Source organism: Pseudomonas citronellolis, assembly GCF_900112375.1.
Classification (GTDB): Bacteria; Pseudomonadota; Gammaproteobacteria; order Pseudomonadales; family Pseudomonadaceae; genus Pseudomonas; species Pseudomonas citronellolis.
Genome location: NZ_FOLS01000003.1, coordinates 202,417 through 314,038 on the forward strand (window position 1 = coordinate 202,417; position 111,622 = coordinate 314,038).

Annotated in this window: 104 protein-coding genes and 1 other RNA gene (2 of these 105 running past the window's edge); 72 read left to right on the forward strand and 33 right to left on the reverse strand. The window is 67.5% G+C overall.

What is annotated here, in order from left to right; genetic code table 11:
- The 5 genes from BM060_RS04380 to BM060_RS04400 all read right to left on the reverse strand — a co-directional run.
- Window positions 1-1,055, reverse strand: partial view of an OprD family outer membrane porin gene (locus BM060_RS04380; protein ID WP_074977615.1) — the 5' portion only. The gene continues 334 nt to the left of window position 1, outside the view; the window shows 1,055 of its 1,389 coding nt (coding positions 1-1,055); its start codon is at window positions 1,053-1,055; its stop codon lies off the left edge, out of view.
- Between the two features lie 289 nt (window positions 1,056-1,344).
- On the reverse strand, window positions 1,345-2,727 hold the full coding sequence (locus BM060_RS04385; RefSeq protein ID WP_074977617.1) for an OprD family outer membrane porin: 1,383 nt from the start codon (window positions 2,725-2,727) through the stop codon (window positions 1,345-1,347).
- 622 nt (window positions 2,728-3,349) lie between these two features.
- Window positions 3,350-4,975 carry an ABC transporter substrate-binding protein gene (locus BM060_RS04390; protein ID WP_074977620.1) on the reverse strand — a complete coding sequence of 542 codons (1,626 nt, stop codon included), beginning with the start codon at window positions 4,973-4,975 and terminating at the stop codon, window positions 3,350-3,352.
- 33 nt (window positions 4,976-5,008) lie between these two features.
- Window positions 5,009-6,610, reverse strand: coding sequence for an ABC transporter substrate-binding protein (locus tag BM060_RS04395; RefSeq protein ID WP_074977622.1), 1,602 nt, complete (start codon window positions 6,608-6,610; stop codon window positions 5,009-5,011).
- A gap of 199 nt (window positions 6,611-6,809) precedes the next feature.
- Complete coding sequence (locus tag BM060_RS04400; protein WP_064582061.1) at window positions 6,810-7,523, reverse strand: SIMPL domain-containing protein; 714 nt, start codon at window positions 7,521-7,523, stop codon at window positions 6,810-6,812.
- 195 nt (window positions 7,524-7,718) lie between these two features.
- Here BM060_RS04400 and BM060_RS04405 point away from each other — a divergent pair, with 195 nt between their 5' ends.
- The 13 genes from BM060_RS04405 (at window position 7,719) to BM060_RS04465 (ending at window position 25,200) form a co-directional block, all read left to right on the forward strand.
- Entirely contained in the window at window positions 7,719-8,975 is a 1,257-nt protein-coding gene (locus BM060_RS04405; RefSeq protein WP_009617745.1) for an ATP-binding protein, read from the forward strand.
- 22 nt (window positions 8,976-8,997) lie between these two features.
- Window positions 8,998-9,558 carry a response regulator transcription factor gene (locus tag BM060_RS04410; RefSeq protein WP_009617747.1) on the forward strand — a complete coding sequence of 187 codons (561 nt, stop codon included), beginning with the start codon at window positions 8,998-9,000 and terminating at the stop codon, window positions 9,556-9,558.
- A 229-nt stretch (window positions 9,559-9,787) separates the two neighbouring features.
- Window positions 9,788-11,521, forward strand: a complete 1,734-nt coding sequence (locus BM060_RS04415; RefSeq protein WP_074977624.1) for an ABC transporter ATP-binding protein/permease — start codon at window positions 9,788-9,790, stop codon at window positions 11,519-11,521.
- A 199-nt stretch (window positions 11,522-11,720) separates the two neighbouring features.
- A complete protein-coding gene (locus BM060_RS04420; protein ID WP_074977626.1) occupies window positions 11,721-12,668 on the forward strand; it encodes a M23 family metallopeptidase in 948 nt (315 codons plus the stop codon).
- A complete protein-coding gene (locus BM060_RS04425; RefSeq protein WP_074977629.1) occupies window positions 12,649-13,011 on the forward strand; it encodes a hypothetical protein in 363 nt (120 codons plus the stop codon). Before BM060_RS04420 ends, BM060_RS04425 begins: the two co-directional genes overlap by 20 nt.
- Window positions 13,012-13,028: 17 nt before the next feature.
- Window positions 13,029-13,475, forward strand: coding sequence for a bactofilin family protein (locus BM060_RS04430; RefSeq protein ID WP_009617754.1), 447 nt, complete (start codon window positions 13,029-13,031; stop codon window positions 13,473-13,475).
- A 73-nt stretch (window positions 13,476-13,548) separates the two neighbouring features.
- On the forward strand, window positions 13,549-14,490 hold the full coding sequence (locus tag BM060_RS04435; protein WP_074977632.1) for an AEC family transporter: 942 nt from the start codon (window positions 13,549-13,551) through the stop codon (window positions 14,488-14,490).
- A gap of 533 nt (window positions 14,491-15,023) precedes the next feature.
- Window positions 15,024-15,830, forward strand: coding sequence for a YfaP family protein (locus tag BM060_RS04440; RefSeq protein WP_074977635.1), 807 nt, complete (start codon window positions 15,024-15,026; stop codon window positions 15,828-15,830).
- A gap of 40 nt (window positions 15,831-15,870) precedes the next feature.
- Entirely contained in the window at window positions 15,871-17,598 is a 1,728-nt protein-coding gene (locus BM060_RS04445; protein ID WP_074977645.1) for a DUF2138 domain-containing protein, read from the forward strand.
- The gene (locus BM060_RS04450) at window positions 17,568-18,218 is read left to right on the forward strand and encodes a DUF1175 domain-containing protein (RefSeq protein WP_043272337.1); all 651 of its coding nucleotides are present in this window, start codon (window positions 17,568-17,570) and stop codon (window positions 18,216-18,218) included. Before BM060_RS04445 ends, BM060_RS04450 begins: the two co-directional genes overlap by 31 nt.
- Window positions 18,215-22,759, forward strand: coding sequence for an alpha-2-macroglobulin family protein (locus BM060_RS04455; protein ID WP_074977647.1), 4,545 nt, complete (start codon window positions 18,215-18,217; stop codon window positions 22,757-22,759). Before BM060_RS04450 ends, BM060_RS04455 begins: the two co-directional genes overlap by 4 nt.
- Window positions 22,760-24,397 carry a DUF2300 domain-containing protein gene (locus tag BM060_RS04460; protein WP_074977650.1) on the forward strand — a complete coding sequence of 546 codons (1,638 nt, stop codon included), beginning with the start codon at window positions 22,760-22,762 and terminating at the stop codon, window positions 24,395-24,397.
- A 5-nt stretch (window positions 24,398-24,402) separates the two neighbouring features.
- Window positions 24,403-25,200 carry a YfaP family protein gene (locus BM060_RS04465; RefSeq protein WP_074977652.1) on the forward strand — a complete coding sequence of 266 codons (798 nt, stop codon included), beginning with the start codon at window positions 24,403-24,405 and terminating at the stop codon, window positions 25,198-25,200.
- 442 nt (window positions 25,201-25,642) lie between these two features.
- On the opposite strand, the gene BM060_RS04470 is transcribed toward BM060_RS04465, so the two are convergent.
- From BM060_RS04470 to gatC, 5 genes are read right to left on the reverse strand one after another with little or no spacing between them, the layout of a single operon-like run.
- Window positions 25,643-26,029, reverse strand: a complete 387-nt coding sequence (locus BM060_RS04470) for a carboxymuconolactone decarboxylase family protein (protein WP_074977654.1) — start codon at window positions 26,027-26,029, stop codon at window positions 25,643-25,645.
- An 11-nt stretch (window positions 26,030-26,040) separates the two neighbouring features.
- Window positions 26,041-26,427: a septal ring lytic transglycosylase RlpA family protein gene (locus BM060_RS04475; protein ID WP_074977658.1), complete on the reverse strand. Its 387-nt coding sequence runs from the start codon at window positions 26,425-26,427 to the stop codon at window positions 26,041-26,043.
- A 53-nt stretch (window positions 26,428-26,480) separates the two neighbouring features.
- Window positions 26,481-27,926: an Asp-tRNA(Asn)/Glu-tRNA(Gln) amidotransferase subunit GatB gene (gene gatB, locus BM060_RS04480; RefSeq protein ID WP_074977661.1), complete on the reverse strand. Its 1,446-nt coding sequence runs from the start codon at window positions 27,924-27,926 to the stop codon at window positions 26,481-26,483.
- A gap of 11 nt (window positions 27,927-27,937) precedes the next feature.
- The gene (gene gatA, locus BM060_RS04485) at window positions 27,938-29,392 is read right to left on the reverse strand and encodes an Asp-tRNA(Asn)/Glu-tRNA(Gln) amidotransferase subunit GatA (RefSeq protein WP_135499971.1); all 1,455 of its coding nucleotides are present in this window, start codon (window positions 29,390-29,392) and stop codon (window positions 27,938-27,940) included.
- A gap of 19 nt (window positions 29,393-29,411) precedes the next feature.
- Window positions 29,412-29,699 carry an Asp-tRNA(Asn)/Glu-tRNA(Gln) amidotransferase subunit GatC gene (gene gatC / locus BM060_RS04490; protein WP_074977663.1) on the reverse strand — a complete coding sequence of 96 codons (288 nt, stop codon included), beginning with the start codon at window positions 29,697-29,699 and terminating at the stop codon, window positions 29,412-29,414.
- Between the two features lie 241 nt (window positions 29,700-29,940).
- Between gatC and mreB the strand changes: the two genes are divergently transcribed.
- The 8 genes from mreB to tldD all read left to right on the forward strand — a co-directional run bounded on the left by mreB (window position 29,941) and on the right by tldD (window position 40,953).
- Entirely contained in the window at window positions 29,941-30,978 is a 1,038-nt protein-coding gene (gene mreB, locus BM060_RS04495; RefSeq protein WP_009617768.1) for a rod shape-determining protein MreB, read from the forward strand.
- A 79-nt stretch (window positions 30,979-31,057) separates the two neighbouring features.
- A complete protein-coding gene (mreC, locus tag BM060_RS04500; RefSeq protein ID WP_082816257.1) occupies window positions 31,058-32,122 on the forward strand; it encodes a rod shape-determining protein MreC in 1,065 nt (354 codons plus the stop codon).
- Window positions 32,122-32,610: a rod shape-determining protein MreD gene (gene mreD, locus BM060_RS04505; protein WP_074977668.1), complete on the forward strand. Its 489-nt coding sequence runs from the start codon at window positions 32,122-32,124 to the stop codon at window positions 32,608-32,610. The genes mreC and mreD overlap by 1 nt, the downstream gene beginning before the upstream one ends.
- Before the next feature lie 71 nt (window positions 32,611-32,681).
- Window positions 32,682-33,266, forward strand: coding sequence for a Maf family protein (locus BM060_RS04510; protein ID WP_074977671.1), 585 nt, complete (start codon window positions 32,682-32,684; stop codon window positions 33,264-33,266).
- Between the two features lie 39 nt (window positions 33,267-33,305).
- Window positions 33,306-34,763 (forward strand): ribonuclease G, encoded by a 1,458-nt coding sequence (rng, locus tag BM060_RS04515; protein WP_009617773.1) that lies wholly within the window; start codon window positions 33,306-33,308, stop codon window positions 34,761-34,763.
- A gap of 14 nt (window positions 34,764-34,777) precedes the next feature.
- Window positions 34,778-38,605: a YhdP family protein gene (locus BM060_RS04520; protein ID WP_074977674.1), complete on the forward strand. Its 3,828-nt coding sequence runs from the start codon at window positions 34,778-34,780 to the stop codon at window positions 38,603-38,605.
- A gap of 54 nt (window positions 38,606-38,659) precedes the next feature.
- Window positions 38,660-39,508 (forward strand): carbon-nitrogen hydrolase family protein, encoded by an 849-nt coding sequence (locus tag BM060_RS04525; protein ID WP_074977676.1) that lies wholly within the window; start codon window positions 38,660-38,662, stop codon window positions 39,506-39,508.
- Window positions 39,509-39,510: 2 nt separating this feature from the next.
- Window positions 39,511-40,953 carry a metalloprotease TldD gene (tldD, locus tag BM060_RS04530; RefSeq protein ID WP_074977678.1) on the forward strand — a complete coding sequence of 481 codons (1,443 nt, stop codon included), beginning with the start codon at window positions 39,511-39,513 and terminating at the stop codon, window positions 40,951-40,953.
- A 160-nt stretch (window positions 40,954-41,113) separates the two neighbouring features.
- Here tldD and yjgA read toward each other — a convergent pair whose 3' ends face one another.
- Window positions 41,114-41,638, reverse strand: a complete 525-nt coding sequence (yjgA, locus tag BM060_RS04535) for a ribosome biogenesis factor YjgA (protein WP_064582080.1) — start codon at window positions 41,636-41,638, stop codon at window positions 41,114-41,116.
- A 119-nt stretch (window positions 41,639-41,757) separates the two neighbouring features.
- Between yjgA and pmbA the strand changes: the two genes are divergently transcribed.
- From pmbA to BM060_RS04565, 6 genes are all read left to right on the forward strand, one after another.
- A complete protein-coding gene (gene pmbA / locus BM060_RS04540; protein WP_074977681.1) occupies window positions 41,758-43,107 on the forward strand; it encodes a metalloprotease PmbA in 1,350 nt (449 codons plus the stop codon).
- 483 nt (window positions 43,108-43,590) lie between these two features.
- Complete coding sequence (locus tag BM060_RS04545; protein WP_009617785.1) at window positions 43,591-43,962, forward strand: hypothetical protein; 372 nt, start codon at window positions 43,591-43,593, stop codon at window positions 43,960-43,962.
- Between the two features lie 13 nt (window positions 43,963-43,975).
- Complete coding sequence (fumC, locus tag BM060_RS04550; RefSeq protein ID WP_074977684.1) at window positions 43,976-45,352, forward strand: class II fumarate hydratase FumC; 1,377 nt, start codon at window positions 43,976-43,978, stop codon at window positions 45,350-45,352.
- A gap of 27 nt (window positions 45,353-45,379) precedes the next feature.
- Entirely contained in the window at window positions 45,380-45,829 is a 450-nt protein-coding gene (locus BM060_RS04555; RefSeq protein ID WP_009617791.1) for a DUF2753 family protein, read from the forward strand.
- Window positions 45,830-45,837: 8 nt separating this feature from the next.
- Entirely contained in the window at window positions 45,838-46,464 is a 627-nt protein-coding gene (locus BM060_RS04560; RefSeq protein WP_074977687.1) for a superoxide dismutase, read from the forward strand.
- Between the two features lie 22 nt (window positions 46,465-46,486).
- Window positions 46,487-47,386 (forward strand): ZIP family metal transporter, encoded by a 900-nt coding sequence (locus BM060_RS04565; protein WP_074977689.1) that lies wholly within the window; start codon window positions 46,487-46,489, stop codon window positions 47,384-47,386.
- A gap of 25 nt (window positions 47,387-47,411) precedes the next feature.
- Here the strand turns inward: BM060_RS04565 and BM060_RS04570 are convergent, their stop codons facing one another.
- The 10 genes from BM060_RS04570 to BM060_RS04615 all read right to left on the reverse strand — a co-directional run bounded on the left by BM060_RS04570 (window position 47,412) and on the right by BM060_RS04615 (window position 54,478).
- Window positions 47,412-47,684 (reverse strand): HPr family phosphocarrier protein, encoded by a 273-nt coding sequence (locus BM060_RS04570; protein ID WP_009617794.1) that lies wholly within the window; start codon window positions 47,682-47,684, stop codon window positions 47,412-47,414.
- A 31-nt stretch (window positions 47,685-47,715) separates the two neighbouring features.
- Window positions 47,716-48,573, reverse strand: coding sequence for an RNase adapter RapZ (gene rapZ / locus BM060_RS04575; RefSeq protein WP_074977692.1), 858 nt, complete (start codon window positions 48,571-48,573; stop codon window positions 47,716-47,718).
- Between the two features lies 1 nt (window position 48,574).
- The gene (gene ptsN, locus BM060_RS04580; RefSeq protein WP_074977694.1) at window positions 48,575-49,039 is read right to left on the reverse strand and encodes a PTS IIA-like nitrogen regulatory protein PtsN; all 465 of its coding nucleotides are present in this window, start codon (window positions 49,037-49,039) and stop codon (window positions 48,575-48,577) included.
- A 12-nt stretch (window positions 49,040-49,051) separates the two neighbouring features.
- Window positions 49,052-49,360: a ribosome hibernation-promoting factor, HPF/YfiA family gene (gene hpf, locus BM060_RS04585; protein WP_009617801.1), complete on the reverse strand. Its 309-nt coding sequence runs from the start codon at window positions 49,358-49,360 to the stop codon at window positions 49,052-49,054.
- Between the two features lie 76 nt (window positions 49,361-49,436).
- Window positions 49,437-50,939 carry an RNA polymerase factor sigma-54 gene (locus BM060_RS04590; protein WP_074977696.1) on the reverse strand — a complete coding sequence of 501 codons (1,503 nt, stop codon included), beginning with the start codon at window positions 50,937-50,939 and terminating at the stop codon, window positions 49,437-49,439.
- A gap of 213 nt (window positions 50,940-51,152) precedes the next feature.
- Entirely contained in the window at window positions 51,153-51,878 is a 726-nt protein-coding gene (lptB, locus tag BM060_RS04595; protein ID WP_074977698.1) for an LPS export ABC transporter ATP-binding protein, read from the reverse strand.
- On the reverse strand, window positions 51,878-52,414 hold the full coding sequence (gene lptA / locus BM060_RS04600; protein WP_009617806.1) for a lipopolysaccharide transport periplasmic protein LptA: 537 nt from the start codon (window positions 52,412-52,414) through the stop codon (window positions 51,878-51,880). Before lptA ends, lptB begins: the two co-directional genes overlap by 1 nt.
- Entirely contained in the window at window positions 52,401-52,970 is a 570-nt protein-coding gene (lptC, locus tag BM060_RS04605; protein ID WP_074977701.1) for an LPS export ABC transporter periplasmic protein LptC, read from the reverse strand. Before lptC ends, lptA begins: the two co-directional genes overlap by 14 nt.
- 8 nt (window positions 52,971-52,978) lie before the next feature.
- Window positions 52,979-53,503: a KdsC family phosphatase gene (locus BM060_RS04610; protein WP_058488599.1), complete on the reverse strand. Its 525-nt coding sequence runs from the start codon at window positions 53,501-53,503 to the stop codon at window positions 52,979-52,981.
- Window positions 53,504-54,478 carry a KpsF/GutQ family sugar-phosphate isomerase gene (locus tag BM060_RS04615; protein ID WP_074977704.1) on the reverse strand — a complete coding sequence of 325 codons (975 nt, stop codon included), beginning with the start codon at window positions 54,476-54,478 and terminating at the stop codon, window positions 53,504-53,506.
- A 243-nt stretch (window positions 54,479-54,721) separates the two neighbouring features.
- Between BM060_RS04615 and BM060_RS04620 the strand changes: the two genes are divergently transcribed.
- The 10 genes from BM060_RS04620 to hisC all read left to right on the forward strand — a co-directional run bounded on the left by BM060_RS04620 (window position 54,722) and on the right by hisC (window position 62,688).
- On the forward strand, window positions 54,722-55,531 hold the full coding sequence (locus tag BM060_RS04620) for an ATP-binding cassette domain-containing protein (RefSeq protein ID WP_074977706.1): 810 nt from the start codon (window positions 54,722-54,724) through the stop codon (window positions 55,529-55,531).
- Window positions 55,531-56,328: a lipid asymmetry maintenance ABC transporter permease subunit MlaE gene (mlaE, locus tag BM060_RS04625; protein WP_074977709.1), complete on the forward strand. Its 798-nt coding sequence runs from the start codon at window positions 55,531-55,533 to the stop codon at window positions 56,326-56,328. Before BM060_RS04620 ends, mlaE begins: the two co-directional genes overlap by 1 nt.
- Window positions 56,328-56,804: an outer membrane lipid asymmetry maintenance protein MlaD gene (gene mlaD / locus BM060_RS04630; RefSeq protein ID WP_009617817.1), complete on the forward strand. Its 477-nt coding sequence runs from the start codon at window positions 56,328-56,330 to the stop codon at window positions 56,802-56,804. The genes mlaE and mlaD overlap by 1 nt, the downstream gene beginning before the upstream one ends.
- A gap of 20 nt (window positions 56,805-56,824) precedes the next feature.
- Window positions 56,825-57,478, forward strand: coding sequence for an MlaC/ttg2D family ABC transporter substrate-binding protein (locus tag BM060_RS04635; RefSeq protein ID WP_074977833.1), 654 nt, complete (start codon window positions 56,825-56,827; stop codon window positions 57,476-57,478).
- Window positions 57,475-57,786, forward strand: coding sequence for an STAS domain-containing protein (locus BM060_RS04640; protein ID WP_009617822.1), 312 nt, complete (start codon window positions 57,475-57,477; stop codon window positions 57,784-57,786). The genes BM060_RS04635 and BM060_RS04640 overlap by 4 nt, the downstream gene beginning before the upstream one ends.
- A gap of 114 nt (window positions 57,787-57,900) precedes the next feature.
- On the forward strand, window positions 57,901-58,140 hold the full coding sequence (locus BM060_RS04645) for a BolA family protein (RefSeq protein WP_009617824.1): 240 nt from the start codon (window positions 57,901-57,903) through the stop codon (window positions 58,138-58,140).
- Between the two features lie 21 nt (window positions 58,141-58,161).
- The gene (gene murA, locus BM060_RS04650) at window positions 58,162-59,427 is read left to right on the forward strand and encodes a UDP-N-acetylglucosamine 1-carboxyvinyltransferase (protein ID WP_009617826.1); all 1,266 of its coding nucleotides are present in this window, start codon (window positions 58,162-58,164) and stop codon (window positions 59,425-59,427) included.
- Between the two features lie 12 nt (window positions 59,428-59,439).
- Window positions 59,440-60,075 (forward strand): ATP phosphoribosyltransferase, encoded by a 636-nt coding sequence (hisG, locus tag BM060_RS04655; RefSeq protein WP_009617828.1) that lies wholly within the window; start codon window positions 59,440-59,442, stop codon window positions 60,073-60,075.
- Window positions 60,076-60,200: 125 nt separating this feature from the next.
- Window positions 60,201-61,511 (forward strand): histidinol dehydrogenase, encoded by a 1,311-nt coding sequence (gene hisD, locus BM060_RS04660; RefSeq protein WP_074977712.1) that lies wholly within the window; start codon window positions 60,201-60,203, stop codon window positions 61,509-61,511.
- A gap of 118 nt (window positions 61,512-61,629) precedes the next feature.
- Window positions 61,630-62,688, forward strand: coding sequence for a histidinol-phosphate transaminase (hisC, locus tag BM060_RS04665; RefSeq protein WP_074977715.1), 1,059 nt, complete (start codon window positions 61,630-61,632; stop codon window positions 62,686-62,688).
- Between the two features lie 48 nt (window positions 62,689-62,736).
- Here hisC and algW read toward each other — a convergent pair whose 3' ends face one another.
- On the reverse strand, window positions 62,737-63,900 hold the full coding sequence (gene algW, locus BM060_RS04670) for a Do family serine endopeptidase AlgW (RefSeq protein WP_074977718.1): 1,164 nt from the start codon (window positions 63,898-63,900) through the stop codon (window positions 62,737-62,739).
- A 115-nt stretch (window positions 63,901-64,015) separates the two neighbouring features.
- Here algW and BM060_RS04675 point away from each other — a divergent pair, with 115 nt between their 5' ends.
- Window positions 64,016-64,774 (forward strand): Nif3-like dinuclear metal center hexameric protein, encoded by a 759-nt coding sequence (locus BM060_RS04675; protein ID WP_043272354.1) that lies wholly within the window; start codon window positions 64,016-64,018, stop codon window positions 64,772-64,774.
- A gap of 13 nt (window positions 64,775-64,787) precedes the next feature.
- On the opposite strand, the gene mltB is transcribed toward BM060_RS04675, so the two are convergent.
- Window positions 64,788-65,894 (reverse strand): lytic murein transglycosylase B, encoded by a 1,107-nt coding sequence (mltB, locus tag BM060_RS04680; protein WP_074977722.1) that lies wholly within the window; start codon window positions 65,892-65,894, stop codon window positions 64,788-64,790.
- A gap of 380 nt (window positions 65,895-66,274) precedes the next feature.
- Here mltB and cysD point away from each other — a divergent pair, with 380 nt between their 5' ends.
- The 3 genes from cysD (at window position 66,275) to cysN (ending at window position 69,548) form a co-directional block, all read left to right on the forward strand.
- Entirely contained in the window at window positions 66,275-67,192 is a 918-nt protein-coding gene (cysD, locus tag BM060_RS04685; RefSeq protein ID WP_043272357.1) for a sulfate adenylyltransferase subunit CysD, read from the forward strand.
- 39 nt (window positions 67,193-67,231) lie between these two features.
- Window positions 67,232-67,576 carry a four helix bundle protein gene (locus BM060_RS04690; protein WP_009617855.1) on the forward strand — a complete coding sequence of 115 codons (345 nt, stop codon included), beginning with the start codon at window positions 67,232-67,234 and terminating at the stop codon, window positions 67,574-67,576.
- A gap of 70 nt (window positions 67,577-67,646) precedes the next feature.
- The gene (gene cysN / locus BM060_RS04695; RefSeq protein WP_074977724.1) at window positions 67,647-69,548 is read left to right on the forward strand and encodes a sulfate adenylyltransferase subunit CysN; all 1,902 of its coding nucleotides are present in this window, start codon (window positions 67,647-67,649) and stop codon (window positions 69,546-69,548) included.
- A gap of 279 nt (window positions 69,549-69,827) precedes the next feature.
- Here the strand turns inward: cysN and BM060_RS04700 are convergent, their stop codons facing one another.
- Both BM060_RS04700 and BM060_RS04705 read right to left on the reverse strand, forming a co-directional pair.
- Window positions 69,828-70,307 (reverse strand): REP-associated tyrosine transposase, encoded by a 480-nt coding sequence (locus BM060_RS04700; RefSeq protein WP_074977727.1) that lies wholly within the window; start codon window positions 70,305-70,307, stop codon window positions 69,828-69,830.
- Window positions 70,308-70,446: 139 nt separating this feature from the next.
- Window positions 70,447-70,890 carry a Z-ring associated ZapG family protein gene (locus BM060_RS04705; protein ID WP_074977731.1) on the reverse strand — a complete coding sequence of 148 codons (444 nt, stop codon included), beginning with the start codon at window positions 70,888-70,890 and terminating at the stop codon, window positions 70,447-70,449.
- Between the two features lie 138 nt (window positions 70,891-71,028).
- Between BM060_RS04705 and BM060_RS04710 the strand changes: the two genes are divergently transcribed.
- The 3 genes from BM060_RS04710 to zapE all read left to right on the forward strand — a co-directional run bounded on the left by BM060_RS04710 (window position 71,029) and on the right by zapE (window position 74,253).
- A complete protein-coding gene (locus tag BM060_RS04710; protein ID WP_074977734.1) occupies window positions 71,029-71,673 on the forward strand; it encodes an alpha/beta hydrolase in 645 nt (214 codons plus the stop codon).
- Between the two features lie 43 nt (window positions 71,674-71,716).
- The gene (locus BM060_RS04715) at window positions 71,717-73,063 is read left to right on the forward strand and encodes a tryptophan--tRNA ligase (protein ID WP_074977737.1); all 1,347 of its coding nucleotides are present in this window, start codon (window positions 71,717-71,719) and stop codon (window positions 73,061-73,063) included.
- Between the two features lie 95 nt (window positions 73,064-73,158).
- Window positions 73,159-74,253: a cell division protein ZapE gene (gene zapE / locus BM060_RS04720; protein ID WP_043272363.1), complete on the forward strand. Its 1,095-nt coding sequence runs from the start codon at window positions 73,159-73,161 to the stop codon at window positions 74,251-74,253.
- A 71-nt stretch (window positions 74,254-74,324) separates the two neighbouring features.
- Here zapE and BM060_RS04725 read toward each other — a convergent pair whose 3' ends face one another.
- Both BM060_RS04725 and BM060_RS04730 read right to left on the reverse strand, forming a co-directional pair.
- On the reverse strand, window positions 74,325-75,284 hold the full coding sequence (locus tag BM060_RS04725; RefSeq protein ID WP_074977739.1) for a hypothetical protein: 960 nt from the start codon (window positions 75,282-75,284) through the stop codon (window positions 74,325-74,327).
- A gap of 90 nt (window positions 75,285-75,374) precedes the next feature.
- Window positions 75,375-76,274: a GlxA family transcriptional regulator gene (locus BM060_RS04730; RefSeq protein ID WP_161788523.1), complete on the reverse strand. Its 900-nt coding sequence runs from the start codon at window positions 76,272-76,274 to the stop codon at window positions 75,375-75,377.
- A 250-nt stretch (window positions 76,275-76,524) separates the two neighbouring features.
- Between BM060_RS04730 and BM060_RS04735 the strand changes: the two genes are divergently transcribed.
- Window positions 76,525-77,661 carry an acyl-CoA dehydrogenase family protein gene (locus BM060_RS04735; RefSeq protein WP_074977742.1) on the forward strand — a complete coding sequence of 379 codons (1,137 nt, stop codon included), beginning with the start codon at window positions 76,525-76,527 and terminating at the stop codon, window positions 77,659-77,661.
- A 109-nt stretch (window positions 77,662-77,770) separates the two neighbouring features.
- Here BM060_RS04735 and BM060_RS04740 read toward each other — a convergent pair whose 3' ends face one another.
- Complete coding sequence (locus BM060_RS04740; RefSeq protein ID WP_074977745.1) at window positions 77,771-78,808, reverse strand: NADP(H)-dependent aldo-keto reductase; 1,038 nt, start codon at window positions 78,806-78,808, stop codon at window positions 77,771-77,773.
- Between the two features lie 244 nt (window positions 78,809-79,052).
- Between BM060_RS04740 and rplM the strand changes: the two genes are divergently transcribed.
- The 7 genes from rplM (at window position 79,053) to BM060_RS04775 (ending at window position 83,863) form a co-directional block, all read left to right on the forward strand.
- The gene (gene rplM / locus BM060_RS04745) at window positions 79,053-79,481 is read left to right on the forward strand and encodes a 50S ribosomal protein L13 (protein ID WP_074977748.1); all 429 of its coding nucleotides are present in this window, start codon (window positions 79,053-79,055) and stop codon (window positions 79,479-79,481) included.
- A gap of 14 nt (window positions 79,482-79,495) precedes the next feature.
- The gene (gene rpsI / locus BM060_RS04750; protein WP_074977751.1) at window positions 79,496-79,888 is read left to right on the forward strand and encodes a 30S ribosomal protein S9; all 393 of its coding nucleotides are present in this window, start codon (window positions 79,496-79,498) and stop codon (window positions 79,886-79,888) included.
- A 262-nt stretch (window positions 79,889-80,150) separates the two neighbouring features.
- Window positions 80,151-80,741, forward strand: a complete 591-nt coding sequence (gene petA, locus BM060_RS04755; protein ID WP_058071403.1) for a ubiquinol-cytochrome c reductase iron-sulfur subunit — start codon at window positions 80,151-80,153, stop codon at window positions 80,739-80,741.
- On the forward strand, window positions 80,741-81,952 hold the full coding sequence (locus BM060_RS04760) for a cytochrome b (protein WP_009617889.1): 1,212 nt from the start codon (window positions 80,741-80,743) through the stop codon (window positions 81,950-81,952). The genes petA and BM060_RS04760 overlap by 1 nt, the downstream gene beginning before the upstream one ends.
- Window positions 81,952-82,734, forward strand: coding sequence for a cytochrome c1 (locus tag BM060_RS04765; protein ID WP_009617891.1), 783 nt, complete (start codon window positions 81,952-81,954; stop codon window positions 82,732-82,734). Before BM060_RS04760 ends, BM060_RS04765 begins: the two co-directional genes overlap by 1 nt.
- Before the next feature lie 92 nt (window positions 82,735-82,826).
- On the forward strand, window positions 82,827-83,444 hold the full coding sequence (locus tag BM060_RS04770; protein ID WP_074977754.1) for a glutathione S-transferase N-terminal domain-containing protein: 618 nt from the start codon (window positions 82,827-82,829) through the stop codon (window positions 83,442-83,444).
- Window positions 83,445-83,455: 11 nt separating this feature from the next.
- A complete protein-coding gene (locus BM060_RS04775; protein ID WP_024128168.1) occupies window positions 83,456-83,863 on the forward strand; it encodes a ClpXP protease specificity-enhancing factor in 408 nt (135 codons plus the stop codon).
- 452 nt (window positions 83,864-84,315) lie between these two features.
- Here BM060_RS04775 and BM060_RS04780 read toward each other — a convergent pair whose 3' ends face one another.
- From BM060_RS04780 to BM060_RS04795, 4 genes are read right to left on the reverse strand one after another with little or no spacing between them, the layout of a single operon-like run.
- The gene (locus tag BM060_RS04780) at window positions 84,316-84,897 is read right to left on the reverse strand and encodes a BON domain-containing protein (RefSeq protein ID WP_009617898.1); all 582 of its coding nucleotides are present in this window, start codon (window positions 84,895-84,897) and stop codon (window positions 84,316-84,318) included.
- On the reverse strand, window positions 84,894-85,487 hold the full coding sequence (locus tag BM060_RS04785) for a phosphoheptose isomerase (RefSeq protein ID WP_009617899.1): 594 nt from the start codon (window positions 85,485-85,487) through the stop codon (window positions 84,894-84,896). Before BM060_RS04785 ends, BM060_RS04780 begins: the two co-directional genes overlap by 4 nt.
- 28 nt (window positions 85,488-85,515) lie before the next feature.
- Complete coding sequence (locus BM060_RS04790; RefSeq protein WP_043272367.1) at window positions 85,516-85,896, reverse strand: YraN family protein; 381 nt, start codon at window positions 85,894-85,896, stop codon at window positions 85,516-85,518.
- Complete coding sequence (locus BM060_RS04795) at window positions 85,893-87,707, reverse strand: penicillin-binding protein activator (protein ID WP_074977835.1); 1,815 nt, start codon at window positions 87,705-87,707, stop codon at window positions 85,893-85,895. Before BM060_RS04795 ends, BM060_RS04790 begins: the two co-directional genes overlap by 4 nt.
- 129 nt (window positions 87,708-87,836) lie before the next feature.
- Here BM060_RS04795 and rsmI point away from each other — a divergent pair, with 129 nt between their 5' ends.
- The 18 genes from rsmI to lpxC all read left to right on the forward strand — a co-directional run bounded on the left by rsmI (window position 87,837) and on the right by lpxC (window position 107,176).
- The gene (gene rsmI / locus BM060_RS04800) at window positions 87,837-88,679 is read left to right on the forward strand and encodes a 16S rRNA (cytidine(1402)-2'-O)-methyltransferase (protein WP_074977756.1); all 843 of its coding nucleotides are present in this window, start codon (window positions 87,837-87,839) and stop codon (window positions 88,677-88,679) included.
- Between the two features lie 88 nt (window positions 88,680-88,767).
- Window positions 88,768-89,120, forward strand: an RNA gene (gene rnpB, locus BM060_RS04805) — RNase P RNA component class A.
- A 308-nt stretch (window positions 89,121-89,428) separates the two neighbouring features.
- The gene (gene mraZ / locus BM060_RS04810; RefSeq protein ID WP_043272369.1) at window positions 89,429-89,884 is read left to right on the forward strand and encodes a division/cell wall cluster transcriptional repressor MraZ; all 456 of its coding nucleotides are present in this window, start codon (window positions 89,429-89,431) and stop codon (window positions 89,882-89,884) included.
- 8 nt (window positions 89,885-89,892) lie between these two features.
- Window positions 89,893-90,834, forward strand: a complete 942-nt coding sequence (rsmH, locus tag BM060_RS04815; RefSeq protein ID WP_061563204.1) for a 16S rRNA (cytosine(1402)-N(4))-methyltransferase RsmH — start codon at window positions 89,893-89,895, stop codon at window positions 90,832-90,834.
- Complete coding sequence (ftsL, locus tag BM060_RS04820; protein ID WP_074977759.1) at window positions 90,831-91,124, forward strand: cell division protein FtsL; 294 nt, start codon at window positions 90,831-90,833, stop codon at window positions 91,122-91,124. The genes rsmH and ftsL overlap by 4 nt, the downstream gene beginning before the upstream one ends.
- The gene (locus tag BM060_RS04825; protein ID WP_074977763.1) at window positions 91,121-92,866 is read left to right on the forward strand and encodes a peptidoglycan D,D-transpeptidase FtsI family protein; all 1,746 of its coding nucleotides are present in this window, start codon (window positions 91,121-91,123) and stop codon (window positions 92,864-92,866) included. Before ftsL ends, BM060_RS04825 begins: the two co-directional genes overlap by 4 nt.
- The gene (locus tag BM060_RS04830; RefSeq protein WP_074977766.1) at window positions 92,866-94,332 is read left to right on the forward strand and encodes a UDP-N-acetylmuramoyl-L-alanyl-D-glutamate--2,6-diaminopimelate ligase; all 1,467 of its coding nucleotides are present in this window, start codon (window positions 92,866-92,868) and stop codon (window positions 94,330-94,332) included. Before BM060_RS04825 ends, BM060_RS04830 begins: the two co-directional genes overlap by 1 nt.
- Window positions 94,325-95,689: a UDP-N-acetylmuramoyl-tripeptide--D-alanyl-D-alanine ligase gene (locus BM060_RS04835; protein WP_074977768.1), complete on the forward strand. Its 1,365-nt coding sequence runs from the start codon at window positions 94,325-94,327 to the stop codon at window positions 95,687-95,689. Before BM060_RS04830 ends, BM060_RS04835 begins: the two co-directional genes overlap by 8 nt.
- Complete coding sequence (gene mraY / locus BM060_RS04840) at window positions 95,689-96,771, forward strand: phospho-N-acetylmuramoyl-pentapeptide-transferase (protein WP_009617910.1); 1,083 nt, start codon at window positions 95,689-95,691, stop codon at window positions 96,769-96,771. The genes BM060_RS04835 and mraY overlap by 1 nt, the downstream gene beginning before the upstream one ends.
- Window positions 96,772-96,784: 13 nt before the next feature.
- Complete coding sequence (gene murD / locus BM060_RS04845; protein ID WP_074977771.1) at window positions 96,785-98,131, forward strand: UDP-N-acetylmuramoyl-L-alanine--D-glutamate ligase; 1,347 nt, start codon at window positions 96,785-96,787, stop codon at window positions 98,129-98,131.
- The gene (gene ftsW / locus BM060_RS04850) at window positions 98,131-99,330 is read left to right on the forward strand and encodes a putative lipid II flippase FtsW (RefSeq protein ID WP_043272374.1); all 1,200 of its coding nucleotides are present in this window, start codon (window positions 98,131-98,133) and stop codon (window positions 99,328-99,330) included. The genes murD and ftsW overlap by 1 nt, the downstream gene beginning before the upstream one ends.
- The gene (gene murG, locus BM060_RS04855) at window positions 99,320-100,393 is read left to right on the forward strand and encodes an undecaprenyldiphospho-muramoylpentapeptide beta-N-acetylglucosaminyltransferase (protein ID WP_074977774.1); all 1,074 of its coding nucleotides are present in this window, start codon (window positions 99,320-99,322) and stop codon (window positions 100,391-100,393) included. Before ftsW ends, murG begins: the two co-directional genes overlap by 11 nt.
- Entirely contained in the window at window positions 100,386-101,828 is a 1,443-nt protein-coding gene (gene murC, locus BM060_RS04860; RefSeq protein ID WP_074977777.1) for a UDP-N-acetylmuramate--L-alanine ligase, read from the forward strand. The genes murG and murC overlap by 8 nt, the downstream gene beginning before the upstream one ends.
- Window positions 101,828-102,775, forward strand: a complete 948-nt coding sequence (locus tag BM060_RS04865) for a D-alanine--D-alanine ligase (RefSeq protein WP_074977780.1) — start codon at window positions 101,828-101,830, stop codon at window positions 102,773-102,775. Before murC ends, BM060_RS04865 begins: the two co-directional genes overlap by 1 nt.
- Before the next feature lie 4 nt (window positions 102,776-102,779).
- The gene (locus tag BM060_RS04870; protein WP_074977783.1) at window positions 102,780-103,643 is read left to right on the forward strand and encodes a cell division protein FtsQ/DivIB; all 864 of its coding nucleotides are present in this window, start codon (window positions 102,780-102,782) and stop codon (window positions 103,641-103,643) included.
- A 21-nt stretch (window positions 103,644-103,664) separates the two neighbouring features.
- Window positions 103,665-104,912: a cell division protein FtsA gene (gene ftsA / locus BM060_RS04875; RefSeq protein ID WP_074977786.1), complete on the forward strand. Its 1,248-nt coding sequence runs from the start codon at window positions 103,665-103,667 to the stop codon at window positions 104,910-104,912.
- 55 nt (window positions 104,913-104,967) lie between these two features.
- On the forward strand, window positions 104,968-106,152 hold the full coding sequence (ftsZ, locus tag BM060_RS04880) for a cell division protein FtsZ (protein ID WP_009617925.1): 1,185 nt from the start codon (window positions 104,968-104,970) through the stop codon (window positions 106,150-106,152).
- A 112-nt stretch (window positions 106,153-106,264) separates the two neighbouring features.
- Window positions 106,265-107,176, forward strand: coding sequence for a UDP-3-O-acyl-N-acetylglucosamine deacetylase (gene lpxC, locus BM060_RS04885; RefSeq protein WP_009617927.1), 912 nt, complete (start codon window positions 106,265-106,267; stop codon window positions 107,174-107,176).
- A gap of 173 nt (window positions 107,177-107,349) precedes the next feature.
- On the opposite strand, the gene BM060_RS04890 is transcribed toward lpxC, so the two are convergent.
- Window positions 107,350-107,805: a DciA family protein gene (locus BM060_RS04890; protein ID WP_009617929.1), complete on the reverse strand. Its 456-nt coding sequence runs from the start codon at window positions 107,803-107,805 to the stop codon at window positions 107,350-107,352.
- 305 nt (window positions 107,806-108,110) lie between these two features.
- Between BM060_RS04890 and secA the strand changes: the two genes are divergently transcribed.
- Together secA and argJ are read left to right on the forward strand one after the other, a co-directional pair.
- Window positions 108,111-110,864, forward strand: coding sequence for a preprotein translocase subunit SecA (secA, locus tag BM060_RS04895; RefSeq protein ID WP_074977788.1), 2,754 nt, complete (start codon window positions 108,111-108,113; stop codon window positions 110,862-110,864).
- 95 nt (window positions 110,865-110,959) lie between these two features.
- Window positions 110,960-111,622, forward strand: the 5' portion of a protein-coding gene (argJ, locus tag BM060_RS04900) for a bifunctional glutamate N-acetyltransferase/amino-acid acetyltransferase ArgJ (protein WP_043272380.1). The gene runs 555 nt beyond the window's last position; only the first 663 of its 1,218 coding nucleotides appear in the window; the start codon lies at window positions 110,960-110,962; its stop codon lies beyond the right edge, outside the window.

The following is a 111,622-nucleotide window of genomic DNA, read 5'->3' on the forward strand; positions in this document are numbered from 1 at the left end:
TTCTCGTTGGGCCCGTTGTAGTCGGCGAAGGCCACGTTGCTCAGGTGGATGGCCTTGGTCTCGTGCACGTAGTCGAAGTACTCGTCGCCTTCGACCTGCTGCCAGCCGAACATCAGCGAATGGGCGCCGCGGCTGAGGGTGAAGTCCAGGCTCCAGGTGTCGTTGTCGATGTAGCCGGCGGCGCGGCGGCCGGTGTCGCGGGTGCTGTAGAGGTTGGCGCGGGTCCGCAGGGCGAGCTTCTGCGGGTCGCCCATGCTGTGGCCCAGGCCCAGGTAGTACTGGTTCCAGATGTCCTCGAAATGCCCGCCGTAGAGTGTCGCCGACAGGCCGCCGGGGGCCTTGTAGCTGCCGCCGAGGTAGCTGTAGCGGTCGCCCTTGGCCAGGCGGGTGCCGTATTCGGTGGTCAGGTCTTCCTCGCCGGCGCCGGCGCGGGGGCTGGCGCGGGTGAAGCTGCCGGCCTGCAGCGCCAGGCCCGGCAGTTCCTCGCTGAGCAGGGCGAAGCCGTCGAAGCTGGCGGGCAGGACGCGGTTGTCGTGGCTGTTGAACACCGGCGTGTCGACCTGGAAGCGGCCGCCCCTGAGTTCGGTGCTGGAGATGCGCAGGCGCAGGTTGGCGATGCCCAGCTTGGACCATTCGTCCACCGCGTTGCCGTCGCTGTCGGTCAGGGTACGGTTGCCGCCGCCGCCGGCGATCACGCCTTTGCCGCGCTCCAGGCTGAGGGCATGGTAGCCGGCCACGTCCAGGCCGAAGCCGACGGTGCCCCGGGTGTAGCCGGAGCTGTACTTGAGCAGGGTGCCCTGCACCCAGGTGCGGCGGTTGTGGGTGAACTCCGAACCGTCTTCCTTGGGGATGCGGAAGCCGTTGCTGTCCTGGGCCTGCTCCAGGGCGGCGAAGTTGCGGGTGCGCAGGCTCAGGCTCTGGCCTTCGACGAAACCTTTGGCACCGGCCTGGCCGCGGGCCTCGCGGCGGTCGTCCTCGGCGGCCCAGGCCTGGCTGAACAGGCAGGCGCCGAGGGACAGGCCCAGGGCCGTGGGGCGGATGTGCTGCTGGATCATTGGCTGTTGCTCCCTTCTTGTTTTTCTTGTTGGAGGGGCTATGCCGATGACGGTACCGGCGTCCGGGGTGTGCCTGATGGACGCCCCGGCCCCTGTGAGGGGCCGAAGCTAAGTGGGGGCGGGAAGGGCGATCAAGGCGGATTCGGCCGCGCTGCGAAAAACGGAAAATTCCGAATATTCAGGGGATTGCATTCGGGCGACGGGGTACTCGTCGAAGGTAGGCGCGGGGGCGATGGAGGGCGCGTACCTGCCCGGCGCCGCCTCTGGCGGGGCGGCGCCGGGGTGGGGACTACAGCAGGTTGAAGGGCAGGGTGGTGATCAGGCGCACGTCGTCGATGCTGCCGTCGGCCTGGTTCTGGCTGGCCCGGTGGCGCCGGTAGGTCAGCTTGATGCTGCTGCTCTTGAGCGGGCCGTCCTGGATCTTGTAGGCGAGCGTCATGCCCAGTTCGCGATGCCTTTCGCCATCCTGCTTGCGCACCTCGGCGTAGCTGCCGTGGGCGCCGTTGCGGTCGCCGTCGTAGCGGGTGCCGTCGATGCCCCAGCCCTTGGCGTACCACAACGTGCTGCTCAGCCCCGGTATGCCGTAGCGGGCCCAGTCGGTGCCGTAGGCCAGCTGGGCGGACTTCTCGTTGGGGCCGTTGTAGTCGGATTGCAGGTAGTTGACCAGGTAGATGGCCGCGGTCTCGTTGACGTAGTCGAAGTACTCGTCGCCATCGACCTGCTGCCAGCCCGCCATCAGTCTATGGGCGCCGCGGGCGAGGGTGAAGGCCAGGCTCCAGGTATCGTTGTCGATGTAGCCGGCCTTGCGGCTGCCGGCATCGCGGGTGCTGTAGCCGTCGAAGCGGGTGTGCAGGGCCAGCACGTCGGGGTCGCCGAGGTCGTGGGAGAAGCCCAGGTAGTACTGCCGCCAGATGTCCTCGAACTCGCCGCCGTAGGCGCTGAGGCTGAGGTTGGGCGCCGCGCGGTAGGTCCCGCCGAGGTAGCTGTAGCGGTCGCCCCTGGCCTTGCGGTCGCCGTAGGTGGTGGTGAGTTTCTCGTCGCCGGCCCCGGTGCGCGGGCTGACGCGATCGAAGCTGCCGGCCTGCAGCCTGAGCCCGGTGAGTTCGCTGCTGGTCAGGCCGACGCCGCGGAAGGTGGAGGGCAGGGCGCGGTTGTCGATGGTGGCCAGTACCGGCGTCTCGACCTGGAAGCGGCCGGCGCGCAGTTCGCTGTTGGACAGCTGCAGGCGCAGGTTGGCCACGCCCAGCTTGGACCACTCGTCCAGCGGCCGACCGTCGCTGTCGGTCAGGGTGCGGTTGCTGCCGCTGGCGACCACGCCCTTGCCGCGCTCCAGGTTGAGGGCATGGAAGGCGCCGACGTCGAGGCCGAAGCCGACGGTGCCCCGGGTGTAGCCGGAGCTGTACTGCAGGATGCTGCCCTGCACCCAGGTGCGCCGGCTGTGGGTGGGCTCGTAGCCGTCGCCCTTGGGGATCTTGAAGATGAAGCGGCCGTGCTTCTGCTCATGGGAGGCGAAGTTGCGGGTGCTCAGGGTCAGGCTCTGGCCTTCGATGAAGCCCTTGGCGGCGGCCTGCCCCCGCTGCCTGTCGTCCTCTTCGGCCGCCCAGGCCTGGCCGGTGACGCCGGCGAGCAGCGCCAGGCCGATGGTGGTGGGGCGGATGTGTGGATTGGTCATCTGATTGCTCCTCGTTTCTAGTGCTGTGCGCAACGGCGGGCACCTGGGCGCGCGCCGGGAACGGCCGGTGGCCGGCTGCAAGGCGGGAAGCGAGTGCGGTGGGATGATTGTTGGAAGAGCCTGGCCGGTCGGGCCTGGCTCGTGGCTGCCCGCAGCGGATGGGGCGGGCGCAGGGGCGGCAGCGGCGGGTCTGCCGTGCCGTGGAAGGTGTGGGGGCCGGGGCTGCCGGACCTTCAGGGGGGAAGCTAAGCCATGCCTGGCGGCCGCGACAATGAAAAAATGCCTGGTGCTTCACTACGCCGCTTCTCGCCGATGCCCGGAATAGAGGCTTCGCGGTATTTTTGGAGGCAGCGTGGTGGGAATCTTGGCGCCCACCTGTAGGAGCGGGCCCTGCCCGCGATTTCGCGCGCAGGGCGCGCTCCTAACATGGGAGCGGCGTGGGTGGGGCAGCGTAAGCGGATCTCATCCGCGAATCGCGCCGGTGGTTTCGGCTATCGCGGACAAGGTCCGCTCCTTAGCCGGTGGGTACGGTTTCTCGTAGGAGCGAGCTTGCTCGCGAACAAAGGCGGTGCCATGCGGTTCGCGAGCAAGCTCGCTCCTACAGGAGACGGGAAATACGGGCTCAGGGCCCCAGTTCGACGTGGGTGAAGTTGTTCGAGCCCAGCGGGCTGAGGGTGAAGCCCTTCACCCTGGGGCTCAGCACCACGAACTGCTTCGGGTAGGCCAGGGCTATCCAGGGCGCTTCGCGCTGGAAGATCGCCAGGGCCTGGCGGTACAGCGCGGCGCGGGCGTCCTGGTCTGTGCTGGCGCGGGCCTGGCGCAGCAGGTCGTCGAACTGGGCGTTGCACCAGCCGGCCATGTTCTCGCCGCTCTGCGCGGCGGCGCAGGACAGGTTGGGGGTGAGGAAGTTGTCCGGGTCGCCGTTGTCGCCCACCCAGCCCATGAACACCAGGTCGTGCTCGCCGTGCTTGGCGCGGCGGATCAGTTCGCCCCATTCGTAGACGCGGATGTCGGCGCGGATGCCCAGCTTGCCCAGGTCGTTCTGCAGCATCTGCGCGCCTATGCCGGGGTTGGGGTTGGCCGGGCCGCCGCCGGGGCGGGTCCAGATGCTGAGCTTCTGCCCGGGCTGCACGCCGGCCTCGGCCAGCAGCTGGCGGGCCCGTTCGAGGTCGCGCGGCCAGCCCTTCAGGTCCGGGTCCGAACCCCACAGCGTCGGCGGGTAGGGCGCCACCGCCGGGCTGGCGCCACCCTCGCCGAACTGCGCCTTGCGGTAGGCGTCGCGGTCGAAGGCGAGGTTGATGGCCTGGCGCACGCGCACGTCGTCCAGCGGCTTGTGCCGGGTGTTGATGGCGACGTAGGCGACCAGCAGGGAGTCCAGTTCCTCCACCTTCAGGCGCGGGTCCCTGCGCAGCTCGGGGATGTCCGTAGGCCGCGGGTACACCGCCACCTGGCAATCGCCGGCGCGCAGTTTCTGGAGGCGCACGCTGGGGTCGGGGGTGATCGCCAGCAGCAGGCGCTCGATCTTCGGCGTGCCGCCCCAGTAGTCGGGGTTGGCGGCGAAGCGCACCTGGGCGTCCTTCTGGTAGCGCTGGAAGACGAAGGGGCCGGTGCCCAGGGGCAGGTTGTTCAGTTGCTCGGGCTTGCCGGCCGCCAGCAGCAGGTCGGCGTATTCGGCTGAATAGATGGAGGCGAAGCCCATGGCCAGGTCGGCGAGGAAGGGCGCCTCGGGGTGGCGCAGGGTGAAGCGCACGGTCAGGTCGTCGACTTTCTCGACGCGCTCGATCAACCCCGGCAGGCCCATCGACTGGGCATAGGGGAAGCCGCGCGGGGCCAGCTTGTTCCACGGGTGCGCCGGGTCGAGCTGGCGCTGGAAGCTCCACAGCACGTCGTCGGCGTTGAAGGTGCGGGTAGGAGTGAAGTAGTCGGTGCGCTGGAACTTCACGCCCGGGCGTAGGTGGAAGGTGTAGGCCAGGCCGTCGGCGCTGATGTCCCAGCTTTGCGCCAGCGCGGGGATCACCTTCGTACTGCCGGGGGCGAACTGCACCAGGCGTTCGTACACCGTCTCCGCCGTGGCGTCGGCGGTGGTGGCGGCGGTGTACTGGGTGATGTCGAAGCCTTCCGGGCTGCCCTCGGTGCATACCACCAGGGGCCGGGCCAGCGTCGGCGCGGCGGCGAACAGCAACGCCAGGGCCGCCCACGTGGGGCGGCCCGGTCGTCTATCGGCAAGCGGCTGTAGCCAGCGCAGCATGGCGTGACGGCCGCCTCGCGGCCGCCGCGGGCCTTACTTGCCGACGCCCACGCCGTAGAAGGAGTTGAGCGCGAAGGGGCTGATCTTGAAGTCCTCGACCGTCTTGCGCATCGGCTGGTACACGGTGGAGTGGGCGATCGGGGTGATCGGCACCTGTTCCTTGAGGATGTGCTGGGCCTGCTTGTACAGCTCGGTGCGCTTGGCCTGGTCGGGGGTGCGCTTGGCTTCCTTGATCAGCTTGTCGTAGGGCTGGTCGCACCACTTGGAGAAGTTGTTGCCGTTGACCGCGTCGCAGCTGTACAGGGTGCCCAGCCAGTTGTCCGGGTCGCCGTTGTCGCCGCTCCAGCCGATCAGCATGGCGTCGTGCTCGCCGGCCTTGGCGCGCTTGATGTACTCGCCCCATTCGTAGGTGACGATCTTCGCCTTGATGCCGACCTTCGCCCAGTCGGCCTGGAGCATCTCGGCCATCAACTTGGCGTTGGGGTTGTACGGGCGCTGCACGGGCATGGCCCACAGGGTGATCTCGGTACCTTCGGGCACGCCGGCTTTCTTCAGCAGTTCCTTGGCCTTCTCCGGGTCGTAGCCGGCGTCCTTGATGCTGTCGTCGTAGGACCACTGGGTCGGCGGCATGCCGTTCACGGCGAGCTGGCCGGCGCCCTGGTAGACGGCGTCGATGATGGCCTTCTTGTTCACCGCCATGTCCAGCGCCTCGCGCACTTCCAGCTTGTCCAGCGGCTTGTGCAGCACGTTGTAGGCGATGTAGCCGAGGTTGAAGCCCGGCTGCGAAGGCATGTTCAGGTTGGCGTCCTTCTTCAGCGACTCCAGGTCCGCCGGGCGCGGGAACAGGGTGATCTGGCACTCGTTGGCCTTGAGCTTCTGCATGCGCACCGAGGCGTCGGTGTTGATGGCGAAGATCAGGTTGTCGATCTTCACCTCGCCGGGCACCCAGTAGTCCTTGTTGGCCTTGAAGCGGATCATCGCGTCCTTCTGGTAGCGGCTGAACACGAAGGGCCCGGTGCCGATCGGCTTCTGGTTGATGTCGCTGGCGCGGTTCTGCTTGAGCAACTGGTCGGCGTATTCGGCGGACTGGATGGAGGCGAAGCTCATGGCCAGGTTCTGGATGAACGCGGCGTCGACCTCGTTGAGGACGAACCTGACGGTGTAGTCGTCGACCTTCTCCACCTTGGCGATGTTGGCGTCCATGCCCATGTCGGTGAAGTAGGGGAATTCGGTGGGGTAGGCCTTACGGAACGGGTGGTTCTTGTCGAGCATGCGCTCGAAGGTGAACAGCACGTCGTCGGCGTTGAATTCGCGGCTGGGCTTGAAGTAGTCGGTGGTGTGGAACTTCACGCCGTGGCGCAGGTGGAAGGTGTAGGTCTTGCCGTCATCGGAAACGTCCCACTTCTCGGCCAGGCCGGGGATCACCTGGGTGCCGCCGCGCTCGAACTGGGTGAGGCGGTTGAATACCGTCTCGGCGGCGGCGTCGAAATCGGTACCGGTGGTGTACTGGCCGGGGTCGAAGCCCGCCGGGCTGCCCTCGGAGCAGAACACCAGGTTGCCGGCGGCGTGGGCGAAGGGAGCGCTGGCGATCAACCCAGCGGCGATCATGGAGCGGATGACGGCATTCTTGCGCATGCTGACCTCAGTTTGTTGTGGTTGTCATCGAGGCACGTCCTTGTGGGGCGTGTCGCCTGAAACTATGCAGGGCACATGCCGGGCGCAAGGGCCACACCCGCCACAGTGTAGAAGCTGTGGGGAAGTCGTAAGGGAATGTCGCAATAACGCAAGAAGCCCGCCGCGGCGCCCGGGCGGGTGGCGCCGCGGCGGGCCCGCATCAGGGCATCTGCACTTCGATGGTGCCGTCGGCGGTCACCGTCACCTGGCTGGTGCCGGCCTCGATCTCCGGGGCCGCGGCGAAGCCGGCGTCGGCCTTCATCGCCGCCATGCGCATCACCGGCATCGGCCGCGGCGCGCCGGCGCTGTTCAAGTTCAGGTTGACCAGGCGGTAGCCCTTGCCGCCGAGGGAGTCGGTCAGCAGCTGGGCGCGGGCCTTGAACGCCGCCACGGCGTTCTTCATCAGGCTGTCCTCGTTCTGCTGGCGGGTGGAGTCGGCGATGCTGAAGCTCATGTTGCCCATCTTCAGCTTGCCCAGCAGGCTGGCGGTGAGCTGCGACAGCGCGGCGAAGTCCGAGCTTTCCAGGCGCAGTTCGGCGCGCTCGCGCCAGGCGGTGATCTTCTGGCCCTTGTCGTCGTACACCGGGTAGCTGTTGCGGCTGCCCAGGCTGACGGTCACGCCCTTGGCCTTGCGCGCCTCGGTCACCGCGGCGTTGAGGGCGGCGGTGGTCTCGGCGGCGAGCTTGGCCGGGTCGCTGGCCTGGGCTTCGTTGAAGAGAGTCACGTGCATCTGGTCGTGGGCCACTTCCTGGCTGGCCTCGGCGTGCAGCGACACCAGGTTGTAGCGCGGCTCGTCGGCGTGGGCGGCGAAGCTGGTGGCGGCCAGGGCGACGGCTGCGGCCAGGGCGGCGAGGCTTTTCTTCAATGCGGACATGTTCGACTCCTTGGTCCTGTAATGAGTCCCGGGTGCAGGGTAGACGACCCCGCACATGGACAGTCAGACCTATTGACGCAGGTCGGCGTTCAAAGGGGTTGAATCGCGATAGCCTTTATCTCGTATGCTGTGTCGCTATGACGCACCGAGAGGGGAAGGGGCTTGGCTATACTCGCGCAAATTCCGGAATTCACCATGCGCACACCGGTTTTCCAGTTATCCGCCAGCCGGCAGAACCTGCTGCACCTGACGCTCATCCGTATTCTCGTGCTGGCCGCCCAGGCCGGTTCGGTGGGCATCGCCTACAAGGCCCAATTGATCCCGCTGCCCTGGGCGGCGCTGGGGGTGACCCTCGGCGTGTCCCTGGTGCTGTGCCTGGCCACCGCCCTGCGCCTGCGTGGGCCCTGGCCGGTGACCGAGGTGGAATACGCGGTGCAGCTGGGCTGCGACCTGATCATCCACAGCGCCCTGCTGTATTTCTCCGGCGGCTCGTCCAACCCCTTCGTCTCCTATTACCTGGTGCCGCTGACCATCGCCGCGGCGACCCTGCCGTGGCTCTACACCATCGTCCTCGCCGGCCTGGCCCTGGCCGCTTACACGGTGCTGCTGGTGTGGTTCCACCCGCTGAACATCGCCCCGGCGCAGCGCGACTACCTGCTGATCTACGGCATGTGGCTGAGCTTCGCCCTGGCCGCCGGGCTGATCACCTTCTTCGTCGCGCGCATGTCCCAGGCGCTGCGCCGCCAGGAACAGATAGTCGCGCAGCGCCGCGAGGAGGGCATGCGCGACCAGCAACTGCTCGCCGTGGCCACCCAGGCCGCCGGCGCCGCCCATGAGCTGGGCACGCCGCTGGCGACCATGAGCGTGCTGCTCAAGGAGCTGCGCCAGGCGCACCCGAAGGATCCGCTGCTGCAGGAAGACCTGGCGCTGCTGCAGGAACAGGTCAAGCTGTGCAAGGACACCCTGCAGCAACTGGTGCGCGCCGCCGAGGCCGACCGCCGCCAGGCCATCCAGGAGCAGGGCGTCAACGAATGGCTGGAGGCGGTGCTGCGCCGCTGGCACCTGATGCGCCCGGAGGCCACCTACCGCTACCTGAACCTGGGCCCGGGCAGCGCCCCGCGGCTGACGCCGCCCACCGACCTCACCCAGGCCCTGCTGAACCTGCTGAACAATGCTGCCGATGCCTGCCCGGACGACCTGGAGATCTGCGTCGACTGGACTGCCACCGACATCTGCCTGAGCATCCGCGACCACGGCCCCGGCGTGCCCCTGGCGATCGCCGAGCAACTCGGCAAACCCTTCTTCACCACCAAGGGCAAGGGCTTCGGCCTCGGCCTGTTCCTCAGCCAGGCCAGCGTCACCCGCGCCGGCGGCACGGTGAAGTTGTACAACCACGAAGACGGCGGCACGCTTACCGAGCTGCGCCTGCCGCGCAGCTACGGTGTGGTGTGAACCCACGCGCGAGGAAGTACCCATGAGCGAAGAGAATCTGTTCGAAGGCGAAGAGCAACCCCACCTGCTGCTGGTGGACGACGACGCCACCTTCACCCGTGTGATGGCGCGCGCCATGAGCCGCCGCGGCCTGCGCGTATCGGTCGCCGGCTCCGCCGAGGAAGGCCTGGCCCTGGCCAAGGAAGACCTGCCCGACTACGCCGTGCTCGACCTGAAGATGGACGGCGACTCCGGCCTGGTGCTGCTGCCCAAGCTGCTGGAGCTGGACGCGGAGATGCGCGTGGTGATCCTCACCGGCTACTCCAGCATCGCCACCGCGGTGGAGGCCATCAAGCGCGGCGCCACCAACTACCTGTGCAAGCCGGCCGACGCCGACGACGTGCTGACCGCACTGCTCTCGCAGCACGCCGACCTGGACAGCCTGGTGCCGGAAAACCCCATGTCGGTGGACCGCCTGCAGTGGGAGCACATCCAGCGCGTGCTGGCCGAGCACGACGGCAACATTTCCGCTACCGCCCGCGCCTTGGGGATGCATCGGCGGACGTTGCAGCGTAAGCTGCAGAAGCGCCCTGTAAGGCGTTAAGGAATTCATAAGAAGCTGTATCTACGATCTCGCGAGCTAGCGCAGAACAAGGCGAAAACAGGCGAGGGAGGCACCGGGCTCGCGTTCGAGTTCAGTCCGCTAAATGAGCATCACTCGCCTGTTTTTAACGCAGTTATGCCGACGCGCAGCAGATCGTAGACAGGTTCTAAGACAGGGAGCGCCGACTGGGCGCTCTTTTTTTTGTGCCGCCCGTGCCGAGCCCTGATCAATGACCGAAAGCGCCGAGTACCGTGCCGCGAACGATGCCGTTCGCGGGCATTTCTTCTCCCAGGTGTGGAAACTGACGGCGCCCTACTGGCGCAGCGAAGAGAAGGGCACGGCCTGGCTGCTGCTGATCGTGGTGATCGCCCTGTCGCTGGTCGGCGTGGGCGTCTCGGTGTGGGTCAACACCTGGTACCGCGACTTCTACAACGCCCTGCAGAACAAGGACCTCGATGCCTTCATCCGGCTGATCCTGTACTTCTGCGGGATCGCCGCGGTGGCCATCCTGGTCGCCGTGTACCGCCTGTACCTGACGCAGATGCTGACCATCCGCTGGCGTCGCTGGCTCACCGAGAAGCACTTCGCCGCCTGGCTGTCCGACAAGAACTACTACCGCCTGGAACAGCGCGGCTACACCGACAACCCCGACCAGCGCCTGTCCGAGGACCTCAACAGCTTCACCGACACCACCCTGAGCCTGGGCCTGGGGCTGATTCGCAACCTGGTCAGCCTGGTGTCCTTCTCGGTGATCCTCTGGGGCGTGTCCGGCAGCATCGAGCTGTTCGGCATCAGCATTCCCGGCTACATGTTCTGGGCCGCGCTGCTCTACGCCCTGGTCGGCAGCTGGCTGACGCACCTGATCGCCCGCCGCCTGATCGGCCTGAACAACCAGCAGCAGCGCTACGAGGCCGACCTGCGCTTCGGCCTGGTGCGCATCCGCGAGAACGCCGAGAGCATCGCCCTGTACAACGGCGAGGGCAGCGAGAACGAACGCCTGATGACGCGCTTCCGCAACGTCTGGGGCAATTTCTGGGAACTGATGAAGGTGCAGAAGCGCCTGACCTTCTTCAGCTCCGGCTACGCCCAGATCGCCATCATCTTCCCGATCGTGGTGGCCGCGCCGCGCTACTTCGCCGGCAAGATCCAGCTCGGCGAGCTCATGCAGATCAACTCCGCCTTCGGCAACGTCCAGGACGGCCTGAGCTGGTTCATCGACGCCTACTCCAGCCTGGCCACCTGGCGCGCCACCTGCGACCGTCTGCTGAGCTTCCGCAACGCCATGGACGAGGTCGCCGGCGAGCACGAGAGCATCGCCGTGCACGCCGCCGGCAACGGCCTGCAGCTCAAGCACCTGAGCCTGCGCCTGGGCGACGGCAGCGTGCTGCTGGAGCCTACCGACCTGACCCTGCGGGCCGGCGAACACGTGCTGATCAGCGGCCCCTCCGGCGCCGGCAAGAGCACCCTGCTGCGCGCCATGAGCGGGCTCTGGCGCTACGGCGCCGGGCAGGTGCAGATGCCCGCGGCGCGCACGCTGTTCCTGCCGCAGAAGCCCTACCTGCCGATCGGCAGCCTGGCCACGGCCCTGAGCTACCCCGAGGCGCCCGACCGGCACGGCCCCGAGCGCCTGCGCGAAGTGCTGCGCCTGTGCCGCCTGGAGCACCTGGGCGAACGCCTGGACGAAGCCCAGCACTGGCAGCGCCTGCTCTCGCCGGGCGAACAGCAGCGCCTGGCCATCGCCCGCGCGCTGCTCTACGCGCCGGCCTGGCTGTTCCTCGACGAGGCCACCTCGGCGCTGGACGACAACGACGAAGCCGCGCTCTACCAGACCCTGCTGGAGCAGCTGCCCGGCGTGACCCTGGTCAGCATCGGCCACCGCGCCGACCTCAGGCGCTTCCACGAGCGCCAGCTGCGCCTGGAGGATCGTCACCTGCGGGAGGTCGAGGCGGTGCTCCCGGCCTGACACGCCTACCTGTCGCAAGGGAATCCCCCGGCGATAGGATTTTGGGAAAGATCGTGCTGTGAATTCCTTCAGATTTTGCAGGAAAGCTCGCAATTGATTGGCAGTTTTGGGGACTGCTGCATCGTTCCCTGACCGATACCCGGTACCCTCGACGGCTTTGCGGTAAACAGCCCGTCGCATTCGGATTCCGGATATCGCCATGCATGGTCTTTCCCCTTCTGGTCAGGCGTTGACGCGCGAGGCATTGCGCCTGGTGAACCCGCGCCGCTTCCTTGGCCTCGCGCTCGCCGGCGCCACGGCGCTGGCGCTGCTGACCTTCGCCGCCGGCCTGTGGCTCGGCCGCGTCATGGCGCCGCCCGCGCCGCTGGCCGAGGCCGCCCCGCAGCAGACGCCGGAGCAGCGCTTCGCCGTGGCGCGCCTGGGCGAGCTGGCCGGGCGCCTGCAAGTGCTGGAAAAGGACGCCGCCTACCTGCTGAAAGTGGTCGACGGCCACGAGGACATCGCCCGCAAGCTGGCGCGCATCGACCCCGGCCTGGTGCCGGAGCAGGCGCCGGCACGCGGCGCTGAGGGGGAGGGCGGCCTGCTGCTGCCGCCGCGGCCATGCCAGGCCGCGCCGCTGGTCGACGTGCAGCAGGGCACCGAGGCCGCGCGTTGCCTGAGGCGTCAGCTCGACCTGCTGCTGGACGCGGTGTCGCGGCGCAACGCCGACTTCCTCGCCATCCCCACCCACCGCCCGGTGGACAAGGCGCGCCTGGGCTCGGCCTTCGGCAACCGGCTGGACCCGTTCAACCGCCGCCTGGCCTTCCACTCCGGGCTCGACTTCGCCGCGCCCGGCGGCACCGAGATCCAGGCCGCCGCCGGTGGCCGGGTGGTCGCTGCTGGTCCCTTCAGCTCCTACGGCATCCGCGTGGAAATCGACCACGGCAACGGCCTGCTCACCCGCTATGCGCACCTGTCCAGGGCCGAGGTGCGCGTCGGCGACGTGGTGATGCCCGGCCAGCGCATCGCCGCCATGGGCTCCACGGGCCGCTCCACCGGCTCGCACCTGCATTTCGAAGTGCTCTACCGCGGCGAGTTCGTCGACCCGCAGCACTTCCTTTCCCTCGGCGACATGGAGAAGGCTCTCGATGCGCTGGCGCAGGACTAGGCCGGCGACCACCCGCGAACTGCTGCGCGCCGAGCACCAGCCGCGGGCCCAGGTAGCGCGCAGCTACCGGCCGCTGCTCTGGGCCGCGCTGGCGCTGGCCATGGCCTTCGCCGCGCTGCATTTCTGGCGCGGCTCGCAGCAGGCCGAAATACAGCAGCACATCGAAGCGCTGCAGGCCGGCAATGCCGCGCTGGCCGCCGACCTGCAGCGCCAGCGCCTGCTGACCGCCGAGGCCCAGGCCACGCGCGAGCAGCTGCAGCGGCGCATCGACCAGATGTCCGGGGAACTCAAGAAGCTCAAGACCGACCTGGCGTTCTACCGCCAGCAGAAACCCGCCAAGTGATCCGCAGGAGGACGAACATGTTCAGCAGCAACAAGAAGAAAGGGCCGCAGGTGGCGGTGGACAGGTTTTCCAGCCTGCTGTCGGGCAACCTGGCGCTGGTGGGCGACCTGGAGTTCGAGGAGGGCCTGAAGGTCCAGGGCCGCATCCAGGGCAACGTGCGCCACAAGCCGGGCACCCAGAGCCTGCTGGCCCTGGGCGCGGAAGGGCGGATCGAGGGCTGCGTCAGCAGCTACGACGCGCTGATCGACGGCACCATCGTCGGCGACCTGTACGTCGAACACCTGCTGGAACTGCATTCCAACGCCCGCGTAATCGGCAATATCCACTACCGCCAGCTGAGCATGGAGAACGGCGCCAGCGTCGACGGCAAGCTCACCCGCCTGGACGAACAGCGTCCGCTGGAACTGCCGGCGCCCGAGAGCCACCGGGCGCGTGCCGGGGCCGAGGAAGCGGAGCCCGCCTGAGGCAAATCGTTAGCACGCGAAGCACCGCCCCTTGCTATGATCGCCGCAGTTCTTCCGCCGGCGTTTCCCCTCCATGCTCGCACTGCTGTTCCAGACCCTCGGCATCACCGCGCCGGTGTTCTCCATGCTGTTCATCGGCGTGCTGCTGCGCCGCGTCGGCTGGATCGACCAGGGCTTCATCCAGACCGCCTCGGCCCTGGTGTTCAACGCCACCATGCCGGTGATGCTGTTCCTCGGCATCTACCATTCCGACCTGCACCGCGCGGCCAGTCCGGCGGTGCTGACGTTCTTCTGCCTGGCCACCCTCGGCGGCTTTCTGCTCGCCTGGACCTGGGCGCACTGGCGGGTGCCGCGGCAAGAACGCGGCGTCTACGTGCAGGGCGCCTTCCGCGGCAACAACGGCATCGTCGGCCTGGCCCTGGCCACCAGCCTCTACGGCGAGCACGGCCTGGCCCTGGGCTCGGTGCTCGCGGCCCTGGTGATCCTCTGCTACAACACGCTGGCCACCGTGGTCCTGGCGATCTACAGCCCGGCGCTCAAGTCCGACCCGCTGAGCATCGCCCGCCAGGTGCTGGTCAACCCGCTGATCATCGGCGTGCTGGCGGCCTTTCCGTTCGCCTGGTGGGGCATCCAGCTGCCGGCCTGGGTGCTCACCTCCGGCGACTACTTCGCGCAGATGACCCTGCCCCTGGCGCTGGTCTGCATCGGCGGCACCCTGTCGCTGCCGGCCCTGCGCAGCAGCGGCAGCCTGGCCCTGAGCGCCAGCCTGATGAAAATGGTCTGGCTGCCGGCGCTGTGCACCGCGGCCGCCTGGCTCTGCGGCTTCCGCGGCGCCGAACTGGGTGTGTTGTTCCTCTACTTCGCCAGCCCCACCGCCGCCGCCAGCTACGTGATGGCGCGCGCCGCCCAGGGCAACGCCGAACTGGCGGCCTCGATCATCGTCATCACCACCCTGGCCGCGGCGCTGACCACCAACCTCGGGCTGTTCATCCTGCAGTGGGGTGGGTGGATCTGAGGTGCTCAACCCCGAATCGCGGCGTCAGCCGGCAAGTTCGTAGGGCGTATAACCGTTCGCGGTTATACGCCGTCACACCGAGCTTATGCCCGGTGTCGCAGTCGAACTCGTAGTGCCCGGAAAGAGGCGCTCCGTGACCGAGCTCGAAGCGCGCCTGGGATCGAGGTTAAACGGCGTATAACGCCGTAGGCGTTATACGCCCTACGCCCAGCCCTCCCTCGGCGTAGGGCGTATAACCGTTCGCGGTTATACGCCGTTACACCGAGCTTATGCCCGGTGTCGCAGTCGAACTCGGAGTGCCCGGAAACAGGCGCTCCGTGACCGAGTTCGAAGCGCGACTGGGATCGAGGTCAAACGGCGTATAACGCCGTAGGCGTTATACGCCCTACGCCCTGGACAGCCTCCCGCTGGGGCGCGGTCTAGGCAGAATCTGAATTCGCAGACAGCATCACTTACTCTGCCCGAAGGCCATTTCAAGCCGTTTTACAGGCGGTTACACTTACCCCCTTCCAACGCGCGACAAAGGATTGCTCATGCGTTTCCAGGATTCCGCCCGCAGCCTCGCGCTGCTGCTCGGCCTGCTGTGGCTGGCGTCGTCGTATGCCGGGCCCGGCGCCGAACTGTCCAGCCCGGCCGCCGGCTGGCGCTACTCGGGGTTGCTCGACGACCTCGACAGCCCGCGCGTGGCCTATCCGACCCCGCCCATCGACCGTGGCGGCCAGCGCGGCCGCAGCCTGATCGAGGGCGACCTGAAGAACCTCGCCGGCACCGACCGCGCCCAGCGCCTGGTGGTCAACGGCAACCCGCTGCCTCTATACACCGATGCCCAGGGCCATTTCGTCCGCCCCTATGCCTTCGGCGCGGGCTCCAACAGCGTCGAGGTGGCCAGCGCCGACGGCCAGTCGCTCAAGCGCGTGCAGTTCTACGAGGCCAACGCCGGGCGCGTGCCGCCGCGGGTGCGCGTGGCCCTGGGCTGGGACGACCCCAAGGCCGAGCTGGACCTGCACATAGTCACCCCCGACGGCCAGCACGCCTTCTGGGCGCGCCCGCGGCTGGGCAACGGCGGCGGCCTCGACCCGGACGGCGTCGACGGCCCCGGCCCGGAAATGTTCACCATGGCCGCGCCGCTGCACGGCACCTACCTGGTCTACGTCAACTACTGGGGCAATTTCGGCGCGCAGGGCTATAACTTCCAGGCCGGCGCCAACCAGCAGGACGTGATCACCGCCCAGGTCAACCTGGTGTTCAACGAAAACAGCGTCGACGAGAAGCGCGAGACCTTCGTGGTGCCGCTGCGCACCATCGGCGACCTGGTCCTGGTCAAGACCTTCACCTACTGAAAGCTGTCCCCTGCCAGGGATGAAACGGGATCGAGCAAGCATGAGCGACAACACTTCCCCCAGCCCCACTCCTTCCGCCGACGCTGCGCCGGTGAAGCGCTGGCCGCTGATCTTCGGCGGCCTGGTGCTGGCCCTGCTGGTCTTCGGCGGCCTGCTGGCGCGCTACGTCTGGCTGGCGCCGCCGAGCGGCCCGCTGGCCGGGCTGGAGGCGCCGCCGGCCAATGCCCCGGGCCGCGACATCAGGCACCCGGACGCGCTCATCGAAAGCGCCTCGCTCGCCCGCCTGCCCAAGGAACTGCTGGAGGTGCCGCTGCTGCGCGACACCCTCACCGAGGACTTCGTCTTCTACTACGAGAACGACGGTGACCGCCTCGGCCTGGCCGGCAGCCTGCGGCGCATCGTCTACGAGCACGACCTGACGCTGAAGGACAGCCTGGTCGAGGAACTGCTCGACCAGCCGGCCCAGGTCGCCCTGTGGCGTGGCGCCGATGGCCGCCTACGCGACTTCCTGGTGGTGATGAAGCGCGGCGGCCTGGCCAGGCTGCTGGAGCCGCTGGCGCACATCGCCGCCGACGACAGCCAGCTGCGCAAGGTCGGCGAGCTGAAGGGCGGCACTGGCGTCTACCGCCTGCGCTACAACGCCCAGAAGAGCCTGCTGTTCGCCTCCAGCGGCGACTACCTGGTGCTGCTGTCCAACCCGAAGATGCTGTTCCCCGACGCCAGCGACGACGAGCCCGGCGCGGCCGATGCCCAGGTCGGCGCCGACCTGGCCGCCCTGCTCGGCGGTGACGACGCCTTCCCGCGCGCCTTCGGCCTCGGCCCGCGCGGCGAGCTGAGCCAGCGCATCAGCCTCGGCGCCGGCGCCCTGGCCATGGGCTACCAGCGCTTCATCCCGGCCTTCGCCGGGGTGCGCTTCGACAAGGATGCCAAGGGCTGGAGCAGCTACCTGGCGCTGAACGCGGTGGAGCGCCAGCCGGACCTCGACTTCAGCCCCGTGTGGCAGGCCATGCCCATGGGCGCCAGCGCCTGCGTGGCCCTGCCGCTCACCCCGGGCCTGTACGACAGCCTGCTGGTGCGCCTGGGCGCCGAGCAGAAGATGGCCGCGGCCTTCTCCGAACACCTCTCCGGCGCCGCCGGCCTGTGCTGGTACGCCGACTCGCGCCTGTACACGCCGCTGCTGGTGGCCACGCTCAGCGCGCCGCCCGGCCCGGAACTGGACGCCGACCTGGGCAGGCTGTTCGACAGCCTGGTGGGCGCCTACGAGGCCAACGCCGAAGGCGGCAACTTCCCGGTGGACGAGCAGAACCAGGGCGAGACCCACAAGTGGCTGCGCCAGGTCAGCTCCAATTTCGGCCAGTACGCCGCCGCCGATGCGGCCGACCCGGACGCGCTCAGCGGCCGCGGCTTCTTCCGCGTCGGCCTGGCGCGGCAGGGCAGCACCCTGTTGTTCTCCCTCGACGACCAGTTGCTGGACAAGGCCCTGGGCACCCTCGACAAGCGCTTCCCGCCGCTGGCCGACGTGCTGCCCAAGGATGCCCTGGTGCCGGCCTACCTGGCGCCGCAGTCGCTTTCCACGCTGCTCCAGCGCGAAACCCTGGACAGCCTGCCGCAGGACATGGAGCCGGTGTTCCGCAACGCCGCCGACAGCCTGTTGCTGCCGCGCCTGAAGGCCCTGGCCGGGCACGGCGGCTACGCCCTCGGCCTGCCCGCCGGCAGCCGCGCCGAACAACCCTGGCAATGGCTGCCGCTGCAGTGGCGCGCGCTGTGACGGCACGCGCCCTGCTGCTGGCGTTCGGCCTGTGGGCCGCCCAGGCCGGCGCGGCGTCGCTCGATCCGGAGCAGTCCCAGGTATTCCGCGCCTGGTTCGTGCGCATCGCCGAGGAACAACTGCGCCAGGGCCCCAGCCCGCGCTGGCACCAGCAGGACTGCGCGGGCCTGGTGCGCTTCGCCGCCAACGAGGCGCTCAAGCCCCACGACGCCAAGTGGCTGCGCGCCAACGGCCTGTCCAACCGCTACCTGCCGCCGGAGCTGGCGCTGAGCGACGAGCAGCGCGCCCTGGCGCAGAACTGGCGGCAGGGCGGCGGCCAGGTCGGCCCCTACGTCAACGCCATCAAGCTGATCCAGTACAACAGCACCCTCGTCGGCCGCGACCTCAACCAGGCGCGGCCGGGCGACCTGATCTTCTTCGACCAGGGCGACGACCAGCACCTGATGATCTGGATGGGCCGCAACATCGCCTACCACACAGGTACCAGCACGCCGACCGACAACGGCATGCGCTCGGTCAGCCTGCAACAACTCATGACATGGAAGGACACCCGATGGATACCCGACCCTGCCAACCCCAACTTCGTCGGCGTGTACCGCTTGTCGTTCCTCGCCCGATGAAGCTGCTCGCGCTGTGCGCCGGCCTGGCCCTGGGCGGCCTGCTGGCGGGCGCGCCGGCGCAGGCCCGGGCCGACGACGAGGTGCCGGCGAGCAACTACGCGCCGATCAGCGGCGAGTCGTTCTTCCTGCTCGCCGACAGCAGCTTCGCCCCCGACGAAGAGGCCCGCGTGCGCCTGGAAGCGCCGGGCCGCGACTACCGCCGCTACCGCATGGAGGCCTACGGCGGGGTGGACATGCGCGTCTACCGCATCGACAAGCCGCTGGACTTCCTCAAGCGCCAGAAGAACCTGCACCGGGTGCTGGCCGAGGGGCAGTTCAAGGGCGAGGGGCTGTCCAACACCCTGGCCTACCTGTGGGACAACTGGTACCGCAAGTCGCGGCGGGTGATGCAGCGCGCCTTCTCCTACGAGTCGCGCAAGCAGGTCACCGAGGTGGTGCCGGAGCTGAAGATGGGCCAGGCCATGGCCGCGCCCACGCCCTACGATGCCCAGCCGCAGTACGCGCCGATTCCCGGCCTGCCGCTGGTCGAGCAGTTCCGCTATCCGCTGTGGGATGCCAAGCCCATCGAACCGCCGGCCGACGTCAAGCTGGCCGGCTCCTCCAGCGAGTTCATCAACGTCTCGCCGGGCAACGTCTACGTGCCGCTGGGCAAGCTCAAGCCGGGGCTGTACCTGGTCGAGGCGCTGGTGGGCAAGTACCGCGCCACCACCGTGGTGTTCGTCTCCAGCAGCGTGGCGGTGAGCAAGATCGCCGGCAACGAACTGCTGGTGTGGTCGGCGCGCAAGCATGAAGGCACCCCGGTGCCGGATACCCAGGTGCTCTGGACCGACGGCCTGGGCGTGATGAGCAGCGGCCGCACCGATGCCGAGGGCCTGCTGCGCCTGCAGCACGCCAGCCCCGAGCGCTCCTTCGTGATCGGCGAGGACAAGGAAGGCGGCGTCTTCGTCTCGGAAAACTTCTACTACGACAGCGAAATCTACGACACCAAGCTCTACGCCTTCACCGACCGCCCGCTGTACCGCCCCGGCGACTGGGTGGCGCTGAAGATCTACGGCCGCGAATTCAAGAACGCCCGCGACTCCGCCGCGCCCCAGGCCGCGCCGGTGAAGCTGAGCGTGATCGACGCCGCCGGCACCACCCTGCAGACCCTCGACCTGCAACTGGACCCCAAGGCCGGCGCCAACGGCCGCTTCCAACTGCCGGACAACGCCGTCGCCGGCGGCTACGAGCTGCGCTTCGACTACCGCGGGCAGACCTACAGCAGCGCCTTCCGCGTGGCCGAGTACATCAAGCCGCACTTCGAGATATCCCTCGACCTGGCCAAGCCCGACTTCAAGACCGGCGAAGCGGTGAAGGGCAACCTGATCCTGCTCTACCCGGACGGCAAGCCGGTGGCCAACGCCAAGCTGCAACTGAGCCTGCGCGCCCAGCAGCTGTCCATGGTCGACAACGAGCTGCAGTACCTCGGCCAGTTCCCGGTGGAGCTGAGCAGCACCGAGCTTGCCACCGACGCCCAGGGCCGCGCGGCCCTCGAACTGCCGGCGGCGGACAAGCCCAGCCGCTACCTGCTGACGGTGTTCGCCAGCGACGGCGCGGCCTACCGGGTGAAGACCAGCAAGGAAATCCTCATCGAGCGCGGCGCCGCGCGCTACCGCCTGGCCGCGCCGCAGCGCTTCAGCGCGGTGGGCGACAAGGTCGAGTTCAGCTACGCGGCGGAACAGCCCACCGAACTCAAGCCCAAGAGCTATCGCTGGGTGCGCCTGGAGGACCGCTCCACGGGTGACGGCGAGGCCGGCGACGGCAAGTTCGTCATCACCTTCGACAAGCCCGGCACCTACAGCATCGAGCTGCGCGACGCCCAGGGCCAGCTGCTCGGCGGCACCGGCCACGCGGTGAGCGGGGAGGGCGTCAAGGCGGTGCCCGGCACCGTGGAAATCGTCCTCGACAAGGCCGAGTACCAGGCCGGCGACGAAGCCCTGGCGCTGATCACCTTCCCCGAGCCGGTGGACGACGCCCTGCTGTCCCTGGAGCGCGACAAGGTCGAGGCCACCGCGCTGCTGTCCAAGGGCGGCGACTGGCTCAAGCTGGAGAAGCTCAACCCCACCCAGTACCGCGCGCGCATCCCGGTGAAGCCGGACTTCTCGCCGAACCTGACCTTCTCCGTGCTCTACACCCGCGGCGGCGACTACAGCTTCCAGAACGCCGGCATCAAGGTGACGGTGCCGCAGGTGGAAATCGCCATCGCCACCGACAAGGAACGCTACGAGCCGGGCGACACCGTGACCGTCGACCTCTCCACCACCTACGCCGGCAAGCCGGTGTCCAGCCAGGTGGCGGTGGGCGTGGTGGACGAGATGATCTACGCCCTGCAGCCGGAGATCGCCCCGGGCATCGACCAGTTCTTCTACCACCCGCGGCGCAACAACGTGCGCACCAGCGCCAGCCTGTCGTTCATCAGCTACGACGTGGCCCTGCCGGGCAGCGCCAGCGCGCCGGGGCGCAGCAACCGCAGCGAGCGCGGAGTGAAGGTGCTGGAGCGGCCGCGCCGCGAGGATGTGGACACCGCCGCCTGGGAACCGAAACTGGTCACCGATGCCGAGGGCAAGGCGCGCTTCAGCTTCCGCATGCCCGATTCGCTGACGCGCTGGCGCATCACCGCGCGGGCCATGGACGGCGACGGCCAGGTCGGCCAGAAGAAACAGTTCATCCGCTCGGAAAAACCGCTGTACCTGAAATGGAGCGGCCCGAAGCGCTTCCGCGCTGGCGACAAGCCGGACCTCGGCCTGTTCGTCTTCAACCAGGGCGAGCAGGCCAAGGCCGAGCTGCTGGTGCGCTATGCCGGCCAGGAGCAGACCCAGGCGCTGGAACTGGCCAAGGGCGTGAACTACGTGCGCCTGCCAGCCCAGGCCCTGAGCGACGGCGAGTGGAGCGCCGAGCTGCGCCAGGACGGCCAGACGCGCGACAGTCTGGCCGTGCGCTTCGCCCTGGCCGCCGACGGCTGGCAGGTGCTGCAAGCGCGCAGCCTGCAACTGGCCGGGCAGAACAGCCCGCTGCAACTGCCGGCGGACGCCCGCGACATCCGCCTGCGCCTGGACGACAGCGCCGCCGCGCTGTTCCGCGGCAGCCTCGACGACCTGCTGGCCTACCCCTACGGCTGCGTCGAGCAGACCGCCAGCCGCCTGCTGCCGCTGAGCGTGGCCTACCCGCTGCTGGCCGAGGGCGAGCCGCGGGTACGCGACCGCCTGCGCCTGATCATGCAGAACAGCCGCCTGCGCCTGGTGCAGATGGCCGGGCCGAACGCCTACTTCACCTGGTGGGGCGACAACACCGACAGCGACGCCTTCCTCACCGCCTACGCCTACTACGCCGACTGGCACGCCAGCCGCGCGCTGCAGATCAGCCTGCCGCCGGAGCACTGGCAGCGCGTGCTCGACCTCTACGCCAAGCTGGCCGAGCAGACGCCGCTGCTGCAACGCGCGCTGATCCTCGGCTTCGCCCGCGACATGCAACTGCCGGTGCAGACCCTGGTCGGCGGCCTGCTCGACGACCTGGCCAAGGCCGGGGAGGGCGAGGACGCGAAACTGCCGGCCGACGCCGAAGTCAGCCTGGTGATGGCCGAGCCGGACTCCAGCCTCGGCCTGGCCGTGGCGCGGGTGCTGGCCGCGAACCTTGCGCAGCAGGCCAAGGTGCCGCTGCCGGCGGCCTTCGCCAAGCAGTTGGATGCCGCTCGCTTCAAGGTCAACAACAGCGACCAGCCGTTCGCCCAGGCGGTGCAGCTGTCGCTGGCGGCGCCCGACGTCAACCGTGCCCGCGCCCTACTGGCGCGCCTGGGGCCGCAGCAGTCGACCCTGGAACGCGCCCTGGCGCTGACCTGGCTGCAGCGCGCCCTGGCCCAGGCGCCGGCGGCCGAACCGCTCAAGCCGGGCAAGGACTGGGCCGAGCAGCAGGGCCCCAGCGGCGAGCGCTACTGGCAGTGGCAAGGCCAGGGCGTACCCGCCGAGCTGACCCTGCAGACGCCGCCGTCGCGCCCGCTCAATGCTTCGCTCAGCTTCCGCAGTGCCGAGGCCCCGGCCAGTCAGTTGCCGGTGAGCATCAGCCGCCGCCTGCTGCGCCTGGTGCCGGGGGACAAGGCCTTCGAGTTCAAGGTCGAGGAACTGGGCGACAAGCCGCTGTCCAGCGACGAGCTGTACCTGGATGAAGTGACGGTCAAGACCGAGCAGCCCACCGCGCTGCGCTACGGCATGCTGGAAGTGCCGCTGCCGCCGGGCGCCGACGTCGAGCGCACCACCTGGGGCATCCAGGTCAGCGGCCTGGGCGGCACCGAGGCGACCAGCCTGGAACGCGCACGCAACGAGCCGGGCGACCTGCACTACGGCATCCCGGTGGACAGCCTGGCCGGCGAGCTGCGCTTCCGCCACCTGGTGCGCTTCTCGCAGAAGGGCGAGTTCGCCCTGCCGCCGGCGCGCTATGTACGCATGTACGCGCCGGCGGAACAGGCCCTGGAGCAGAGCCCGGCGCTGGCCAAGGTGAAGGTGCAGTAAATGGGACGGCGCCTGGCCTGGCTGCTGCTTCTGCTGCCGCTGTGCGCAGCGGCGCAGGCGCCCGTCGAGCTGGCCTGGCGCAGCCCCCAGGGCGACCTGCTGCTGCGCCTGGACCAGCAGCAGGTGCTCGCCCGCGGGCCCCTGCCGGCGGACCTGCGCACGCCGCTGGGCAGCCTGTGGAAACTCTTCGTCTTCGCCTGGCTGGTGGACAACGACCGGCACGAGCCGGAGTACGCCTGCAAGGGCCAGTCCCGCGAGGAGGTCTACTGCTGCTCGGCCGGGCAGAGCATCGGCCGCGACCAGGCGCTGGTGAAGTCCTGCGGCCTCTACTACCAGCCGGCGCGCCTCGGCCTGGACGCTGCGACCTGGCGCCGCTACTGGCAGGAACGCCAGGCGCCGGCCTGGCTGCTCGACCTCGAACGCTTGCAGCCGCAGACCGAAGTGCCGGTGGCCGAACTGCTCGACATGCTGACGCGCCTGCCGGCCCAGCCCGAGGCGCGCCGCGTGCTGCTCGACGTGGTGGTCAACGCCGACGACGGCCGCGCCCTGGCCAGCCTGGGCGGACGCCTGCGGGTGAAGACCTGGAGCTGGCTCGACCCCAACGATTCGCAGGCCCGCCGCGGCGGCTTCGCCGGCTGGCTGGCGGACGGCTCGGCAGTCTGGGCCTCCGGGCCCGGCACCAGCAAGACGGTGCTGGCGCACTACGCCGAAGCCCTCGGTGCCGCGCTGCCGGCGCCCTGGCCGCGCGAGCCGGGGCGCTGCGTGGCGGTGACGCTGTTCGAGCGCTACCCGCTGCGCGAGGTCTTCGACGTCCAGGGCCGCCCGGCGGCGGCCGGCGGTCTCAGCGGCAGCTACCGGGTGAGCTTCGCGAACGGCAACGACCTGGATATCCACAGCGACGGCGAACTCTTCCTGCAGCGCGACGGCAAGCCGCAACTGGTGGCGCGCCTGGACCGCGAGGAATACGTCGCCCGGGTGCTGCAGCGCGAAGCCGCGGCGACCCCGGTCGAGGCCGCCCGCGCCCTGGCCGTGGCCATCCGCAGCTACCTGCTGCAGAACGCCGGGCAGCGCGGCGAGTGCCTGAGCATTGCCGACAGCAGCCAGCGCCAGCGCGTCGCGCCGCGCCCGGCCACGGCGCAGATGCGTGCCGTGGCGGCCTTCACCGACGGCCTGGTGCTGGCCGGTAGCCCGGTCACCTACCATGCCGACCAGGCTGGGCCAGCGAAGCTCTCCTGGCAGGACGCCAAGGCCCAGGCGGCCAACGGCCTGCGCTTCGACGCCATCCTCGCCCGCGCTTTTCCACAAGCCAGCTTGAGCGCCTGGAACAACCCGGTGGCCGCCTGCCAGCCGCTGCCGGCGGCCGAGGACTGGCTGCGCAAGCAGCGCCGCGCGTGGCGCACGAAGCTGGACGGCGAGCCAGGCTACGAGGAACTGCAGAGCTTCGCCGTGTGCCAGCTGTCCTCCGGGCGCCCCTACGTCGACCGCGAGCGCCAGCGCATCTACGTGCGCGGCCTGTACTCGCTGCAGGACCGCCTCGACCTCACCCACGAATACCTGCACCTGGCCTTCCAGGCGCACCCCAACGGCCAGGACGAGGGCTTCGTCGAAAGCCTCGCCCGCCGCCTGATACTGGAATGACCGCCATGAAGCTGCGTCCCTGCCTGCTCCTCCTCCTCATCACCGGGCTCGCCCAGGCCGCCGAGCCGGGCATCCGCCTGGACGCCCCGCTGGGCGGCTGGCGCCCCGGCAGCGGCGAGGGCGCCAACTTCCGGCAGACGGTGAACTACCCGGCGGCCTCGGTGAACACCCCGGCCGACCAGGCCATGACCGCGCGGATCAAGGGCGAGATCGCCAACGCGGCGAAGGACAAGCCGGCCACCCTGGTGGTCAACGGCGTGTCGATGCCACTGAAGATCGGCGAGGACGGCGGCTTCGACCGCCCTTACGCCTTCCCGGCCGGCAGCAACAGCCTGGAAGTGATCAGCCCGGACGGCCAGCAGCGCAAGCGTGTGCAGTTCTACCACGGCGGTGGCGGCGGCGAGGTGCCGGCCAAGCTGCGGGTGATGCTGTCCTGGGACAGCGACAACACTGACCTCGACCTGCACCTGGTGACCCCCGACGGCGGCCACGTCTGGTACGGCAACCGCAGCCTGCCCAACGGCGCCACCCAGGACGTCGACGTGACCACCGGCTACGGCCCGGAAATCATTGCCACGCCCACGCCGCTGAAGGGGGCGTATCTGGTCTACGTGAACTACTTCGGCGGCGGTTACAGCCAGGACGAGGAGAGCGGCGACGTGGAAGCCGCCCAGCCGCTGACCACGGCCAGGGTGACGATAGTGACGGAAGAGGGCACGCCGAACGAGAAGCAGGAGAGCTTCCTGGTGCCGATGCGCCAGCCGGGGGAGCTGACGTTGGTGAAGCGGTTCAGTTATCCCTGAGAGGCAGAGGCTTTTCGTAGGAGCGAGCTTGCTCGCGAACGGCTCTGCTGCGAGGCGGGTTCGCGAGCAAGCTCGCTCCTACGAAAGCGCCGAAGTTGCCGGCTGACTCCATGCTTTCCCTTTACGCCGAACGGCTCCCTCTCCCTTCAGGGAGAGGGCTGGGGAGAGGGTTACGGACTTCGCCGGCGCTCCGGCGCATAGCCTGAGCTCCGCTCCCTCTCCCTAACCCTCTCCCTGAAGGGAGAGGGGACCGTCCGGAGCGAGCTGGAATCGCGGAGCTCCCGGTTATCCGCCATTGGCCCCGGTCTCCGGCGTTCCGGCTGTCGTAGGAGCGGACCTTGTCCGCGATAGCTGGACGTATCGGCGCGATAAGGATTGCCCCAACACCATGCCCATGTAGGAGCGCGCCCTGCGCGCGATTCGCGGGCAAGGCCCGCGCCCGTCAGGCCTTCTGATCCCCCTGCCACGCCTCGATCACTTCCTGCGCCGCACGGAACGCATCGATCGCCGCCGGCACCCCGGCGTAGACCGCGCAATGCAGCAGCGCCTCGCGAATCTCCTCCACCGTGCAGCCGTTGTTCAGCGCGCCGCGCACGTGGCCTTTCAGCTCCTGCGGGCATTTCAGCGCGGTCAGGGCGGCCAGGGTGATCAGGCTGCGGGTCTTGCGCGGCAGGCCGTCGCGGGACCAGACGCTGCCCCAGGCGTTTTCGTTGACGAAGTCCTGCAGCGGCTGGGTGAACTCGGTGGCGTTGTTCAGGGCGCGGTCGACGAAGGCGTTGCCCATCACTTCGCGGCGAACCTGTTCGCCGGCCTTGCGCTTGTCGGTCATGCTCGGTGCTCCTAATCGATGGCTTCCAGGCGCACCGGCGCGGTGCCGCTGCGCAACATGTTGAGGCGTTCCGCGGCCGCCCGCGACAGGTCGATGATCCGCCCGCGGCCGAAGGGCCCGCGGTCGTTCACCCGCACCACCACGCTGCGGCCGTTGTCGAGGTTGGTGACCTTCAGCCGCGTGCCGAACGGCAGGCTGCGGTGCGCGGCGGTCAGTGCGTGCTGGTCGAAGCGCTCGCCGCTGGCGGTTTTCTTCCCATGGTGCGCGCGGCCGTAATAGGACGCGGTGCCCTCGGCGCGGTAGCCGCGCGCCGAGCCGCTTTCATAGGACGAACTGGCGCAACCGGCCAGCAGGGCCAGGCCGCAGAGCAGGGCAGGCAGGGCGAGGGAGCGCAGCATCGAACCTCCGGACGAAAAAACGCCGGGCAAGCCCGGCGTCAGGAAGAATGGGCTCAGCTTTCGAGCTTTTTCTTCAGCAGTTCGTTCACCTGCCCGGGGTTGGCTTTCCCCTTCGAGGCCTTCATCGCCTGGCCGACGAAGAAGCCGAACATCTTGCCGCGCTTGGCCTCGTCGCTGGCGCGGTACTGTTCGACCTGCTCGGCGTTGGCCGCCAGCACCTCGTCGAGCATCTTGTCGATGGCGCCGGTGTCGGTGACCTGCTTCAGGCCCTTCTTCTCGATGATCTCATCGGCCGAGCCTTCGCCGGCGGCCATGGCCTCGAAGACCATCTTGGCGATCTTGCCGCTGATGGTGTTGTCCTTGATGCGCAGGATCATGCCGCCCAGCTGCTCGGCGGAAACCGGCGACTGCTCGATCTCCAGGCCGTCCTTGTTGAGCAGGCTGGAGAGCTCGCCCATCACCCAGTTGGCCGCCAGCTTGGCGTCGGCGCAGATGCCCTGCACCTGCTCGAAGTAATCGGCCATCTCGCGGCTGGCCGAGAGCACGCTGGCGTCGTAGGCGGACAGGCCGTACTGGCTCTCGAAGCGCTCGCGCTTCTGGTCCGGCAGCTCCGGCAGGCCGGCGCGCAGATCGTCGAGGAAGCTGCGCTCGATCACCACCGGCAGCAGGTCCGGGCAGGGGAAGTAGCGGTAGTCGTTGGCTTCTTCCTTGCTGCGCATGGAGCGCGTCTCGTCCTTGTTCGGGTCGTACAGGCGGGTTTCCTGCACCACCTTGCCGCCGTCCTCGATCAGGTCGATCTGCCGCTGCACTTCGTGGTTGATCGCCTTCTCGATGAAGCGGAAGGAGTTGACGTTCTTGATCTCGGCGCGGGTGCCGAACTCGGCCTGGCCCTTCGGGCGCACCGAGACGTTGCAGTCGCAGCGCAGCGAGCCCTCGGCCATGTTGCCGTCGCAGATGCCCAGGTAGCGCACCAGCGCGTGGATGGCCTTCACATAGGCCACCGCTTCCTTGGCGCTGCGGATGTCCGGCTCGGAGACGATCTCCAGCAGCGGCGTGCCGGCGCGGTTCAGGTCGATGCCGCTCATGCCGTGGAAGTCTTCGTGCAGGCTCTTGCCGGCGTCCTCTTCCAGGTGCGCGCGGGTGATGCCGACGCGCTTGACAGTGCCGTCTTCCAGGGTGATGTCGAGGAAGCCCTTGCCGACGATGGGGTGGTCCATCTGGCTGGTCTGGTAGCCCTTGGGCAGGTCCGGGTAGAAGTAGTTCTTGCGCGCGAAGACGTTGCGCTCGGCGATTTCGGCGTTGATCGCCAGGCCGAACCGGCAGGCCATGCGCACCGCCTCGGCGTTGAGCACCGGCAGGGTGCCGGGCATCGCCAGGTCGATCAGGCTGGCCTGGGTGTTGGGCTCGGCGCCGAAGGTGGTGGCGCTGCCGGAGAAGATCTTCGATTGGGTGGCGAGCTGCGCGTGGATTTCCAGCCCGATCACGGTTTCCCATTGCATGTGCGTCGTCCTCAGAATCCAGCCGGTGCTTGTTTGTGCCAGTCGGTCACCTGTTGGTACTGGTGCGCGACGTTGAGCAGGCGGCCTTCCTGGAAGTACGGGGCGAGCAGCTGCACGCCCACCGGCAGGCCATCGACGAACCCGGCGGGCATGGACAGCCCGGGGATGCCGGCGAGGTTGGCGGTGATGGTGTAGATGTCTTCCAGGTACTGGGCGACCGGGTCGTCGTTCTTGGTGCCGAGCTTCCAGGCCGGGTTCGGCGTGGTCGGGCCGAGGATGACGTCGACGTCGGCGAAGGCGCTGACGAAATCGTTCTTGATCAGCCGGCGAATCTTCTGCGCCTTCAGGTAGTAGGCGTCGTAGTAACCGGCGGAAAGCGCGTAGGTGCCGACCATGATGCGGCGCTTCACCTCGGCGCCGAAGCCTTCGGCGCGGGAGCGCTTGTACAGGTCCTGCAGGTCCTTGGGGTTCTCGCAGCGGTAGCCGTAGCGCACGCCGTCGAAGCGCGACAGGTTGGAGCTGGCCTCTGCAGGCGCGATCACGTAGTAGGCCGGGATGGCGTGCTGCATGTTCGGCAGGGAGATGTCCTTGACCACCGCGCCCAGTTGCTTGAGCTGCTCGACCACGGCCAGCACCGCGTCGGCGATGCGGCTGTCGAGGCCGGCGCCGAAGTATTCCTTCGGCAGGCCGATGCGCAGGCCGGCCAGGGGTTTGCCCAGGGCGGCCAGGTAGTCGTCCAGCGGTTGGTCGACGCAGGTGGAGTCCTTGGGATCGAAGCCGGCCATGGCGCCGAGCATCAGCGCGCAGTCCTCGGCGGTGCGGGCCAGCGGGCCGGCCTGGTCGAGGCTGGAGGCGTAGGCGATCATGCCCCAGCGCGAGACGCGGCCGTAGGTCGGCTTGATCCCGGTGAGGTTGGTCAGCGCCGCCGGCTGGCGGATCGAGCCGCCGGTGTCGGTGCCGGTGGCCGCCGGGATCAGGCGCGCGGCCACGGCCGCGGCCGAGCCGCCGGAGGAGCCGCCGGGCACGCGGCTGGTGTCCCAGGGGTTCTTCACCGCGCCGTAGTGGCTGGATTCGTTGGCCGAGCCCATGGCGAACTCGTCCATGTTCAGCTTGCCCAGGCTCACGGCGCCGGCGGTGGCCAGGCGCTCGACGACGGTGGCGTCGTAGGGCGAGACGAAGTTGTCGAGGATCTTCGAGCCGCAGCTGGTGCGCACGCCCTGGGTGCAGAACAGGTCCTTGTGGGCGATGGGCGCGCCGAGCAGGGCACCACTTTCGCCATTGGCGCGCCGTTGGTCGGCTGCCTTGGCCTGGGCGACGGCCTGTTCGGCGGTGACGCTGATGAAGCTGTTCAGCTGCGGGTCGAGCTGCTCGATGCGGCTCAACAGGGCACGGGTCAGCTCTTCGGCGGAGAACTGCTTGTCGGCGAGGCCGCGGGCGACTTCGGCGAGGGTCAGTTGGTGCAGCATGGGTCCGTGTCCTTCCTTATTACTCGATCACTTTCGGAACCAGGTACAGGCCGTCTTCCACGGCCGGTGCGATGGCCTGGTAGGCCTCGCGCTGGTTGCTTTCGGTCACCACGTCCTGGCGCAGGCGCTGGGTGGCTTCCAGGGGGTGGGCGAGGGGTTCGACGCCGTCGGTGTTCACCGCCTGCATCTGGTCGACCAGGCCGAGGATGTTGTTCAGGGTCGCGGTGGTCGGTTGGACGTCGGTTTCCGCCAGGCCCAGGCGGGCCAGGTGGGCGATTTTTTCCACGTCGGAGCGGTCAAGCGCCATCGGGGGTCTCCAGGCTAGAGCTGCCAGCGTCGATCGGACGCATGGCCGGACGAAACGTAGGCGGGGGAACGGAACCCGCGGCGGGCGGTCCCAGGGACCGCGGGGACAGGCCTCAAAGGCGCTGAAAGTCAAGCAATTTAACACAATGCCGCCTTGCCCAAAATCCCCGTCGTTGTTAGAGTTTGCCGCACTTTTTTACCCGCGCATTTTTCACCCACGCATCGTCCAGGGTTCCCTTTCCATGTTCAAAAAATTGCGTGGCATGTTCTCCAGTGATCTGTCGATCGACCTGGGCACTGCCAATACCCTTATTTATGTGCGCGAACGCGGCATCGTCCTCAATGAGCCTTCGGTAGTGGCCATCCGCAACCATGGCAACCAGAAGAGCGTGGTCGCCGTCGGCACCGAGGCCAAGCGCATGCTCGGCCGCACCCCGGGCAACATCTCGGCCATCCGCCCGATGAAGGACGGCGTCATCGCCGACTTCAGCGTCTGCGAGAAGATGCTGCAGTACTTCATCAACAAGGTGCACGAGAACAGCTTCCTGCAGCCCAGCCCGCGCGTGCTGATCTGCGTGCCGTGCAAGTCCACCCAGGTGGAACGCCGCGCCATCCGCGAGTCGGCCCTCGGCGCCGGCGCCCGCGAGGTGTACCTGATCGAGGAGCCCATGGCCGCGGCCATCGGCGCCGGCCTGCCGGTCGAGGAAGCCCGTGGCTCGATGGTCGTCGACATCGGCGGCGGCACCACCGAGATCGCCCTGATCTCGCTGAACGGCGTGGTCTACGCCGAATCCGTGCGCGTCGGCGGCGACCGCTTCGACGAAGCCATCGTCACCTACGTGCGCCGCAACTACGGCAGCCTGATCGGCGAATCCACCGCCGAGCGCATCAAGCAGGAGATCGGCGCGGCCTTCTCCGGCGGCGAAGTGCGCGAGGTGGACGTCCGTGGCCGCAACCTGGCCGAAGGCGTGCCGCGCAGCTTCACCCTGAACTCCAACGAGGTCCTAGAAGCCCTGCAGGAATCCCTGGCGACCATCGTCCAGGCGGTCAAGAGCGCCCTGGAGCAGTCCCCGCCGGAACTGGCCTCGGACATCGCCGAGCGCGGCCTGGTGCTGACCGGTGGTGGCGCCCTGCTGCGCGACCTGGACAAGCTGCTGGCCCAGGAAACCGGCCTGCCGGTGATCGTCGCCGAAGACCCGCTGACCTGCGTGGCCCGTGGCGGCGGCAAGGCGCTGGACATGATGGACCGTCACTCCATGGACCTGCTCTCCACCGAGTGAGGTGGGAGCCTTGAGGGTGGTTGACGTTTTGTCGCGCGCGGCGAAACATCAACCGCCTTCAATCAGCTAGGAGCTGGTCATCAAACCGCTATTCTCCAAAGGGCCCTCGCTGGGCGTGCGCCTGCTGGTGCTCGCCGTGCTCTCGGTGGGCCTGATGGTGGTCGACGCGCGTTTCGACTACCTCAAGCCCGTGCGCAGCCAGATGGGCCTGGTGCTGACCCCCTTCTATGGCGTGGCCGACCTGCCGGTGCGCGCCTGGGAAGGCGTGCGCGACCAGTTCACCAGCCGCAGCGAGCTGCTCGCCGAGAACGAACGGCTGAAGGCCGAGTCGCTGCTGATGCAGCGCCGCCTGCAGAAGCTGGCCACCCTGACCGAACAGAACGTGCGCCTGCGCGAGCTGCTCAACTCCGCCGCCCTGGTGGACGACAAGGTGCTGGTCAGCGAGCTGATCGGCGTCGACCCCAACCCCTTCACCCAGCGCATCCTCATCGACAAGGGCTCGAAGGACGGCGTGTTCCAGGGCCAGCCGGTGCTCGACGCCAGCGGCCTGATGGGCCAGGTGGTCGAGGTCATGCCCTACACCGCCCGCGTGCTGCTGCTCACCGACACCACCCACAGCATCCCGGTGCAGGTCAACCGCAACGGCCTGCGCGCCATCGCCGTCGGCACCGGCAACCCGGAGCGCCTGGAACTGCGCTTCGTCGCCGACACCGCGGACATCAAGGAAGGCGACCTGCTGGTCAGCTCCGGCCTCGGCCAGCGCTTCCCGGCCGGCTACCCGGTGGCGGTGGTCAAGGAAGTCATCCACGATTCCGGCCAGCCGTTCGCGGTGATCCGCGCCGTGCCCACCGCGAAGATGAACCGCAGCCGCTACGTGCTGCTAGTGTTCAGCGACAGCCGCACCCCCGAACAGCGCGCCACCGAGGCCGCCGAAGCCCAGGCCGAGGCCGACCGCAAGGCCGCCGAGGCCGCCGGCCAGGCACCGGCGCCGAGCGCGCCTGCGCCTGCCGCTCCGGCCACGCCTGCCGCTCCGGCTGCCCCGGCCCAGGGCGCCGCTCCGGCACCCGCACCCGCCGCGCCGGCCGCGACCCCCGCGCATCCGCCGGCGCCGGCCCAGGCCGCGCCACAAAGGAACCGTCACTGATGCCCGCCCAAGGACCGCGCAACGGCTGGCTGATCTGGGTCAGCCTGCTGCTGGCGCTGCTGCTGTCGGTGGCGCCGATGCCCAGCTTCACGGAAATCGGCCGGCCGCTGTGGCTGGCGCTGTTCCTCACCTTCTGGGTGCTGATGGTGCCGCAGAAGGTGGGCATGGTCACCGCCTGGGTCTGCGGCCTGGCCGAGGACGTGCTGTACGGCAGCCTGCTCGGGCAGAACGCGCTGATCCTCAGCCTCATCGTGTTCCTGGTCATGGCCCTGCAGCAGCGCCTGCGCCTGTATCCCGTCTGGCAGCAGTGCCTGGTGCTGATGGTGGTCTACGGCCTGGCGCAGCTGGTGCAGCTGTGGCTCAACGCCCTGACCGGCAACCGCCCGCCGACCCTGGCCTTCCTGTTGCCAGCGCTGGTCAGCGGCCTGCTCTGGCCCTGGGTGCTGGTGCTGCTCAAGGGCCTGGGCCAGCGCCTGAAGGTCTACTAATACCCGTCCCGCCGCTTCCCACCTGGCACGGGCCGGGGGAGGGGCGGCCGGGACTCTTCCGGGAGTCGCAGATGCCCCAGCTTTACCTGGCCTCCAGCTCGCCGCGCCGGCGCGAGCTGCTGACACAGATCGGCCTGTCCTTCCACCTGGTTTCCGGCAATATCGACGAAACGCCGCAGGACGGCGAGACGCCGGCCACCTACGTCGAGCGCCTGGCGCGCGGCAAGGCCCTGGCCGGACTGACTATGCTTGCCCAGAGGCCCGACGTCTGCGTGCTCGGCGCCGATACCGCGGTGGTGCTCGACGGCCGCATCCTCGGCAAGCCGGCGGACCGCGAGGACAGCCTGGCCATGCTGCGCGCGCTGTCCGGCCGCCAGCACCAGGTGCTGACCGCGGTGGCGGTGGCCGACCGCGACCGTTGCGAGGTGCGGGTGGTGACCAGCCTGGTATCGTTCCGCAATGTTTCCGAGGCCGAAGCCGAGGCCTACTGGGCCACCGGCGAGCCCCAGGACAAGGCGGGTGGCTACGCTATCCAGGGGCTGGCGGCGATCTTCGTCAACCGCGTCGAGGGCAGCTACAGCGGGGTGGTCGGCCTGCCCCTGTGCGAGACCGCGGAACTGTTGGCTGACTTCGCGATCCCTTGCTGGCAGTCTTGAAGAAGTAGCGCTGCACACGGGCGCGATAAGGAAGGGCGCATGAGCGAAGAGATCCTGATCAATATCACGCCGATGGAATCGCGCGTGGCGGTGGTGGAAAACGGTGTCCTTCAGGAAGTCCACGTCGAGCGCACGCTGCGCCGCGGGATAGTCGGCAACATCTACAAGGGCAAGGTGGTCCGCGTGCTGCCGGGGATGCAGGCGGCCTTCGTCGACATCGGCCTGGAGCGCGCGGCCTTCATCCACGCGGCGGAAATCTCCACCCGCGAGGGCAGCGCGGTGGAAAGCATCGGCGCCCTGGTCCACGAGGGCCAGAGCCTGGTGGTGCAGGTCACCAAGGACCCGATCGGCACCAAGGGCGCGCGCCTGACCACGCACCTGTCGATCCCCTCGCGCTACCTGGTGTACATGCCGCGCACCAGCCACGTCGGGATTTCCCTGAAAATCGAGGACGAGCAGGAGCGCGAGCGCCTCAAGCAGGTGGTGGCCAAGTGCGTCGAGGCCGAGGGCATCGTCGAGAAGGGCGGCTTCATCCTGCGCACCGCCGCCGAGGGCGCCGGGGAGGACGAAATCCTCGCCGACATCCGCTACCTGCGCCGGCTGTGGGACCAGATCGACGCGCAGATGCAGACGGTCGGCGCGCCGACGGTGATCTACGAGGACCTGTCCCTGGCCCAGCGCACCCTGCGCGACCTGGTCAACCCGCGCATCGAGAAGATCCGCGTGGATTCCCGGGAGAACTTCCAGAAGATCACGCAGTTCGTCGACGAACTCATGCCGGAAATCGCCGACCGCCTGGAGCACTATCCCGGCGAGCGGCCGATCTTCGACCTCTACGGCGTCGAGGACGAGATCCAGAAGGCCCTGGAGCGCAAGGTGCTGCTCAAGTCCGGCGGCTACCTGATCATCGACCCGACCGAGGCGATGACCACCATCGACGTCAACACCGGTGCCTTCGTCGGCCACCGCAACCTCGAAGAGACCATCTTCAAGACCAACCTCGAGGCGGCCACCGCCATCGCCCGCCAGCTGCGCCTGCGCAACCTCGGCGGGATCATCATCATCGACTTCATCGACATGGAGGACGAAGAGCACCGCCGCCAGGTCCTGCGCACGCTGGAGAAGCAACTCGAGCGCGACCATGCCAAGACCAACATCATCGGCATCACCGAGCTGGGCCTGGTGCAGATGACCCGCAAGCGCACCCGCGAGAGCCTGGTGCAGGTGCTCTGCGAGCCCTGCCCGTGCTGCCAGGGGCGCGGCATGCTGAAGACGCCGGAAACCATCTGCTACGAGATCTTCCGCGAGATCCTCCGTGAGGCCCGCGCCTACCAGGCCGATTCCTACGTGGTGCTGGCCAACCAGAAGGTGGTCGACCGCCTGCTCGACGAAGAGTCGGGCAACGTCGCCGATCTGGAGATGTTCATCGGCCGCACCATCAAGTTCCAGGTCGAGCCGATGTATTCCCAGGAGCAGTACGACGTGGTCCTGCTCTGAGGCGCGCGGCTGAGATGGACCGCTTCGGCCGCCTGTTCGCCCGCCTGCTGCGCCTGCTCCTGGGGCTCTGCGCCCTGGGCCTGGTGCTGCTGGCGCTGTACGTCAGCCTGGGGCGCCAGTTGGCGCCGCTAGTGGCGGAATATCGCGAAGACCTGGCCGAGCAGGCCAGCGCGCAACTGCACATGCCGGTGCGCATCGGCGCCCTGGAAGGCAGCTGGCGCGGCTTCGGCCCGATCATCACGGTGCGCGACATCCAGCTCGGCGAGGGCAACGACGCCCTGCGCCTGGAGCAGGTGCGCCTGACCCCCGACATCCCCGCCAGCCTGCTGGCGCGCCAGCCGCGCATCGACAGCCTGGAACTGCAGGGGCTGCACCTGAGCCTGCGCGAGGGCGAGGACGGCCACTGGCAGGTCGAGGGCCTGCCGGCCAGCCCGCAGGGCAGCGACCCGCGCCAGCTCGTCGACCTGCTGCTGACGCCGCGCCGCCTGTCGCTGCTGGACAGCCAGCTGAGCCTGCTGCCGCGTGAGGGGCAGACGCTCAACCTGACCTACCTCGGCCTGACGCTGCACAGCGGCGTGTTCGGCCAGCGCCTGGACGGCCGCTTCAACCTGCCCGACGGCCAGCCGGTGGCGCTGCGGGTGGACACGCGCATCGACCGCGAGGACTGGAAGCATAGCTCGGCCGACGCCTACCTCAGCCTGCCGCAGAGCGACTGGGCGAAGTGGCTGCCGGCGAGCCTGACGCGGCAATGGCGCATCCAGCGCCTGGAGGCCGGCGGCGAGTTCTGGGCGCGCATCGACAAGGGCCAGCCCAGCGCGGCGGTGGCCAGGCTCAATGCGCCGCAGGTGCAGGCCTCCTTCGATGGTCGCGAGGCGGTGAAGGTCGGCGACCTCGGCGTGGGGCTGTACTTCCAGCGCCAGGGCGACGAAATGAGCCTGCGTATCAATGATCTGGCGGCCAACCTCGGCGAAAAGCGCTGGGGCGAGGCGGAGCTGGAGCTGAACCGGCAGACCCGCGGCGAAGAACACTGGCGCCTGCGCGCCGACCGCCTGGACCTGGGCCCGCTGCTGCCGGTGGTGGAAAGCCTGGCGCCCTTGCCGGACAAGGCTGTGGAGTGGCTGCAGGGCCTGGCGCCGCAGGGCGTGCTGCACCACCTCAACCTCGATTACTGGCCGCAGCGCCAGGGCGCCGAGCGCCTGGCCTATGGCGTGAACCTGGAGAAGGTCGGCGTCAGCGCCTTCCACGACGTGCCAGCGGTGGCCAACGTCGACGGCACCTTCAGCGGCAACCTCGGCGGCGGCCAGCTGGACGCCTCGGCCAAGGACTTCATGCTCCACCTGGCCACCCTGTTCCCCGAGCCCTGGCGCTTCCGCAGCGCCAACGCGCGGCTGTTCTGGAAGTGGGACGACGAGGCCTTCACCCTCGGCAGCCACCTGATGAAGGTCGAGGGCGACGTCGGCCGCCTGGGCGGCGACATGCTGATCCGCCTGATGCACGACCACGACAAGGAAAGCTACATGGACCTGCGCGTGGGCCTGGAGGACGGCGACGGCAGCTACACCCCGCAGTTCCTGCCCACGGTGCTGCCGGAGATGAACAAGGACCTGGCCCACTGGCTGGCCACCGCCATCAAGGGCGGGCGCGTGGAGCAGGGCTACTTCCAGTGGCAGGGTTCACTGAAGAAGGGCTCGGCGCCGGAAGACCACGCCATGAGCCTGTACTTCAAGGTCCACGACGGCGAGCTGGACTACCAGCTGGGCTGGCCGGCGCTGAGCCAGGCCGAGGGCGAGGTGCTGGTGGAGGACAGCGGCGTGCGCATCCGCGCGCAGTCCGGGCTCATCCTGCAGAGCCAGGTCCGCGACGTGCAGGTGGACATTCCCCACGTGCCCAAGGGCGAAGTCGCCCACCTGCATGTCGATGGCGACGTCGACAGCAGCCTGGGCGATGGCCTGAAGATCCTCCAGGACTCGCCCCTGGGCGTGCAGCAGGTCTTCGCCGGCTGGGAAGGCGAGGGCCCGCTCAAGGGCCACCTGAACCTGGACATCCCGCTGGCCAAGGAGCAGGCGAAGCAGGCGCGGGTGGTGGTGGACTTCGCCACCGAGGGCGCGCGCCTGAAGATCGTCAAGCCGACCCTGGAACTGGCCCAGCTCAAGGGCGACTTCCGCTACGACACCAACAGCGGCCTGAGCGCCAAGGGCCTCAGCGCCCAGGCCCTGGGCAGCCGCGTCAGCGGCAGCATCCGCGCCGAGGGCAGCCCGGGCAAGCCGCGCACCCGCGTGCTGGTGGGCGGCCAGGTGGCGCTGAAGAGCCTGCTCGACTGGGGCGGCGTGAAGCAGGCCGTGCCGGCCGCCGGGCGCCTGCCGTTCCAGCTCGATCTGCTGCTCGACGGCAATGACAGCCAGTTGCAGGTCAGCTCCGACCTCAAGGGCCTGGCCATCGACCTGCCGGCCCCCTTTGGCAAGGCCGCCGACGAGACCCGCGCCAGCGACTGGCGCATGACCCTCGAAGGCCCCGAGCGGCGCTACTGGGCCAACTACGACAAGGTGGCCAGCCTGGCCTACGCCGCCCCCGCCGACAAACCCCTGGGCGGGCGCGGCACCCTGCGCCTGGGCGGCGACCCGGCGCTGCTGCCCAACTGGAGCGGGGTGCAGGTGCGCGGCAGCCTGGACACCCTGGACGTCGAGCAGTGGCAGGCGGTGCTGAAGAAGTACGGCATCGGCGGCGTGCCCAGCGATACCCAGGGCCTGCTGCGCGGCGCCGACCTGCAGATCGGCCATTTCCGCGGCTTCGGCACCAGCCTGGACAACTTCAAGCTCGACCTGGCGCGGATTTCCGGCGGTTGGCAACTGGGCGTCGACAGCGCCCCGCTGGCCGGCCAGGCGGTATTCCCGGACAGCGGCCAGCGGCCCATCCAGATCAACCTGGCGCGCCTGGACCTGCCGAAGAACCCCACCAACGACCTGGCCGCCGCGCCGACCATCGCCCCCGACCCGCTGGAAAAGGTCGACCCGCGCAGCATTCCGGCGATGGACGTGGCCATCCGCCAGATCTCCCAGGGCGGCAAGCCCATCGGCGCCTGGAGCTTCAACGTGCGCCCGACCACCAGCGGCATCGCCTTCAACAGCCTCAACCTCGACCTGCGCGGCCTCAAGGTCGGCGGGACGCTGCGCTGGGAAGGCTCGGTGGGCTCCACGCGCAGCACCTTCCAGGGGCGCCTGGAAGGCAAGAACCTGGCCGACGTGCTCAAGGCCTGGGACTTCGCCCCCACCGCCACCAGCGACCGCTTCAGCCTGGACATCGACGGCAACTGGCCCGGCTCGCCGGCCTACATCAGCCTGCGCCGCTTCGGCGGGCGCCTGGAAGCCGACATGCGCAAGGGCCAGTTCGTCGACGTCGAGGGCAGCGCCCAGGCCCTGCGGGTGTTCGGCCTGCTCAACTTCAACGCCATCAACCGCCGCCTGCGCCTGGACTTCTCCGACCTGTTCGGCAAGGGCCTGAGCTACGACCGCGTGCAGGGCGTGCTGGGCGCCACCAATGGCGTCTACCTCACCCGCGAGCCGATCAAGCTCACCGGGCCGTCCAGCAACATCGAGATGAACGGCACCCTGGACCTGGCCCACGACCAGATCGACGCCAAGCTGCTGGTGACTCTGCCGCTGACCAACAACTTGCCGCTGGCCGCGCTCATCGTCGGCGCGCCGGCGGTGGGCGGCGCGCTCTTCGTGGTGGACAAGCTGCTGGGCGACAAGGTGGCGCGCTTCGCCAGCGTGCAGTACCGCGTCAAGGGGCCCTGGCAGAACCCCGAGATCGCCTTCGACAAGCCGTTCGAGAAACCGCGGTGAGCAGAGCCGGCGGGCATCGGTTAGGATGAATCGCATCTGTCGTCGGAGAAACGCATGTCCCTCGCCGTGATCCAGATGGTCAGCCAGGACGACGTCCCGGCCAACCTCGCCGCCGCCCGTCGGCTGCTCGAACAGGCCGCCGAGGGCGGCGCGCGCCTCGCCGTGCTGCCGGAGAACTTCGCTGCCATGGGCCGCCGCGACCTGGCCGAGCTGGGCCGCGCCGAGGCCCTGGGCGAGGGCCCGATCCTGCCCTGGTTGAAAAGCGCCGCGCGCGACCTCAGGTTGTGGATAGTCGCCGGCACCCTGCCGCTGCCGCCGGACGGCCAGCCCGAAGCCAAGGCCAACGCCTGCTCGCTGCTGGTCGACGAGCGCGGCGAGCGGGTGGCGCGCTACGACAAGCTGCACCTGTTCGACGTGGACGTCGCCGATGCCCGCGGCCGCTACCGCGAGTCCGACGACTACGCCTTCGGCGGCCAGGTGGTGGTGGCCGACACGCCGGTCGGGCGGCTGGGCCTGACGGTGTGCTACGACCTGCGCTTTCCGGAGCTCTACACCCGGCTGCGCGAGGCCGGCGCCGAGCTGATCACAGCGCCCTCGGCCTTCACCGCGGTGACCGGCCAGGCGCACTGGGAAGTGCTGATCCGCGCCCGCGCCATCGAGACGCAGTGCTACGTGCTGGCGGCGGGGCAGGGCGGTACCCACCCGCGCGGCCGCGAGACCTGGGGCCAGTCGGCCATCGTCGACCCCTGGGGGCGCATCCTCGCCGAGCGCGACAAGGGCGAGGCGGTGCTGCTGGCCGAACGCGACAGTGAAGAACAAGCGGCGCTCCGGCAACGCATGCCGGTGGTCCGCCATCGAAGATTCTACCCGCCGGCCGTACCCGGACCGGCGCCTACGGAGTAGCCATGAGCGAGTTGTTGTCATCCGTCAGCCAGCACCTGCTGGCCCCCGGCGGCCTGGACGTCGACGGCCTGCAGCCGATCCTGCACGAGCTGAGCGGCCCGGGCATCGACGCCGCTGACCTGTACTTCCAGAGCCAGGTGTCCGAGTCCTGGATGCTCGAGGACGGCATCGTCAAGGAAGGCAGCTTCCACATGGACCAGGGCGTGGGCGTGCGCGCCCAGTCCGGCGAGAAGACCGGCTTCGCCTACAGCAATGCCATCACCCCCGATGCGCTATCCCAGGCGGCGCGCGCCGCGCGCTCGATTTCCCGCGCCGGGCAGAATGGCCGGGTGCAGGCGTTCAAGGCGGTCGCGCCGACGCGCCTGTACGCCGGCGAGAACCCGCTGGACGTGCTCAGCCGCGCCGAGAAGGTCGAGCTGCTGAAGAAGATCGACGCCGCCACCCGCGCCCTCGATCCGCGCATCCAGCAAGTCACCGTGAGCCTCGCCGGCGTCTGGGAGCAGGTCCTCATCGCTGCCGCCGACGGCTCCCTGGCCGCGGACATCCGCCCGCTGGTGCGCTTCAACGTCAGCGTCATCGTCGAGCAGAACGGTCGCCGCGAGCGCGGCGGCCATGGCGGCGGCGGGCGCACCGACTATCGCTATTTCCTCTCTGAAGACCGCGCCATGTCCTACGCCCGCGAGGCGCTGCGCCAGGCTTTGGTCAACCTCGAAGCGGTCCCCGCGCCGGCCGGCACCCTGCCGGTGGTGATGGGCGCCGGCTGGTCCGGCGTGCTGCTGCACGAGGCGGTGGGCCACGGCCTGGAAGGCGACTTCAACCGCAAGGGCAGCTCGGCCTACAGCGGGCGCATCGGCGAGAAGGTGGCCTCCAGCCTGTGCACCATCGTCGACGACGGCACCCTGGCCGGGCGCCGCGGCTCGCTGTCGGTGGACGACGAGGGCACCCCGACGCAGTACAACGTGCTGATCGAGAACGGCATCCTCAAGGGCTACATGCAGGACAAGCTCAACGCCCGCCTGATGGGCGTGGCGCGCACCGGCAACGGCCGCCGCGAATCCTATGCGCACCTGCCGATGCCGCGCATGACCAACACCTACATGCTGGCCGGGCAGAGCGACCCGGCGGAAATCATCGCCTCGGTGGAGAAGGGCATCTACTGCGCCAATCTCGGCGGCGGCCAGGTGGACATCACCAGCGGCAAGTTCGTCTTCGCCACCAGCGAGGCCTACCTGATCGAGAACGGCAGGATCACCCGCCCGGTGAAGGGCGCGACCCTGATCGGCAACGGGCCGGAAGTGATGAGCCGGGTGTCCATGGTCGGCAACGACATGGCCCTGGACAGCGGCGTGGGCACCTGCGGCAAGGATGGCCAGTCGGTACCGGTGGGCGTCGGCCAGCCGACGCTGAAGATCGACGGCATCACCGTGGGCGGGACCGGCGCCTGAGGCGCCGGGAAGCATTTGGAAAGTCTGCTCACGGCCTCGCGAGCTAGAGCAGAACAAGGCAAAAACAGGTGAGGAAGCGCAGTTTACTGATGCTAAATGAGCATTTCTCACCTGTTTTTAACGCAGTTATGCCGACGCGCAGCAGGTCGTGGGTAGGCTTTCAGCGGAGGCCGCGCTTGAGCTCGTCTAGTTCGCGGATGTATTTGAAGATCTTCCGCGCCGCGGCCGGGGGCTTGTCGTGAGCGGCCTCGTGCTGGGCGTGGCGGATCAGCTGCAGCAGGTGCTGGCGGTCGCTGTCCGGGTATTCGGCGAAGAATGCGGAGAGGGCCTCGTCGCCGCCGGTGACGAGGCGGTCGCGCCAGCGCTCCAGGGCGTGGAAGCGCTCGTTGTACTGGCGCGTGGAGCTGTCGAGCTGGTCGAGCAGGGTGACGATGGCGTCGAGGTCCTGGTCGCGCATCAGCTTGCCGATGAACTGCCGGTGGCGTTTGCGGGCGGCATTGGCCTTGTGCTTGGGCGCCTCGTCGATGGCGCGGCGCAGCGGCTCGGTGAGCGGCAGGCGGTCGAGCATGTCCGGCTTGAGCGCAGTCAGGCGCTCGCCGAGGTCCTGCAGGGCGTGCAGCTCGCGTTTTACTTGCGACTTGCTCTTCTCTTCGAACAGCGAGTCGTCGTCTTGATATTCAGCCATGGCGGTGGTCCAGTGGAAAACGCCGCCATGATAACGAGTCGAGGGTCGCTTGTCCGGCCCGCCCGCGATGCCACGGGGCCCGTCGCCCCGTCCGCGGAACAGAACAGGAGAGTTTGGCAATGAGCGAACAGGCCAAGGCAGTCGGCCCCGAGGCACTTCCGGCGCTGCGCGAGCAGGTCGAGCGGATCGTCGCCGAGGCGAAGCGCCAGGGCGCCACGGGCTGCGAAGTGGCGGTGTCCCTGGAGCAGGGGTTGTCCACCAGCGTGCGCCAGCGCGAGGTCGAGACGGTCGAATTCAACCGCGACCAGGGCTTCGGCATCACCCTCTACGTCGGCCAGCGCAAGGGCTCGGCGAGCACCTCGGCGACCGGCGACGAGGCCATCCGCGAAACCGTGGCGGCGGCGCTGGCCATCGCCAAGCACACTTCCGAGGACGACTGTTCCGGCCTGGCCGATCCCGCGCTGATGGCCCGCGACCTGCCCGACCTGGACCTCTACCACGCCTGGTCGTTGACCCCGGACCAGGCCGTGGAGCGCGCGCTGGCCTGCGAAGCTGCGGCCTTCGATGCCGACCCGCGGGTGACCAAGGCCGACGGCACCACCCTGAACATCCACCATGGCTGCCGCGTCTACGGCAACAGCCACGGCTTCATCGGCGGCTACGCCAGCACCCGCCACAGCCTCAGCTGCGTGATGATCGCCGAGGGCGAAGGGCAGATGCAGCGCGACTACTGGTACGACGTGAAGCGCCGCGGCGAACTGCTGGACAGCCCGGAGAGCATCGGCCGCCGCGCCGCCCAGCGCGCCGCCAGCCGCCTGGGCGCGCGCCCGGTGCCGACCGCCGAGGTGCCGGTGCTGTTCGCCCCGGAAGTCGCCGTGGGCCTGTTCGGCCACTTCCTCGGCGCCATCTCCGGCGGCAGCCTTTACCGCAAGTCGTCGTTCCTCGAAGGCTGCCTGGGCCAGCGCCTGTTCCCCGAGTGGCTGACCCTCGACGAACGCCCGCTGCTGCCCGGCGCCCTGGGCAGCGCCTCGTTCGACAACGACGGCCTGGCTACCTACGCCAAGCCTTTCGTGGAGAACGGCACCCTGGTTTCCTACGTGCTCGGCACCTACTCCGGGCGCAAGCTGGGCATGCCCAGCACGGCCAACGCCGGCGGCGTGCACAACCTCTTCGTCAGCCACGGCGACGAGGACCAGAAGGCCCTGCTGCGACGCATGGGCCGCGGCCTGCTGGTCACCGAGCTGATGGGGCAGGGCGTCAACCTGGTCACCGGCGACTACTCCCGCGGCGCCGGCGGCTACTGGGTGGAGAACGGCGAGATCCAGTTCCCGGTGCAGGAAGTCACCATCGCCGCCAACCTCAAGGACCTGTTCGCCAGCATCCTGGCCATCGGCAATGACGTGGAGAACCGCGGGAACCTGCATACCGGGTCGGTGCTGGTGGAAAGGATGATGGTGGCTGGTAACTGATAGCAGTCTGTGGTTCTGGAGAACGCCGTTTCCTGCCGAGGGAAGCGGCGTTTTTCTTTCCGCAATGGCTCTTCGTAGGAGCGAGCTTGCTCGCGAATGGCGTTCTGCCGGCGAGGCTCGGTGCTTGCCCCAAGAGCGCCCTCTCCCTAACCCTCGGCTGCGCGCCCCGCCCTGAAGGGAGAGGGGACCGTTGGGCAGACGCTGGTGCTCTGGAGTTAGCCGGCAACGCCGAAAGTTGCCGGATGAAACCTAGCCGTCTCTCGGCACGGACTGCCCCCTCTCCCTTCAGGGAGAGGGCTGGGGAGAGGGGCAGCGTCAACCCGAAACACCGAAGCCACCGGGAAACCCCCTTCGCGAGCAAGCTCGCTCCTACGAAGAGCATCCGGCGCATACCACCCCCGATTTGCCCTACTCCCTTGGTCTGACTTGTATTTTCCTTCTCTCGTAACGATAATCAATCTCATTATCGGTTGAGGGATTCCCATGTTCGTCGAAACCCACACCTCCCTGCTCGACCGCTGGTACCGCCTGGGCACCCGCATCCGCTGCGCGCTGGAGCCCGACGAGCCGCGCCTGCTGGAGCTTTACCTGTTCGAGACGCGCTACCTGGTGGCCTGGGAGCCGCTGCCGGCCTGGCAGCTGTTCGAGAAGAGCTTCCAGTTGCTGCTCGACACCGCCGCCGACGTCGCCCTGCCGTGGCATTGGCGCGGGCTCTGCCTCGACCACGCCTATCGCCCGCTCTGCGACCTACGCCGCCTCGCCGGCGATGCCGAACGCAGGCAGCGCCTGCAACAGCTTTCGCGCCGGCTGGCCACGCAGCCGATGGCGCCTTCCCTGACGTACCACGACCTGTAAGCGAGAAAGCAGAATGACTGACAGCCGTATCGAACGCGACAGCATGGGTGAACTGGCGGTGCCGGCCGCGGCGCTGTATGGAGCCCAGACCCAGCGTGCGGTGAACAACTTCCCGGTCAGCGGCCAGCGCATGCCCGCCGCCTTCATCCGCGCGCTGCTGCTGGCCAAGGCCGCCGCGGCGCGGGCCAACGTCGCCCTGGAGCAACTGGATGCCGAGACCGGCGCGGCCATCGTCGCCGCCTGCGAGGAACTGCTGGCCGGCGACTTCCTCCAGCACTTCCCGGTGGACGTGTTCCAGACCGGCTCCGGCACCAGCTCCAACATGAACGCCAACGAGGTGGTGGCGACCCTCGCCGGCCGTCGCCTGGGCCGCGCGGTCAACCCCAACGACCAGGTCAACTGCGGGCAGAGCAGCAACGACATCATCCCCTCGACCATCCACATCAGCGCCGCCCTGGAAATCCACGAGCGCCTGCTGCCGGCGCTGCGCCACCTGCAGGCCACCCTCGAGCGCAAGGCCGGCGAGGTGCAGCAGTACGTCAAGACCGGGCGTACCCACCTGATGGACGCCATGCCGGTGCGCCTGAGCCAGGTGCTCGGCGGCTGGGCCCAGCAGGTACGCCAGGCCACTGCCAACCTCGAAGCCCTGCAGCCGGCGCTGCAGCAGCTGGCCCAGGGCGGCACCGCCGTCGGCACCGGGGTGAATGCCCACCCGCAGTTCTCCGCGCGCTTCTGCCAGGAACTCAACGGCCTGACCGGCCTGGCCTTCCGCCCGGGCGACGACTTCTTCGCGCTGATCGGCGCCCAGGACACCGCCGTGGCCGTCTCCGGCCAGCTCAAGACCGTTGCCGTGGCGCTGATGAAGGTCGCCAACGACCTGCGCTGGATGAACTCCGGCCCGCTCGCCGGCCTCGCCGAGATCGAGCTGGAAGCCCTGCAGCCGGGCTCCTCGATCATGCCCGGCAAGGTCAACCCGGTGATCCCCGAGGCCACCGCCATGGTCGCCGCCCAGGTGATCGGCAACGACGCCACCATCGCCGTGGCCGGGCAGTCCGGCAACTTCGAGCTGAACGTGATGCTGCCGGTGATCGCCGACAACCTGCTGCAGAGCATCCAGCTGCTGGGCAACGTCAGCCGTCTGCTGGCCGACAAGGCCATCGCCAGCTTCAAGGTCAACGAGGCGAGCCTGCGCGAAGCGCTGTCGCGCAACCCGATCCTGGTCACCGCGCTGAACCCGATCATCGGCTACCAGAAGGCCGCCGAGATCGCCAAGCAGGCCTACCGCGAGGGCCGCCCGATCATCGAGGTGGCGCTGGAGAACACCGATCTCGGCCGCGAGCGCCTGGAGGCCCTGCTGGACCCCGAGAAACTCACCGCCGGCGGCCTCTGAGGCCGCGCCACCATGGAGGTATGTGACATGCGCCATTGGCAACAGACCATCGAACTGGGCAACCGCTGCTTCATCCGCAACGAGTTGATCGATGCCCGCGAGCACTACCTCCATGCCCTGGCCCACGCCCAGTTGCTGCTGGGCCGCTGGCACGACCCGGACGAGGCGGTGATGGCCTTCGTCATCTCCCACCACAACCTGGGCGACCTGCACGTGCAGCTGGGCCAGCCGGAAGAGGCCGCCGAATACCTGTGCAACTGCCACGAGCGGCTGCTGGAGCTGAGCATCGACCCGCGGCAGAGCCGCGACATGCGCGAGGCCGCGCTGCGCCACAGCCGGCGCAGCTACCTCGAACTGCTCAACTTCATCGGCGAGCACGGCAACTACCCGCGCACCCGCGAGCTACTGCACCAGCAGGGCGAAGTGGAGCTGCGCCCCGGCCTCTTCGCCACCCCGCAATCCATGCGCTACCACTAGGAGCGACCATGCCCCACTGTCTTCCCGCCTTGCCCTACGCCTACGATGCCCTGGAGCCGCACATCGATGCGCGGACCATGGAGATCCACCACAGCAAGCACCACCAGACCTACGTCAACAACCTGAATGCCGCGCTGGAGGGCACGCCCTTCGCCGAACTGCCGGTGGAGGAACTGCTGCAGCAGCTCAACCACCTGCCGGAGAAGTTGCTCGGCGCGGTGATCAATAACGGCGGCGGCCATGCCAACCATTCGCTGTTCTGGCAGGTGATGTCGCCGACCGGCGGCGGCGAGCCCGACGGCGCCCTGGCCCGCGCCATCGAGACCGAGCTGGGCGGCTACGCGGCCTTCCGCGAGGCCTTCACCAAAGCCGCGTTGACCCGCTTCGGCAGCGGCTGGGCCTGGCTCTGCGTCGACCGCCAGGGCCGCCTGAAGGTGGAAAGCAGCGCCAACCAGGACAGCCCGCTGATGCAGGACCTGATCCCCATCCTCGGCCTGGACGTCTGGGAGCACGCCTACTACCTGCAGTACCAGAACCGCCGGCCGGAATACATCGCGGCCTTCTACGAGGTCGTCGATTGGCCGGAAGTGGCGCGCCGCTATCGCCTGGCCCTGGAGCAGCGGGGGCTCGCCTGATGCCCGCCGGGGAAGTGACGCCATGCGCCCGCTAGAGGCAAGCGCGCGGCAGGGCGGCGCGCGCAACCTGCGCTGGCTGCTCGGCTTGGGGATAGTGCTGCTGGGCAGCGGCCTGCTGTTCAACCACCTGTTGCTGCTGGCGCGCCTGCAATTGCCGGCGCCGCTGTACCAGGCGCTGAGCGGCGGCCTGATCTGCGCCCTGGGCACCGCCCTGGGCGCCGTGCCCGTGCTGCTGATCCGCAGCATGCCGGCGCGGGTGGCCGATACCCTGCTGGGCTTCGGCGCCGGGGTGATGCTGGCGGCGACGGCCTTTTCCCTGCTGCTGCCAGCCCTGGAGGCGGTCGAGGCGGGCGGACGCTCGCCGCTGTACGCCGCGCTGCTGGTCAGCTTCGGCATGGCCCTGGGGGTTCTGGGGCTGATGCTGGCCGGGCGGATGCTGGACGATGCCCAGCATGACCTGGACGACGCGCCGACCCCCGCCATTCCCGCCCGCATCCTGTTGTTCGTCGCGGCCATCGTCCTGCACAACATTCCCGAGGGCATGGCCGTGGGCGTTGCCGCCGGCGGCGAGGTCCAGGGCACCGGCGGCCTGGCGCTGGGCATCGCCCTGCAGGACGTGCCCGAAGGCTTGGCCATCGCTCTGGTGCTGGCCGGCGCGGGGATGTCGCGGGTGCGGGCGATGCTGGCCGGCGCGGCTTCCGGGCTGGTCGAGCCGCTGTTCGCGGTGCTCTGCGCCTGGCTGGTGGGGGTGTCGCGGATGCTGCTGCCCTGGGGCCTGGCCCTGGCGGCGGGAGCGATGCTCTACGTGGTGGTGCGGGAGATCATTCCCGAATCGCAGCGGCGCGGCTATGCCGGGGAGGCGACCCTGGGCCTGATCGTCGGCTTCTGCCTGATGATGGTGCTGGATACGTCGCTGGGCTAGCGCCCGGCGCTGCGCGGACGGACGGTCACTCGCCTTCGTCGAAGTAGTTGTTTATCAGATCGACGAGAGCCTGCAGGGCCTCGTCGGCCTGCTCGCCCTCGGCGTTCAGGTGCAGATTGGTGCCCTTGCCCGCGGCCAGCATCATCACCGCCATGATGCTCTTGCCGTCCACCGTGCTCTCCGGGCTGCGACCGACGCGGACCTGGCACGGGAAGCGGCCGGCCACGCCGACGAATTTGGCCGCCGCGCGGGCGTGCAGGCCGAGCTTGTTGATGATGGTGATCTCGAGGGCGGGCATCGCGAGGGGGCTGTCCTTTCGTTATCTGCTGCTAGCTCAGGTCGCGGTGGCGAATCTGCACGTTCTTCAGGGTGGATCTCAGGGCATTGCCGATGCGCTCGGCGAGGTAGACCGAGCGATGATGGCCGCCCGTGCAGCCGATGGCAATGGTGACGTAGGCGCGGTTGCTGGCGGCGAAGCGCGGCAGCCATTTGTTCAGGTAGCCCAGAATGTCCTGGAACATCTCTTCCACGTCGGGCTGCTCGGCGAGGTATTCCTGCACGTCCTTGTCCAGGCCCGACTGCTCGCGCAGCTCCGGTTTCCAGTAGGGGTTGGGCAGGCAGCGCACGTCGAACACCAGGTCGGCGTCCACCGGCATGCCGCGCTTGAAGCCGAACGACTCGACGAGGAAGGCGGTGCCCGGCTCGGGTTTGTTCAGCAGGCGCAGCTTGATGACGTCGCGCAACTGGTAGAGGTTGAGGTTGGTGGTGTTCAGCTTGAGGTCGGCGAGGTCGGCTATCGGGCTGAGCAGTTGCTCCTCGTCGGCGATGGCCTCGGCGAGGGAGCGGGTGTCGGTGGTCAGCGGGTGGCGCCGGCGCGTCTCGGAGAAGCGCTTGAGCAGCGTCTCGTCGTCGGCGTCCAGGTACAGCACGTCGCACTGGATGTGCTTGTCGCGGGCTTCCTGCAGCAGCTCGGGGAAGCGCTTGAGCTGGCTGGGCAGGTTGCGCGCGTCGATCGACACGGCCACCTGCGGGTGCATCAGTTCGGTGTGCAGCAGAGCGCGCTGGGCCAGGTCCGGCAGCAGGCTGGCCGGCAGGTTGTCGATGCAGTAGAAGCCGTTGTCCTCGAGGACGTTGAGGGCAGTGCTCTTGCCGGAGCCGGAACGGCCGCTGACGATGATCAGGCGCATGCTAGTGGCCGTTCTGCACTTCCACGACTATCTGGTACAGCGCGTCGCCATCGCTCGCGCGGCGTAGGCGTTCGCGCACCTCGGCGCGGTCGAGCATCGAGGCGATCTGGCGCAGCAGCTCCAGGTGCTCCTCGGTGGCGGCTTCGGGTACCAGCAGGACGAACACCAGGTCGACCGGAGCGCCGTCGAGGGCGTCGAAGTCCACCGGTGCATCGAGGTGAAGGATGGCGCTGATCGGCGCCTTGCAACCGGTCAGGCGGCAGTGGGGAATGGCGATGCCATTGCCGAAGCCGGTGGAGCCCAGGCGTTCGCGGGCCACCAGGCTTTCGAATATGTCTTGCGCGTCGAGGCCGGGAAGGTCTTTCACGACCAGGTTGGCGATCTGTTCGAGTACGCGCTTCTTGCTGCCGCCCGGCACGTTCACCAGGGAACGGCCGGGGGACAGGATCTGCTCAAGTCGGATCATAGGGGAGGGGGGTTAGCGGACTCCAACGCCCTGTTGGCGTTCGAGGTACTTTTCCTTGTGTTTGATCAGTTGTCGATCGAGTTTGTCGGTCAGCAGGTCGATGGCGGCGTACATGTCTTCGTGTTCTGCGCAGGCCACGACTTCGCCACCGGAGATGTGCAGCGTGGCTTCGATACGCTGTTTCAGCTTTTCGACCTCCATGATGACCTGAACATTGGTGATCTTGTCGAAGTGGCGCTCCAGTCGGCCGAGTTTCTCGACCACGTAGTCGCGCAGGGCGTCGGTCACATCCAGTTGATGGCCACTGATGTTGACTTGCATACCGCTTTCTCCTTATTGCCCGTGTATAAGTGGCAGGTTATGGGGCCTGCCGCCGGAACACCTTGGCTTGGGTCAATCAGACCAGTCGCTTGCGCTCGCTCGATGGAGCTATTCCGAGAGATTCCCGGTACTTGGCGACCGTCCGACGTGCCACTTGAATGCCCTGTGCCTCCAGTAAACCAGCGATCTTGCTGTCGCTCAACGGCTTTTTCGGACTTTCTGCCGCGACCAGTTTCTTGATGATCGCGCGGATCGCCGTGGACGAGCATTCGCCGCCCTCGGAAGTGCTCACGTGGCTGGAGAAGAAGTACTTCAGCTCGAAGATGCCACGCGGGGTGTGCATGAATTTCTGCGTGGTGACCCGCGAGATGGTCGACTCGTGCATGCCCACCGCCTCGGCGATGTCGTGCAGGACCAGCGGCTTCATGGCCTCCTCGCCGTACTCGAGGAAACCGCGCTGGTGCTCGACGATCTGCGTCGCCACCTTCATCAGCGTCTCGTTGCGGCTCTGCAGGCTCTTGATGAACCAGCGCGCTTCCTGCAGCTGGTTGCGCATGAAGGTGTTGTCGGCGCTGGAGTCGGCGCGGCGCACCAGGCCGGCGTACTGCGAGTTGACGCGCAGGCGCGGCACCGCCTCCTGGTTCAGTTCCACCAGCCAGCGCTCGTTGTGCTTGCGCACTATCACGTCCGGCACCACGTATTCGGCCTCGCCGGATTCGATCTGCGAACCCGGGCGCGGGTGCAGCGACTGGATCAGCTCGATGGTCTCGCGCAGCTCGTCTTCCTTGAGCTTCATGCGCCGCATCAGCTGGGTGTAGTCGCGGCTGCCGAGCAGGTCGAGGTGGTCGGCGACCAGGCGCAGGGCCTCGCTCAGCAGGTAGGTGTCCGCTGGCATCTGGCGCAGTTGCAGCAGCAGGCACTCGCGCAGGTTGCGCGCGCCGACGCCGGCCGGCTCCATCTGCTGGATGCGCCGCAGCACCACTTCCACCTCGTCCATCTCGATGCCCAGCTCGGGGTCGATGGAGGCGAGGATGTCGTCCAGGGACTCTTCCAGGTAGCCGTCGTTGTTGATGCCGTCGATGATGCTGAGGGCGACCAGGCGGTCGCTGTCGGACATGGGGCAGAGGTTCAGCTGCCACAGCAGGTGGCTCTGCAGGCTTTCGCCGGCGGAGGTGCGGGCGGTGAAGTCCCACTCGTCGTCATCGTTGCTGGGCAGGCTGCTGGCGCTGGTCTGGTAGACGTCTTCCCAGGCGGTGTCGACCGGCAGCTCGTTGGGGATGCGCTCGGCCCACTGGTCTTCGTCCAGGCTGTCGGCGCTGGGCGTGGTGGTTTCCTGGAAGCTTTCGCTCTGCGAATTGGCGTTGGTGTTGGTGGGGGCTTCCGCGCCTTCGGCGTAGGGATCGCTGCCGTCGAAGTCGTCGCCTTCTTCCTGGCGTTCGAGCATCGGGTTGGATTCCAGCGCCTCCTGGATCTCCTGTTGCAGATCCAGGGTGGAGAGTTGGAGCAGTCGGATGGCCTGTTGCAGCTGCGGAGTCATCGTCAGCTGCTGGCCCATCTTGAGGACAAGCGATGGTTTCATGGCTGGAACTTGGCACCTTGTTCGCTGGCGTGTAGTGCGCCATATCCACGACTACGGGCGCCAGGGCCGAAGCTCCGGAACGCCGCTAGGAAGCAAATTATATGCCTGAATTCTCAGACTTTGCCTAGGGCGTTTACGCATAAATCTGTTGTCGGTCGGTCGGGCCGACGTGAGGCGGGCGTCCGCCCCGGCGCGCGGCCGGGGCGAGGGGGCTCAGAGGCGGAACTCGTGGCCCAGGTAGACTTCCTTGACCAGTTCGTTGGCCAGGATGGCCGTGGAGTCGCCCTCGGCGATCAGCTGGCCGTCGTTGACGATGTAGGCCGTCTCGCAGATGTCGAGGGTCTCGCGCACGTTGTGGTCGGTGATGAGCACGCCGATGCCCTTGGCCTTGAGGTGGTGGATGATCTGCTTGATGTCGCCCACCGAGATCGGGTCCACGCCGGCGAAGGGTTCGTCGAGGAGGATGAACTTCGGCGAGCTGGCCAGTGCGCGGGCGATCTCCACGCGGCGGCGCTCGCCGCCGGACAGGCTCATGCCGAGGTTGTCGCGGATGTGGTGGATGTGGAACTCCTCCAGCAGGCCTTCCAGGGCCTCCTTGCGGCCGTTGCGATCGAGGTCGGCGCGGGTCTCGAGGATGGCGCCGATGTTGTCCGCCACCGACAGCTTGCGGAAGATCGAGGCTTCCTGCGGCAGGTAGCCGATGCCGGCGCGGGCGCGGCCGTGCATGGGCAGGTTGGTGACGTCCTGCTCGTCGATGCGGACCACACCCTGGTCGGCGCGGACCAGGCCGACGATCATGTAGAAGCAGGTGGTCTTGCCGGCGCCGTTGGGGCCGAGCAGGCCGACGATCTGCCCGCTGTCGATGCTCATGCTGACGTCGCGGACGACCTGGCGACCCTTGTAGCTCTTGGCGAGGTGCTGTGCGGTGAGCGTGGCCATTACTGGGCTTGATCCTGCTTCTTCTTGGGCTGGATGACCATGTCGATGCGCGGGCGCGGGGTGGTCACCTGGGTGCCGGTGGCGCGGCCGGCGTTGACGATCTGCCGTTCGGTGTCGTAGACGACCTTCTCGCCTTCGAAGGTGTTGCCTTCCTGGATCACCTTGGCCTGGTCGATCAGGATCACCCGGTTCTGGGTGACGAAGTACTGGATGGTCAGGCCGTAGGCCTTGGTGATTTCCTTGTCCGGCGCCGGCTTCTGCTCGAAGTAGGCGGGCTTGCCGACCGAGGTGACCACCTCGATCTCGCCGTCCTTGTTCTGCTTGAGGGTGACGGTGTTGCCGGTCAGCTTCATGCTGCCCTGGGTCACCACCACGTCGCCGCGGTACACGGCGACGCCCTGCTTGTCGTCCAGTTCGGCGCTGTCGGCCTGCACGCGGATCGGCTGCTCGCGATCCGTCGGCAGCGCCCAGCCAGCGCTGCTGCCCAGGGCGGCGACGAGGCCGAGGAAAAGGGGGAAGGTTTTAACGAACCTCATGCTGACCTCTTACGTTGGACAGCAGGGTCATCCGGCTGTCTTTCAGATACGCTTTCATGCCTACCGCCGTGGTCACCCCTTGGGGCTCGGTGATCTTAACGGGTTGACTGGTCTCGGCATAATCCTTGTCCGGGAACACCGTCATGCGCGTGGTGGTGAGTAGCAGGGTGCGGTTCTGCGCGTCGGTGCGCTGGACCCGGACGTTGTCGATCAGTTCGACCTGCTTGCCTTCCGGGCCCACCTCGGCGCGCACGCTCTGCACGTGCCACGGCTGCGGCTCGCCCTCGCGGAAGAAGAACAGGTCCGGCGTGGTAACGTTGGTGACGTCGGTGGCTTTCATGTGCTCCAGGCGATCGGCGGTCATCTCGTAGGCCAGGCTGCCGTCCTCGCGGTACTGCAGGCTGTGGGCATTGGCCGCGTAGAAGTCGATGGCGTCGTTGCTCGGCGCGACCTGGCGCTCGTTGAAGTCCAGGCGCACGTTCCAGTAGTAGCCCAGTGCGACCAGCAGGATCGCGATCAGGGCGAGGAGGAGCTTCTGGCGAAGGGTCTTCGGCATGTCTGGCTCTACAGGTAGGCGCTTTGCGCCGCCTCGAGGTTGCCCTGGGCGCGCAGGATGAGTTCGCAGAATTCACGGGCCGCGCCTTCGCCGCCGCGCGCCTGGGTCACGCCGTGGGCGTGCTGGCGAACGAAGGCGTCGGCGCTGGCCACCGCCATGCCCAGGCCGACCCGGCGGATGACCGGAAGGTCGGGCAGGTCGTCGCCCAGGTAGGCGACCTGTTCATAGCCTAGCCCGAGTTCGGCGAGCAGTTGGTCGAGGACCACCAGCTTGTCCTCGCGGCCCTGGAACAGGTGCTCGATGCCCAGGTTCTGCGCGCGGCGCTCGACCACGGCGCTCTTGCGGCCGCTGATGATGGCGGTGCGCACGCCCGAGGCGATGAGCATCTTGATGCCGTGGCCGTCGAGGGTGTTGAAGGTCTTGAACTCGCCGCCGTCGGGCAGGAAGTAGAGCTTGCCGTCGGTCAGCACGCCATCCACGTCGAACACCGCCAGGCGCACGCCACTGGCGCGTTGCAGCAGGTCTGCGGTCATTCAGATGACTCCGGCGCGGGTCAGGTCGTGGACGTGCAGCACGCCGACCGGGTGGTCGTCGCCGTCGACCACCACCAGGACGTTGATCTTGTGGTCGTCCATGATCTTCAGGGCTTCGGCGGCGAGCATGTCCGGGCGCACGGTCTTGCCGTGCACGGTCATCACCTGGTCGATGGTGGCCGTGCGCACGTCCACGCCCTTGTCCAGGGTGCGGCGCAGGTCGCCGTCGGTGAACACGCCGGCCAGGCGGCCGTCTTCGCCGAGGACGATGGTCATGCCAAGGCCCTTGCGCGTCATTTCCAGCAGGGCGCCGCTGAGCGAAGTGCCGGGGGAGACCTGCGGCAGTTCTTCACCCACGTGCATGATGTTTTCCACTTTCAGCAACAATCTCCGGCCCAGGGCGCCGCCCGGATGGGAGAAGGCGAAGTCCTCGGCGGTGAAGCCGCGGGCTTCCAGCAGGGCCACGGCGAGGGCGTCGCCGAGCACGAGGGAGACGGTGGTGGAGGAGGTCGGCGCCAGGTTCAGCGAGCAGGCTTCGTGTTCGACGCCGGCGTCCAGGTTCACCGCGGCGGCCTTGGCCAGCGGCGACTCGGGGTTGCCGGTCATGCTCACCAGGGTGATGCCCAGGCGCGCGATCAGCGGCAGCAGGGTGATGATCTCGGCGGTGGAGCCGGAGTTGGACAGCGCCAGGACCACGTCGTCCCTGGTGATCATGCCCATGTCGCCGTGGCTGGCCTCGGCCGGGTGCACGAAGAACGCCGGGGTGCCGGTGCTGGCCAGGGTGGCGGCGATCTTGCGGGCGATGTGCCCGGACTTGCCCATGCCGACCACCACCACGCGGCCGCTGCAGCCGAGCAGCAGTTCGCAGGCCCTGGAGAAATCGGCCCCGATGCGTGGCAGCAGGGCATCCACCGCATCGCGCTCGAGGCCGATGGTGCGTTGTGCCGACTGGATGAAATCGTGATTCTGGCTCATGTTCCGATCGCGTGGGGCGAAGTGAAGGGCGAGATTATAACGGTAAAGCGGTCCGGGCTTCACCCTGCCGATACCGGATCTTGCACAGGGAAAGCTGAATCCGAGCTGAATCGCCGGCGGCGGGCCTTGGGCCGCCGCGCGCGCCAATGCTATAGTTCGCCGCCGTTCGGCCTGTCTTGCGTTACCGTGTTCCGACGGTTCGACGGGGCATTGCAGGGACAGGGCCGTCATGCAAGGAGTTCTATGAGCACCGATGAAAAATACGCTGTCGAGCTGAAGGGGGTCACCTTCAAGCGCGGTACCCGCGCCATCTTCGACAACGTGGATATCCGTATTCCGCGCGGCAAGGTCACCGGCATCATGGGGCCGTCGGGTTGCGGCAAGACCACCTTGCTGCGCCTGATCGCCGCACAGCTGCGCCCGGTCAAGGGCGACGTCATGGTCAACGGGCAGAACCTGCCGAAGCTGGCCCGCGCCGACCTGTTCGACATGCGCAAGCAGTTCGGCGTGCTGTTCCAGAGCGGCGCGCTGTTCACCGACCTGGACGTGTTCGAGAACGTCGCCTTCCCGCTGCGGGTGCACACCGACCTGCCCGAGGAGATGATCCGCGACATCGTCCTGATGAAGCTGCAGGCCGTGGGCCTGCGCGGGGCGCTGGAGCTGATGCCGGACGAGCTGTCCGGCGGCATGAAGCGCCGCGTGGCGCTGGCCCGGGCGATCGCCCTGGACCCGCAGATCCTCATGTACGACGAACCCTTCGTCGGCCAGGACCCGATCGCCATGGGCGTGCTGGTGCGGCTTATCCGCCTGCTCAACGATGCCCTGGGCATCACCAGCATCGTGGTCTCCCACGACCTGGCGGAAACCGCCAGCATCGCCGACTACATCTATATCGTCGGCGACGGCAAGGTGCTGGGGCAGGGCACGCCGGCGGAGCTCAAGGAGCTCGACGATCCGCGCGTGCGCCAGTTCATGAAGGGGATTCCGGATGGTCCGGTGCCCTTCCACTATCCCGCGCGCGACTATCGCGCCGACCTGCTGGGGGAACGCTGATGCGCAAGACTTCACTGCTCGAGCGGATTCGCCTGCTCGGGCGGTCGGGCCTCGACGTGCTCGAGGCGCTCGGCCGTTCCACGCTGTTCCTCGGCCACGCCATGCTCGGCCGCCGGGTGCCCGGCGGCATGGGCCAGTTGCTGATCAAGCAGCTGTACTCGGTGGGCGTGCTGTCGCTGGCGATCGTCGTGGTTTCGGGCATCTTCATCGGCATGGTGCTGGCCCTGCAGGGCTACAACATCCTCAAGGACTATGGTTCGGAGCAGGCGGTGGGGCAGATGGTGGCCCTGACCCTGCTGCGCGAACTGGGTCCGGTGGTGACCGGCCTGCTGTTCGCCGGCCGCGCCGGCTCGGCGCTGACCGCCGAGATCGGCAACATGAAGTCCACCGAACAGCTCTCCAGCCTGGAGATGATCGGCGTCGACCCGCTGCGCTACGTGATCGCGCCGCGCCTGTGGGCCGGCTTCATCTCGATGCCGCTCCTGGCGGCGATCTTCAGCGTGGTCGGCATCTGGGGCGGCGCCGCCGTCGCCGTCGACTGGCTGGGCGTATACGAGGGTTCCTTCTGGTCGAACATGCAGAACAGCGTGCAATTCGGCGAGGATGTGCTCAATGGCGTGATCAAGAGCGTGGTGTTCGCCTTCGTGGTGACCTGGATCGCCGTGTTCCAGGGCTATGACTGCGAGCCGACCTCCGAAGGGATCAGCCGCGCAACGACTCGAACCGTGGTCTATGCCTCCCTGGCGGTACTGGGGCTGGACTTCATACTGACCGCTTTGATGTTTGGAGACTTCTGATGCAAACCCGCACCCTGGAAATCGGTGTAGGCCTGTTTCTTCTCGGCGGCCTGCTGGCCCTGCTGCTGCTGGCGCTGCGTGTCAGCGGCCTGACCATCGGGCATTCCAATGACACCTACCAGCTGTATGCCTACTTCGACAACGTCGCCGGCGTGACCGTGCGCGGCAAGGTGACCATGGCCGGCGTGACCATCGGCAAGGTGGTCGCCGTGGACCTGGATCACGACAGCTACCGTGGCCGGGTGACCATGGAGATCAACAAGAGCGTCAACAACCTGCCGGACGACTCCACCGCGTCTATCCTCACCGCAGGCCTGCTGGGCGAGAAATACATCGGCATCAGCGTCGGCGGCGACGACAAGATGCTCACGGACGGCGGCGTCATCCACGACACCCAGTCCGCGCTGGTGCTGGAGGACCTGATCGGCAAGTTCCTGTTGAACTCGGTCAACAAAGAAGAGCCCAAGAAGCAATGACGATGATGAGGATGAACGCCATGCTGACTCTCCTGCGCCGCGGCCTGCTGGTCCTGCTCGCAGCACTGCCGCTGATCGCCAACGCCGCGCCCAATGCGCAGCAGGTGGTGCAGCAGACCGTCGACAACCTGCTGTCCGACCTCAAGGCCAATAAGCCGGCCTACCGCGCCGATCCCAAGCAGCTCTACGCCGCCCTGGACCGCATCCTCGGCCCGGTGGTGGACTCCGAGGGCATCGCCAAGGGCGTGATGACCGTCAAGTATTCGCGCCAGGCCTCCCCGGAGCAGATCAAGCGCTTCGAGACGGTGTTCAAGAACAGCCTGATGCAGTTCTACGGCAACGCCCTGCTCGAGTACGACAACCAGGACATCCGCGTGCTGCCGTCCACCGGCAAGCAGGACCCGGAGCGCTCCAGCGTGAACATGGAGATCCGTGACAGCAAGGGCACCGTCTATCCGGTGCAGTACACCATGGTCAACCAGTCGGGGACCTGGCGCCTGCGCAACGTGATCATCAACGGCATCAACATCGGCAAGCTGTTCCGCGACCAGTTCGCCGACTCCATGCAGAAGAACGGCAACGACCTGGAGAAGACCATCGCCAGTTGGGACCAGGTGGTCGCCCATGCCAAGGATGCCGCCAAGGGCAACCCGGACGAGGGTGGCGCGCAATGACCAGCGCCGCCAGCATCAGCGAGGGCGCGGCCGGCGAGCTGCGCCTGGCCGGGGTGCTCGACTACCGCAGCGGCACGCAGCTGCGCGAGCAGGGCAAGGCCCTGATCGCCGCGAGCGGCGCCCAGCAGTTGGTGGTGGATTGTTCGGCGGTGGAGAAGTCCAGCAGCGTCGGCCTGTCGCTGTTGCTGGCCTTCCTGCGCGATGCGCAGCAGGCGGGCAAGAGCCTGCAGGTCCGCGGCCTGCCCAAGGACATGCAGGACATCGCCAAGGTCAGCGACCTCGACGGCATCCTGCCGCTGCAAGGCTGACCAGGGCGGCCAAAAGCCCCTCCGTCCGCGACTTCCCCTGGCGGGGTTCGCAGGCGGGGGGCTTTTTTGTATCATTGCCGGCCCGCGCGCGTTGAGCGCCGATCGAGGTCGAGCATGCAGGCGATTGAAGTCAAGAACATCCTGGAAGCCAAGCTCCCGGGTACCCAGGTCGAAGTGGAAGGCGAAGGCTGCAACTTCCAGCTGAACCTGATCAGTGACGAACTGGCCGGTCTGAGCCCGGTGAAACGTCAGCAGCAGATCTACGCGCACCTTAACGAATGGATCGCCAGTGGCGCCATCCATGCCGTGACCATGAAATTCTTCAGCCGCGCCGCCTGGGCCGAGCGTTCCTGAGCCGCCGGGGATATACCTGCTATGGACAAACTGATCATTACCGGCGGTTCCCGTCTCGACGGCGAAATCCGCATCTCCGGCGCCAAGAACTCCGCGCTGCCGATCCTTGCCGCCACCCTGCTGGCGGATACTCCGGTCACCGTGTGCAACCTGCCGCACCTGCACGACATCACCACCATGATCGAGCTGTTCGGTCGCATGGGCGTGCAGCCGGTGATCAACGAGAAGCTCAACGTCGAAGTCGACGCCAACAGCATCAGGACCCTGGTCGCGCCTTATGAATTGGTGAAAACCATGCGCGCCTCGATCCTGGTGCTCGGCCCCATGGTCGCGCGCTTCGGCGAGGCCGAGGTGGCCCTGCCCGGCGGCTGCGCCATCGGTTCGCGTCCGGTCGACCTGCACATCCGCGGCCTCGAGGCCATGGGCGCGCAGATCACCGTCGAAGGCGGCTACATCAAGGCCAAGGCTCCGGCCGGCGGCCTGCGTGGCGCGCACTTCTTCTTCGACACCGTGTCCGTGACCGGCACCGAGAACATCATGATGGCCGCGGCCCTGGCCAACGGCCGCACCGTGCTGGAAAACGCCGCCCGCGAGCCGGAAGTGGTCGACCTGGCCAACTGCCTGATCGCCATGGGCGCGCAGATCCAGGGCGCCGGCACCGACACCATCGTCATCGATGGCGTGAAGCGCCTGGGCGGCGCCAAGTACAACGTGCTGCCCGACCGCATCGAGACCGGCACCTACCTGGTCGCCGCCGCCGCCACCGGTGGTCGCGTCAAGCTCAAGGACACCGACCCGACCATCCTCGAGGCGGTGCTGCTGAAGCTGGAAGAGGCCGGTGCGCACATCAACACCGGCAACGACTGGATCGAGCTGGACATGAAGGGCAACCGGCCGAAGGCGGTGAACATCCGCACCGCGCCGTATCCGGCTTTCCCCACCGACATGCAGGCCCAGTTCATTTCGCTGAACGCCGTGGCCGAAGGCACCGGCGCGGTGATCGAGACCGTGTTCGAGAACCGCTTCATGCACGTCTACGAAATGAACCGCATGGGCGCGCAGATTCTCGTCGAGGGCAACACCGCCATCGTCACCGGCGTGCCGCAGCTCAAGGGCGCCCCGGTCATGGCCACCGACCTGCGCGCTTCCGCCAGCCTGGTGATCGCTGGCCTTGTGGCCGAGGGCGACACCCTGATCGACCGCATCTACCACATCGACCGTGGCTACGAGTGCATCGAAGAGAAGCTGCAACTGCTCGGCGCCAAGATCCGCCGCGTACCGGGCTAGGGCTGACCAGACATGCTGACCATCGCCCTGTCCAAGGGCCGGATCCTCGATGACACCCTGCCGCTGCTCGCAGCGGCAGGCATTGTGCCGACCGAGAACCCGGACAAGAGCCGCAAGCTGATCATCCCCACCAGCCTCGACGACGTGCGCCTGCTGATCGTCCGCGCCACCGACGTGCCGACCTACGTCGAGCACGGCGCCGCCGACCTCGGCGTGGCCGGCAAGGACGTGCTGCTCGAATACGGCGGCCAGGGGCTGTACGAGCCGCTGGACCTGAAGATCGCCAACTGCAAGCTGATGACCGCCGGCGCGGTCGGCGCGGCCGAGCCCAAGGGGCGCCTGCGGGTGGCCACCAAGTTCGTCAACGTGGCCAAGCGCTACTACGCCGAGCAGGGCCGCCAGGTCGAGGTGATCAAGCTGTACGGCTCCATGGAGCTGGCGCCGCTGGTCGGCCTGGCCGACAAGATCATCGACGTGGTCGACACCGGCAACACCCTGCGCGCCAACGGCTTGGAACCCCAGGAGCTGATCGCCCACATCAGCTCGCGGCTGATCGTCAACAAGGCCTCGATGAAGATGCAGCACGCGCGCATCCAGGCCCTGATCGACACTCTGCGTGAAGCGGTGGAGTCTCGACACCGGGCGTAATTCCCTGCGCGGCCTTCCCGCCGCGCCCGCCTATCCGTGTCATAGCCAAATTTTCTCGGGTGCCCGCACGGTGGGCTTGCTAGTCTAGCGGCGCCCGAGATCACGCCAATTTTAAGAGGCCAGCTATGACCGCACCCTTCGCCATCCGTCGACTCAACGCCGCCGATCCGGACTTCGCGCGTCATCTGGACCATCTGCTGTCCTGGGAAAGCGTGTCCGACGACGCCGTGAACCAGCGCGTGCTGGACATCATCGCTGACGTGCGCAGCCGTGGCGACGCCGCCCTGGTCGAGCTCACCCAGCGCTTCGACGGCCTCGCGGTCGCCAGCATGGCCGACCTGATCCTGCCGCGCGAGCGCCTGGAACTGGCCCTGACGCGCATCACCCCGGCCCAGCGCGAGGCGCTGGAAACCGCCGCCGAGCGCGTGCGCAGCTACCACGAGAAGCAGAAGCAGGACTCCTGGCGCTACACCGAGGCCGACGGCACCGTGCTCGGCCAGCAGGTCACCCCGCTGGACCGCGCCGGCCTGTACGTGCCCGGCGGCAAGGCTTCCTATCCCTCGTCGGTGCTGATGAATGCGATTCCCGCCAAGGTCGCCGGCGTCGCCGAAGTGGTCATGGTGGTGCCGACCCCGCGTGGCGAAATCAACGAGATCGTCCTCGCCGCCGCCTGCATCGCCGGCGTCGACCGCGTCTTCACCATCGGCGGCGCCCAGGCGGTGGCCGCGCTGGCCTACGGCACCGAGAGCGTGCCCCAGGTAGACAAGATCGTCGGCCCGGGCAACATCTACGTGGCCACCGCCAAGCGCCACGTGTTCGGCCAGGTGGGCATCGACATGATCGCCGGCCCCTCGGAGATCCTCGTGGTCTGCGACGGCGGCACCGACCCGGACTGGATCGCCATGGACCTGTTCTCCCAGGCCGAGCACGACGAGGACGCCCAGTCGATCCTGGTCAGCCCGGACGCCGCCTTCCTCGACAAGGTCGCCGCCAGCATCGAGAAGCTGCTGCCGACCATGGAGCGCGCCGAGATCATCCGCACCTCGCTGGGCAACCGCGGCGCGCTGATCCAGGTCGCCGACCAGGCCCAGGCCTGCCAGGTGGCCAACCGTATCGCCCCGGAGCACCTGGAGCTGTCGGTGGCCGACCCGCAAAGCTGGCTGCCGAACATCCGCCACGCCGGCGCCATCTTCATGGGCCGCTACACCGCCGAGGCCCTGGGCGACTACTGCGCAGGCCCGAACCACGTGCTGCCGACCTCCGGCACCGCGCGTTTCTCCTCGCCGCTGGGCGTGTACGACTTCCAGAAGCGCTCGTCGATCATCTTCTGCTCGGCCGACGGCGCCTCGGTGCTCGGCAAGACCGCCTCGGTCCTGGCCCGCGGCGAGTCGCTGACCGCCCACGCGCGCAGCGCCGAATACCGGATCAAGGGCTGAAAAGCCGATAAAAACCGATAAAAGCCGCTGGAGGCTTGAGGCTGGACGAAGTGGGTTTCGCCTTTTCGTTCAGCCTTCAGCCTTCGGCCTTCAGCGATTCTTTAAAGGAGAGAGGGCGATGAGCAAGTTCTGGAGCCCCTTCGTCAAGGACCTGGTGCCCTACGTGCCGGGTGAGCAACCCAAGCTGGCCAAGCTGGTCAAGCTCAACACCAACGAGAACCCCTACGGCCCGTCGCCCAAGGCGCTGGCCGCCATGCAGGGCGAGCTGGGCGATGCCCTGCGGCTGTACCCGGACCCCAACGCCGAGCGCCTGAAGCAGACCATCGCCGACTACTATGGCGTGCGCCCGGGCCAGGTGTTCGTCGGCAACGGCTCCGACGAAGTGCTGGCCCATGCCTTCCACGCGCTGTTCCAGCACGACGGCCGGCCGCTGCTGTTCCCCGACGTGACCTACAGCTTCTACCCGGTGTACTGCGGCCTCTATGGCATTCCCTTCGAGGCGCTACCGCTGGACGAGCAGTTCCAGATCCGCGTCGAGGACTACGCCCGCCCCAACGCCGGGATCATCTTCCCCAACCCCAATGCGCCGACCGGCTGCCTGCTGCCGCTGGAAGCCATCGAGCGCCTGCTGCTGGCCAACCCGGACAGCGTGGTGCTGGTGGACGAGGCCTACGTCGACTTCGGCGGCGAGACGGCCATCGGCCTGGTGGAGCGCTACCCGAACCTGCTGGTGGCGCAGACGCTGTCCAAGTCGCGCTCCCTGGCCGGGCTGCGCGTCGGCCTGGCGGTCGGCCACGAGGACCTGATCGAGGCCCTGGAACGGGTCAAGAACAGCTTCAACTCCTACCCGCTGGACCGCGTGGCCCAGGCCGGCGCCATCGCCGCCTTCGAGGACCGCGAGTACTTCCAGCGCACCTGCCAGGCGGTGATCGACAGCCGCGAGAAGCTGGTGGGCGAGCTGAGCGGCATGGGCTTCGAGGTGCTGCCGTCGGCGGCCAACTTCATCTTCGCCCGCCACCCGCGCCACGACGCCGCCGAGCTGGCCGCCGGCCTGCGCGAGCAGGGGGTGATCGTCCGCCACTTCAAGCAGGCGCGCATTGCCCAGTTCCTGCGCATCAGCATCGGCACCGAGGAGCAGAACCAGGCGCTGCTGGACGCTCTGCGCACGCGGCTCTGAGCCACGCCCGGCTGAAAAAGAAACGGCGCCCTCGGGCGCCGTTCTTCGTTACTGCTGCTGCGGTTGCTGCACCGGCGGAGTGGGCGGCGGGCGCAGGCCCACTTCCGCCTCCAGGGTGACGTGCTTGCCGTTGCGCAGCACCTGGATGTTGATCTTCTCGCCCGGCTTGGTGCGCGCCACCTGGTTCATCGCGGTGCGGCCGTCGGCGGCCTTCTTGCCGTCGATGTCGAGGATGATGTCGCCCGGCTGCATGCCGGACTGGGCGGCCGGGCCGTCGCGGTAGACACCGGCGACCACCACCCCGCCCTGGTCCTGCAGGCCGAAGGACTCGGCCAGCTCCGGCGTCAGCGGCTGCACCTCGACGCCCAGCCAGCCGCGGATCACCGAGCCGTGCTCGACGATCGACTTCATCACCTCCAGCGCCAGCTTGATCGGGATGGCGAAGCCGATGCCCTGGGAGCCGCCGGACTTGGAGAAGATGGCGGTGTTGATGCCCACCAGGTTGCCGCTGGCGTCGACCAGGGCGCCGCCGGAGTTGCCCGGGTTGATCGCCGCGTCGGTCTGGATGAAGTCTTCGTAGGTGTTCAGCCCCAGCTGGTTGCGGCCGGTGGCGCTGATGATGCCCATGGTCACCGTCTGGCCCACGCCGAAGGGGTTGCCGATGGCCAGGCAGACGTCGCCGGTGCGGATGCCGTCGGAGCGCCCGAGGGTCATCACCGGCAGGTCCTTGAGGTCGATCTTGAGCACCGCGAGATCGGTTTCCGGGTCGCTGCCGACCAGGCGCGCCGTGGTTTCGCGGCCGTCGCGCAGGGCCACGACTATCTGGTCGGCGCCGGCGGTGACGTGGTTATTGGTCAGCAGGTAGCCCTCGGGGCTCATGATCACCGCCGAGCCCAGGCTCGACTCCATGCGCTTCTGCTGCGGCAGGTTGTCGCCGAAGAAGCGGCGGAACAGTGGGTCGTCGAGCATCGAGTTGCCCGGCCGGCTGACCATCTTGGTGGTGTACAGGTTGGCCACCGCCGGCGCGGCGCGGGTCACGGCGTCGGCATAGGTTCCGGGGCCCTGCTGCAGGCGGCTGAGCAGGGGCGCCTGCTGCAGGTGGACTTCCTGTTCGGGCAGGCCGACCCATTCGGGGTTACGCTGGATGATCAGCAGCGCCAGCAAGACGCCGACAAGCGCGGGCCAGCCGAGAAAACGCAGGGCCTTCAGCATCGGAGGACGATCCTTGGGGGTTGCTCGGCCTGGGGAAGGCCGCTAGGGTGGCCGCCATTATACGGGCGGCGTGGCAAGAAAATAGCCGTCTCCCCTAATGCCTGGAGGAAATTCGATGGCGATCGATCTGACCGAGCTGGTCGAAGAGGCCGACCGCTACCTGGACGCCGCGCGCATCCAGGACTACTGCCCTAATGGCCTGCAGGTGCAGGGCCGGCCGCAGGTGCGGCGCATCGTCAGCGGCGTGACCGCCAGCCAGGCGCTGCTGGACGCGGCGGTGGCCGCGCAGGCCGATGCGGTGCTGGTCCACCATGGCTACTTCTGGAAGGGCGAGAACCCTTGCGTGGTGGGCATGAAGCAGCGTCGCCTGAAGACCCTGCTGGCCCACGACATCAGCCTGATCGCCTACCACCTGCCGCTGGACCTGCACCCGCAGGTGGGCAACAACGTGCAGCTGGGCCAGCAGCTCGGCCTGGACATCGAGGGCCCGCTGGAGCCGGGCAACCCGCGTTCCATCGTGCTGCTGGGCGCGCCCGCGGCCCCCGTGGCGCCGGCTGATTTCGCCGCCCACGTGGCGCGCGTGCTGGGCCGCGAGCCGCTGCTGGTGGAAGGCGAGCGGCCGATCCGGCGCATCGCCTGGTGCACCGGCGGCGCCCAGGGCTACATCGACCAGGCCATCGCGGCGGGCGTGGACGCCTACCTCACCGGCGAGGTCTCCGAGCAGACGGTGCACAGCGCCCGTGAGAACGGCATCACCTTCATCGCCGCCGGCCACCACGCCACCGAGCGCTACGGCGTGCAGGCGCTGGGCCGCTACCTGGCCGAGCGCTTCGGCATCGAGCACCGTTTCATCGACTGCCCGAACCCCGCCTGAGCGCCGTGGGTGCTCAGGGCGTCGAGGCGTAGCGGCGCCGGGCCTGGTCCACGGCCGCGCCGAGCTGCCAGACCGCCATCGCGTAGTGGGTGCTGTGGTTGTAGCGGGTGATCACGTAGAAGTTCGGCAGGCCGTACCAGTACTGGTAGTTGCGGCCCATGTCCAGGCGCAGCAGGCTGGCGCTCCGGTGCTTGCCCAGCGGGGCCTGCGGGCGCAGCCCGGCGGCGCTCAGCGTCTGGAGCGGATACTGCGTCTTGAAGCCATCCTCGAGCCCGCGCGCCTGGCCGCTGGCCGGCACGGCGATGCTGTCGTGGGTGACCCAGCCGTGCTGCTGGAAATAGTTGGCGACGCTGCCGATGGCGTCCTGCGGGTCCCACAGGTCGACGTGGCCGTCGCCATCGAAGTCCACCGCGTAGCGGGCGAACGAGGTTGGCATGAACTGGCCGTAGCCCATGGCGCCGGCGTAGGAGCCGCGCAGGGCCAGCGGGTCGTCGCGCTCCTTGCGCGCCAGCAGGAGGAACTGCTCCAGCTCGCCGGCGAAGAAGTCGGCGCGCCGCGGGTAGTCGAAGGCCAGGGTGGCCAGGGCATCCATGATCCGCGTCTTGCCCATCACCCGGCCCCAGCGGGTTTCCACGCCGATGATGCCGACGATGATCTCCGGCGGCACGCCGTAGGTCTTCGAGGCGCGCTCGAGGGCGTCTTCGTACTGGTTCCAGAAGGCCACGCCGTTCTGGATGTTGTCCGGGGTGATGAACTTCTTGCGGTAACGCAGCCAGGCGCCGTTCGGGCCGCTCGGCGCCTGGTAGGTCGGCGCCTGGCGGTCCATCAGGCGGATCACCCAGTCCAGGCGCTGGGTGCGGCCCAGCACGTCCTGCAGCTGCTGGCGATCGAAGCCGTGCAGGCTGACCATCCGGTCGACGAAGCGCTGGGCGTTGGGGTTGTTGGCGAAGTCGCCGGTCAGCGGGCTGATCGGCTGCACCGGGTTCGCCGGGGTGTACAGGCGCGTCGTGCCGGTGGCGGCGCTTTTCTGCGGGGCGGCTGCCGGCGTCGGCGCGGTGGGCTTGCTGCTGCAGGCGGCGATGAGAAGGAACAGAGGCAGGAGCGGGGCGATGCGGCGCATGGGAAATCTGCTGGTGCGTGGAGAATGAGGAATAGGGTAGCGCAGATGGACGCGCTTACCGGGGACCTACTCTAGCGGAGGGCGGGATGCGCTTCCTCCTGAATCTGCTTCCGGCCGCCGGGAGGGGGCGATTTCGTGGGGCGGCGCGGCTGTTCGTCGGAGAGGCGGGCGTCTGTGGATATCTCGTTTCCGGCGGCGCGCCCGATCCGCCCGGCCAAGCCCGGGGCCCTAGTCTCCTGGGCGCTTGCGCGGCCTGACAAGTGGCTATATGGGTATATTCTTTCGGTATAAGTGGCCGCCCGGTTAGAGTCTGACGTTGTGGTAGAGTGCGCCCTCGTCTACGGCCCGAAGGCCGTCCATAAGCAATTCCGTGAGTAGCCATGGTCGACAAACTGACGCATCTGAAACAGCTGGAGGCGGAAAGCATCCACATCATCCGCGAGGTGGCCGCCGAGTTCGACAACCCGGTGATGCTGTACTCGATCGGCAAGGACAGCGCGGTGATGCTGCATCTCGCGCGCAAGGCCTTCTTCCCCGGCAAGCTGCCGTTCCCGGTGATGCACGTCGACACCCGCTGGAAATTCCAGGAGATGTACCGCTTCCGCGACAAGATGGTCGAGGAGATGGGCCTGGACCTGATCACCCACATCAATCCCGATGGCGTGGCCCAGGACATCAACCCCTTCACCCACGGCAGCGCCAAGCACACCGACATCATGAAGACCGAGGGCCTCAAGCAGGCGCTCGACAAGTACGGCTTCGACGCCGCCTTCGGTGGCGCCCGCCGCGACGAGGAGAAGTCCCGCGCCAAGGAGCGCGTCTACTCCTTCCGCGACAGCAAGCACCGCTGGGACCCGAAGAACCAGCGCCCGGAGCTGTGGAACGTCTACAACGGCAAGGTGAAGAAGGGCGAGTCGATCCGTGTGTTCCCGCTGTCCAACTGGACCGAGCTGGACATCTGGCAATACATCTATCTGGAACAGATCCCGATCGTCCCGCTGTACTTCGCCGCCGAGCGCGAAGTGATCGAGATGAACGGCGCGCTGATCATGATCGACGACGAGCGCATCCTCGAGCACCTCAGCGACGAGCAGAAGGCCAGCATCCAGAAGAAGATGGTGCGCTTCCGCACCCTGGGCTGCTACCCGCTGACCGGCGCGGTGGAATCCACCGCCACTACGCTGCCGGAAATCATCCAGGAAATGCTGCTGACGCGCACTTCCGAACGCCAGGGCCGGGTCATCGACCACGACCAGGCCGGTTCGATGGAAGAGAAGAAGCGACAAGGGTATTTTTAAAAGCCGAAAAAAGCGCTGGAAGGCTTGAGGCTGGACGAAATGGATTTCGAACGACTCGATGTATGGAAGCTCTCCGCAAGGCTTTCGGTTGATGTCTATCGGGCGCTGGCTGGCTGCCGAGACTTCGGTTTCAAGGATCAGATCACCCGATCGGCCCTGTCCGTTCCCAGCAACATTGCCGAAGGCATGACGCGGGATGGCGACAAGGAAAAGCGTTACTTTCTGAGCATGGCCAAGGGCTCGTGCTCGGAGTTGAGAACTCAGATTTATATAGGTGTTGAAGTCGGCTTCATATCGGCCGAGATCGGCCGGGACTGGATCGAGCGATGCAAGCGCATCGCGGCGATGCTTTCCGGCCTTCTAAAACGACTTCAACGTCCATGAATTATCGGCTTGCTAGGTGCGCTTGTTCGTTCAGCCTCCAGCCTCAAGCCTTCAGCGATAGAGAAAGACCATGTCCCACCAGTCTGACCTGATCAGCGAGGACATCCTCGCCTACCTGGCCCAGCACGAGCGCAAGGAACTGCTGCGCTTCCTCACCTGCGGCAACGTCGACGATGGCAAGAGCACCCTGATCGGGCGCCTGCTGCACGACTCCAAGATGATCTACGAAGACCATCTGGAAGCTATCACCAAGGACTCCAAGAAGGTCGGCACCACCGGTGACGAAGTCGACCTGGCGCTGCTGGTCGACGGCCTGCAGGCCGAGCGCGAGCAGGGCATCACCATCGACGTGGCGTACCGCTACTTCAGCACCGCCAGGCGCAAGTTCATCATCGCCGACACCCCCGGCCATGAGCAGTACACCCGCAACATGGCCACCGGCGCCTCCACCTGCGACCTGGCCATCATCCTGATCGACGCCCGCTACGGCGTGCAGACGCAGACCCGCCGGCACAGCTTCATTGCATCCTTGCTGGGCATCAAGCACATCGTCGTCGCCATCAACAAGATGGACCTGAAGGACTTCGACCAGGGCGTCTTCGAGCAGATCAAGGCCGACTACCTGCTGTTCGCCGAGAAGATCAACCTCAAGACCAGCTCGCTGCACTTCGTCCCCATGTCGGCGCTCAAGGGCGACAACGTGGTCAACAAGTCCGAGCGTTCGCCCTGGTACACCGGCCAGTCGCTGATGGAGATCCTCGAGACCGTCGAGATCGCCGGCGACCGCAACCTGGACGACATGCGCTTCCCGGTGCAGTACGTCAACCGCCCGAACCTGAACTTCCGCGGCTTCGCCGGCACCCTGGCCAGCGGCATCGTGCGCAAGGGCGACGAGGTCGTGGCGCTGCCGTCGGGCAAGGGCAGCAAGGTCAAGTCCATCGTCACCTTCGAGGGCGAGCTGGAACATGCCGGCCCCGGCCAGGCCATCACCCTGACCCTGGAAGACGAGATCGACGTCTCCCGCGGCGACATGCTGGTCCACGCGGACAACCGCCCGCAGGTCACCGACGGCTTCGACGCCATGCTCGTGTGGATGGCCGAGGAGCCCATGCTCCCGGGCAAGAAATACGACATCAAGCGCGCCACCAGCTATGTGCCGGGCTCGATCCCGAGCATCGCCCACAAGGTGGACGTGAACACCCTGGAAGAGACCGCCGCCAGCGAACTCAAGCTCAACGAGATCGCCCGCGTGAAGGTCAGCCTGGATGCGCCCATCGCCCTCGACGGCTATGCGCAGAACCGCACCACCGGCGCCTTCATCGTCATCGACCGGCTGACCAACGGCACCGTCGGCGCCGGCATGATCATCGCCGCGCCGCAGGCTGGCCAGAGCCATGCCAGCCACCACGGCCAGGGCGCCCATGTGAGCCGCGAGGAGCGCTCTGCGCGCTTCGGCCAGCAGCCGGCCACGGTGCTGTTCAGCGGGCTCTCCGGCGCCGGCAAGAGCACCCTGGCCTACGCCCTGGAGCGCAAGCTGTTCGACATGGGTCGCGCGGTCTACGTGCTGGACGGCCAGAACCTGCGCCACGACCTGAACAAGGGCCTGCCGCAGGACCGCGCCGGGCGCACCGAGAACTGGCTGCGCACCGCCCACGTCGCCAGGCAGTTCAACGAAGCGGGGCTGATCAGCCTGTGCGCCTTCGTCGCCCCCAGCGCCGAAGGTCGCGAGCAGGCCAAGGCGCTGATCGGCGACGAGCGCCTGATCACCGTCTACGTCCAGGCATCGCCGCAGGTCTGCCGCGAACGCGACCCGCAGGGCCTGTACGCGGCCGGCCAGGACAACATCCCCGGCGAGTCCTTCCCCTACGACGTGCCGCTGGATGCCGACCTGGTGATCGACACCCACCACCAGTCGGTGGAAGAGGGCGTGAAAGCGGTCCTCGACCTGCTGCGCCAGCGCGGCGCGATCTGATCGCGACAGCGTTGTGAAAAGCCCCGCCTAGGCGGGGCTTTTTCTTTGGTGCTCGACGGGGGCCGGAACGCCACGCCTCACGGTGAGCTGTAGGAGCGGACTCCGTCCGCGATTCGCGCGCAGGGCGCGCTCCTGCATGGGGTGCATGGTGGGGGCGGCGTAGGCCTTCATCCGTGATCCGCGCCGACATCTTCGATCATCGCGGACAAAGTCCGCTCCTACAGGTCAGAACGTCACGCCTCACGAGGAGTTGTAGGTGCGGACTCCGTCCGCGATTGTTCAAAGCCACACCGCATTCCAGAAAGGATAATCGCCAACCCGCCTGGTCAACCCCGCACGCACGGGATTGGCAATGATGTAACGGGCCGTGGGCAACAGGTCCTCCTCCCGTCGCAGCGCATGGTCATGAAAAGCGGCAGCCCAGACTGCTCCATGTGCCATCCGCCAGTCATTGAGCTGGCGGGCGCTTACGGCCTTCAAACGCCCCACGCTGGTTTCCAGCCGCTCGCCCTTTCCCAGTTCCAGCAGCCAATGAGCGTGGTCTGGCATCAACACCCAGGCCAGCAGGCGATTCGTTCCAAGTGCTAGAGGTTGCTCGAAGCAACTGGCAACGATGCAGGCGAAGCGGAAATTTGCGAACAGGGGTTTTCGCCCTGAGGTGGTGGCAGTGAGGAGATAGATTCCACTGGGAGCAGAGGCCCTGCCTTTGCGCAGGGCTTTGTGTCCGGATTGCCAGGATGCCCGCTGTGCTCTGTCCATGAATCAGCCTCCGAGTGGAGGGCTGACTATCGCGGACGGAGTCCGCTCCTACAGGGGATGCTCGTCGCCAGTGCCTGTAGGTCGCTTCTGAAATGAAAAAGCCCCGCCATGGCGGGGCTTTTCTGCGGGCGCTGCGGGCTCAGAGCTTGCGCTTGAGGCCGTAGGTCTCGTCCAGGGTGCCGGGGCCTTCGCCGGTCTTCGGCGCGTAGTCCTTCGGCGCTTCCTGGCTGGCCGGCGGGGTCAGGCGCTCGCGGCGTTCGGGGTAGCTGTCCTCGGCGTGCAGGGCGGCCAGCAGGCGCTGCTTGGTCTGCTCGTCCAGGGCCAGGCGCTCGGCGCTCTCGGACAGGTGTTCCTGGACGTCCTGGTAGCTCTGGGTGAGCTTCTTCACCAGGCTGGCAGTGGTGTTGAAGTGCGTCACCACCTCGCGCTGGTAACTGTCGAAGCGTTCCTGCAGGTCATCGACCTGGCGTTGCATGCGGTTGGGTGCGGCGCTGGGCAGCAGGCGCGCGATCAGGAAGCCGACAGCGGCCCCGACGAGCAGAGCGATGACCGGGACCAACCAGGTGGTGAGGGACTGTTCCACGCGAATCCTTCCTCTATAGACGGCTTTGCTTTACGTTAGCGGCTTGCACCTGCGCTGTATACCACGGGGCGAGGCCTCGGTGTCGGCGCGGTATCGAGCTAGACGAGACGACCCGCTTCGGGGTCACGGAGTTGTTGTTTGTCCACCCGCGAAATCCCCCTGTTCATCGATGGCCCGGACGGCCCCCTGGAAGCCCTGCACCTGGACACCCCCGACGCCATCGGCGTGGCGCTGATCTGCCATCCGCACCCGCTGTTCGCCGGCACCATGCAGAACAAGGTGGTCGCCACCCTGCAGCGCATCGCCCGTGACGCCGGCTACGCCACCCTGCGTTTCAACTTCCGTGGCGTCGGCCAGAGCGCCGGCAGCTACGCCGACGGCCGTGGCGAAATCGACGACGCCCTGGCCGTGGCCCGCTGGCTCGGCGAGCGACATCCCGGCCTGCCGTTGACGCCGATGGGCTTCTCCTTCGGCTCCTGCGTGGCTGGCAATGCCGCGGCGCGCCTGGAAGGGCAGGGCGTGGCCCTGCGCCACCTGTTCATGCTGGCGCCGCCGGTGGAGCGCTTCGCGGTCGAGCTGCCGCGGCAGTGTCCCATCACCGTGGTACAGCCCGAAGATGACGAAGTGGTGACCCCGGCCCGCGTCTACGCCTGGAGCGAGTCGCTGGCGCTGCCCCACGAACTGCTGCGCGTGCCCGGGTGCAGCCACTTCTTCCACGGCAAGCTGATCGAGCTCAAGGACCTGCTGCAGCCCCGGCTCGCGCCGGCCGGCGCCGCGGGTTAACATCCAGGCCGCTCATTTTTCCCGCGCTGATTTCTGGTATCCCATGACGACCCGCATCCTCACCGGCATCACCACCACCGGCACCCCGCACCTGGGCAACTACGCTGGCGCCATCCGCCCGGCGATCGTCGCCAGCCGCGACCCGCAGGCCGATTCGTTCTACTTCCTGGCCGACTACCACGCGCTGATCAAGTGCGACGACCCGCTGCGCATCCAGCGCTCGCGCCTGGAGATCGCCGCCACCTGGCTGGCCCTGGGCCTGGATACCGACAAGGCGACCTTCTACCGCCAGTCCGACATTCCCGAAATCCCCGAGCTGACCTGGCTGCTGACCTGCGTCAGCGCCAAGGGCCTGCTCAACCGCGCCCACGCCTACAAGGCCTCGGTGGACAAGAACGTAGAGGCCGGGGAAGACCCGGACGCCGGCGTCAGCATGGGCCTGTACAGCTACCCGATCCTGATGGCCGCGGACATCCTGATGTTCAATGCGCACAAGGTGCCGGTCGGCCGCGACCAGATCCAGCACGTGGAAATGGCCCGCGACATCGGCCAGCGCTTCAACCACCTGTTCGGCAACGGCAAGGAGCTGTTCACCCTGCCGGAAGTGGTGATCGAGGAAGAAGTGGCGACCCTGCCGGGCCTGGACGGGCGCAAGATGTCCAAGAGCTACGACAACACCATCCCGCTGTTCGGCAGCAGCAAGCAGCTCAAGGATGCCATCGCCCGCATCGTCACCGACTCCCGCGCCCCCGGCGAGCCGAAGGACCCGGACAACTCGCACCTGTTCACCCTCTACCAGGCCTTCGCCACGCCGGCGCAGCTGGCCGAATTCCGCGCCGCGCTGCTCGAAGGCCTGGCCTGGGGCGAGGCCAAGCAGCGACTCTACGAGCTGCTGGAAGCCGAACTGGGCGAGGCCCGCGAGCGCTACCACACGCTGATCACCCGCCCGGGCGACCTGGAGGACATCCTCCTGGCCGGCGCCGCCAAGGCCCGCCGCATCGCCACCCCGTTCCTCGGCGAGTTGCGCGAGGCCGTGGGCCTGCGCTCGTTCCGCGAGCAGGTGCAGGTGGCCGGCAAGGGCAAGAAGAAGGCCGCCAAGAGCGCGCGCATCGTCAGCTTCCGCGAGGATGACGGCAGCTTCCGCTTCCGCCTGCTGGACGCCGCCGGCGAGCAGCTGCTGCTGTCCAACGCCTTCGCCGACGGCAAGTCCGCCGGTGCGGTGAGCAAGCGCCTGCAGGGCGGCGAGGCGCTGGATCTGCGCGCCGAAGGCAATGCCTTCGCCCTGTGGCTGGATGGCGCGGCCGTGGCGCAAAGCCCCGAGTTCGCCGACGCCGCCAGCCGTGACGCCGCCATCGAGCGCGTGCGCGAGGCCCTGGCGGCGCAGGAGTAAGCCCGCACACAGCCATCCTCGACGGATGGCCGATTGCCAAGAAGCGGGGCCGTCGCTAAAGTGTCGGCCCCGTTTTCGTTGCCTTGCTACCGATCATGACGCCCCTTCAGCGCTACCAGGAAGACCTCAAACGTCCCGATTTCTTCCACGATGCGGCCCAGGCCAATGCCGTGAAGCACCTGCAGCGTCTATATGACGACCTGCTGGCGGCCGACCAGGCCAAGCCCGGGCTGTTCGGCAAGTTGCTCGGCAAGAAGTCCAACGGGCCGGTCAAGGGCCTGTACTTCTGGGGCGGCGTAGGCCGCGGCAAGACCTACCTGGTGGACACTTTCTTCGACGCGCTGCCGTTCAAGCAGAAGATGCGCACGCACTTCCACCGCTTCATGAAGCGCGTGCACGAGGAAATGAAGACCCTCAAGGGCGAGAAGAACCCGCTGACCATCATCGGCAAGCGCTTCGCCGACGAGGCCCGGGTGATCTGCTTCGATGAATTCTTCGTCTCCGACATCACCGACGCCATGATCCTCGCGACCTTGCTGGAGGAACTGTTCAAGAACGGCGTCAGCCTGGTGGCGACCTCCAACATCGTGCCCGACGGCCTGTACCGTGACGGCCTGCAGCGCGCCCGCTTCCTGCCGGCCATCGCCCTGCTCAAGGAGCACACCGAGGTGGTCAACGTCGACAGCGGCGTGGACTACCGCCTGCGCGCCCTGGAGCAGGCCGAGCTGTACCACTGGCCGCTCACCGAGCAGGCCGAGCAGGCCATGGCCCGCGACTTCCGCAAGCTCACCCCGGAATGCGCCGCGGCCACCCGCGACGACGTGCTGATGATCGAGAACCGCGAGATCCGCGCGCGCCTGACCTGCGACGACGTGGCCTGGTTCGAGTACCGCGAGCTGTGTGACGGCCCGCGCAGCCAGAACGACTACATCGAGCTGGCGAAGATCTTCCACGCGGTGCTGATTTCCAACGTCGAGCAGATGAACGTGGCCAAGGACGACATGGCCCGCCGCTTCATCAACCTGGTGGACGAGTTCTACGACCGCAACGTCAAGCTGATCATCTCCGCTGAGGTGGAGCTGAAGGACCTGTACACGGGCGGGCGCCTGGAGTTCGAGTTCCAGCGCACCCTGAGCCGCCTGCTGGAGATGCAGTCCCACGAGTTCCTCAGCCGGCCGCACCGGCCTTGATGGGGTCGTGCTGATGCGAAAAGGGCTGCCGGATGGCAGCCCTTTTTCGTTTTGGGCTCTACGAAAAGCGTTCAGCGCTGCGCCGTCTGCGCCTCAGCCTTCTGCAACAACTGCTTCGCATGCGCCACTTCCAGCGCCTCCATGGCATTGATCGGCTTGATCGCCACCGCTTTCCTCAACTGTTCCAGCGCCTTGTCCTGTTCGTCGTCGCCATACACATAACCCAACGCATTGGCATATTCGTAGTGCCCGATGGGCAGGTCGTCGCTGGCGCGGAAGGAGCGGGCGAAGTAGGTCTCCATCTTGTCCGCGCTGACGCCGTAGGTCATGCGCCCGACCAGCTTGCCGACCTTGCGGATCACCCCGGCCTCGTAGCCGCCGTACAGCGCCAGGGCGAAGGGCTGGCCGGGCCGCCTGGCGAGGATCGCGTCCAGTTCCTTGGGAATGTCGCTGGTGTAGCCGCGCTTGAGCACCACCGGGACCGGCAGTTCCTCGGCCAGCCGCGCCTTGGCGTAGGCGCGGCCGAACTGGGCGATGGGGTCGGCGTTGAGCAGCGGGCCGGCCTGGTCGGTGTAGCTGATCACCTCTTCCAGCAGTTGCTGCTTGTCCGCCGCCGGGGCCAGGAACATGGCGTAGAGCACCTGGGCGAACATCGCCGGCACCTGGCCGCCGACGCCCAGGGCCAGGCCGTCCTGTTTGGCCTGGGCGAAGTCGCCGCGGAACAGCTTGCGCCATACGTCCTGCAGCTTCTCGGCATAGGCCTGGGCCTCCTCTGGCCTGCCGCTGAAGCCGCTGCCGGCGGCGACAGTCTTCGCCACCGCGTCCGGGTGGGCGGCGGCCATCTTCGTCACCCAGTCGGCGTCGGGGAAGGGGTAGTCGCCGAAGCCGCGGGTCAGCCGTGGCCAGGCGCTGCGCAGCTTGTCGCCGGAGTAGTCGAAGGTGCTCTGGTCGTAGGGGAAGGGCTTCCAGTCGCCGGCGGCGAAGGCGGGCAGGCAGAAGCAGGCGAGCAGGACGAATAGTAGGCGGCGCATGAGGGAATCCCGTGTTCTTGTTCTGGAAGGGCAGCCCCGATCATAGGGAGCTGCCCGCAGGCACGGGACCTATCCTATGGATAGCTTGTTTCAGGCCTCTTTCCGTCGGTACTGGTTGCGGTAGTGGTTGGGTGACAGCTTGGTGTGCTGGCGGAACAGCCGGGCGAAGAAGCTGGCGTCGTCGTAGCCCACCTCGTAGCTGATGGTCTTGATGCTCTTGCGCGAGGTCGACAGCAGGCTGCGCGCCGTCTCGATGCGCAGGCGCTGCAGGTAGTGCAGCGGCTTGTCGCCGGTGGCGGCCTGGAAGCGGCGCATGAAGTTGCGGATGCTCATGCCGTGCTCGCGGGCCACGTCCTCGAAGCGGAACTTGTCCGCATAGTGCTCCTCCAGCCATTGCTGGACCTGCAGGATGGCCGGGTCGTGGTGCAGCTTCTGGCCGCCGAAGCCCAGGCGCCCGGGGGTGTAGCTGCGCTGCACCTCGAAGAGGATGTCGCGGGACACGCCCTGGGCCACGCTGGCGCCGCAGAAGCGCTCGATCAGGTACAGGTAGAGGTCGCGGGCGGAGGTCACGCCGCTGGCGGCGTAGAGGTTGTCGGCGTCGGTGATGTGCTTCTCGCGGTTGAGCAGCACCTTGGGGTAGCGCGCGGCGAAGTCGTCGAAGAAGCGCCAGTAGGTGGTCGCCTCCTTGCCGTCCAGCAGGCCGGCCTCGGCCAGCCAGAACACCCCGGTGGCCTCGCTGCCGATGGCGCTGCCGGCGGCATGGCGTTCGCGCAGCCAGGGCACCACCTGCGGGTAGCGCGCCAGGAGCTGGTCGAAGTCGCCCCAGAAGGCCGGCAGTATCACCAGGTCGGATTCCTCGAGGGCGCCGTCCACCGCCAGCAGGTCGCCGCTGAAGGCGCGCACCGGCTGGCCGTCGGGGCTGACGATGCGGCTTTGCAGCAGCGGCGTGAGGCCCAGGCCTTCCTGCCTGCCGAAGCGCAGGCTGGCCATGTGCAGGAAGTCCCGCGCCTGCATGAGGGTGGAGGCGAAGACACCGTCGGTCGCCAGGATGCAGACCCTTTTCAGGGAAGATTCGGATTGTTCGGACATCGTTCTTATCATTGTTGTGGAGGGCCGCATTCGACGCCTAACCGGTCAAATGGCGGCTGGATCGTCTTATTTTTTGGCGCAAGTGTCCAGTAGGCGCCGCTCGGCGGGCTGACCTACATTCGGCCCTTCAGCGAGGCGCCAGGAGGCGAGCATGATCCCCAGAACCCTGTTCAGTTCCGACCACGAGCTTTTCCGCGACAGCGTGCGCAAGTTCCTCGAGCAGGAAGCCGTGCCCTTCCATCACCAGTGGGAAAAGGACGGTCACATCGACCGCGCCCTGTGGAACAAGGCGGGGGAGGCGGGCATGCTCTGCTCGCACATCCCCGAGGCCTACGGCGGCATGGCCGCGGACTTCCTCTACAGCGCCGTGGTGATCGAGGAAATCGGCCGCTTCGGCCTGACCGGCATCGGCTTCTCCCTGCACTCGGACATAGTCGCGCCCTACATCCTGCATTACGGCAGCGAGGCGCAGAAGCAGCACTACCTGCCCAAGCTGGTTTCCGGCGAGATGGTCGGCGCCATCGCCATGACCGAGCCGGGCGCCGGTTCCGACCTGCAGGGGGTGAAGACCACCGCGGTGCTGGATGGCGACGAGTACGTGATCAACGGCTCCAAGACCTTCATCACCAACGGCTTCCTCGCCGACCTGGTGATAGTGGTGGCCAAGACCGATCCCAAGGCCGGCGCCAAGGGCACCAGCCTGTTCCTGGTCGAGGCCGGCACCCCGGGCTTCGAGAAGGGCAAGCGCCTGGAGAAGGTCGGCATGAAGGCCCAGGACACCTCGGAGCTGTTCTTCCAGGATGTCCGCGTGCCCAAGGAGGCGCTGCTCGGCCAGCCGGGGCAGGGCTTCATCTACCTGATGCAGGAACTGCCCCAGGAGCGCCTGACCGTGGCCCTGGGCGCCCTGGCCTCGGCCGAGGCGGCGCTGAAGTGGACGCTCGACTACACCCGCGACCGCAAGGCCTTCGGCAAGGCCGTGGCGGACTTCCAGAACACCCGCTTCAAGCTGGCCGAGATGGCCACCGAGATCCAGATCGGGCGCACCTTCGTCGACCGCTGCCTGGAGCTGCACCTGAAAGGCAAGCTCGACGTGCCCACCGCGGCCATGGCCAAGTACTGGACCACCGACCTGCAGTGCAAGGTGCTCGACGAGTGCGTGCAGCTGCACGGCGGCTACGGCTTCATGTGGGAATACCCGGTGGCCCGCGCCTGGGCCGATGCGCGGGTGCAGCGCATCTATGCGGGGACCAACGAGATCATGAAGGAGATCATCGCCCGGTCGTTGTAAGCGGCTGCGGGCCTTTCGTAGGAGCGAGCTTGCTCGCGAACCTTCCTTGCACAGGGCCTGTCCGGCAGAGTGCGGTTCGCGAGCAAGCTCGCTCCTACAGGGGCGGCTCTCAGGGCGCCGGGTTCGGCTGGTCCTTGTGGATCGCCTCGATGCCGGCCAGGACTTCCTCGGAGAGTTGCAGCTGGAAGCTGGCGAGGTTGCTTTCCAACTGCTCCAGCGACGTCGCGCCGATGATGTTGCTGGTCACGAACGGCTGGCGGGTGACGAAGGCCAGGGCCATCTGCGCCGGGTCCAGGCCGTGTTCGCGGGCCAGGGCCACGTAGCGGGCGCAGGCGCGCTCGCTCTGCGGGTTGGTGTAGCGGGTGAAGCGGCTGAACAGGGTGATGCGGGCGTTGGCCGGGCGCGCGCCGTTGTCGTACTTGCCCGAGAGCATGCCGAAGGCCAGCGGCGAGTAGGCCAGCAGGCCGCAGCGCTCGCGGATGGCGATTTCCGCCAGGCCCACTTCGAAGCTGCGGTTGAGCAGGTTGTAGGGGTTCTGGATCGACACCGCCCGTGGCCAGCCGCGCTGCTCGGCCAGCTGCAGGAAGCGCATGGTGCCCCAGGGCGTTTCGTTGGAGAGGCCGACGTGGCGGATCTTGCCGGCGCGCACCTGCTCGTCGAGCACCTCCAGGGTTTCCTCCAGCGGGGTGAAGTCCTGCGCCTTGTGCTGGTAGCCGAGCTGGCCGAAGAAGTTGGTGCTGCGTTCGGGCCAGTGCAGCTGGTAGAGGTCGATCCAGTCGGTCTGCAGGCGCTTCAGGCTGGCGTCCAGGGCGGCGACTATGTTCTTGCGGTCGTGCTTGAGCTGGCCGTCACGGATGTGGCTGATGCCGTTGCCGGGGCCGGCCACCTTGCTGGCCAGGATCCACTCGGCGCGGTCGCCGCGCTGGCGGAACCAGTCGCCGATGATCTGCTCGGTGCGCGAGTAGGTTTCGGCGCGCGGCGGCACCGGGTACATCTCGGCGGTGTCGATGAAATTGACGCCGGCGGCCTTGGCCAGGTCGATCTGGGCGAAGGCCTGGGTTTCGCTGTTCTGCTCCCCCCAGGTCATGGTGCCGAGGCACAGGGCGCTGACTTTCAGTCCTGTGCGGCCGAGCGGGCGGTACTCCATGCGCTTCTCCTGATGAAATCGAGTGTCGACGAGGTTGTAAATTCTGCCGGAATCTGCATAATTCGGCAGCCTTTCATCGGTGGGGGATGCCTAGCCTGCCGATTGATACATCTAGTCGTTACGGACGCACACTGACCCGAGCCCCAAATCGTGTCTGTTTCTGGCTGTCCTTGACTTGTCAAGGCAACCACTGTCCAGTAAGATTCGCCGTCTTATTTTCAGGCGGCCCCTGAGGCTATAACGAATGAAAACTTTCACCGCGAAACCAGAAACTGTTAAGCGCGACTGGTTCGTCGTCGACGCTGCTGGCCTGACCCTGGGTCGTCTGGCTACCGAAATCGCTACCCGCCTGCGCGGCAAGCACAAGCCGGAATACACCCCGCACGTTGACACCGGCGACTACATCGTCGTCATCAACGCCGAACAGGTCCGTGTCACCGGCGCCAAAGCCACCGACAAGATGTACTACCATCACTCGGGCTTCCCGGGCGGTATCAAGTCGATCAACTTCGAGAAGCTGATTGCCAAGGCTCCCGAGCGCGTCATCGAGATCGCGGTCAAAGGCATGCTGCCGAAGAACCCGCTGGGTCGCGACATGTACCGCAAGCTGAAAGTGTACAAGGGTGCCAGCCACCCGCACACCGCTCAGCAGCCTCAAGAACTGAAGATTTAACGGGATAGCACATCATGTCGGCGACTCAAAATTACGGCACTGGCCGTCGTAAGACCGCTACCGCACGCGTCTTCCTGCGTCCGGGTACCGGCAATATCTCCATCAACAACCGCAGCCTGGACGTGTTCTTCGGCCGCGAAACCGCTCGCATGGTCGTACGTCAGCCGCTCGAGCTGACCGAGAACACCGAGAAGTTCGACATCTACGTCACCGTCGTCGGTGGTGGTGTCAGCGGCCAGGCCGGTGCGATCCGTCACGGTATCACCCGCGCCCTGATCGAATACGACGAGACCCTGCGCAGCACCCTGCGCAAGGCCGGCTACGTCACCCGCGATGCCCGTGAGGTTGAGCGTAAGAAAGTCGGTCTGCGTAAAGCGCGTAAGCGTCCGCAGTACTCCAAGCGTTAATACGACGCTTCGAAAAAAACGCCCAGTGCCGAGAGGACTGGGCGTTTTTTTATGCCTAGGATTAAGGGGGTCGGCAATTTATGCGGCAAGGTGTCGCATGGCCTGGGGGCCGCATGGCGTAAGGGCTCCAGCTTCCTGCTCGGGGGTAATTACCTTGTCAGGTACAGGGCTTTTCTTTACCATTTGGCGAATTTTTCTGCGGCACAACTTTTACTCTAAGGCCCGAGAAGATAACGGGCTAAAGCTGATGGGAGACGACTGAATGAGTAATGACGGCGTGAATGCAGGCCGGCGTCGCTTCCTCGTCGCGGCCACTTCGGTGGTCGGCGCCGCGGGAGCTGTCGGAGCTGCGGTCCCGTTCGTGGGGTCATGGTTCCCCAGTGCCAAGGCCAAGGCGGCCGGCGCACCGGTGAAGGTGAACGTCGGCAAGATCGAGCCAGGGCAGCAGGTCATCGCTGAGTGGCGCGGCAAGCCGGTGTTCCTGGTTCACCGAACCAAGGAAATGCTCGATGCCCTGCCGACCCTCGAAAGTCAGCTGGCCGACCCGGACTCCAAGGCCTCCGACCAGCCGACCTACGTCGATCCCAAGCTGCGCTCCATCAAGCCGGAACTCGCCGTCATCGTTGGTATCTGCACCCACCTGGGCTGCTCGCCGACCTTCCGCCCGGAAGTCGCTCCCGCCGACCTCGGCCCGGACTGGAAGGGTGGCTACTTCTGCCCCTGCCACGGCTCCCACTACGATCTGGCCGGTCGCGTCTACAAGGGCCAGCCCGCGCCCCTGAACCTGCCGATTCCGCCCTATAGCCTCGATGGTGACGTGCTGACCATCGGTGTGGACCAGGAGAAAGCCTGATGAACAAGTTCATGGCTTGGGTCGATGCCCGCTTCCCCGCGACCAAGATGTGGGAAGACCATCTGAGCAAGTATTACGCCCCGAAGAACTTCAACTTCTGGTACTTCTTCGGCTCCCTGGCACTGCTGGTGCTGGTCAACCAGATCCTCACCGGTATCTGGCTGACCATGAGCTTCACGCCGTCCTCGGAAGAAGCCTTCGCCTCCGTGGAATACATCATGCGCGATGTGGACTACGGCTGGATCATCCGCTACATGCACTCCACCGGTGCATCGGCGTTCTTCATCGTGGTCTACCTGCACATGTTCCGCGGCCTGCTCTACGGCTCCTACCAGAAGCCGCGCGAACTGGTCTGGCTGTTCGGCATGCTGATCTACCTCGCCCTGATGGCCGAGGCCTTCATGGGCTACCTGTTGCCCTGGGGCCAGATGTCCTACTGGGGGGCCCAGGTGATCATCTCGCTGTTCGGCGCCATCCCGGTGGTGGGCGAGGCGCTGGCGCAGTGGATCCGCGGTGACTTCCTGATCTCCGGCATCACCCTGAACCGCTTCTTCGCCCTGCACGTGATCGCCCTGCCGATCGTCCTGCTCGGCCTGGTGGTGCTGCACATCCTGGCGCTGCACGAAGTCGGCTCGAACAACCCCGACGGCGTGGACATCAAGAAGAAGAAGGACGAGAACGGCATCCCGCTGGACGGCATCCCGTTCCACCCGTACTACACCGTCAAGGACATCCTCGGCGTGGTGGTCTTCCTGTTCGTGTTCTGCACCGTGATCTTCTTCTTCCCGGAAATGGGCGGGTTCTTCCTCGAGAAGCCCAACTTCGAGATGGCGAACCAGTTCAAGACCCCCGAGCACATCGCCCCGGTGTGGTACTTCACCCCGTTCTACGCGATTCTGCGCGCCGTTCCGGACAAGCTGATGGGCGTCATCGCCATGGGCGCCGCCATCGCCGTGCTGTTCGTACTGCCGTGGCTCGACCGTAGCCCGGTGCGCTCGATCCGCTACAAGGGCTGGCTGAGCAAGATCTGGCTGGTGATCTTCGCGGTGTCCTTCGTGATCCTCGGCTACTACGGCTCGCAAGCGCCGTCGCCGCTGGGCACCACGCTGTCGCGTCTGTGCACCATCCTGTATTTCGCGTTCTTCATCCTGATGCCGTTCTACACCCGGATGGAGAAAACCAAACCGGTTCCGGAAAGGGTGACTGGCTGATGAAAAAGCAATTCGCAGCATTGATTCTGGCCCTGGTGCCCCTCTTCGGCTTCGCCGCCGAAGGCCACGGACCGGCCCTCGATCACGTCGACATCGACCTGACCGACAAAGCAGCCATGCAGGATGGCGCGCGTACCTTCGCCAACTACTGCATGGGTTGCCACAGCGCCAAGTTCCAGCGCTACGAGCGCGTTGGCCGTGACCTGGGGATTCCCGAGGAGCTGATGCTCAGCCACCTGGTGTTCACCGGGGCGAAGATCGGCGACCACATGGACATCGGCATGAAGCCGGCCGACGCCAAGGTCTGGTTCGGCGCCGCGCCGCCGGACCTGACCCTGGTGGCCCGCGTGCGTGGCACCGACTGGCTGTACACCTACCTGCGCTCCTTCTACGAGGATCCCAAGCGTCCGTGGGGGGTGAACAACAAGGTGTTCCCCAACGTCGGCATGCCCAACGTGCTGGGTAGCGTGCAGGGCCGCCAGGTTATCGGTTGCAAGCAGATCCAGGTCGTGGAAAATGGCAAGAAGCAGTTCGATCCGCTGACCGGTACGCCGCTGACCCACGAGGCCTGCGACCAGCTCACCGTGGTGCCGAAGACCGGCCAGCTGACCGAGGCGCAGTTCGACGAGAAGGTGAAGAACCTGGTGACCTTCCTGGCTTACTCGGCTGACCCGAACAAGCTGGATTCCCACCGCATCGGCACCTACGTCCTGCTGTACCTGGCCTTCTTCTTCGTGTTCGCCTACCTGCTCAAGCGCGAATACTGGAAGGACGTGCACTAAGCACAGTCAGTTCCAAGCGTTGAAGCGCGCGCGCCCTACGGGGCGCGCGCGTCTTTTTACCTCCCTGAAATGCTGTTGCGAGGAGGCCCGGCATGGCCGCAGTCAATAAGCTCACCTGTTACTCCGACCCTGCCGATCACTACTGCCATCGTGTGCGTCTGGTCCTGGCGGAAAAGAACGTCCAGGCCGACATCGTCGAGGTCCAGGCCGGGCGCTGCCCGCCGAAGCTGGCCGAGGTGAACCCCTACGCCAGCGTGCCGACGCTGGTCGACCGTGATCTCGTGCTCTACGAATCGACGGTGATCATGGAGTATCTGGAGGAGCGCTATCCGCACCCGCCACTGATGCCGGTGTACCCGGTGGCGCGGGCCAACACCCGCCTGCTGGTGCACCGCATCCAGCGCGACTGGTGCGCCCTGGTCGACCGCATCCTCGACGATCGTCAGAAGGATGGCGATCGCGCCTTGGCGCGCAAGGAGTTGCGTGAGAGTCTAACGGGGGTGTCGCCGCTGTTCGCCGAGAAGGCTTTCTTCCTCAGCGAGGAGTTGAGCCTGGTCGACTGCTGCCTGCTGCCGATCCTCTGGCGCCTGCCGCTGCTCGGCATCGAGCTGCCGCGCCAGGCCAAACCGTTGCTCGACTACATGGAGCGGCAGTTCGCCCGTGACGGCTTCCAGGCTAGTCTGTCCTCCATCGAACGTGATATGCGCTAAGGAAACCGATGATGAATTCCAGTCGACCCTACCTCGTACGAGCCCTCTATGAGTGGATCGTCGACAACGGCTGTACACCGCATATCCTGGTGAACGCCGAGTATCCGGGGGTCAGGGTGCCGCCGGGCTATGCCAGCGACGGCCAGATCGTCCTCAACGTGTCGCCCACGGCCGTGCGCCACCTGCAGATGGACAACGAGGCGGTGAGTTTCGAGGGGCGCTTCGGTGGCGTGGCGCAGAGCCTGTACATCCCGTCCCAGGCGGTGATGGCGGTCTACGCGAGGGAGAATGGCCAGGGCATGGTCTTCGACCTGGAGCCGCCGGTGCCGGCGGACGACGAGGAGTTGCAGGACGACGGTGGCCCCAGCGACGAGCCGCCAAGGCCCAGCGGGCGGCCCAGCCTGAAAGTGGTCAAGTAGGAAAAAAGGCGATCCGAGGATCGCCTTTTTCATGCCCTCACGGTCGCGATGGTTCGCCGCCAGGTGGCATTTCTCCGGTGTGCCAACGCCTACGGCGTTATCCGCCGAATCGCGGACGGAGTCCGCTCCTAGCCCTCCCGGCAAACACAACGCCCCGTAGGATGGTGTTGAGCGAAGCGATACCCGTCGCCACGACCACATGGGTTTCGCCCAGGCTCAACCCATCCAACGAAAAGCACCTCGGCGCGGCCTGCAGGACAGTTGCTCCTACGGTTCCAGGGAAGCACGGGCGTAGGAGCGGACTCCGTCCGCGATTGGATTCACCGGCCACGCCGGACACCTCGGTGGCACGGCCAGCGGCGGATAACCGCGAATGGTTATGCGCCCTACAGCGGTCGCGGTAGCAAGAAAAAGCCCCGCGTGGCGGGGCTTTTTCAACTGGTTGAGGTCGCTCAGTCGATGTACTCGAACAGCCGCACGATCTTCTGCACGCCATTGACGTTCTGCACCACCTGGGTGGCCAGGTCGCCCTCGCGGCGGGTCACCAGGCCCAGCATGTAGACGATGCCGTTCTCGGTGACGACCTTGATGCGCGAGGACGGCACGTTGGCGTCGGTGAGCATCTGCGTCTTGATCTTGGTGGTCAGCCAGGTGTCGTTGTTGCGCGCCAGCAGCGAGGAGGGCTGCAGGACCTGCAGCTCGTTGTGCACGGTCTTGACCTTCTGCACGTTGCGCGCGGCCTGCTCGGCCTTGTTCTTCAGGTCGGCGCGCGGCGTCTGGCCGGCCAGCAGGACCACGCCGTTGTAGCTGATGACCACGATGTGCGAATTGCGGTCCAGGTCCGGATCGGCCTTGGCGACGTTGACCGCGACCTTGGTCTCGATCAGCGAGTCGTCGATGGTGCTGCCGATGGTGCGGGTGCCGCGGTTGTCGTCGATGGGCTCCTCGCGGGTGGCGCTGAGGAAGCTGCTGCAGCCGCCCATGACCAGGGTCAGGGCAAGGAGGCCGGCGAGGGTCAGCGGACTACGACTCATTCTTCACTCCCGAACAGTTGACGATCGATGAGGTCGCACAGGCAGTGGATCACCAGCAGGTGCACTTCCTGGATGCGTGCGGTCACCTTGGCCGGCACGCGGATTTCGACGTCCTCCGGCAGCAGCAGCGAGGCCATGCCGCCGCCGTCGCGGCCGGTCAGGGCCACCACCACCATCTCGCGGTCGTGGGCGGCCTGGATGGCCTGGATGACGTTGGCCGAGTTGCCGCTGGTGGAAATCGCCAGCAGCACGTCGCCGGGCTGGCCTAGGGCGCGGATCTGCTTGGAGAACACCTCGTTGTAGCTGTAGTCGTTGGCGATCGAGGTGATGGTCGAGCTGTCGGTGGTCAGGGCCACTGCGGGCAGGCTCGGGCGCTCGCGCTCGAAGCGGTTGAGCAGCTCGGAGGAGAAATGCTGGGCGTCGCCCGCCGAGCCGCCGTTGCCGCAACTGAGGATCTTGCCTTCGTTGAGCAGGGCATTGACCATCACCATGCTGGCCTGTTCGATATGCGGAATCAGCACTTCCGTGGCCTGCTGCTTGGTCTCGATGCTGGCATGGAAGAGCTGGCGGATACGGGATTGCATGTCCATCAGGTGTGACCTTTCGTCGAGCGTCTGATCAGGTGTCAAAGGCGTTGGTGATCCAGTTCAGTTGAGCGGGTGGGGTTCCCGCGGAGGGCTGCACCGCTATTACGTCGAACCGGCAAGGGTGCCGGGACCAGCGGGCTTCCTGTTGCAGAAAATGTTCGGCGGCGGCGATCAGCCGCTGGCGCTTGTGCGCGTCCACGCTTTCCAGGGCGCCGCCCCAGGCCTGGTGCCGGCGGCAGCGAACTTCGACGAATACTACTGTATCGCCGTCCAGCATGACCAGATCGAGCTCGCCGCGGCGGCACCGCCAGTTCTGCGCCAGCAGGCGCAGGCCCTGGCGCTGCAGGTGCTCGCGGGCGAGCTGCTCGGCGCGGCGCCCGAGTTCCTGCGAGTCGCCGCGCCGTCCGCTCAAAGGCCGCCGTTCTCCAGCGGCTGTGCCCGGCCATTGCGGAACTCCGCCCAGGGCAGCTGGCGCTGGATGCGCTGGTTGGGCGCCAGGCTCAGGTTGCCGGTGAAGCCGTCGAGCTGCATGCTCGGCAGGGCCTTGAGTTCCGGCAGGCGCGGCGCCAGGCGGTAGGCGTCGGCGCCCATGGCGTAGAGGCGGCCGAGGCTGCTGGCGGCCTGCGGCCACTGGGCCACGACCTGCTGGCGCAGCGGGTTGCCGGTCTGCAGCAGCCAGGGCGTCTCGCAGAAACGGATGCCGTTGAGGTCCTGGTCCTGCGCCGGGTTGTTCTGCCCGGTGTAGAGGTTGGAGGTGGCGTAGACCGGCAGGTCGCCGGCGTACTGGAAGGCCAGGGTCGGCTTGATCTGGCGCGCCTGTTGCGGGGTCGAGGCGAGGAAGATGAAGTCGATGTCCTGGCGGCGCGAGGGCTGGGTGTCGACGTTGCTGTCGAGAACGCCCTGCAGGCGCTTGGCGCGGCCTTCGCTCTGGCGCAGCTGGAGCAGGTCGGCGATCTGCTGGGCCAGCTCCACCGGCTGGTCGACGTGCTCGGCGGCGATCAGGGTGCCGCCGCGGGCCTGCCAGTCACGGCTGAAGGCCGCCAGCACGCGGTCGCCCCAGTCGCCGCGCGGCACCAGAGCCACGGCGCGGCGCTGGCCGTCGTCCCAGGCCTTGCGGGCCACTTCGCGGGCCTCGTCCTCGGCCGACAGGCCGAACTGGAACAGCTGGGCCGGGCCGGTCTGGGCGCTGTCGGTGTAGTTCAGGGCCAGGGTGGTGATGGGCAACTGCGGGCGATCGCCGAGTTGCTTGACCAGCGGCTTCTCCAGCGGGCCGACCACCAGTTGCACGCCGTCGGCCTGGGCCTGGCGGTAGAAGTCGTCCAGCGAGCGCACCTGGCTGCTGTCGTAGAGCTGGATGGCCGGCTGCTGGCTGCCACTCTGCTGGGCCTGGTAGTAGGCGGCCATGAAGCCGTCCTGCAGGGCTCGGGCGACGCCGGCCAGCTGGCCCTGCTGGGGCAGCAGCAGGCCGATCTTGTTCAGCGGCTGGGCGGCCAGCGACTTGAGCTTCTCCAGGGCGTCCGGCAGTTGCTTGGCCGCCGGGTGCTGCGGGTTCTGCTGGCGCCAGGTGTCGATGTTGGCCTGCTGCTCCTGCAGGGTCGAGGCGCTCTTCACCACGCGGGCCAGCTCCATCCAGCCGTTCAGGTCGCCTTCGTTGGCCACGGGTTGCAACTGCTCCACCGGCAGGCTGGAGACCAGGCCCCAGATGGCCTCGTGGTTGGCCTTGCTGGCCTCGGCGTTGAGCAGCGGGTCGACGAACACGCGTTCGCGGGCGGCGGCCAGGGTCTGGCCGTCGGCGGCCAGGGCCTGGGCCTTGACCAGGCCGCTGCGCGCCTGCTGTTCCACCGGCAGTTCGCCCAGGTGGGTGAAGCTGGGGTGGTCGAAGGCCTTGAGGGCGGCCTTGGGCTTGTTGCGGGCCAGGGCGATCTGCGCGTCCAGGGTGCTGGCGAAAATCTGCTGCGCCGGCTTCAGGCTATCCATCGGGATCTGTTCGAGGATCTGCGCGGCGCGGCCGACGTCCTTCTGCTGGTAGGCCAGGTCGGCGGCCGACAGCTTGAGCAGCACGGCTTCCTCGGGCTTGGCGGTGGCGGCCTGCTGCAGCAGTTGCTCGATGCTGGCGTTCGGGGTGCGCGGCAGTTCGCCGAGGTTGGAAGAGGGCGAACTGGCGCAGGCGGCCAGCAGGGTGGCCAGGCACAGGGCGGAAAGCGGACGCAGTCGAGCGATCATCATCGGGCTTCTCGTGGCGCATTCAAAAAGAGTCGGCAATTGTACCCAAGGCGGCTGGCTGAGGCGATGGCGGGTGCCGGAAACGGGATACAATGGGGAATTTTCCGGTTCGGGCTTAAGGAGTGCTGCGTGTCCCTCGGTACCTTGTATGTGGTGGCTACGCCCATCGGCAACCTCGACGACATCAGCGCCCGCGCCCAGCGCACCCTGCGCGAGGTGGCCCTCATCGCCGCCGAGGACACCCGCCATTCGATCCGCCTGCTGCAGCACTTCGGCATCGAGACGCCGCTGGCCGCCTGCCACGAGCACAACGAGCGCGAGCAGGGCGGGCGCTTCATCACCCGCCTGCTGGCGGGGGACGACGTGGCGCTGGTGTCCGACGCCGGCACGCCGCTGATTTCCGACCCCGGCTACCACCTGGTGCGCCAGGCGCGCGCCGCGGGTATCCGGGTGGTCCCGGTGCCGGGGGCCTGCGCGCTGATCGCCGGGTTGTCGGCGGCGGGCCTGCCGTCGGACCGCTTCGTCTTCGAAGGGTTCCTGCCGGCGAAGACCGCCGGGCGCAAGGCGCGCCTGGAGGCGCTGCGCGAGGAGCCGCGCACGCTGATCTTCTACGAGGCGCCGCACCGCATCCTGGAGTGCATCCAGGACATGGCCGAGGTGTTCGGCGAGGCGCGCCAGGCGGTGCTGGCCCGCGAGTTGACCAAGACCTTCGAGACCCTCAAGGGCCTGCCCCTGGGTGAACTGCGCGACTGGGTGGCGGCGGACGCCAACCAGCAGCGCGGCGAGTGCGTGCTGCTGCTGGCCGGCTGGGAGGCGCCTGAGGAAGAGGGCATCGACGCCGAATCGCTGCGGGTGCTCGACCTGCTGCTGGCGGAGCTGCCGGTCAAGCGCGCGGCGGCGCTGGCGGCGGAGATCACCGGTGTGCGCAAGAACCTGCTGTACCAGGCGGCGCTGGAGCGCAAGGCGGACTGAGGCATTGGTTCGCGAATCCAAGACCTTCGTACCAGGCTGGCGGATTGCCCTTGCGGCAGGTCGCCGCTGTCGCTAACCTTGGCGGCGGAGAGTCGATTGGACAGTCGCTGCTCCGTGGTTCGCCACGGGGGGGAGGAAAGTCCGGGCTCCATAGGGCAGAGTGCCAGGTAACGCCTGGGAGGCGCGAGCCTACGGAAAGTGCCACAGAAAATAACCGCCTAAGCGCTACAGCGCCGGTAAGGGTGAAAAGGTGCGGTAAGAGCGCACCGCACGGCTGGCAACAGTGCGTGGCTAGGTAAACCCCACTCGGAGCAAGACCAAATAGGAATCCGTTGCGTGGCCCGCGCTGGATTCGGGTAGGTCGCTTGAGGCGTTCAGTGATGGATGTCCCAGAGGAATGGCTGTCCTCGACAGAACCCGGCTTACAGATCGACTCTCTCCTCTTTTCCCACTTCTTCCCACAACGACCATTTGTCGCGCGATGGAAGAAGCATAAATCTTAAGAAGTTGCTTTAAGTAGAAAAGCCCAGTGTTTTGAAAACACTGGGCTTTTTGCCTTTCAAGGTGGCGTCAAAAACACTGCGAAACCTCTTAAAAGCACGCTAAATCTCCGTCCTATAAGGATTTTTCCCTCCAGCCTCGCCTTGACGGTGGGGAGCGCGCATTTCTATAGTGTGCGCAAGTGGTATGAAGTGGGTAAAAGTGGGATCAATTGGCAAGGAAAGCCAACCACCGGGGGAAACGCTGACGTGTTTCGCGGAGCTAACGCCATCAGTCTCGACGCCAAAGGGCGCCTCGCGATGCCGAGTCGGTATCGTGACGAGCTCGTTTCGCGTTGCAATGGCCAGCTCATCGTCACCATCGATGCCGTCGACCCCTGCCTGACCGTCTACCCCTTGCCCGAATGGGAAATCATCGAAGCCAAGCTCCGCGAGCTGCCCTCGCTGCGTGAAGAGACGCGGCGCCTGCAGCGTTTGCTGATCGGCAACGCGGTGGACCTGGAACTGGATGGCAACGGGCGTTTCCTGGTGCCGCCGCGGCTGCGCGAGTACGCCAAGCTGGACAAGCGGGCGATGCTCGTCGGCCAGTTGAACAAGTTCCAGCTGTGGGACGAAGACAAGTGGAATGCGGTGGCAGAGGCCGACCTCGCCGCCATCAAGGAACCCGGCGGACTGCCGGACGAACTACGCGACCTTATTTTGTGAGCCTGCCTGTGAACGCCACCTACCAACACATCACCGTACTGCTCGAGGAGGCCGTCGAAGCGCTGGCCCCAAGGGCGGGCGGCTGCTATGTGGACGGTACCTTCGGCAGAGGAGGGCACAGCCGGGCCTTGCTTGGCAGGCTGGACCCGGGCGGGCGGTTGCTCGGGTTCGACAAGGACCCCCAGGCGATAGCCACGGGTCAAGCACTGGCGGCCGAAGATGGCCGCTTCGTCGTTGTACAAAGGTCGTTCGCCGAGATGGGCGAAGAGCTGGCCGCGCGCGGCCTGACCGGCCATGTCGACGGCGTGCTGCTGGACCTGGGCGTGTCCTCGCCGCAACTGGACGACCCCGAGCGCGGCTTCAGTTTCCTCAACGACGGCCCGCTGGACATGCGCATGGACCCCAGTCGCGGCGTCAGCGCCGCCCAGTGGATCGCCAGCGCCGCCGAGGACGAGATCGCCCGGGTGTTCAAGGAATACGGCGAGGAACGTTTCGCCAAGCGCATGGCCCGCGCCATCGTGCAGCGCCGGGCGGAGAAACCCTTCGAGCGCACCGCCGACCTGGCCGCCGTGATCACCGAGGCCAATCCGGCCTGGGAAAAGGGCAAGAACCCGGCCACCCGGGCCTTCCAGGGCCTGCGTATCCACGTCAACAACGAACTGGGCGACCTCGAGCGCGGCCTGGACGCCGCCCTGGAGGCGCTGGCCGTGGGCGGCCGCCTGGTGGTGATCAGCTTCCACTCCCTGGAAGACCGCATCGTCAAGCAGTTCATGCGCAAGCACGCCAAGGGCGAGGCGGACAACCTGCCGCGCGACCTGCCGATCCGCGCCAAGGTCTTCGAGCCGCGCCTGAAGCTGCTGGGCAAGCCGCAGTACGCTTCCGAGGCCGAGCTCAAGGCCAACCCGCGCTCGCGCAGCGCGGTGATGCGCGTGGCGGAGAAGCTGCGATGAGCCGCCTGTTCGCCAAGCGCCTGCCCACCGGCAGCTTCATCATGCTGCTGCTGTTCATTGGCCTGCTGCTGTCGGCTATTTCCGTGGCCTACAGCGCCTACTGGAACCGCCAGCTGCTGAACACCCTGTACACCGAGCTGAGCGTGCGCGACAAGGCGCAGGCCGAGTACGGCCGGCTGGTCCTGGAGCAGAGCACCTGGACTGCCTACAACCGCATCGAGACCCTGGCCACCGGCCAGCTGAAGATGCGCGTGCCGGACCCGGCGGAAATCATCATGGTGGCGCCATGAAGAACCTCAACGGCGCGCTCTACCCCTGGCGTTTCCGCGTCGCCGTCGGCCTGCTGCTGGTGATGGTGTCGGCCATCGTCTGGCGCATCGTCGACCTGCACGTGATCGACCACGACTTCCTTCAGGAGCAGGGCGACGCGCGCAGCGTGCGGCACATCTCCATTCCGGCCCACCGCGGGCAGATCACCGATCGCAACGGCGAGCCGCTGGCGGTGAGCACTCCCGTTGCCACTCTCTGGGCCAACCCCAAGGAGCTGGTCCTCGAACGCGACAAGTGGCCGATCCTGGCCCACGCCCTGGGGATCAACCGCGATGCGCTGAGCGCACGGCTGGAGCAGATGGCCGACAAGGAATTCATCTACCTGGTCCGAGGGCTGACGCCCGAGCAGGGCGAGGCGGTGATGGCCGAGGTCAAGGCCAACAGGATTCCCGGCGTCTACTCCATCGAGGAGTTTCGTCGTTTCTACCCGGCCGGCGACGTCACCGCCCAGGTGGTCGGCTTCACCGACGTGGACGACCGCGGCCGCGAGGGCGTCGAGCTGTCCTACGACAGCTGGCTGGCCGGCGTGCCGGGCAAGCGCCAGGTGCTCAAGGACCGCCGCGGCCACCTGATCCGCGACCTGCAGGTCACGCGCAACGCCAAGGCCGGCAAGACCCTGGCGCTGTCCATCGACCTGCGCCTGCAGTACCTGGCCAACCGCGAGCTGCGCAACGCCATCGTCGAGAACGGCGCCAAGGCCGGCAGCCTGGTGATCCTCGACGTGAAGACCGGCGAGGTCCTGGCCATGGCCAACCAGCCGACCTACAACCCGAACAACCGCCGCGACATGCAGCCGGAGATGATGCGCAACCGCGCCATGATCGACGTCTTCGAGCCGGGTTCGACCATGAAGCCGTTCTCCATGAGCGCGGCGCTGGAAACCGGGCGCTGGAAGCCCAGCGACACCGTCGAGGTCTACCCGGGCACCCTGCAGATCGGCCGCTACACCATCCGCGACGTGTCGCGCACCGAAGGCCCGGTGCTGGACCTCACCGGCATCCTCATCCGTTCCAGCAACGTGGGCATGAGCAAGGTCGCCTTCGACATCGGCGGCGAGGCCATCTACCAGTTGATGCAGAAGGTCGGCCTGGGCCAGGACACCGGGCTGGGCTTCCCCGGCGAGCGCGTCGGCAACCTGCCCAACTACCGCGAGTGGCGCAAGGCCGAGACCGCGACCCTGTCCTACGGCTACGGCCTGTCGGTCACCGCCATCCAGCTGGCCCACGCCTACGCGGCCCTGGCCAACAACGGCCAGACGGTGCCGCTGACCATGGTCCGCGCCGACCGCCAGCCGACCGCCAGCCAGGTGATCCCGGAGCCGGTCGCCAAGACCATGCAGGGCATGCTGCAGCAGGTGGTCGAGGCGCCGAACGGCGTCTATCGCGCCCAGGTCCCCGGCTATCATGTGGCCGGCAAGTCCGGTACCGCGCGCAAGACCCAGACCGGCGCCAAGGGCTACGCCGAGAATTCCTACCGCTCGCTGTTCGCCGGCTTCGGGCCGATGAGCAACCCGCGTTTCGTGGTCGTCGTGGTGATCGATGAACCCAGCAAGGCCGGCTACTTCGGTGGCCTGGTCTCGGCTCCGGTGTTCAGCAAGGTGATGTCCGGCACGCTGCGCTTGATGAACATTCCGCCAGACAACCTGCAGACGACCCCGCAGCAGCAAGCCGATGCTGCGCCCGCGAAAGGAGGGCGTGGCTGATGCCGATGAGCCTTAACCAACTGCTGCCGCAGGCCGAAGCCGGCGTGCTGATCCGCGAGCTGACCCTGGACAGCCGCGCGATCAAGCCGGGCGACCTGTTCCTGGCCATTCCCGGCGCCCAGCATGACGGCCGCGCGCACATCGCCGACGCCGTCGCCCGTGGCGCCGCCGCCATCGCCTACGAAGCCGAGGGCGCGTCCGTCGCGCCCATCGGCGATACGCCGCTGGTCGCCATCAAGGGCCTGGCCGCGCAGCTGTCGGCCATCGCCGGGCGTTTCTACGGCGAGCCCAGCCGCGGCGTCGAGCTGATCGGCGTCACTGGCACCAACGGCAAGACCAGCGTCAGCCAGCTGCTGGCCCAGGCCCTGGACCTGCTCGGCCAGCGCTGCGGCATCGTCGGCACCCTCGGCAACGGCTTCCACGGCGCCCTGGAAAGCGGCAAGCACACCACGCCCGACGCCCTGGCCCTGCAGGCCACCCTGGCGCGGCTGAAGCAGGCCGGCGCGCGCGCCGTGGCCATGGAGGTTTCCTCCCATGGCCTGGAGCAGGGCCGCGTGGCCGCCCTCGAATTCGACGTCGCGGTGTTCACCAACCTGTCCCGCGACCACCTCGACTACCACGGCACCATGGAAGCCTATGGCGCCGCCAAGGCCCGGCTGTTCGCCTGGCCGGGCCTGAAGTGCCGGGTGATCAACCTGGACGATGCCTTCGGCCGCCAACTGGCCGGCGAAACCCACGCCTCGCGCCTGATGGGCTACAGCCTGGAAGACGCCAGCGCCTTCCTCTATTGCCGCGAGGCGCGCTTCAGCGACGCCGGCGTCGAGGCCCTGCTGGTCACGCCCAAGGGCGAAGGCGTGTTGCGCAGCTCGCTGCTCGGTCGCTTCAACCTGAGCAACCTGCTGGCGGTGGTCGGCGCGCTGCTCGGCCTGGACTACCCGCTGGGCGACATCCTCAAGGTGCTGCCGCAACTGCAAGGCCCGGTGGGCCGCGTGCAGCGCCTGGGCGGCGGCGACAAGCCGCTGGTGGTGGTGGACTACGCCCACACCCCCGACGCCCTGGAGAAAGTCCTGCTGGCGCTGCGTCCGCACGCCCACGGCAAGCTGCTGTGCCTGTTCGGCTGTGGCGGCGACCGCGACCGCGGCAAGCGCCCGATCATGGCCCAGGTGGCCGAGCAGCATGCCGACGGCGTGCTGGTGACCGACGACAACCCGCGCAGCGAAGACAGCGCGCGGATCATCGACGACATCCGCGCCGGTTTCGCCAGGCCCGAGGCCGTGCGCTTCGTGCCGGGCCGCGGCCTGGCCATCGCCCAACTGATCGCCGGCGCGAGCGCCGACGACGTGGTGCTGCTGGCCGGCAAGGGCCATGAGGATTACCAGGAGATCGCCGGCGTCCGCCATCCGTTCTCCGATCTGCAAGAAGCCGCCAAGGCGCTGGTTGCCTGGGAGGTGAAGAAAGATGCTTAAGCCGCTGCTGCTCAGTGAAGTCGCCGCCGCCCTGGAGGGCCGCGTGCTGGGCGCCGACGTCGCCTTCGACGCGGTGAGCACCGACAGCCGCGCCATCGAGGCTGGCCAGTTGTTCGTCGCCCTCAGCGGGCCGCGCTTCGACGGCCATGACTACCTCGCCGAAGTAGCCGCCAAGGGCGCCGTCGCTGCCCTGGTGCAGCGCGAAGTGGCGGATGCGCCGCTGCCGCAACTGCTGGTGGCCGACACCCGCGAGGCCCTCGGCCGCCTCGGCGCGCTGAACCGCACCGGCTTCACCGGCAAGGTGGCGGCGGTGACCGGCTCCAGCGGCAAGACCACGGTCAAGGAGATGCTCGCCAGCATCCTGCGTACCCAGGGCGAAGTCCTGGCCACCCGCGGCAACCTGAACAACGACCTGGGCGCGCCCCTGACCCTGCTGCAGATCGGCCCGCAGCACGCCAGCGCGGTGATCGAGCTGGGCGCCTCGCGCGTCGGCGAGATCGCCTACACCGTCGGCCTGACGCGCCCGCAGGTGGCCATCATCACCAACGCCGGCACCGCCCACGTCGGCGAGTTCGGCGGCCAGGACAAGATCGTCCAGGCCAAGGGCGAGATTCTCGAAGGGCTCGACGGCACCGGCACCGCCGTGCTGAACCTCGACGACCGCGCCTTCGACACCTGGAAGAAGCGCAATGGCGAACGCCGTGTGCTGAGTTTCGCGCTGAACAAAACCAGCGCCGATTTCCGTGCCCGCGACCTGCAGCGCGACGCCCGCGGCTGCGTCGGCTTCACCCTGCTGGGGCTGGCCGGCGAGGCGCGCATCCAGCTCAACCTGCTGGGCGAGCACAACGTCGCCAACGCCCTGGCCGCCGTGGCTGCGGCCCACGCCCTCGGCGTGCCGCTGGTCGGGATCGTCCAGGGGCTGGAGCAACTGCAGCCGGTCAAGGGCCGCGCGGTAGCCCAGCTGGCGACGAACGGCATGCGGGTGATCGACGACAGCTACAACGCCAACCCGGCGTCAATCTGCGCGGCCATTGATATACTCGCCGGCTTTTCCGGCCGGACCGTCCTGGTCCTCGGGGACATGGGCGAACTGGGCGCCTGGGCCGAGGCCGCGCACCGCGAGGTGGGCGCCTACGCCGCGGGCAAGGTCGGTGCGCTCTATGCCGTGGGGCCGCTGATGCGCAACGCCGTCGAGGCGTTCGGCGCGGCGGGCCGGCACTTCGCCGACCAGGCCAGCCTGATCCAGGCCCTGGCCGGCGAACCCTCCACCACCACCATTCTGATCAAGGGCTCGCGCAGCGCGGCGATGGACAAGGTCGTCGCGGCGCTGTGCGCGTCCCCCGAGGAGAAACATTAATGCTGCTGCTGCTCGCCGAGTACCTGCAACAGTTCTACAAGGGCTTCGGCGTCTTCCAGTACCTGACCCTGCGCGGCATCCTCAGCGTGCTGACCGCGCTCGCCCTGTCGCTGTGGCTGGGCCCGTGGATGATCCGCACCCTGCAGATCCGCCAGATCGGCCAGGCCGTGCGCAACGACGGGCCGCAGTCGCACCTGTCGAAGAAGGGCACCCCGACCATGGGCGGCGCCCTGATCCTCACCGCCATCGCCATCAGCACCCTGCTCTGGGCCGACTGGTCGAACCGTTACGTCTGGGTGGTGCTGGCCGTGACCCTGCTGTTCGGCGCCATTGGCTGGGTCGACGACTACCGCAAGGTGATCGAAAAGAACTCCCGCGGCCTGCCGAGCCGCTGGAAGTATTTCTGGCAGTCGGTGTTCGGCCTGGGCGCCGCGGTCTTCCTCTACCTGACCGCCGAGACGCCGGTCGAGACCACGCTGATCCTGCCGCTGCTGAAGAACATCGAGATTCCCCTGGGCATCTTCTTCGTGGTGCTGACCTACTTCGTCATCGTCGGCTCCAGCAACGCGGTGAACCTGACCGACGGCCTGGACGGCCTGGCGATCATGCCGACGGTGATGGTCGGCGGCGCCCTGGGCATCTTCTGCTACCTGTCGGGCAACGTGAAATTCGCCGAATACCTGCTGATCCCCAACGTGCCGGGGGCCGGCGAGCTGATCATCTTCTGCGCCGCCATCGTCGGCGCCGGGCTGGGCTTCCTGTGGTTCAACACCTACCCGGCGCAGGTCTTCATGGGCGACGTCGGCGCGCTGGCCCTGGGCGCCGCGCTGGGCACCATCGCGGTGATCGTGCGCCAGGAAATCGTGCTGTTCATCATGGGCGGGGTATTTGTCATGGAAACCCTGTCAGTGGTCATCCAGGTCGCCAGCTTCAAGCTGACCGGGAAACGGGTGTTCCGCATGGCGCCCATCCACCACCACTTCGAACTCAAGGGCTGGCCGGAGCCGCGCGTGATCGTGCGCTTCTGGATCATCACGGTGATTCTCGTGCTGATCGGCCTGGCCACGTTGAAACTGCGTTGAGGGCAGAGCGAGCATGAGCCTGATCGCTTCGGACAATTTCCGCATCGTTGTCGGCCTCGGCAAGAGCGGCATGTCGCTGGTGCGCTTCCTGGCGCGCCAGGGCGTGCCTTTCGCCGTGGCCGACACCCGCGAGAATCCGCCGGAGCTGGCCACCCTGCGCGCCCAGTACCCGCAGGTGGAAGTCCGCTGCGGCGAGCTGGACGCCGGCTTCCTCTGCCGCGCCAGCGAGCTGTACGTCAGCCCCGGCCTGTCGCTGCGCACGCCAGCGCTGGTCGAGGCCGCCGCCCGCGGTGTGCGCCTGTCCGGCGACATCGACCTGTTCGCCCGTCACGCCAAGGCGCCGATCGTCGCCATCACCGGCTCCAACGCCAAGAGCACCGTGACCACCCTGGTCGGTGAGATGGCCGTGGCGGCCGGCAAACGCGTCGCCGTGGGCGGCAACCTGGGCACCCCGGCTCTGGACCTGCTGGCCGACGACGTCGAGCTGTACGTGCTGGAGCTGTCCAGCTTCCAGCTGGAGACCTGCGAGCGCCTGGGCGCCGAGGTCGCCACCTGCCTGAACGTCAGCGAAGACCACATGGACCGCTATGACGGCATGGCCGACTACCACCTGGCCAAGCACCGCATCTTCCGCGGCGCCCGCCAGGTCGTGGTGAACCGCGCCGACGCCCTGAGCCGGCCGCTGATCGCCGACAACGTGCCGTGCTGGACCTTCGGCACCAACAAGCCCGACTTCAAGGCCTTCGGCCTGGTGGAAGAGGGCGGCGAGAAGCACCTGGCCTTCCAGTTCGAAACGCTGATGCCGGTGCGCGAACTGAAGATCCGCGGCGCCCACAATCAATCCAACGCCCTGGCCGCCCTGGCCCTGGGCCACGCCGTGGGCCTGCCGTTCGAGCCCATGCTGCAGGCCCTGCGCCGCTTCGCCGGCCTGGCCCACCGTTGCCAGTGGGTCGGCGAGCGCGCCGGGGTGAGCTTCTACGACGACTCCAAGGCCACCAACGTCGGCGCCGCGCTGGCCGCCATCGAGGGCCTGGGCGCCGACATCGACGGCAAGCTGGTGCTGCTCGCCGGCGGCGACGGCAAGGGCGCGGACTTCAGCGCCCTGCGCGAGCCGGTGGCGAAGTTCTGCCGCGCAGTGGTGCTGCTCGGCCGTGATGCCGAGCTGGTCGGCGCCGCGTTGAGCGACGAGACGCCGAAGGTGCGCGTGCAGACACTGGACGAAGCCGTGCGCAAGGCCGCCGAGCTAGCCAGGCCGGGCGATGCCGTGCTGCTGTCGCCGGCCTGCGCCAGCCTGGACATGTTCAAGAACTTCGAAGAGCGCGGCCGCCTGTTCGCCAGGGCCGTGGAGGAGATCGCCTGATGTTCTCCTTCCTGCGCCCATACCCGTCCCCGCTGATCAGCCGCAACGGCATCGATCTGGACTTCCCGCTGCTCGCCGGTTGCCTGGCGCTGCTCGGCCTGGGTCTGGTGATGGTGACCTCGGCGTCCTCGGAAGTGGCGGCGGCGCAGTCGGGCAACCCGCTGTACTTCTCGGTGCGCCACCTGATCTACCTGGCCATCGGCTTCGTCGCCTGCGGCGTGACCATGCTGACGCCGATGGAGACCTGGCAGCGCCACAGCTGGAAGCTGCTGGGCGTGGCCTTCCTGCTGCTGGTGGCGGTGATCACCCCCGGCGTCGGCCGCGAGGTCAACGGCTCCATGCGCTGGATCGGCTTCGGCCTGTTCAACATCCAGCCCTCGGAGATCGCCAAGGTCTTCGTGGTGGTGTTCATGGCCGGCTACCTGGTGCGCCGCCAGCACGAGGTGCGCGAGAGCTGGATCGGCTTCTTCAAGCCCTTCGCCGTGCTGCTGCCCTTCGCCGGCCTGCTGCTGCGCGAGCCGGACTTCGGCGCCACCGTGGTGATGATGGGCGCCGCGGCGGCCATGCTGTTCCTCGGCGGCGTCGGCCTGTTCCGCTTCGGCCTGATGGTGGCCCTGGCAGTGGGCGCGGTGGCCTTGCTGATCTGGACCCAACCCTACCGGATGGCGCGCCTGACCAACTTCAGCGACCCCTGGGCCGACCAGTTCGGCGCCGGCTACCAGCTCAGCCAGGCGCTGATCGCCTTCGGCCGTGGCGGCTGGCTGGGCATGGGCCTGGGCAACAGCATCCAGAAGCAGTTCTACCTGCCCGAGGCGCACACCGACTTCGTGTTCGCCGTGCTGGCCGAGGAGCTGGGCATCGTCGGCGCCCTGGCCACCGTCGGCCTGTTCGTCTTCGTCGGCCTGCGCGCGCTCTACATCGGCATCTGGGCCGAGCAGGCCAAGCAGTATTTCTCCGCCTACGTGGCCTACGGCCTGGCGTTCCTGTGGATCGGCCAGTTCCTGATCAACGTCGGGGTGAACGTCGGCCTGCTGCCGACCAAGGGCCTGACCCTGCCGTTCCTCAGCTACGGCGGCTCCTCGCTGGTCATCTGCTGCGGCTGCCTGGGCATGCTGCTGCGCATCGAATGGGAGCGGCGCACCGCGGTGGGCAGCGAAGAGTACGAATTCACCGAGGAGGACTTCGCCGATGAAAGGTAACGTCCTCATCATGGCCGGCGGCACCGGCGGCCACGTGTTCCCGGCCCTGGCCTGCGCCCGCGAGTTCCAGGCCCGCGGCTACGCCGTGCACTGGCTCGGCACCCCGCGCGGCATCGAGAACGACCTGGTGCCCAAGGCCGGCCTGCCGCTGCACCTGATCAACGTCAGCGGCCTGCGCGGCAAGGGCCGCCTGGCCCTGCTGCGTGCGCCCTTCGACCTGCTCAAGTCGCTGTTCCAGGCCCTGGGCGTGGTGCGCAAGCTCAAGCCGGTCTGCGTGCTCGGCCTGGGCGGCTACGTCACCGGCCCCGGCGGCGTGGCGGCGAAGCTGAGCGGCGCGCCCCTGGTGATCCACGAACAGAACGCCGTCGCCGGCACCGCCAACCGCGGCCTGGCGCCGCTGGCCAAGCGCGTCTGCGAGGCCTTCCCGGACACCTTCCCGGCCAGCGCCAAGCGCCTGACCACCGGCAACCCGGTGCGCGCCGAGCTGTTCCTCGACGACGATGCCCGCGCCGAGCTGGCCGGCCGCAAGGTCAACCTGCTGGTGCTGGGCGGCAGCCTGGGCGCCGAGCCGCTGAACAAGCTACTGCCCGAGGCGCTGCGGCTGATCCCCGCCGAGCAGCGCCCGGCCATTCACCACCAGGCCGGTCGTCAGCATGCCGAGGTCACCGCGGAGCGTTACGCCCAGGCCGGTGTCCAAGCTGACGTCGCTGCGTTCATCGGCGACATGGCCGCGGCCTACGCCTGGGCCGACCTGGTGATCTGCCGCGCCGGCGCCCTGACCGTCAGCGAGCTGACCGCCGCCGGCCTGCCGTCCTTCCTGGTGCCGCTGCCCCACGCGATCGACGACCACCAGACCCGCAATGCCGAATTCCTGGTACGGGAGGGCGCCGCCCGCCTGCTGCCGCAAAAGTCTACCGGCGCCGCCGACCTGGCCGCGCAGCTGTCCGAGGTATCGATGCATCCCGAATCCCTGAAGCAGATGGCCGCCAGCGCCCGGCGCCTGGCCATGCCCGAGGCTACCCGCACGGTAGTCGATGCCTGCCTGGAGGTGGCCCGTGGTTAAGGAACCCAACGGCATCACCCGCACCATGCGGCGCATCCGCCGCATCCACTTCGTCGGCATCGGCGGCGCGGGCATGTGCGGCATCGCCGAAGTGCTGCTGAACCTCGGCTACGAAGTGTCCGGTTCCGACCTCAAGGCCTCGGCGGTGACCGAGCGCCTGGAGAAGTTCGGCGCCCAGGTATTCATCGGCCACCGCGCGGAAAACGCCGACGGCGCCGACGTGCTGGTGGTTTCCAGCGCGGTGAACAAGGCCAACCCGGAAGTCGCCGCCGCGCTGGAGCGCCGCGTGCCCGTCGTGCCGCGCGCGGAAATGCTCGCCGAGCTGATGCGCTATCGCCACGGCATCGCCGTTGCCGGCACCCACGGCAAGACCACCACCACCAGCCTGATCGCCTCGGTGTTCGCCGCCGGTGGGCTGGACCCGACCTTCGTCATCGGCGGCCGCCTGAACGCCGCCGGCACCAACGCGCAGCTGGGCACCAGCCGCTACCTGGTGGCCGAGGCCGACGAGAGCGACGCCAGCTTCCTGCACCTGCAGCCGATGGTCGCCGTGGTCACCAACATCGACGCCGACCACATGGCCACCTACGGCGGCGACTTCAACAAGCTGAAGAAGACCTTCGTCGACTTCCTGCACAACCTGCCGTTCTACGGCCTGGCGGTGATGTGCGTGGACGACCCGGTGGTCCGCGAAATCCTCCCGCAGGTGGCGCGCCCGACCGTCACCTACGGCCTGAGCGAGGACGCCGACGTCCGCGCCATCAACATTCGCCAGGAAGGCATGCGCACCTACTTCACCGTGCTGCGCCCCGAGCGCGAGCCGCTGGACGTCTCGGTGAACATGCCCGGCCTGCACAACGTGCTGAACTCCCTGGCGACCATCGTCATCGCCACCGACGAGGGCATCTCCGACGAAGCCATCGTCCAGGGCCTGTCCGGCTTCCAGGGCGTGGGCCGGCGCTTCCAGGTCTACGGCGAACTGCAGGTCGACGGCGGCAGCGTGATGCTGGTCGACGACTACGGCCACCACCCGCGCGAAGTCGCGGCGGTGATCAAGGCCGTGCGCGGCGGCTGGCCGGAGCGCCGCCTGGTGATGGTCTACCAGCCGCACCGCTACACCCGCACCCGCGACCTCTACGAAGACTTCGTGCAGGTGCTCGGCGAGGCCAACGTGCTGCTGCTGATGGAGGTCTACCCGGCCGGCGAGGAGCCGATCCCCGGCGCCGACAGCCGCCAGCTGTGCCACAGCATCCGCCAGCGCGGCCAGCTCGACCCGATCTACCTGGAGCGCGACGGCGACCTCGCCGCGCTGCTCAAGCCGCTGCTGCGCGCCGGCGACATCCTGCTCTGCCAGGGTGCCGGTGACATCGGCGGCCTGGCCCCGGCGCTGATCAAGAACCCGATGTTCGGCGGCGACGCCCCGAGGAAGGCGTGATGAACGACGCACTCAAATCCACCCTCGAGCCCCGCGCCTTCGGCCGCGTCGCCGTGCTGTTCGGCGGCAAGAGCGCCGAGCGCGAGGTGTCGCTGAAGTCCGGCGGCATGGTCCTCAAGGCCCTGCAGGACGCCGGGGTGGACGCCTTCGGCATCGACGTGGGCGACGACCTGCTGCGGCGCCTGCTGAGCGAGAAGATCGACCGCGCCTTCATCATCCTCCACGGCCGTGGCGGCGAAGACGGCAGCATGCAGGGCCTGCTGGAAGTCGCTGGCATCCCCTACACCGGCAGCGGCGTGCTGGCTTCGGCCCTGGCCATGGACAAGCTGCGCACCAAGCGTGTGTGGCTGAGCCTGGGCCTGCCGACGCCGGCCTATGCCGTGCTGGCCAGCGCGGACGACTGCCGCCGCGCCGCGACGGAACTGGGCTTCCCGCTGATCGTCAAACCGGCCCATGAAGGTTCCAGCATCGGCATGGCCAAGGTCGACGGCGTGGACGCGCTGATCGCCGCCTGGCGCAGCGCCGCCGAATACGACTCGCAAGTGCTGGTCGAGCAGTGGATCAGCGGCCCCGAGTTCACCGTGGCCACCCTGCGCGGCCAGGTGCTGCCGGCCATCGGCCTGGGCACTCCGCACAGCTTCTACGACTACGACGCCAAGTACCTGGCCAGTGACACCCAGTACCGCATCCCCTGCGGCCTGAGCCCCGAGAAGGAGCGCGAGCTGCAGGACCTGTGCGCCCGCGCCTGCGAGGCCCTGGGCATCCAGGGCTGGGGCCGGACCGACGTGATGCAGGACGCCGAGGGGCGTTTCTGGCTGCTCGAAGTCAACACCGCACCGGGCATGACCGACCACAGCCTGGTGCCCATGGCCGCGCGCGCGGCCGGCCTGGATTTCCAGCAACTGGTGCTGGCGATCCTCGCCGACAGCGTCGAGGCAAGGGGGTAAGACCATGAACGGCGCGATGCTCCGCCACTCGCAACCCGGTATCGGCCGCGCACCCGCGCGCAAGCCGGTGCCGCGCGGCGCCAGCCGCCTGGTGGCGAAGGAGCCGATCAGCGCTCGCCTGCCCAGGCCCAGCTTCGGCTTCCTGCGCATCCTGATGTGGCCGGTGCTGCTGGCCGTGCTGGGCTTCGGCGCCTACCAGGGCGCGCAGTACGTGCTGCCCTACGCCGACCGCCCGATCGCCAAGATCAGCGTCGAAGGCGACCTCAGCTACATCAGCCAGCAGGCCGTGCAGCAGCGCATCGCGCCGTTCGTCTCGGCCAGCTTCTTCAGCATCGACCTGGCCGGCATGCGCCAGGAGCTGGAGCAGATGCCCTGGATCGCCCACGCCGAAGTCCGCCGCGTCTGGCCGGACCAGGTGGTGATCCACCTGGAGGAACAGCTGCCGGTGGCCCGCTGGGGCGATGAGGCGCTGCTGAACAACCAGGGCCAGGCCTTCGCGCCCCACGAGGTGTCGCACTACGAGCACCTGCCGCGCCTGTCCGGGCCGCAGTTCGCCCAGCAGAAGGTGATGCAGCAGTACCAGATCCTCAGCCAGCTGCTGCGGCCCCTGGGCTTCACCATCGCCAGCCTGGAGATGAGCTCGCGCGGCGCCTGGACCCTGGACACCGCCCAGGGCGTGCAGATCGTCCTGGGCCGCGACCACACGGTCGAACAGATCCGCCGTTTCGTGACCATCTACGAAAAGGCCCTGAAAGAACAGATATCGAAGATTGCGCGCATCGACATGCGCTACCCCAACGGCCTGGCCGTGGCGTGGCGCGACCCGCTGCCGCAGACGGACGTGGCCCAGGCCGCGCCCGCGCAGTGATTTGAGGAGACGGCAATAAACATGGCAAGCGTGCAGAGCGGCAAGATGGTAGTCGGCCTGGACATCGGCACCTCCAAGGTGGTGGCGCTGGTGGGCGAGGTAGCGGCCGATGGCAAGCTGGAGATCGTCGGCATCGGCACCCATCCGTCGCGCGGCCTGAAGAAGGGCGTGGTGGTGAACATCGAGTCCACCGTGCAGTCCATCCAGCGCGCCATCGACGAGGCGCAGCAGATGGCCGGCTGCCGGATCCACTCGGCCTTCGTCGGCATCGCCGGCAACCACATCCGCAGCCTGAATTCCCACGGCATCGTGGCGATCCGCGACCGCGAAGTCAGCCCGGCCGACATCGACCGCGTGCTCGACGCCGCCCAGGCCGTGGCGATCCCGGCCGACCAGCGGGTGCTGCACACCCTGGCGCAGGACTACGTGATCGACAACCAGGAAGGCGTGCGCGAGCCGCTGGGCATGTCCGGCGTGCGCCTGGAAGCCAAGGTGCACGTGGTGACCTGCGCGGTGAACGCCGCGCAGAACATCGAGAAGTGCGTGCGCCGCTGCGGCCTGGAAGTCGACGACATCATCCTCGAGCAGTTGGCCTCGGCCTACTCGGTGATCACCGAGGACGAGAAGGAACTGGGCGTGTGCCTGGTGGACGTCGGCGGCGGCACCACTGACATCGCCATCTTCACCGAAGGCGCCATCCGCCATACGGCGGTGATCCCGATCGCCGGCGACCAGGTCACCAACGACATCGCCATGGCCTTGCGCACACCCACGCAGTACGCCGAGGAAATCAAGATCCGCTACGCCTGCGCGCTGGCCAAGCTGGCCGGCGCGGGCGAAACCATCAAGGTGCCCAGCGTCGGCGACCGGCCGCCGCGGGAGCTGTCGCGCCAGGCCCTGGCCGAGGTCGTGGAGCCGCGTTACGACGAGCTCTTCACCCTGGTCCAGGCCGAGCTGCGCCGCAGCGGCTACGAGGACCTGATCCCGGCCGGGATCGTCCTGACCGGCGGCACCGCCAAGATGGAAGGCGCCGTGGAGCTGGCTGAAGAGATCTTCCACATGCCGGTGCGCCTGGGCGTGCCGCATGGCGTCAAGGGGCTGACCGACGTCGTGCGCAATCCTATCTATTCCACTGGCGTGGGCCTGCTCATGTATGGCCTGCAGAAGCAATCCGACGGCATCTCCATGTCCGGCGGCAGCAGCTTCAGCGATGAACCCAAGACACCTGTTCTGGAACGGCTCAAACGCTGGGTCCAGGGCAATTTCTGATTTACCGGCGCGGTAAAACGTAGGCGACACAACTAGAAAGGAAGGAGAGGGGAAAATGTTCGAACTCGTCGATAACGTCCCACAAACGGCAGTAATCAAAGTCATCGGTGTCGGTGGTGGCGGCGGCAACGCCGTGAATCACATGGCCAAGAACAACGTCGACGGCGTGGAATTCATCTGCGCCAACACCGACGCCCAGGCGTTGAAGAACATCGCGGCGCGCACCGTGCTGCAGCTCGGCCCGGGCGTGACCAAGGGCCTGGGCGCCGGCGCCAACCCTGAAGTCGGCCGCCAGGCCGCGATTGAGGATCGCGAGCGCATCGCCGAGGTGCTGGAAGGCGCCGACATGGTCTTCATCACCACCGGCATGGGTGGCGGCACCGGTACCGGTGCGGCGCCGATCATCGCCGAGGTGGCCAAGGAAATGGGCATCCTGACCGTTGCAGTGGTCACCCGTCCGTTCCCGTTCGAAGGCCGCAAGCGCATGCAGATCGCCGACGAGGGCATCCGCTCCCTGGCGGAAAGCGTCGACTCGCTGATCACCATTCCCAACGAGAAGCTGCTGACCATCCTCGGCAAGGACGCAAGCCTGCTGGCTGCGTTCGCCAAGGCGGACGACGTGCTGGCCGGCGCCGTGCGCGGCATCTCCGACATCATCAAGCGTCCGGGCATGATCAACGTCGACTTCGCCGACGTGAAGACCGTGATGAGCGAGATGGGCATGGCCATGATGGGCACCGGCGCCGCCAGCGGCCCGAACCGCGCCCGCGAGGCCACCGAGGCGGCGATCCGCAACCCGCTGCTGGAGGACGTCAACCTGCAGGGCGCGCGCGGCATCCTGGTGAACATCACTGCCGGTCCCGACCTGTCTCTGGGCGAGTACTCCGACGTCGGCAACATCATCGAGCAGTTCGCCTCCGAGCACGCCACCGTCAAGGTGGGCACCGTGATCGATCCGGACATGCGCGACGAGCTGCACGTCACCGTGGTCGCCACCGGCCTGGGCGCACGCCTGGAAAAACCGGTCAAGGTGGTCGACAACACCGTGCAGACCCAGGCGGTCAGCAGCCAGGCTCCGGTACAGCGCGAGCAGCAATCGGTGAACTACCGCGACCTGGACCGCCCGACCGTGATGCGCAACCAGGCGCACGGCAGCGCGGCCACCGCGGCCAAGCTCAACCCGCAGGACGACCTGGACTACCTGGATATCCCGGCATTCCTGCGTCGCCAGGCCGATTGAGGCAATTTATCAGGAGTATGAATGTGATTGGTGTTCAGCAAAGGGCGGTTCTGCTATCATCGCCGCCCATTGTTGACAACAGTTCGCAACTTGCGCGAAAGCGGCCAAAGCCATGATCAGACAACGCACCTTGAAGAACATCATCCGGGCCACCGGCGTCGGTCTGCACTCGGGGGAGAAGGTCTACCTCACCCTGAAGCCGGCTCCGGTGGACAGCGGTATCGTGTTCGTCCGTACCGACCTCGACCCGGTGGTGGAAATCCCGGCTCGGGCCTCGAACGTCGGCGAGACCACCATGTCGACCACCCTGGTCAAGGGTGACGTCAAAGTGGATACGGTGGAGCATCTGCTCTCGGCCATGGCTGGCCTGGGCATCGACAACGCCTATGTCGAGCTGTCCGCCTCGGAAGTGCCGATCATGGACGGCAGCGCGGGGCCCTTCGTATTCCTGATCCAATCCGCCGGCCTGCAGGAGCAGGAGGCGGCCAAGAAGTTCATCCGCATCAAGCGTGAAGTGACCGTGGAAGAGGGCGACAAGCGCGCCACTTTCGTTCCCTTCGACGGCTTCAAGGTGAGCTTCGAGATCGATTTCGATCATCCGGTCTTCCGTGGTCGCACCCAGAAGGCGACGGTGGACTTCTCCAGCACTTCCTTCGTCAAGGAAGTCAGCCGTGCGCGGACCTTCGGGTTCATGCGCGACATCGAGTACCTGCGTTCGCAGAACCTGGCGCTCGGTGGCAGCGTGGAGAACGCCATCGTGGTCGACGAGTATCGCGTGCTCAACGAAGACGGCCTTCGTTACGAGGACGAGTTCGTCAAGCACAAGATCCTGGACGCCATCGGTGACCTGTACCTGCTTGGTAACAGCCTTATCGGCGAGTTCCGCGGCTTCAAGTCCGGCCATGCCCTGAACAACCGCCTGCTCCGCGCACTCATCGCGGACAAGGAGGCCTGGGAAGTGGTCACCTTCGAAGACGCGAGCACCGCGCCGATTTCCTACATGCGGCCCGCTGCGGCCGTTTGAGGGAACCTCCTCCTTTCAAGCTGTACATATTGAAGGCCACCCTCGGGTGGCCTTTTTTTATGCGCGCGAAATGGCGCGGGCAGGAGGCTTGGAGTTTGGAGGGGGAAAGTTCTCACGAGTTCATCGGCAAGAGCCGACGAGGGGCGCGAAAGGACCAGTGGTAGGCGAGCGGTTCAGTCTTCGCGCGGGCGGCTGCGGCTGGCCAGGCGTTCCAGCGCCGCGCGCAGGCGCGGGTTGGCGATGCCCTCGGCGGCTTCCTGCAGAGCCTCGGCGGCGGCGGGGGAGAGCTGGTGGGTGCGCACCGGCGCCTGGCGCTCGACCTGGGGCTGGACCTTGAACAGGATGTGCTGCAGCCCGGCGAACTCGTCGAACATCTGCAGCTGGCGCAGCAGGCGCTTCTGCTGGTAGCGCAGGCGTGTGGCCCAGTGTGCGTCGGTGAGCACCAGTAGCAGGTTGCCGCCGCGCCAGGAGGCGACCCGGCAGTGCGGGCGCGCGGCCGGCTGCAGCTGGCTGTCGAGCAACTGCTGCAGCTGGGCGAGGCGCTGGGCCTCGTTGAACAGCGACTGCAGCGGCTTGGCTTCGCGCAGCAGCTTGGTGGTGGCCTGTGCGGGCAGCGGGCGGAACGCCATGGTGAAAATTCCGGGGTTGTTGAGCGCCGATGGTATCAGAATGCGGTCATCGCAGGCCGTCGCGCCGACGCCCGTCGGCGCCGAGCCTTGAACTTTGCCGGTGCGACACAATATAAAGCAGGCGGACTGCCAGTCCTCCCCCGAGTTCCTGCCGGGCAATGTGCGCGCATGGAAAGTCCCCGGCATGACCTGGGCACTTCTTTCGTGCACGTTTCCGAGTAGAATGCCCCCTTTGCCGTCGATGCAAGCCGCGGCCAGCCAGTCGGGCAGCCCTCCATTCCCCAAGTTCGGATGACCCAGTCGATATGTTTGCGCCTTTGTTGAAAAAACTCTTTGGAAGCAAGAACGAGCGTGAAGTGAAGCGCATGGCCAAGCAGGTCCAGGCCATCAATGCGCTCGAGCCACAGATGGTGGCGCTTTCCGATGAGCAACTGAAGGCCAAGACCGAAGAGTTCAAGGCGCGCGTGGCCAAGGGCGAAAGCCTCGACGAGCTCCTCCCTGAAGCCTTCGCCGTGTGCCGCGAGGCGGGCAAGCGGGTGATGGGCATGCGCCACTTCGACGTCCAGCTGATCGGCGGCATGACCTTGCACGAGGGCAAGATTGCCGAGATGCGCACCGGCGAGGGCAAGACCCTGGTGGGCACCCTGGCGGTATACCTGAACGCGCTGTCCGGCAAGGGCGTGCATGTGGTCACCGTGAACGACTACCTGGCCCGCCGCGACGCCAACTGGATGCGTCCGCTGTACGAGTTCCTCGGCCTCTCCGTGGGCATCGTCACGCCCTTCCAGCCGCCGGAGGAGAAGCGCGCGGCCTACGCCTCGGATATCACCTACGGCACCAACAACGAATTCGGCTTCGACTACCTGCGCGACAACATGGCCTTCAGCCTGCAGGACAAGTTCCAGCGCGAGCTGAACTTCGCCGTGGTCGACGAAGTGGACTCCATCCTCATCGACGAGGCGCGGACCCCGCTGATCATCTCCGGCCAGGCCGAAGACAGCTCCGAGCTGTACATCAAGATCAACAAGCTGATCCCGCGCCTGAAGCGCCACATCGAGGAAGTCGAGGGCCAGGTGACCCAGCAGGGCCACTACAGCATCGACGAGAAGACCCGCCAGGTCGAACTCAACGAGCAGGGCCACGCCTACGTCGAGGAACTGCTGAGCCAGGCCGGCCTGCTCGGCGAGGGCGAGAGCCTCTACTCGGCGCACAACCTCAGCCTGCTGACCCACGTCTACGCCGCGCTGCGCGCCCACACCCTGTTCCACCGCAACGTCGAGTACATCGTCCAGGGCGACCAGGTCCTGCTGATCGACGAGCACACCGGCCGCACCATGCCCGGCCGCCGCCTCTCCGAAGGCCTGCACCAGGCCATCGAGGCCAAGGAAAACCTGCCGATCCAGGCCGAGAGCCAGACCCTGGCCTCCACCACCTTCCAGAACTACTTCCGCCTCTACGCCAAGCTGTCCGGCATGACCGGCACCGCCGACACCGAGGCCTTCGAGTTCCGCCAGATCTACGGCCTGGACGTGGTGGTGATCCCGACCCACCGCCCGGTCGCGCGGAAGGACTTCAACGACCTGGTCTACCTGACCCAGGAAGAGAAGTACGCCGCGATCATCACCGACATCCAGCAGAGCCAGGCCCTGGGCCGCCCGATCCTGGTCGGTACCGCGTCCATCGAGACCTCCGAGTACGTGTCCAAGCTGCTGGAGCAGGCCGGCATCGAGCACAAGGTGCTCAACGCCAAGTACCACGAGAAGGAAGCCGAGATCATCGCGCAGGCCGGTGCGCCGGGCTCGGTGACCATCGCCACCAACATGGCCGGCCGTGGTACCGACATCCTCCTGGGCGGCAACTGGGAAGCCGAGATCGCCAGCCTGGAGAACCCCAGCGACGAGCAGATCGCCCAGATCAAGGCCGAGTGGCAGAAGCGCCACCAGCAGGTGATCGAGTCCGGCGGCCTGCACGTGATCGCCTCCGAGCGCCACGAATCCCGCCGCATCGACAACCAGCTGCGGGGCCGTTCCGGCCGCCAGGGCGACCCGGGCTCCAGCCGCTTCTACCTGTCGCTGGAAGACAACCTGATGCGCATCTTCGCCTCCGACCGGGTGAAGAACTTCATGAAGGCCCTGGGCATGCAGCCGGGCGAGGCCATCGAGCACCGCATGGTCAGCAACGCCATCGAGAAGGCGCAGCGCAAGGTCGAAGGCCGCAACTTCGACATCCGCAAGCAGCTGCTCGAATTCGACGACGTGGCCAACGAGCAGCGCAAGGTGATCTACCACATGCGCAACAGCCTGCTGGCCGCGGAGAACATCGGCGACACCATCGCCGAATTCCGCGAGGAAGTGCTGAACAACACCATCAGCCAGCACATCCCGCCGCAGTCGCTGCCCGAGCAGTGGGACATCGCCGGCCTGGAAGCCGCGCTGTACAGCGACTTCGGCCTGAAGCTGCCGGTCCAGCAGTGGCTGGACGACGACGAGAAGCTTTACGAGGAGACCCTGCGCGAGAAGATCCTCGCCGAGCTGGTCGCCGCCTACAACGAGAAGGAAGATCTGGCCGGCGCCGAGGCCCTGCGCACCTTCGAGAAGCAGATGCTGCTGCGCGTGCTGGACGACCTGTGGAAGGACCACCTGTCCACCATGGACCACCTGCGCCACGGCATCCACCTGCGCGGCTACGCGCAGAAGAACCCGAAGCAGGAGTACAAGCGCGAGTCCTTCAACCTGTTCCAGGAACTGCTGGATTCGATCAAGCGCGACACCATCCGCGTGCTGTCCTTCGTCCAGGTCCGCCGCGAGGACCCGGCCGAGGAAGAGGCGCGTCTGCGCCGCGAAGCCGAGGAAATGGCCAAGCGCATGCAGTTCCAGCACGCCGAGGCGCCGCCCATCGACCAGGCCCCCGATGCCGAGGAAGGCGAAGAGGGCGAGCAGGGCCCGGCCCAGGTCGTGCCGCTGGAGCCGGTGCGCGCCGAGCCGAAGATCGGCCGCAACGAGCTGTGCCCCTGCGGTTCCGGCAAAAAGTACAAGCATTGCCACGGCCAGGTGAACTGATCCGCCTGCCGTCGTAACCCCCGACGCCGCGACCGGCCCTGCCGCTCGCGGCGTTTTTCACATTCGATCCACCCTTTTTCCTGAGGAGCACATCCATGGCTGTCGGTCTCGGCCCCATCTCCACCCTGCACCCGGTCCCCGGCTTCGAACTCGGCATCGCTTCCGCCGGCATCAAGCGCCCCGGTCGCAAGGACGTCGTGGTGATGCGCTGCGCCGAAGGCTCCAGCGTGGCGGGTGTGTTCACCACCAACGCCTTCTGCGCCGCGCCCGTGCTGCTGTGCAAGCAGCGCTTCCTCGGGCCGGTGCGCTACCTGGTGACCAACACCGGCAACGCCAACGCCGGCACCGGCGAGCCGGGCCTGGCCAACGCCTCGGCGGTGTGCGCCAAGCTGGCCGAGCTGGCCGGCGTGGACGAAAGCCAGGTGCTGCCGTTCTCCACCGGGGTGATCGGCGAGCCGCTGCCGGTGGCCAAGATCGAAGCCGCGCTGCCGGCCGCCCTGGCCGCCCTGGGCCCGGACAACTGGGCCGAGGCCGCCGCCGGCATCATGACCACCGACACCCTGCCCAAGGGCGCCAGCCGCCAGTTCGTGCATGACGGCGTCACCGTCACCGTCACCGGCATCAGCAAGGGCGCCGGCATGATCAAGCCGAACATGGCCACCATGCTCGGCTACATCGCCACCGACGCCAAGGTCGCCCAGGGCGTGCTGCAGGACCTGCTGCGCGACGCGGCGAACAAGTCGTTCAACCGCATCACC

Excerpts from the sequence above, each read along its gene's own strand:
- BM060_RS04635 (WP_074977833.1), top strand. The coding sequence starts at position 56,825 with ATGCTGACTCTCCTGCGCCGCGGCCTGCTGGTCCTGCTCGCAGCACTG.
- BM060_RS04510 (WP_074977671.1), top strand. The coding sequence starts at position 32,682 with ATGCCCCAGCTTTACCTGGCCTCCAGCTCGCCGCGCCGGCGCGAGCTG.
- BM060_RS04555 (WP_009617791.1), top strand. The coding sequence starts at position 45,380 with ATGCGCCATTGGCAACAGACCATCGAACTGGGCAACCGCTGCTTCATC.
- BM060_RS04570 (WP_009617794.1), bottom strand. The coding sequence starts at position 47,684 with ATGCCCGCCCTCGAGATCACCATCATCAACAAGCTCGGCCTGCACGCC.
- BM060_RS04525 (WP_074977676.1), top strand. The coding sequence starts at position 38,660 with ATGTCCCTCGCCGTGATCCAGATGGTCAGCCAGGACGACGTCCCGGCC.
- BM060_RS04870 (WP_074977783.1), top strand. The coding sequence starts at position 102,780 with ATGAACGGCGCGATGCTCCGCCACTCGCAACCCGGTATCGGCCGCGCA.
- BM060_RS04735 (WP_074977742.1), top strand. The coding sequence starts at position 76,525 with ATGATCCCCAGAACCCTGTTCAGTTCCGACCACGAGCTTTTCCGCGAC.
- BM060_RS04455 (WP_074977647.1), top strand. The coding sequence starts at position 18,215 with ATGAAGCTGCTCGCGCTGTGCGCCGGCCTGGCCCTGGGCGGCCTGCTG.
- BM060_RS04715 (WP_074977737.1), top strand. The coding sequence starts at position 71,717 with ATGACGACCCGCATCCTCACCGGCATCACCACCACCGGCACCCCGCAC.
- BM060_RS04620 (WP_074977706.1), top strand. The coding sequence starts at position 54,722 with ATGAGCACCGATGAAAAATACGCTGTCGAGCTGAAGGGGGTCACCTTC.
- mreB (WP_009617768.1), top strand. The coding sequence starts at position 29,941 with ATGTTCAAAAAATTGCGTGGCATGTTCTCCAGTGATCTGTCGATCGAC.
- mltB (WP_074977722.1), bottom strand. The coding sequence starts at position 65,894 with ATGCGCCGCATCGCCCCGCTCCTGCCTCTGTTCCTTCTCATCGCCGCC.
- BM060_RS04700 (WP_074977727.1), bottom strand. The coding sequence starts at position 70,307 with ATGGACAGAGCACAGCGGGCATCCTGGCAATCCGGACACAAAGCCCTG.
- BM060_RS04460 (WP_074977650.1), top strand. The coding sequence starts at position 22,760 with ATGGGACGGCGCCTGGCCTGGCTGCTGCTTCTGCTGCCGCTGTGCGCA.
- tldD (WP_074977678.1), top strand. The coding sequence starts at position 39,511 with ATGAGCGAGTTGTTGTCATCCGTCAGCCAGCACCTGCTGGCCCCCGGC.
- rng (WP_009617773.1), top strand. The coding sequence starts at position 33,306 with ATGAGCGAAGAGATCCTGATCAATATCACGCCGATGGAATCGCGCGTG.
- rapZ (WP_074977692.1), bottom strand. The coding sequence starts at position 48,573 with ATGCGCCTGATCATCGTCAGCGGCCGTTCCGGCTCCGGCAAGAGCACT.
- BM060_RS04420 (WP_074977626.1), top strand. The coding sequence starts at position 11,721 with ATGCATGGTCTTTCCCCTTCTGGTCAGGCGTTGACGCGCGAGGCATTG.
- BM060_RS04640 (WP_009617822.1), top strand. The coding sequence starts at position 57,475 with ATGACCAGCGCCGCCAGCATCAGCGAGGGCGCGGCCGGCGAGCTGCGC.
- BM060_RS04730 (WP_161788523.1), bottom strand. The coding sequence starts at position 76,274 with ATGGCCAGCCTGCGCTTCGGCAGGCAGGAAGGCCTGGGCCTCACGCCG.
- BM060_RS04545 (WP_009617785.1), top strand. The coding sequence starts at position 43,591 with ATGTTCGTCGAAACCCACACCTCCCTGCTCGACCGCTGGTACCGCCTG.
- algW (WP_074977718.1), bottom strand. The coding sequence starts at position 63,900 with ATGCTGAAGGCCCTGCGTTTTCTCGGCTGGCCCGCGCTTGTCGGCGTC.
- BM060_RS04725 (WP_074977739.1), bottom strand. The coding sequence starts at position 75,284 with ATGCGCCGCCTACTATTCGTCCTGCTCGCCTGCTTCTGCCTGCCCGCC.
- ftsW (WP_043272374.1), top strand. The coding sequence starts at position 98,131 with ATGTTCTCCTTCCTGCGCCCATACCCGTCCCCGCTGATCAGCCGCAAC.
- BM060_RS04565 (WP_074977689.1), top strand. The coding sequence starts at position 46,487 with ATGCGCCCGCTAGAGGCAAGCGCGCGGCAGGGCGGCGCGCGCAACCTG.
- BM060_RS04415 (WP_074977624.1), top strand. The coding sequence starts at position 9,788 with ATGACCGAAAGCGCCGAGTACCGTGCCGCGAACGATGCCGTTCGCGGG.
- BM060_RS04645 (WP_009617824.1), top strand. The coding sequence starts at position 57,901 with ATGCAGGCGATTGAAGTCAAGAACATCCTGGAAGCCAAGCTCCCGGGT.
- mraY (WP_009617910.1), top strand. The coding sequence starts at position 95,689 with ATGCTGCTGCTGCTCGCCGAGTACCTGCAACAGTTCTACAAGGGCTTC.
- lptC (WP_074977701.1), bottom strand. The coding sequence starts at position 52,970 with ATGCCGAAGACCCTTCGCCAGAAGCTCCTCCTCGCCCTGATCGCGATC.
- BM060_RS04690 (WP_009617855.1), top strand. The coding sequence starts at position 67,232 with ATGGATTTCGAACGACTCGATGTATGGAAGCTCTCCGCAAGGCTTTCG.
- cysD (WP_043272357.1), top strand. The coding sequence starts at position 66,275 with ATGGTCGACAAACTGACGCATCTGAAACAGCTGGAGGCGGAAAGCATC.
- gatA (WP_135499971.1), bottom strand. The coding sequence starts at position 29,392 with ATGCTGCACCAACTGACCCTCGCCGAAGTCGCCCGCGGCCTCGCCGAC.
- BM060_RS04830 (WP_074977766.1), top strand. The coding sequence starts at position 92,866 with ATGCCGATGAGCCTTAACCAACTGCTGCCGCAGGCCGAAGCCGGCGTG.
- ftsL (WP_074977759.1), top strand. The coding sequence starts at position 90,831 with ATGAGCCGCCTGTTCGCCAAGCGCCTGCCCACCGGCAGCTTCATCATG.
- ftsA (WP_074977786.1), top strand. The coding sequence starts at position 103,665 with ATGGCAAGCGTGCAGAGCGGCAAGATGGTAGTCGGCCTGGACATCGGC.
- mreD (WP_074977668.1), top strand. The coding sequence starts at position 32,122 with ATGCCCGCCCAAGGACCGCGCAACGGCTGGCTGATCTGGGTCAGCCTG.
- gatC (WP_074977663.1), bottom strand. The coding sequence starts at position 29,699 with ATGGCGCTTGACCGCTCCGACGTGGAAAAAATCGCCCACCTGGCCCGC.
- rplM (WP_074977748.1), top strand. The coding sequence starts at position 79,053 with ATGAAAACTTTCACCGCGAAACCAGAAACTGTTAAGCGCGACTGGTTC.
- petA (WP_058071403.1), top strand. The coding sequence starts at position 80,151 with ATGAGTAATGACGGCGTGAATGCAGGCCGGCGTCGCTTCCTCGTCGCG.
- mlaD (WP_009617817.1), top strand. The coding sequence starts at position 56,328 with ATGCAAACCCGCACCCTGGAAATCGGTGTAGGCCTGTTTCTTCTCGGC.
- BM060_RS04445 (WP_074977645.1), top strand. The coding sequence starts at position 15,871 with ATGAGCGACAACACTTCCCCCAGCCCCACTCCTTCCGCCGACGCTGCG.
- BM060_RS04740 (WP_074977745.1), bottom strand. The coding sequence starts at position 78,808 with ATGGAGTACCGCCCGCTCGGCCGCACAGGACTGAAAGTCAGCGCCCTG.
- BM060_RS04795 (WP_074977835.1), bottom strand. The coding sequence starts at position 87,707 with ATGATCGCTCGACTGCGTCCGCTTTCCGCCCTGTGCCTGGCCACCCTG.
- BM060_RS04780 (WP_009617898.1), bottom strand. The coding sequence starts at position 84,897 with ATGAGTCGTAGTCCGCTGACCCTCGCCGGCCTCCTTGCCCTGACCCTG.
- BM060_RS04760 (WP_009617889.1), top strand. The coding sequence starts at position 80,741 with ATGAACAAGTTCATGGCTTGGGTCGATGCCCGCTTCCCCGCGACCAAG.
- BM060_RS04825 (WP_074977763.1), top strand. The coding sequence starts at position 91,121 with ATGAAGAACCTCAACGGCGCGCTCTACCCCTGGCGTTTCCGCGTCGCC.
- murA (WP_009617826.1), top strand. The coding sequence starts at position 58,162 with ATGGACAAACTGATCATTACCGGCGGTTCCCGTCTCGACGGCGAAATC.
- BM060_RS04590 (WP_074977696.1), bottom strand. The coding sequence starts at position 50,939 with ATGAAACCATCGCTTGTCCTCAAGATGGGCCAGCAGCTGACGATGACT.
- BM060_RS04610 (WP_058488599.1), bottom strand. The coding sequence starts at position 53,503 with ATGACCGCAGACCTGCTGCAACGCGCCAGTGGCGTGCGCCTGGCGGTG.
- hisC (WP_074977715.1), top strand. The coding sequence starts at position 61,630 with ATGAGCAAGTTCTGGAGCCCCTTCGTCAAGGACCTGGTGCCCTACGTG.
- lptB (WP_074977698.1), bottom strand. The coding sequence starts at position 51,878 with ATGGCCACGCTCACCGCACAGCACCTCGCCAAGAGCTACAAGGGTCGC.
- lptA (WP_009617806.1), bottom strand. The coding sequence starts at position 52,414 with ATGAGGTTCGTTAAAACCTTCCCCCTTTTCCTCGGCCTCGTCGCCGCC.
- fumC (WP_074977684.1), top strand. The coding sequence starts at position 43,976 with ATGACTGACAGCCGTATCGAACGCGACAGCATGGGTGAACTGGCGGTG.
- BM060_RS04400 (WP_064582061.1), bottom strand. The coding sequence starts at position 7,523 with ATGTCCGCATTGAAGAAAAGCCTCGCCGCCCTGGCCGCAGCCGTCGCC.
- ptsN (WP_074977694.1), bottom strand. The coding sequence starts at position 49,039 with ATGATCCGACTTGAGCAGATCCTGTCCCCCGGCCGTTCCCTGGTGAAC.
- BM060_RS04470 (WP_074977654.1), bottom strand. The coding sequence starts at position 26,029 with ATGACCGACAAGCGCAAGGCCGGCGAACAGGTTCGCCGCGAAGTGATG.
- BM060_RS04865 (WP_074977780.1), top strand. The coding sequence starts at position 101,828 with ATGAACGACGCACTCAAATCCACCCTCGAGCCCCGCGCCTTCGGCCGC.
- BM060_RS04450 (WP_043272337.1), top strand. The coding sequence starts at position 17,568 with ATGGCTGCCGCTGCAGTGGCGCGCGCTGTGACGGCACGCGCCCTGCTG.
- BM060_RS04410 (WP_009617747.1), top strand. The coding sequence starts at position 8,998 with ATGAGCGAAGAGAATCTGTTCGAAGGCGAAGAGCAACCCCACCTGCTG.
- cysN (WP_074977724.1), top strand. The coding sequence starts at position 67,647 with ATGTCCCACCAGTCTGACCTGATCAGCGAGGACATCCTCGCCTACCTG.
- BM060_RS04395 (WP_074977622.1), bottom strand. The coding sequence starts at position 6,610 with ATGCGCAAGAATGCCGTCATCCGCTCCATGATCGCCGCTGGGTTGATC.
- BM060_RS04765 (WP_009617891.1), top strand. The coding sequence starts at position 81,952 with ATGAAAAAGCAATTCGCAGCATTGATTCTGGCCCTGGTGCCCCTCTTC.
- murD (WP_074977771.1), top strand. The coding sequence starts at position 96,785 with ATGAGCCTGATCGCTTCGGACAATTTCCGCATCGTTGTCGGCCTCGGC.
- BM060_RS04425 (WP_074977629.1), top strand. The coding sequence starts at position 12,649 with ATGCGCTGGCGCAGGACTAGGCCGGCGACCACCCGCGAACTGCTGCGC.
- pmbA (WP_074977681.1), top strand. The coding sequence starts at position 41,758 with ATGAGCGAACAGGCCAAGGCAGTCGGCCCCGAGGCACTTCCGGCGCTG.
- hisD (WP_074977712.1), top strand. The coding sequence starts at position 60,201 with ATGACCGCACCCTTCGCCATCCGTCGACTCAACGCCGCCGATCCGGAC.
- BM060_RS04390 (WP_074977620.1), bottom strand. The coding sequence starts at position 4,975 with ATGCTGCGCTGGCTACAGCCGCTTGCCGATAGACGACCGGGCCGCCCC.
- rpsI (WP_074977751.1), top strand. The coding sequence starts at position 79,496 with ATGTCGGCGACTCAAAATTACGGCACTGGCCGTCGTAAGACCGCTACC.
- BM060_RS04430 (WP_009617754.1), top strand. The coding sequence starts at position 13,029 with ATGTTCAGCAGCAACAAGAAGAAAGGGCCGCAGGTGGCGGTGGACAGG.
- hpf (WP_009617801.1), bottom strand. The coding sequence starts at position 49,360 with ATGCAAGTCAACATCAGTGGCCATCAACTGGATGTGACCGACGCCCTG.
- BM060_RS04385 (WP_074977617.1), bottom strand. The coding sequence starts at position 2,727 with ATGACCAATCCACACATCCGCCCCACCACCATCGGCCTGGCGCTGCTC.
- gatB (WP_074977661.1), bottom strand. The coding sequence starts at position 27,926 with ATGCAATGGGAAACCGTGATCGGGCTGGAAATCCACGCGCAGCTCGCC.
- BM060_RS04440 (WP_074977635.1), top strand. The coding sequence starts at position 15,024 with ATGCGTTTCCAGGATTCCGCCCGCAGCCTCGCGCTGCTGCTCGGCCTG.
- BM060_RS04475 (WP_074977658.1), bottom strand. The coding sequence starts at position 26,427 with ATGCTGCGCTCCCTCGCCCTGCCTGCCCTGCTCTGCGGCCTGGCCCTG.
- BM060_RS04770 (WP_074977754.1), top strand. The coding sequence starts at position 82,827 with ATGGCCGCAGTCAATAAGCTCACCTGTTACTCCGACCCTGCCGATCAC.
- BM060_RS04775 (WP_024128168.1), top strand. The coding sequence starts at position 83,456 with ATGAATTCCAGTCGACCCTACCTCGTACGAGCCCTCTATGAGTGGATC.
- zapE (WP_043272363.1), top strand. The coding sequence starts at position 73,159 with ATGACGCCCCTTCAGCGCTACCAGGAAGACCTCAAACGTCCCGATTTC.
- secA (WP_074977788.1), top strand. The coding sequence starts at position 108,111 with ATGTTTGCGCCTTTGTTGAAAAAACTCTTTGGAAGCAAGAACGAGCGT.
- BM060_RS04405 (WP_009617745.1), top strand. The coding sequence starts at position 7,719 with ATGCGCACACCGGTTTTCCAGTTATCCGCCAGCCGGCAGAACCTGCTG.
- BM060_RS04675 (WP_043272354.1), top strand. The coding sequence starts at position 64,016 with ATGGCGATCGATCTGACCGAGCTGGTCGAAGAGGCCGACCGCTACCTG.
- lpxC (WP_009617927.1), top strand. The coding sequence starts at position 106,265 with ATGATCAGACAACGCACCTTGAAGAACATCATCCGGGCCACCGGCGTC.
- yjgA (WP_064582080.1), bottom strand. The coding sequence starts at position 41,638 with ATGGCTGAATATCAAGACGACGACTCGCTGTTCGAAGAGAAGAGCAAG.
- ftsZ (WP_009617925.1), top strand. The coding sequence starts at position 104,968 with ATGTTCGAACTCGTCGATAACGTCCCACAAACGGCAGTAATCAAAGTC.
- BM060_RS04785 (WP_009617899.1), bottom strand. The coding sequence starts at position 85,487 with ATGGACATGCAATCCCGTATCCGCCAGCTCTTCCATGCCAGCATCGAG.
- BM060_RS04560 (WP_074977687.1), top strand. The coding sequence starts at position 45,838 with ATGCCCCACTGTCTTCCCGCCTTGCCCTACGCCTACGATGCCCTGGAG.
- BM060_RS04520 (WP_074977674.1), top strand. The coding sequence starts at position 34,778 with ATGGACCGCTTCGGCCGCCTGTTCGCCCGCCTGCTGCGCCTGCTCCTG.
- murG (WP_074977774.1), top strand. The coding sequence starts at position 99,320 with ATGAAAGGTAACGTCCTCATCATGGCCGGCGGCACCGGCGGCCACGTG.
- hisG (WP_009617828.1), top strand. The coding sequence starts at position 59,440 with ATGCTGACCATCGCCCTGTCCAAGGGCCGGATCCTCGATGACACCCTG.
- BM060_RS04465 (WP_074977652.1), top strand. The coding sequence starts at position 24,403 with ATGAAGCTGCGTCCCTGCCTGCTCCTCCTCCTCATCACCGGGCTCGCC.
- BM060_RS04835 (WP_074977768.1), top strand. The coding sequence starts at position 94,325 with ATGCTTAAGCCGCTGCTGCTCAGTGAAGTCGCCGCCGCCCTGGAGGGC.
- BM060_RS04435 (WP_074977632.1), top strand. The coding sequence starts at position 13,549 with ATGCTCGCACTGCTGTTCCAGACCCTCGGCATCACCGCGCCGGTGTTC.
- BM060_RS04615 (WP_074977704.1), bottom strand. The coding sequence starts at position 54,478 with ATGAGCCAGAATCACGATTTCATCCAGTCGGCACAACGCACCATCGGC.
- BM060_RS04890 (WP_009617929.1), bottom strand. The coding sequence starts at position 107,805 with ATGGCGTTCCGCCCGCTGCCCGCACAGGCCACCACCAAGCTGCTGCGC.
- mlaE (WP_074977709.1), top strand. The coding sequence starts at position 55,531 with ATGCGCAAGACTTCACTGCTCGAGCGGATTCGCCTGCTCGGGCGGTCG.